98 protein-coding genes and 1 pseudogene (2 of these 99 cut by a window edge) are annotated in these 115,343 nt (G+C 58.4%); 40 read left to right on the top strand and 59 right to left on the bottom strand.

Features of this window, described 5'->3' with window-relative positions; genetic code table 11:
* The 13 genes from JQM68_RS00725 to JQM68_RS00665 all read right to left on the bottom strand — a co-directional run.
* On the bottom strand, positions 1–494 hold the beginning of the coding sequence (locus JQM68_RS00725; protein ID WP_235220997.1) for a phage tail sheath family protein. The gene continues 1,210 nt to the left of window position 1, outside the view; 494 of the gene's 1,704 nt are visible here — the first part of the coding sequence; it begins with the start codon at positions 492–494; the stop codon falls past the left edge of the window.
* Positions 495–571: 77 nt separating this feature from the next.
* Entirely contained in the window at positions 572–955 is a 384-nt protein-coding gene (locus JQM68_RS00720; protein ID WP_235220996.1) for a DUF4280 domain-containing protein, read from the bottom strand.
* Position 956: 1 nt separating this feature from the next.
* On the bottom strand, positions 957–1,712 hold the full coding sequence (locus tag JQM68_RS00715; RefSeq protein ID WP_235220995.1) for a hypothetical protein: 756 nt from the start codon (positions 1,710–1,712) through the stop codon (positions 957–959).
* Positions 1,713–2,306, bottom strand: coding sequence for a Pvc16 family protein (locus JQM68_RS00710; protein ID WP_235220994.1), 594 nt, complete (start codon positions 2,304–2,306; stop codon positions 1,713–1,715).
* A gap of 27 nt (positions 2,307–2,333) precedes the next feature.
* Positions 2,334–5,231 (bottom strand): hypothetical protein, encoded by a 2,898-nt coding sequence (locus JQM68_RS00705; RefSeq protein ID WP_235220993.1) that lies wholly within the window; start codon positions 5,229–5,231, stop codon positions 2,334–2,336.
* A 17-nt stretch (positions 5,232–5,248) separates the two neighbouring features.
* Positions 5,249–7,225 carry a TolC family protein gene (locus JQM68_RS00700; protein ID WP_235220992.1) on the bottom strand — a complete coding sequence of 659 codons (1,977 nt, stop codon included), beginning with the start codon at positions 7,223–7,225 and terminating at the stop codon, positions 5,249–5,251.
* A gap of 113 nt (positions 7,226–7,338) precedes the next feature.
* Positions 7,339–8,556, bottom strand: a complete 1,218-nt coding sequence (locus tag JQM68_RS00695; RefSeq protein ID WP_235220991.1) for an MORN repeat-containing protein — start codon at positions 8,554–8,556, stop codon at positions 7,339–7,341.
* Between the two features lie 43 nt (positions 8,557–8,599).
* The gene (locus JQM68_RS00690; RefSeq protein ID WP_235220990.1) at positions 8,600–10,588 is read right to left on the bottom strand and encodes a HAMP domain-containing protein; all 1,989 of its coding nucleotides are present in this window, start codon (positions 10,586–10,588) and stop codon (positions 8,600–8,602) included.
* A complete protein-coding gene (locus JQM68_RS00685) occupies positions 10,585–11,457 on the bottom strand; it encodes a hypothetical protein (RefSeq protein ID WP_235220989.1) in 873 nt (290 codons plus the stop codon). The genes JQM68_RS00690 and JQM68_RS00685 overlap by 4 nt, the downstream gene beginning before the upstream one ends.
* Before the next feature lie 34 nt (positions 11,458–11,491).
* On the bottom strand, positions 11,492–13,279 hold the full coding sequence (locus JQM68_RS00680) for a hypothetical protein (RefSeq protein ID WP_235220988.1): 1,788 nt from the start codon (positions 13,277–13,279) through the stop codon (positions 11,492–11,494).
* A gap of 229 nt (positions 13,280–13,508) precedes the next feature.
* Positions 13,509–14,753 (bottom strand): threonine synthase, encoded by a 1,245-nt coding sequence (locus JQM68_RS00675; RefSeq protein WP_235220987.1) that lies wholly within the window; start codon positions 14,751–14,753, stop codon positions 13,509–13,511.
* Positions 14,754–14,825: 72 nt separating this feature from the next.
* Entirely contained in the window at positions 14,826–16,301 is a 1,476-nt protein-coding gene (locus JQM68_RS00670) for a pyridoxal-phosphate dependent enzyme (RefSeq protein ID WP_235220986.1), read from the bottom strand.
* The gene (locus tag JQM68_RS00665) at positions 16,298–16,951 is read right to left on the bottom strand and encodes a helix-turn-helix transcriptional regulator (RefSeq protein ID WP_235220985.1); all 654 of its coding nucleotides are present in this window, start codon (positions 16,949–16,951) and stop codon (positions 16,298–16,300) included. Before JQM68_RS00665 ends, JQM68_RS00670 begins: the two co-directional genes overlap by 4 nt.
* Before the next feature lie 218 nt (positions 16,952–17,169).
* On the opposite strand from JQM68_RS00665, the gene JQM68_RS00660 reads away from it, so the two are divergent.
* From JQM68_RS00660 to JQM68_RS00625, 8 genes are all read left to right on the top strand, one after another.
* A complete protein-coding gene (locus JQM68_RS00660) occupies positions 17,170–18,582 on the top strand; it encodes a YgeY family selenium metabolism-linked hydrolase (protein ID WP_235220984.1) in 1,413 nt (470 codons plus the stop codon).
* Between the two features lie 191 nt (positions 18,583–18,773).
* Positions 18,774–19,964 (top strand): knotted carbamoyltransferase YgeW, encoded by a 1,191-nt coding sequence (ygeW, locus tag JQM68_RS00655; protein ID WP_235220983.1) that lies wholly within the window; start codon positions 18,774–18,776, stop codon positions 19,962–19,964.
* Between the two features lie 330 nt (positions 19,965–20,294).
* Positions 20,295–21,230 (top strand): carbamate kinase, encoded by a 936-nt coding sequence (gene arcC, locus JQM68_RS00650; protein ID WP_235220982.1) that lies wholly within the window; start codon positions 20,295–20,297, stop codon positions 21,228–21,230.
* 246 nt (positions 21,231–21,476) lie between these two features.
* Positions 21,477–22,730, top strand: a complete 1,254-nt coding sequence (locus JQM68_RS00645) for a BMP family ABC transporter substrate-binding protein (protein WP_268821356.1) — start codon at positions 21,477–21,479, stop codon at positions 22,728–22,730.
* A gap of 258 nt (positions 22,731–22,988) precedes the next feature.
* Positions 22,989–24,539 (top strand): ABC transporter ATP-binding protein, encoded by a 1,551-nt coding sequence (locus tag JQM68_RS00640; protein ID WP_412758439.1) that lies wholly within the window; start codon positions 22,989–22,991, stop codon positions 24,537–24,539.
* Positions 24,536–25,645 carry an ABC transporter permease gene (locus JQM68_RS00635; RefSeq protein ID WP_235220980.1) on the top strand — a complete coding sequence of 370 codons (1,110 nt, stop codon included), beginning with the start codon at positions 24,536–24,538 and terminating at the stop codon, positions 25,643–25,645. The genes JQM68_RS00640 and JQM68_RS00635 overlap by 4 nt, the downstream gene beginning before the upstream one ends.
* On the top strand, positions 25,642–26,631 hold the full coding sequence (locus tag JQM68_RS00630; RefSeq protein ID WP_235220979.1) for an ABC transporter permease: 990 nt from the start codon (positions 25,642–25,644) through the stop codon (positions 26,629–26,631). Before JQM68_RS00635 ends, JQM68_RS00630 begins: the two co-directional genes overlap by 4 nt.
* Positions 26,632–26,789: 158 nt before the next feature.
* A complete protein-coding gene (locus JQM68_RS00625; protein WP_235220978.1) occupies positions 26,790–27,410 on the top strand; it encodes a phosphatase PAP2 family protein in 621 nt (206 codons plus the stop codon).
* A 45-nt stretch (positions 27,411–27,455) separates the two neighbouring features.
* Here the strand turns inward: JQM68_RS00625 and JQM68_RS13830 are convergent, their stop codons facing one another.
* From JQM68_RS13830 to JQM68_RS00595, 6 genes are all read right to left on the bottom strand, one after another.
* Positions 27,456–29,147, bottom strand: a complete 1,692-nt coding sequence (locus JQM68_RS13830; protein ID WP_235220977.1) for a phosphodiester glycosidase family protein — start codon at positions 29,145–29,147, stop codon at positions 27,456–27,458.
* Between the two features lie 112 nt (positions 29,148–29,259).
* A complete protein-coding gene (folD, locus tag JQM68_RS00615) occupies positions 29,260–30,099 on the bottom strand; it encodes a bifunctional methylenetetrahydrofolate dehydrogenase/methenyltetrahydrofolate cyclohydrolase FolD (RefSeq protein WP_235220976.1) in 840 nt (279 codons plus the stop codon).
* On the bottom strand, positions 30,083–31,081 hold the full coding sequence (gene lgt, locus JQM68_RS00610) for a prolipoprotein diacylglyceryl transferase (protein WP_235220975.1): 999 nt from the start codon (positions 31,079–31,081) through the stop codon (positions 30,083–30,085). The genes folD and lgt overlap by 17 nt, the downstream gene beginning before the upstream one ends.
* 44 nt (positions 31,082–31,125) lie before the next feature.
* Positions 31,126–32,388 carry an EF-P 5-aminopentanol modification-associated protein YfmH gene (yfmH, locus tag JQM68_RS00605; RefSeq protein ID WP_235220974.1) on the bottom strand — a complete coding sequence of 421 codons (1,263 nt, stop codon included), beginning with the start codon at positions 32,386–32,388 and terminating at the stop codon, positions 31,126–31,128.
* Positions 32,385–33,647: an EF-P 5-aminopentanol modification-associated protein YfmF gene (gene yfmF, locus JQM68_RS00600; protein WP_235220973.1), complete on the bottom strand. Its 1,263-nt coding sequence runs from the start codon at positions 33,645–33,647 to the stop codon at positions 32,385–32,387. The genes yfmH and yfmF overlap by 4 nt, the downstream gene beginning before the upstream one ends.
* A 212-nt stretch (positions 33,648–33,859) precedes the next feature.
* A complete protein-coding gene (locus JQM68_RS00595) occupies positions 33,860–35,101 on the bottom strand; it encodes a DUF819 family protein (protein WP_235220972.1) in 1,242 nt (413 codons plus the stop codon).
* Positions 35,102–35,353: 252 nt separating this feature from the next.
* Between JQM68_RS00595 and ylxM the strand changes: the two genes are divergently transcribed.
* The 6 genes from ylxM to trmD all read left to right on the top strand — a co-directional run bounded on the left by ylxM (position 35,354) and on the right by trmD (position 39,024).
* On the top strand, positions 35,354–35,719 hold the full coding sequence (ylxM, locus tag JQM68_RS00590; RefSeq protein ID WP_235220971.1) for a YlxM family DNA-binding protein: 366 nt from the start codon (positions 35,354–35,356) through the stop codon (positions 35,717–35,719).
* Between the two features lie 2 nt (positions 35,720–35,721).
* Positions 35,722–37,083: a signal recognition particle protein gene (gene ffh, locus JQM68_RS00585; protein WP_235220970.1), complete on the top strand. Its 1,362-nt coding sequence runs from the start codon at positions 35,722–35,724 to the stop codon at positions 37,081–37,083.
* 66 nt (positions 37,084–37,149) lie between these two features.
* Positions 37,150–37,389 carry a 30S ribosomal protein S16 gene (gene rpsP / locus JQM68_RS00580; RefSeq protein WP_268821355.1) on the top strand — a complete coding sequence of 80 codons (240 nt, stop codon included), beginning with the start codon at positions 37,150–37,152 and terminating at the stop codon, positions 37,387–37,389.
* A 15-nt stretch (positions 37,390–37,404) separates the two neighbouring features.
* A complete protein-coding gene (locus tag JQM68_RS00575; protein WP_235220969.1) occupies positions 37,405–37,635 on the top strand; it encodes a KH domain-containing protein in 231 nt (76 codons plus the stop codon).
* 125 nt (positions 37,636–37,760) lie between these two features.
* On the top strand, positions 37,761–38,267 hold the full coding sequence (gene rimM, locus JQM68_RS00570) for a ribosome maturation factor RimM (RefSeq protein WP_235220968.1): 507 nt from the start codon (positions 37,761–37,763) through the stop codon (positions 38,265–38,267).
* The gene (gene trmD, locus JQM68_RS00565) at positions 38,257–39,024 is read left to right on the top strand and encodes a tRNA (guanosine(37)-N1)-methyltransferase TrmD (RefSeq protein WP_235220967.1); all 768 of its coding nucleotides are present in this window, start codon (positions 38,257–38,259) and stop codon (positions 39,022–39,024) included. Before rimM ends, trmD begins: the two co-directional genes overlap by 11 nt.
* A 30-nt stretch (positions 39,025–39,054) precedes the next feature.
* Here trmD and JQM68_RS00560 read toward each other — a convergent pair whose 3' ends face one another.
* Both JQM68_RS00560 and JQM68_RS00555 read right to left on the bottom strand, forming a co-directional pair.
* Positions 39,055–39,525 carry an LURP-one-related/scramblase family protein gene (locus JQM68_RS00560; RefSeq protein WP_235220966.1) on the bottom strand — a complete coding sequence of 157 codons (471 nt, stop codon included), beginning with the start codon at positions 39,523–39,525 and terminating at the stop codon, positions 39,055–39,057.
* Positions 39,526–39,558: 33 nt separating this feature from the next.
* On the bottom strand, positions 39,559–40,860 hold the full coding sequence (locus JQM68_RS00555; protein WP_235220965.1) for a M18 family aminopeptidase: 1,302 nt from the start codon (positions 40,858–40,860) through the stop codon (positions 39,559–39,561).
* A gap of 296 nt (positions 40,861–41,156) precedes the next feature.
* Here JQM68_RS00555 and nrdD point away from each other — a divergent pair, with 296 nt between their 5' ends.
* The 3 genes from nrdD (at position 41,157) to JQM68_RS00540 (ending at position 44,539) form a co-directional block, all read left to right on the top strand.
* A complete protein-coding gene (gene nrdD, locus JQM68_RS00550) occupies positions 41,157–43,355 on the top strand; it encodes an anaerobic ribonucleoside-triphosphate reductase (protein ID WP_235220964.1) in 2,199 nt (732 codons plus the stop codon).
* A gap of 170 nt (positions 43,356–43,525) precedes the next feature.
* Positions 43,526–44,053, top strand: coding sequence for an anaerobic ribonucleoside-triphosphate reductase activating protein (gene nrdG, locus JQM68_RS00545; RefSeq protein ID WP_235220963.1), 528 nt, complete (start codon positions 43,526–43,528; stop codon positions 44,051–44,053).
* Positions 44,054–44,074: 21 nt separating this feature from the next.
* On the top strand, positions 44,075–44,539 hold the full coding sequence (locus tag JQM68_RS00540) for a helix-turn-helix domain-containing protein (RefSeq protein ID WP_235220962.1): 465 nt from the start codon (positions 44,075–44,077) through the stop codon (positions 44,537–44,539).
* Between the two features lie 1,283 nt (positions 44,540–45,822).
* Here JQM68_RS00540 and JQM68_RS00535 read toward each other — a convergent pair.
* From JQM68_RS00535 to JQM68_RS00515, 5 genes are read right to left on the bottom strand one after another with little or no spacing between them, the layout of a single operon-like run.
* Positions 45,823–46,173 (bottom strand): helix-turn-helix domain-containing protein, encoded by a 351-nt coding sequence (locus JQM68_RS00535; RefSeq protein WP_235220961.1) that lies wholly within the window; start codon positions 46,171–46,173, stop codon positions 45,823–45,825.
* 3 nt (positions 46,174–46,176) lie between these two features.
* Positions 46,177–46,377, bottom strand: coding sequence for a hypothetical protein (locus JQM68_RS00530; protein ID WP_235220960.1), 201 nt, complete (start codon positions 46,375–46,377; stop codon positions 46,177–46,179).
* Positions 46,378–46,392: 15 nt separating this feature from the next.
* Positions 46,393–47,874, bottom strand: a complete 1,482-nt coding sequence (locus JQM68_RS00525; RefSeq protein WP_235220959.1) for an ATP-binding protein — start codon at positions 47,872–47,874, stop codon at positions 46,393–46,395.
* Positions 47,861–48,247, bottom strand: coding sequence for a type II toxin-antitoxin system PemK/MazF family toxin (locus tag JQM68_RS00520; protein ID WP_235220958.1), 387 nt, complete (start codon positions 48,245–48,247; stop codon positions 47,861–47,863). The genes JQM68_RS00525 and JQM68_RS00520 overlap by 14 nt, the downstream gene beginning before the upstream one ends.
* Positions 48,248–48,306: 59 nt before the next feature.
* Entirely contained in the window at positions 48,307–48,474 is a 168-nt protein-coding gene (locus tag JQM68_RS00515) for a hypothetical protein (RefSeq protein ID WP_235220957.1), read from the bottom strand.
* A 403-nt stretch (positions 48,475–48,877) separates the two neighbouring features.
* Here JQM68_RS00515 and JQM68_RS00510 point away from each other — a divergent pair, with 403 nt between their 5' ends.
* Positions 48,878–49,072: a hypothetical protein gene (locus tag JQM68_RS00510; RefSeq protein ID WP_235220956.1), complete on the top strand. Its 195-nt coding sequence runs from the start codon at positions 48,878–48,880 to the stop codon at positions 49,070–49,072.
* A gap of 150 nt (positions 49,073–49,222) precedes the next feature.
* On the opposite strand, the gene JQM68_RS00505 is transcribed toward JQM68_RS00510, so the two are convergent.
* The 7 genes from JQM68_RS00505 to JQM68_RS00475 form a co-directional block, all read right to left on the bottom strand.
* Positions 49,223–50,872 (bottom strand): site-specific integrase, encoded by a 1,650-nt coding sequence (locus JQM68_RS00505; protein WP_235220955.1) that lies wholly within the window; start codon positions 50,870–50,872, stop codon positions 49,223–49,225.
* 11 nt (positions 50,873–50,883) lie between these two features.
* Complete coding sequence (locus JQM68_RS00500; RefSeq protein WP_235220954.1) at positions 50,884–52,647, bottom strand: tyrosine-type recombinase/integrase; 1,764 nt, start codon at positions 52,645–52,647, stop codon at positions 50,884–50,886.
* A gap of 466 nt (positions 52,648–53,113) precedes the next feature.
* Entirely contained in the window at positions 53,114–54,478 is a 1,365-nt protein-coding gene (glmM, locus tag JQM68_RS00495; protein WP_235220953.1) for a phosphoglucosamine mutase, read from the bottom strand.
* A 112-nt stretch (positions 54,479–54,590) separates the two neighbouring features.
* Positions 54,591–55,094 carry a type IV pilus modification PilV family protein gene (locus tag JQM68_RS00490; protein WP_235220952.1) on the bottom strand — a complete coding sequence of 168 codons (504 nt, stop codon included), beginning with the start codon at positions 55,092–55,094 and terminating at the stop codon, positions 54,591–54,593.
* Positions 55,091–55,435 carry a type IV pilus modification PilV family protein gene (locus JQM68_RS00485; RefSeq protein ID WP_235220951.1) on the bottom strand — a complete coding sequence of 115 codons (345 nt, stop codon included), beginning with the start codon at positions 55,433–55,435 and terminating at the stop codon, positions 55,091–55,093. Before JQM68_RS00485 ends, JQM68_RS00490 begins: the two co-directional genes overlap by 4 nt.
* The gene (locus JQM68_RS00480) at positions 55,432–56,220 is read right to left on the bottom strand and encodes a hypothetical protein (protein ID WP_235220950.1); all 789 of its coding nucleotides are present in this window, start codon (positions 56,218–56,220) and stop codon (positions 55,432–55,434) included. The genes JQM68_RS00485 and JQM68_RS00480 overlap by 4 nt, the downstream gene beginning before the upstream one ends.
* Positions 56,221–56,224: 4 nt before the next feature.
* Positions 56,225–61,609 (bottom strand): GLUG motif-containing protein, encoded by a 5,385-nt coding sequence (locus JQM68_RS00475; RefSeq protein ID WP_235220949.1) that lies wholly within the window; start codon positions 61,607–61,609, stop codon positions 56,225–56,227.
* Between the two features lie 305 nt (positions 61,610–61,914).
* Between JQM68_RS00475 and JQM68_RS00470 the strand changes: the two genes are divergently transcribed.
* The 11 genes and pseudogenes from JQM68_RS00470 to JQM68_RS00420 form a co-directional block, all read left to right on the top strand.
* Complete coding sequence (locus tag JQM68_RS00470; RefSeq protein ID WP_235220948.1) at positions 61,915–63,606, top strand: GspE/PulE family protein; 1,692 nt, start codon at positions 61,915–61,917, stop codon at positions 63,604–63,606.
* Between the two features lie 21 nt (positions 63,607–63,627).
* Positions 63,628–64,668, top strand: coding sequence for a type IV pilus twitching motility protein PilT (locus JQM68_RS00465; protein WP_235220947.1), 1,041 nt, complete (start codon positions 63,628–63,630; stop codon positions 64,666–64,668).
* Positions 64,669–64,704: 36 nt separating this feature from the next.
* Positions 64,705–65,913 (top strand): type II secretion system F family protein, encoded by a 1,209-nt coding sequence (locus JQM68_RS00460; RefSeq protein ID WP_235220946.1) that lies wholly within the window; start codon positions 64,705–64,707, stop codon positions 65,911–65,913.
* A 180-nt stretch (positions 65,914–66,093) separates the two neighbouring features.
* On the top strand, positions 66,094–66,555 hold the full coding sequence (locus JQM68_RS13825) for a prepilin-type N-terminal cleavage/methylation domain-containing protein (RefSeq protein ID WP_328283703.1): 462 nt from the start codon (positions 66,094–66,096) through the stop codon (positions 66,553–66,555).
* Positions 66,556–66,689: 134 nt separating this feature from the next.
* Positions 66,690–67,301: a type IV pilin protein gene (locus JQM68_RS00450; RefSeq protein ID WP_235220945.1), complete on the top strand. Its 612-nt coding sequence runs from the start codon at positions 66,690–66,692 to the stop codon at positions 67,299–67,301.
* A 125-nt stretch (positions 67,302–67,426) separates the two neighbouring features.
* A complete protein-coding gene (locus JQM68_RS00445) occupies positions 67,427–67,891 on the top strand; it encodes a prepilin-type N-terminal cleavage/methylation domain-containing protein (RefSeq protein ID WP_235220944.1) in 465 nt (154 codons plus the stop codon).
* A 22-nt stretch (positions 67,892–67,913) separates the two neighbouring features.
* Positions 67,914–68,678 (top strand): prepilin peptidase, encoded by a 765-nt coding sequence (locus JQM68_RS00440; protein ID WP_235220943.1) that lies wholly within the window; start codon positions 67,914–67,916, stop codon positions 68,676–68,678.
* Between the two features lie 23 nt (positions 68,679–68,701).
* Entirely contained in the window at positions 68,702–69,691 is a 990-nt protein-coding gene (gene pilM, locus JQM68_RS00435) for a pilus assembly protein PilM (RefSeq protein WP_235220942.1), read from the top strand.
* Positions 69,692–69,703: 12 nt separating this feature from the next.
* Positions 69,704–70,282, top strand: coding sequence for a hypothetical protein (locus JQM68_RS00430; protein ID WP_235220941.1), 579 nt, complete (start codon positions 69,704–69,706; stop codon positions 70,280–70,282).
* Positions 70,279–70,857 carry a type II secretion system protein GspM gene (gspM, locus tag JQM68_RS00425; protein WP_235220940.1) on the top strand — a complete coding sequence of 193 codons (579 nt, stop codon included), beginning with the start codon at positions 70,279–70,281 and terminating at the stop codon, positions 70,855–70,857. The genes JQM68_RS00430 and gspM overlap by 4 nt, the downstream gene beginning before the upstream one ends.
* 150 nt (positions 70,858–71,007) lie before the next feature.
* Positions 71,008–71,178: pseudogene (locus JQM68_RS00420) on the top strand (alpha/beta-type small acid-soluble spore protein); the annotation flags it as partial.
* A 395-nt stretch (positions 71,179–71,573) separates the two neighbouring features.
* Here JQM68_RS00420 and JQM68_RS00415 read toward each other — a convergent pair.
* Positions 71,574–72,767: a DUF917 domain-containing protein gene (locus JQM68_RS00415; protein WP_235220939.1), complete on the bottom strand. Its 1,194-nt coding sequence runs from the start codon at positions 72,765–72,767 to the stop codon at positions 71,574–71,576.
* 383 nt (positions 72,768–73,150) lie between these two features.
* Positions 73,151–74,770 (bottom strand): PucR family transcriptional regulator, encoded by a 1,620-nt coding sequence (locus JQM68_RS00410; RefSeq protein WP_235220938.1) that lies wholly within the window; start codon positions 74,768–74,770, stop codon positions 73,151–73,153.
* Between the two features lie 242 nt (positions 74,771–75,012).
* Between JQM68_RS00410 and JQM68_RS00405 the strand changes: the two genes are divergently transcribed.
* Positions 75,013–77,145: an S-layer homology domain-containing protein gene (locus JQM68_RS00405; protein WP_235220937.1), complete on the top strand. Its 2,133-nt coding sequence runs from the start codon at positions 75,013–75,015 to the stop codon at positions 77,143–77,145.
* A 93-nt stretch (positions 77,146–77,238) separates the two neighbouring features.
* On the opposite strand, the gene JQM68_RS00400 is transcribed toward JQM68_RS00405, so the two are convergent.
* From JQM68_RS00400 to JQM68_RS00315, 18 genes are all read right to left on the bottom strand, one after another.
* On the bottom strand, positions 77,239–77,706 hold the full coding sequence (locus JQM68_RS00400) for a (2Fe-2S)-binding protein (protein ID WP_235220936.1): 468 nt from the start codon (positions 77,704–77,706) through the stop codon (positions 77,239–77,241).
* A complete protein-coding gene (locus JQM68_RS00395; RefSeq protein ID WP_235220935.1) occupies positions 77,697–78,461 on the bottom strand; it encodes an FAD binding domain-containing protein in 765 nt (254 codons plus the stop codon). Before JQM68_RS00395 ends, JQM68_RS00400 begins: the two co-directional genes overlap by 10 nt.
* Positions 78,455–80,755 (bottom strand): xanthine dehydrogenase family protein molybdopterin-binding subunit, encoded by a 2,301-nt coding sequence (locus JQM68_RS00390; protein ID WP_235220934.1) that lies wholly within the window; start codon positions 80,753–80,755, stop codon positions 78,455–78,457. The genes JQM68_RS00395 and JQM68_RS00390 overlap by 7 nt, the downstream gene beginning before the upstream one ends.
* A 43-nt stretch (positions 80,756–80,798) precedes the next feature.
* Positions 80,799–81,983, bottom strand: coding sequence for a YgeY family selenium metabolism-linked hydrolase (locus JQM68_RS00385; RefSeq protein ID WP_412758441.1), 1,185 nt, complete (start codon positions 81,981–81,983; stop codon positions 80,799–80,801).
* Between the two features lie 19 nt (positions 81,984–82,002).
* Positions 82,003–83,199, bottom strand: a complete 1,197-nt coding sequence (locus JQM68_RS00380) for a 4Fe-4S binding protein (RefSeq protein ID WP_235220932.1) — start codon at positions 83,197–83,199, stop codon at positions 82,003–82,005.
* 188 nt (positions 83,200–83,387) lie between these two features.
* A complete protein-coding gene (locus tag JQM68_RS00375) occupies positions 83,388–84,275 on the bottom strand; it encodes a dipeptidase (RefSeq protein ID WP_235220931.1) in 888 nt (295 codons plus the stop codon).
* Entirely contained in the window at positions 84,272–85,597 is a 1,326-nt protein-coding gene (locus tag JQM68_RS00370) for an amidohydrolase family protein (protein WP_235220930.1), read from the bottom strand. The genes JQM68_RS00375 and JQM68_RS00370 overlap by 4 nt, the downstream gene beginning before the upstream one ends.
* Before the next feature lie 4 nt (positions 85,598–85,601).
* Entirely contained in the window at positions 85,602–86,987 is a 1,386-nt protein-coding gene (hydA, locus tag JQM68_RS00365) for a dihydropyrimidinase (protein WP_268821354.1), read from the bottom strand.
* A gap of 221 nt (positions 86,988–87,208) precedes the next feature.
* Entirely contained in the window at positions 87,209–88,261 is a 1,053-nt protein-coding gene (locus tag JQM68_RS00360; protein WP_235220928.1) for a zinc-dependent alcohol dehydrogenase, read from the bottom strand.
* A gap of 11 nt (positions 88,262–88,272) precedes the next feature.
* On the bottom strand, positions 88,273–89,043 hold the full coding sequence (locus JQM68_RS00355) for a class I fructose-bisphosphate aldolase (RefSeq protein ID WP_235220927.1): 771 nt from the start codon (positions 89,041–89,043) through the stop codon (positions 88,273–88,275).
* Positions 89,044–89,067: 24 nt separating this feature from the next.
* Positions 89,068–89,832, bottom strand: a complete 765-nt coding sequence (locus tag JQM68_RS00350; RefSeq protein ID WP_235220926.1) for a creatininase family protein — start codon at positions 89,830–89,832, stop codon at positions 89,068–89,070.
* The gene (locus JQM68_RS00345) at positions 89,829–90,620 is read right to left on the bottom strand and encodes a creatininase family protein (RefSeq protein ID WP_235220925.1); all 792 of its coding nucleotides are present in this window, start codon (positions 90,618–90,620) and stop codon (positions 89,829–89,831) included. The genes JQM68_RS00350 and JQM68_RS00345 overlap by 4 nt, the downstream gene beginning before the upstream one ends.
* Positions 90,621–90,634: 14 nt before the next feature.
* Positions 90,635–91,195 carry an FGGY family carbohydrate kinase gene (locus JQM68_RS00340; RefSeq protein ID WP_235220924.1) on the bottom strand — a complete coding sequence of 187 codons (561 nt, stop codon included), beginning with the start codon at positions 91,193–91,195 and terminating at the stop codon, positions 90,635–90,637.
* 25 nt (positions 91,196–91,220) lie between these two features.
* The gene (locus JQM68_RS00335; protein ID WP_235220923.1) at positions 91,221–93,416 is read right to left on the bottom strand and encodes a DUF3604 domain-containing protein; all 2,196 of its coding nucleotides are present in this window, start codon (positions 93,414–93,416) and stop codon (positions 91,221–91,223) included.
* 305 nt (positions 93,417–93,721) lie between these two features.
* A complete protein-coding gene (locus JQM68_RS00330) occupies positions 93,722–94,321 on the bottom strand; it encodes a helix-turn-helix domain-containing protein (RefSeq protein ID WP_235220922.1) in 600 nt (199 codons plus the stop codon).
* Positions 94,322–94,494: 173 nt separating this feature from the next.
* Positions 94,495–94,671 carry a hypothetical protein gene (locus JQM68_RS00325; protein WP_235220921.1) on the bottom strand — a complete coding sequence of 59 codons (177 nt, stop codon included), beginning with the start codon at positions 94,669–94,671 and terminating at the stop codon, positions 94,495–94,497.
* A gap of 160 nt (positions 94,672–94,831) precedes the next feature.
* Positions 94,832–96,760, bottom strand: coding sequence for a GGDEF domain-containing protein (locus JQM68_RS00320; protein ID WP_235220920.1), 1,929 nt, complete (start codon positions 96,758–96,760; stop codon positions 94,832–94,834).
* Positions 96,750–98,462 carry a GGDEF domain-containing protein gene (locus JQM68_RS00315; RefSeq protein ID WP_235220919.1) on the bottom strand — a complete coding sequence of 571 codons (1,713 nt, stop codon included), beginning with the start codon at positions 98,460–98,462 and terminating at the stop codon, positions 96,750–96,752. The genes JQM68_RS00320 and JQM68_RS00315 overlap by 11 nt, the downstream gene beginning before the upstream one ends.
* Before the next feature lie 362 nt (positions 98,463–98,824).
* On the opposite strand from JQM68_RS00315, the gene JQM68_RS00310 reads away from it, so the two are divergent.
* The 4 genes from JQM68_RS00310 to JQM68_RS00295 all read left to right on the top strand — a co-directional run bounded on the left by JQM68_RS00310 (position 98,825) and on the right by JQM68_RS00295 (position 105,500).
* The gene (locus JQM68_RS00310; protein WP_235220918.1) at positions 98,825–99,859 is read left to right on the top strand and encodes an extracellular solute-binding protein; all 1,035 of its coding nucleotides are present in this window, start codon (positions 98,825–98,827) and stop codon (positions 99,857–99,859) included.
* On the top strand, positions 99,859–100,620 hold the full coding sequence (locus JQM68_RS00305; protein WP_235220917.1) for an ABC transporter ATP-binding protein: 762 nt from the start codon (positions 99,859–99,861) through the stop codon (positions 100,618–100,620). The genes JQM68_RS00310 and JQM68_RS00305 overlap by 1 nt, the downstream gene beginning before the upstream one ends.
* Positions 100,617–102,203, top strand: coding sequence for an ABC transporter permease subunit (locus JQM68_RS00300; RefSeq protein ID WP_235220916.1), 1,587 nt, complete (start codon positions 100,617–100,619; stop codon positions 102,201–102,203). The genes JQM68_RS00305 and JQM68_RS00300 overlap by 4 nt, the downstream gene beginning before the upstream one ends.
* A 309-nt stretch (positions 102,204–102,512) precedes the next feature.
* Positions 102,513–105,500 (top strand): diguanylate cyclase domain-containing protein, encoded by a 2,988-nt coding sequence (locus JQM68_RS00295; RefSeq protein ID WP_235220915.1) that lies wholly within the window; start codon positions 102,513–102,515, stop codon positions 105,498–105,500.
* A gap of 113 nt (positions 105,501–105,613) precedes the next feature.
* On the opposite strand, the gene JQM68_RS00290 is transcribed toward JQM68_RS00295, so the two are convergent.
* Positions 105,614–105,847 (bottom strand): hypothetical protein, encoded by a 234-nt coding sequence (locus tag JQM68_RS00290; RefSeq protein WP_235220914.1) that lies wholly within the window; start codon positions 105,845–105,847, stop codon positions 105,614–105,616.
* Positions 105,848–105,974: 127 nt separating this feature from the next.
* On the opposite strand from JQM68_RS00290, the gene JQM68_RS00285 reads away from it, so the two are divergent.
* Entirely contained in the window at positions 105,975–106,382 is a 408-nt protein-coding gene (locus tag JQM68_RS00285) for a hypothetical protein (protein WP_235220913.1), read from the top strand.
* A 61-nt stretch (positions 106,383–106,443) separates the two neighbouring features.
* Here JQM68_RS00285 and JQM68_RS00280 read toward each other — a convergent pair whose 3' ends face one another.
* The 3 genes from JQM68_RS00280 to JQM68_RS00270 all read right to left on the bottom strand — a co-directional run bounded on the left by JQM68_RS00280 (position 106,444) and on the right by JQM68_RS00270 (position 108,332).
* On the bottom strand, positions 106,444–107,292 hold the full coding sequence (locus JQM68_RS00280; protein ID WP_235220912.1) for a ZIP family metal transporter: 849 nt from the start codon (positions 107,290–107,292) through the stop codon (positions 106,444–106,446).
* Between the two features lie 315 nt (positions 107,293–107,607).
* A complete protein-coding gene (locus JQM68_RS00275; RefSeq protein WP_235220911.1) occupies positions 107,608–108,045 on the bottom strand; it encodes a divergent PAP2 family protein in 438 nt (145 codons plus the stop codon).
* Between the two features lie 113 nt (positions 108,046–108,158).
* The gene (locus tag JQM68_RS00270; RefSeq protein WP_235220910.1) at positions 108,159–108,332 is read right to left on the bottom strand and encodes a hypothetical protein; all 174 of its coding nucleotides are present in this window, start codon (positions 108,330–108,332) and stop codon (positions 108,159–108,161) included.
* Positions 108,333–108,626: 294 nt separating this feature from the next.
* Here JQM68_RS00270 and JQM68_RS00265 point away from each other — a divergent pair, with 294 nt between their 5' ends.
* Complete coding sequence (locus JQM68_RS00265) at positions 108,627–110,294, top strand: recombinase family protein (RefSeq protein ID WP_235220909.1); 1,668 nt, start codon at positions 108,627–108,629, stop codon at positions 110,292–110,294.
* A gap of 53 nt (positions 110,295–110,347) precedes the next feature.
* On the opposite strand, the gene JQM68_RS00260 is transcribed toward JQM68_RS00265, so the two are convergent.
* Positions 110,348–110,776, bottom strand: coding sequence for an RrF2 family transcriptional regulator (locus tag JQM68_RS00260; protein ID WP_235220908.1), 429 nt, complete (start codon positions 110,774–110,776; stop codon positions 110,348–110,350).
* 144 nt (positions 110,777–110,920) lie between these two features.
* Between JQM68_RS00260 and JQM68_RS00255 the strand changes: the two genes are divergently transcribed.
* The 3 genes from JQM68_RS00255 to JQM68_RS00245 all read left to right on the top strand — a co-directional run bounded on the left by JQM68_RS00255 (position 110,921) and on the right by JQM68_RS00245 (position 113,817).
* Positions 110,921–112,090 carry an NAD(P)-dependent malic enzyme gene (locus JQM68_RS00255; RefSeq protein ID WP_235220907.1) on the top strand — a complete coding sequence of 390 codons (1,170 nt, stop codon included), beginning with the start codon at positions 110,921–110,923 and terminating at the stop codon, positions 112,088–112,090.
* Between the two features lie 111 nt (positions 112,091–112,201).
* Positions 112,202–112,714 carry an RNA polymerase sigma factor gene (locus tag JQM68_RS00250; RefSeq protein ID WP_235220906.1) on the top strand — a complete coding sequence of 171 codons (513 nt, stop codon included), beginning with the start codon at positions 112,202–112,204 and terminating at the stop codon, positions 112,712–112,714.
* Positions 112,711–113,817: a DUF4179 domain-containing protein gene (locus JQM68_RS00245; protein WP_235220905.1), complete on the top strand. Its 1,107-nt coding sequence runs from the start codon at positions 112,711–112,713 to the stop codon at positions 113,815–113,817. Before JQM68_RS00250 ends, JQM68_RS00245 begins: the two co-directional genes overlap by 4 nt.
* 43 nt (positions 113,818–113,860) lie before the next feature.
* On the opposite strand, the gene dpaL is transcribed toward JQM68_RS00245, so the two are convergent.
* Positions 113,861–115,075 carry a diaminopropionate ammonia-lyase gene (gene dpaL, locus JQM68_RS00240; protein ID WP_235220904.1) on the bottom strand — a complete coding sequence of 405 codons (1,215 nt, stop codon included), beginning with the start codon at positions 115,073–115,075 and terminating at the stop codon, positions 113,861–113,863.
* 219 nt (positions 115,076–115,294) lie between these two features.
* On the opposite strand from dpaL, the gene JQM68_RS00235 reads away from it, so the two are divergent.
* A protein-coding gene (locus JQM68_RS00235; protein WP_235220903.1) for a heavy metal translocating P-type ATPase crosses the window boundary here: on the top strand, positions 115,295–115,343 show its 5' portion. The gene runs 2,204 nt beyond the window's last position; only the first 49 of its 2,253 coding nucleotides appear in the window; the start codon lies at positions 115,295–115,297; its stop codon lies beyond the right edge, outside the window.

Raw genomic sequence — 115,343 nt, 5'->3', positions numbered from 1 at the left:
TTCATCTCACCGGCGAACTCCACCAGGTCGCCCTCGGCGAAGCCGGCGGTGCTCTTGGCGGTGTACACCAGGTCGCCTTCCTTGGCGATCAACTGCATCTTCCGCTTGTTGACGGTGGTGAAGCTGACCAGGATGCGGTTGCCCCACTTGCCCTCGTTGGCAGCCCGCAGGGACAGGATGCCGGACTTGGCCGTGGCCACCTTAGCGTCGTCGGGGATGACGCGGGTGACATAGCAGCGGGTGCCGCCGTTGGTGAAGAACTGCTCCACCGCATAGGGCAGGTAGCGGTACTCGCCGTGGGTGTACTCGCTGAGGTAGCCGCCGAACTGCCGCTGGAAGTCGGCGAAGCTGGTAACCAGGGAGGGAGCGCCCACGGTGGGGCCCTTCACCGTCATACCGATGAAGCCCGCGGTACTGGTGCCAACGCCTTCGATGGCACGGGGAGAGGACTCGTACTCCTCCACATAGACGCCGGGAGACAGATACTCAGCCATAATTCTTTCGATTCCGGGAACGTGATCCCGAAACCTTCCTCCTTTCATTGTCGAACGAATTTAGGTGTTTGATTGGTTTATATTTTTGTGGTCGTCTGGCCAGGATTCAAGATGGAAATGGTGCCGCCGTAGGCACAGGTCAGCTTGCCATCGCTGGTGAGGACGGGTTTCCCCGCCACCCGGACCTTTCCGGGACAGACCCAGGCTCCCGCCGGCGCGGGCACGCAGGGCTGGGGCGTCAGTACCCCCAGCGCCGCCGCTGTGGCGGCGGCCACCGTGGGATTTGCCAGGGAGGTGCACATCCCGCAGCTGCCCACGTTGCTCATGGGTGCGCAGTCGGTGATGCTGGCTACGGGCTTTCCGCCCATTCGGATGGTCACTTGGTTGGTGGGATTGATCTGTCCCGGGGAGGTCCCCATGGTGCAGACACAAGTGGCTCCCGCTACAACAGGGATTCCCATGTCAGCCACCCCCCTCTTCCAAATGCGGGTGGGGCTCCTGCCGGAAATCCACCGTTCGGAACCGGGCGGTTCCCTGCACTTCCCACCGGACCAGCCATTTGCAGGCCGTGCCGTCGTCCCGGACCCGGAGGCAGTAGCGGCCGTCGCCGCCGCATGTTCCCATGACCGTAGGACTGATGGGGAAGTAATTTCGGAAGGCTGTCTCCAGCACCCGGTCGGTTTTGATGGTCTGGTCGTCCAGGGTCCGGACGATCTGGAAAGGCTCGTAGCAGCCGTTGTCCGGGTCCACCAGGGCGTACAGCACCCGGTCCAGGGACAGATGATGGGGATTGAACAGCTTCACCAGCCGCTTCCGGGGGTCGAACTCCCGGATGAGGCAGGCGTTGTCTCCCACCCGGACAGCCGACAGGTTTTCAATGCCCGGCAGCGTCCCCTCCAGGGTCTGGAATTCAGCGGCGTCGGGATAACCGGGGCCGGGGATCAGGTGGAGCTCCAATAAGGGAATACCTTTTCCGAGGGCGTCCAAGTCCACCTCCCGCTCCGCCGTCTCATAGGCGGGAGAAGAGATCTCCAACCGAAAGCGTCTCGTTCCAAGGTTCTGAAAAATCAGCATCCCGTCGCCCTTTTCGCCGAAACGGACGGGCTTGCCGTCGATGCGGACCGCCATGCCCCTGCCGGATACGCCTCTGCCGGAGGTGGTGTCCACCAGCCGCAGAGCCAGGTCCAGGCTGTGGGTGAACACCGTTGTTTTTTCCATTTATCCATCCCCCCTTCCGTCCAGCATCCCGATGGTGAATTCCGCTTCCGTGACCCGGGGCGGGTCCACCACGATCTCGCTGGAGAGGAACACCGGCGCCGCCTTGTAGAACAAGCTTACCTGATAGGGCTTGTTGATGGCGGACCAGACGCGGACCTTATCCTCCAGGGAGATCTTTGCCGGAGAGAATATGATGGGCGGTTCCTGGGTCTCCAGCCAGCTTTGCAGCCGCCTGGGGTCCACAGAGTTGCCGTCGTTGATGATCTGCGCCGCCCGGCCCAGAATTTTCTGGGTGTCAGCGGCCTTCAGGCCCATCTGGGAGGAACCGTTGATAAACAGCATGTAGTACAGGCTGTACGGCCTTGGAGGGCGCCGCAGGCGGGTCCGCCCCGTCCCTACCAGGGAGGGAACGGCCACCTCGCCCTCCTCCCGAATGTCGTAGAGGTACAGGCCCAGGATGTAGTCCACGTCCTGTTCCGCCGGGGAGGAAACGGAGATGTTGTTGGGAGATGGGATGGGCTCCGGGCACATCTTCTCCCGGAGGATGCGCACCATGTGCTGGGACACATCCGATATGATGGGATAATCAGCCATTGCATCACTCCTTTCTCTGCCCCGGCCTCAGGCCGCCAGGAACTGCGCGAACAGCTCCTGCGCCTTTGCCAGCACCGCGTCGTCACAGGCGCAGCCCAGTGAGGTCCCGGTGAGGTACAGCGCCTGTACGCCGAACTGGTCGTAGGCGTATTCCTCCGGGATGTGGACGCCCGATTGATAGCGGGCGCTCCGGGTCATCTCCTCCGTCTTTTCCCCATCCCGGTCCCGCAGGACCTTGGTGGAATAGACGGTAAAGCCATAGTAATCGCTGCCCCGGGCCAGCACGCCCAGAGACGCGTTTTTGTTCCAGACATACCGGCGGCCTGTCAAAGCTTGGATGGCCGACAGCGGCACGTATTCGCCGGTGCTGTCCTGCACCCGCTGGAACACCATGGGATTGCCCAGGTTCTTCTGCTCCTGGGCCACGGAAGCAAACCGCTGCGAGGCTGCCCGGCTGCCGGTCTCGTCGCAGTACAGCTGCAGGGCCACCAGCTCGATCAGCGCGTCACTGGCTGCCGCCCGGGTGATGCCCCCGGTGCCCAGCAGCGATGTTCCGCCGCTTCCGGTGCCGCTCCCGGTTCCTGTACCAGTTCCGGTACCTGTGCCGGTACCTGTGCCGGTACCTGTGCCGGTACCTGTGCCGGTACCTGTGCCGGTACCTGTGCCGGTTCCTGTGCCGGTACCTGTGCCGGTTCCTGTGCCGGTACCTGTGCCGGTTCCTGTTACGGTTCCTGTACCCGTGCCGCTTCCGGCGCCTGTACCAGTTCCTGTACCCGTACCAGTTCCTGTACCTGTCCCGGTTCCGCTGCCTGTACCGCTTCCGGTGCCTGTACCAGTCCCGCTGCCGTTTTCCGCCAGATATTCCCTGGCGATCTCCTTCAGCTGAGATGCGGTCAATTCATCCCGCAGGGCATTGGGATTTTCCAGAATAGCCTGCTCAATGGAATCAATGAGGCCCTGGTCGCCGTCGCCCAGCAGCAGCTTGTTGTAGATCTCCTGCATGGCCGGAAGCACCAACTTCGGGTCCGTCGCCAAAAGGCCGGACAGGGCGTCCACCGCATCGGAGGCTGTCTCCATACCCTCTGTTCCGCCATCCGAAATACCGTCCAGCGCATCCTTCTTCAACTGGGCCACCATAGCGCCCAAAGAACCGTCGGACAGGCTGTTTTCCAGGTTGGAAAGCTCCGCCTTGGCAGCGCTCAGCTGGTTTTTCAGGTCCGTGTTCTCCGGGTCCGCGGCCACCTGTGCCTCCAGGTCTTTGATTTTATCCCGGGTCTGGGAGATCTGCGCGGCAGCCTCGGCTTCTATGGCACGAATTTCTTCTTCCACAGCGGCGATCTGCTGCTCCAGCGCCTTGGCGCCGGCCAGGTCATTCTTGTCCAGTGCCGACAGCCGCTGGGTCTGCAAATCCTCTTTCTTGGCGGTCAACTCATCCATGGCGTTGCCGCCGGTAGCCAGTTCCAGCTCCCGGCGCTTTTGCGTCAGGAATGCAATGTGGGAATCCACGGAAGCCTGGCTGGTCTCCGCGAAAGCATCCTGCGGGATGGCGGAGGCATAGCTGCTGTTCGTCAGCTCCAGCCGATGGTCGATAAAGGTCATGCCGCTGGAAGCGTCGATGCGGCTGCACTTGGCTTCAATGAGGAACTCCAGTTCCCCCCGCCGGGTGTTCACTTCGCCCTCGTTCTCGCTGATGAGGCGGTTCAAAATCGCCTGGGAGGATTGCTTTGCCACCTCCGCCCGGTATTCCGCGCTCTCGCCCTGGCTCAATGCTTTCAGGTAGGCGGAACCTGCCTTGGGCAGCAGCGTGTTCTCCAGCAGCGCCAGCTCCCGGGGCCGGTCGGAGATGATGTCGTTCATGATGTTGTCAAGCAGCAGCAGGTTCTGTACATCGGTGTCGCAGGAGGCGTGGTCATCGTTTTCCACATGGCTGATGAGGGCGTTGGAAAACTCGTATTCCGCCTGGCTCATCACCGTGGTGCCCTCGCCGAGCATCTTGCCGCCGTATGTGATGAGTGCATCCTGTATATTGCCCAGGCTCTCCGCCACGGCGCTCATCACCTCCGGCTCGCTCTCCTTCAGCTCCTCCACCTTTCTCTCTTCCTGCCCCTCGTCGTTGATGGTGGTGAAAATCAGTTTTTCCTTGCTGATCTCATCCAATAAGCTGGCCAGCTGCGGCTCCAGAGCAGTGAATACCTCATAACGCCGGGCAGCGTCCACCGCCTCCATCACGCCTGAGACTTTGTCGATCTCCCGGGAGTCTGCTCCGTTTTCCTTCAGCACGTTCAAATACGCCTGCAGACCCGACAGTCTTTCATCCGCTTTCTGAATGGTCTCCGGGGCATCCTCACCGCTGACCGGCGTCTTCCAGATCTCATCGATCCGCTTCGTTACAATGTTTTCCCCTTTGGTCTCCCGTATCTGGTCATACTGCATCTTCAGGGGTGACAGTTCCTCCAAAGACTCCAGATCATAGGGGTCCCGGATATCGAAGATGTTCACCGCTTCTCCCGTCCGCAGGTCATAGGTGATCTTGTCGGACTTGGTGTGGTGGGTAAAGTACAGTGCCTCAATTTCCTCATCCGTAACAGGAGCACCGGAGGTGGTGATGTCCGCCAGAGAGGTTGCGGAGGAGATATTGAACCAAGTATCACCACCCAATTCGGACTTGTAGTAGATCTGGTTCTGACCGGATTCCTCCGCCGACTTTTCCGCGATCTCATAGATGCTGTCCGTCAGAGCGGAGAGGTGAATCAAATGGGTGCCGATGGCCAGGGTGGAGGACTCGATGTCCCGCGCCTTGATGTGGACGGCCCGGCTCTCGTCCCAAAAGCCCTGGGCGTACAGCGTCCCCAGTATCAGGGACCCCGCCAGGAGCACCACCGTCAAGACGGTGAGCCAGCGGCGCATATGCAGTTTTTTCTCCATGGCCGGTCCCTCCTTTCTCATGTCCCGGAAACGGTAGTCACCAGTTCCTGGGTGGATGTGTCAAACCGAATGTCCATCAGTTCCCCGCCGCCGCTGTCGTACAGCTTGGCGGTCACATCCTCCAGGCTGGCGATCAGCAGCGTCAAATAGGTGAAGGACTCCGTGACCGGGCGCTGTTCCGTGGTGTAGATGCCCTGGTCGCCATAGGTCAGCGTATAGGTCGAAGCATTCTCCGCCGCGTTGACGGTCAGCTTCAGCTCCGATACGGAAACGCCGCCCTCCATGGTGGTAGTCACCGCGTAGCTGCCGATGACCCGCTCCGTCTCTGTCTCCGTCTCCTGCCGCTGGATGTCCAGCACGTCCCGGGGAACGGAGGCGTCCACCGTGCACTCGTCCACATAGGTATCGCCGTTGTACAGGCGGATGGTCAGCTCGCTGGTATCCTGATAGTCCAGCGTCAGGTGCCGCAGCTCCGTTCCCACCTGGGTCCGCTCCCCGATCTGGGTCCCGGCGTACCACACCTCAAAACTGTCGATCGCCGGCTCAAAGCCGTCGGGGATGCTGACGCCGATGTAAAACGTCAGGTCCGCCACACTGGTGTAAATGTAATAGTAGGGGTCGTTGATGGGGTCCAGGATCGCGTAGGCGTCGCCGCCCTCGCCGGTGTCCAGCCCCATGCCGGTGCCCTTCAGGTACTTCGTCACGGCGCCGCAGGTCAGCCGGTCGAACTCGCTCAGGGTCACGTTATACTCCTTCAGCGCGTCCAGCGCATCCTGCTGGGCCACCTGATAGGCCTCCTGCTGGTCGGCCACCTCGGTGTAGGTGGCTTTTCCCATCCGGTTCAGCACCAGCAGCCGGTCCAGCGTCTCCCTGGATTCAGATGCCAAACTTTGCAGCGTCTCATAGGTGTTCCAGCCGGTGACGACATTTTCATAGGTGTCCCGCACCTGGCTCCGCAGGTCCTTTTCCAGAGCGTCCTGGTCTTTTTTGGCGTTTCCGTATTCCATACAGGCGGTGTACACGGCGTACATCTCGTCCTCTATATACCGGGTGCCGTCGATCTCGCCCTTGAACCACTCCTTGGTAAAGCTGAAAAACAGAATGCGGATCTTGCCGTTCCAGGGCTTGTCCAGCGCCGCCAGCATCTCCTTGTACTTGAGCTGGAACGCGCCGTAGTCCACATCCATCCCCTGCTTCGCCATGTTGATGTAGTTCTGGATGATGTTCATTTTGGAACCGTATTCGCTGCGCATCAGGCTCTCATAGGATTCCACGTTCAATTTTGCCGTGGAGGTGGCAGCCTTCGCCTCGTAGAAGGACTGGTCATGGTCCAGGGTGTACTGGATCAGGTTCTCCAGCTGTTCACGGGGGATGGAGGCCGTTTTAAAGGGGTTTGCGAAGGTATATCCCACGGTGACGTCCACGCCTATCAGCTCGGAGAGCTTCGTCTTGGCGTTCTCAAACTCACGAAGCTGTGTGGACAAGCTTTTCGCCAGCGTATCCACCGACTTTTGCGCCCTATCCACATCGCTCTGGGTGGCCTTTCCAGTGCGCAGGCCCGCCTGGTTCCGCTCCAGCTGTGTCTTTGCGTCATCCAGACGGTCCTGGGTAAACGCTGTGGTCTCCTGCAGCAGGTAGACCTCAAAATACTGCTGGTTGGCTTTGTGGGTGATCTCATATTTCAAATCATCCAGACCATGTCTCAGCGTGTCGATCTCCGTCTGGATGGTCAGCGGCTTCACATTCAAATCGTACTCTTCGGTCAAATCCAGCTGCTGGGGGAATTTGAAGCTCAGCAGCGGGCTCCACCGGAAGCTGCGCAGGTTCTTCACCTTGGCCCGGATACCTTCCACAGCCTCCACATACTTCATCTGCTTCAAAATGATCTGGTTGTTCTGCTTGCTGATGTCGCTGCTGGAGCTGATAGCCATGCGCTGCGCCTGCTCCAGACTGAAGGTGCGGGAATTCAGGGCCGCCTGGGTATCCGCGGTCATGGTGGGCCCCACCAGCGCGGCGCACAGCAGCAGCGCGCTCAGCCGGATCAGCTGCCGTTTGATCGTTTCGCGTCGGATAGGCCCCCGCCCCCTTTCCCGGTTCCATGCCTTTCTCAGGCTTTTTCAATGGCGTACATCACGAACTCGGACTCACCCGCGCCCGTGAAATAGAAGGTATACAGCAGTCCGTTCTGCTCGAACGTATACAGGTACATCTGGAAATCCCGGTCATAATCCGAGACGGAAAACACATTCTCAAAGCTGGCGGTGGATTCGATCCGTACCGGACTCATGCGGTCCGGCTGTTCCTCTGCCGCCAGGTCCCAGGCCACCGCCTCCGGCAGGTCCACCCAGGCGGTGCCGAAATACAGCGGCTCGCCCATGGAGGCCATCAGCTGGCGGAGAGTGGTGCAGGTGCCGCTCTCCAGGGGCACGCTGCTGTGCAGCACATACACCCGGTCCACGGTCCACTCGTTTTCCAGGGTGTTGCTCCCGTCCTTCACGGCGTACACCGCGTCGATCTCCGGCATGGTAACGCAATACTCTTCATTGCTCTGATACACTGCCGTCTCGCCGCTGTAAAGTTCCGGTACTTCACTGGTTGGCCGGGTCAGGAAGTCGTGATAGACGATCTCTCCGCCCAGGAAACCGCCCTGGAACACCTTGCTCCCCACGCTGTTGTACAGCGTGCCGCTTCCGGTGCGGACGCCGGCCACATAGTCGCCGCTGTATTCCAGCACGCCGTTGGGCCGGTAACTGCTGCCGGTGCCGTTGTACTCGTTGTCGGTGAAGCTCCCCACGTATTTCGGGCCGCCGTTGGGGTAATACAGGGTCCCCTCGCCGTTGTACATACTGTTTTCAAACTGCCCCTCATAGACGGTGCTGCCGTCGGCGGCATACAGCGTTCCCTGGCCGGAGGCCGCGCCGCCGTCCACCTCGCCGGTGTAGGCGACATGTCCGTCTTTCGCCAGGATGTTCACCGTGCCCGTGTGGAATTTCAGCGGGACAGCCCGATACTTGTAGGTGGGAATTCCCCCACTGTCTTTCGTGAAATTATCCGGCAGCATTTTGGTTATGTACAGCACTGACACAAGTCCCAGCGCCACGACCAGCGCAAATGCTAACCGCTTGCTGACCAGCCAGCGGAAGATGGGATAGTAGTCCCGCTTGTCCCGGGGCCGGACATCCACCAGCTTTGAGAAGAACTCCCGAACCTTGATCAGGACCTTAGAGCGGAGGAACGCCGGAGAGGTCCACATCCGCAGCTTGATCCACAGCGGCATGATCTTGGCTCTGGCCGCCGAGAACAGCATATTCAGCAGATTTTTCACGTTCCTCACCTCCCAGGCCCCCGGTCACGGGGTGCCGGTTTTGTCAAGCCTCGATCCCAAAAAGGCTGTAATCAGGCTCTGCGTTGCCTTCCTGATTGAAAAAGTGCTCACAGGCGAACAGGTACCAGCGGGCGATACCGTCGCCCGGACAGGCCCGCAGCAAAGAGGAAAACACATTGCGGGCCAGATAGAAATCGTTGTGATAGAACAGATTGATGGCCTCCTGGAACCGCTGGTCGTAGCCCCGCCGCAGTTCCCGTTCCAGTCCCGGATAGGCGTCCAGCACCTCATAGAGCTTGTAGGCTCCGCTCCGCTCGCCCGCGGACACGAAACCGATGTAGCGTCCCGTGAAGCCGCAGCCCTCCAGCTGCTTCCAGTAAGCTTCCGTGGCCACGATACGCACACCGGCCTCGTCGAACTGCTGGGTAAAGCCGCCCAAAAATTCCAGTTCAGAGGAAGAAAGATAGGGGAACAGCCGCTCCTCCTGGCCGGCGATGCCGTACAGGAAGGATGCCTTATGTAAGATCAGGCAGGCTCTCGGCTCCGGAATGTCCTCCGCTGTCCGCACCCGGAGCTTCCCCAGGAAGTCCAGTCCGGCCCGGACGCCGTCCGCCGGAGAATCCGGGAACAGGGCCTCCATAGCGGAGAGGCGCAGCCCGCTGGAGAGCATCCAGCCGTGATTTTCCTCAACGCAGTCGTGGAAAATGCCGAAGCTGTGGTTGATAAAGTCCACAAACGCGGCGTCCTCCAGCGTATTCCGGGCCTCTGCCCGGTTCCCCACCGAGAACACGCCCACATTGCCCACCATACGGCGGCTGTCGCCCAGCTGGATCTCCTCCGCCACGGGCCGCTCCAGCAGCTCCGCCATTTTTTCAGGCACAAAACGTTTATAGGACTGGATCGTGCCGGCTGACTCATAGCGCCACACGGAGAGGTTCATGCACATCATCTGCAGGGAATGGTCCATCCGGCACAGCTCGTCTTTTCCGGCGGCAGGCTCCTGAGGGGTCATGTCCCCGTCCGACACGCGGTCCATCTGCCGCTTCAGGGCAGCCACCGGCCGGGTAATGCGGCCCGCGGCGATCCGCAGCGCCGCCAGCGCCAGCAGCCAAATGATGAGTGCGGCCAGTAACGCCATCCGCCCGGCCCGCCAGGATGCCAGCAGGCCGCCGGTGAAACGTACCACACAGAACACCGTGCCCGCCGACGTCAGCAGGGCCAGCAGCAGCGCCGCGCCTCCTACCGCCGTCAGCCGGTTTGCCAGCCGGTCAGCCCGGCGGCTGATGGCGCCGGCTGCCAGCAGTACCACGGCGATCAGCAGCCACAGCACCAGCGCGGCCAGCAGCACCGCTCTCCTGCACAGCAGCCATCCGCCACCCTTCGCGCTGACTGAAGGCAGCGGGGCCTCCGCCGCGTCGGGAGAATAGGTGCATTGTCCGTCCATTGTCAGGAAGCAGGTGTCGCCATAGGCGGTGGTGGCCCGAACGGTTTCGCCGTCATATTCCGCGGTCACTGTCTCCCGCAGCCACCAGGCCGGCAGGATCATCCGCAGCCCGGCGCCGTCCGCCGCCGTGTATTCATAGATAAAAATAGCTTTGTTTGCGCCCACGGCCGTGATCCAGTAAGAATCTCCCCGGACCCGCAGGCCTGTGACCGTCACTTCATCCTCAAACGTATCCCTGTGAAGCAGCTCCGCTTTGCCGTTTTCCAGCTTCACCAGCTCCCAGTCCGCTCCATCGCCCAGAATGCGGATGAAGCAGGCTCCGTCTCCAAGGGCCGCCGCCCGGACGATGCGGCTTTCCTCGCCGCCCCGGATGCGGCTCTCCTCATAGAGTTCAGCGACGCGTCCCTCCCGCAGGGTGTAGACGCGGGAGGTGAACCAGCGGTTCTCCGCCGCTAAAACCGCGCCGTCCTCCCGCTCCGCGGGACCGGGCACCAGGTCTTCGGTATTCGGCAGTCCCCAGGGCATCGCGCCCGCGACTGCCAGCATGCCTGCCAGCAGCAAAGCCAGCAGGATCGTCATTCTTTTCATGAGCGTCCTCCCTGGTGAAGATTTTCCGTCCCGATCACATCAAAGGTGTGGCGGAAAAGCCGCAGCAGCGGTACATCGCCGAAGATCAGCTGGGAGACCAGGATCACCACCGCGGCAATCGCCAGCAGGATGCAGAGCACCAGCAGGAGCCGGAACAGCCGGTCCCGGTTGTTCTGCCAGAAAACGCGGAACGTGCTTTTCAGGGAGGGCTTCACCCTCGTCAGGGCCGTCACCTTAATATCCTGATACAGCTCCGGGAAGCCGGTATAGGCGTTCTTCCCCGTTTTTTTCCGGATCAGTTCAAAGCTCTTCAGCTTTTTGCGGCGTCTGCCGCCCGCCGCCGGGCCCGCCAGCAGATCCAGCAGCAGCCGGGCGCAGCTGGAAACACAGTTCCGCTCCGTGCGGGCCGGCTCCAGGTCTTTCAGATCCAGGATCATAGTGAAATAGACCGTGTTGTCCTTGGCGATCTGCACACAGTCCTGCTCCAGTACCAGGTACAGCAGCGGCCACGGCAGGCTGGTGGACAGGCACTCCATCACCAGATTGATGCAGATGGCCTCTCCCGCCTCCGGACTGGTCACCTGCCCAGGCGCAAAGGCGGAAAACTTCCGCTCCTCCCGGTAAGGGAACAAAAACAGCATCGTCTCGTTCTGAGAAAAGCACAGCAGGCAGGAAGCTTCTCCTGTTCGCTGGCTGTCCTCCATGACCATCAGCATTTTGCGGGCGCATTCCCGGTCGTGGACCGCCAGCAGCGTGTAGAGCGTACCGGAGGCAGACAGCCGGTCCCGGCACACGGCCACATCGTTGACGCTGCCGTGGAATGCCTGGGAGACCACTTCCAGTTCCATACCCTGGGCGTAGTAAACCATGTCCTGCCTCCTTCCCTGTCAGTTTTTCAGCCGGTTATGCTTTCTCGTCTTCCCGGGCGTCCCGCTTTTTCACCACCGCGTACGCGTAGGTGGAGATCAACGGCAGCTCCGCGCAGGAGATGCGGATCTCAAAGACGCCCTCCCGTCCGGGAGCGGTGTAAATGCCGTCGGAGGTGATCTCACCGGAGTCCTTCTCCGTCAGCTCGTAGGTCAGTGTGCAGGGCTCCATGTTGTTGAAGCGCACGTTGAAGAAATGGCTCTCCCGGGCGGCCATCACCACGGTGGGCTGTACCGCCGCGATGCTCTTGCCGGACAGCTTCTGGATCTTGCTCTCCTCGCCGCTGCCGGGCAGGGATACCGCCACCCAGCGCAGGGGGAGCACCACCTGGGTGCTGTCCTCCAGAAGCCTTGCCGCCACCACAAAGCTGCCCCGGTCGTTCATCACCTTCACAGCCGTCTCAGCGGCCACCGTGGGCGCCTGTTCCTGGGGGAACAGGTCCACGTTGCCGTATATGGTGTTGCGGGCGGCGGTCCCCAGCTTCGGGTCATCCGCAAGATACTCCGCGCCCACGGACACGAACACCGTCCCCGCCCCAAGGCCATGAACGATCTCATCGGAATACGCCACCTGGCCCCGGCGCATATTGGTGCCCAGGGGGATCTCACAGACGCCGGTGGCGTAGATGGGCTCCGCCCGGCACTCCGCCGGCGGTACCGCGCTCCGGGCCGCCGGGCTGTCGGCGGACACGGCGGAAGCGGGTCGGAACCAGCCCTCCAGCTCCTGCCGCAGGGCGTCGGTGGCCGCCGTCCGTATGTACTGCCGCACACCGGTGGTGCGGATCTCTTCGATCAGATAGGCGTTGCGGGTACGCTGAAGGGAGATCTCCGCCAGGGGCACGAATTCCTGGCCGCTGGCGGCGCTGCGCATCTCCAGGCTGGCGGACGATGCCGCATAGTCCACGATCTGCGCCGCGGTCGCCTCCACCACGGTCACCCGCAGCATGAAATTCTCCCCGGCAGACCGCTCGTCTCCGCCCACCCGGACCTGGATGCTCTGGCTGTCCGCCAGCAGCACGGATTCCGGCGCCGGAACGGATTGGGCTCTGAGATGCCGGGATATGGTGGCCTCTCCCTCCGGGCAGAGGTCCAGCAGCTCCAGGAGCAGCTCATGGCTGCCGTTTTCATCGGTAAACGCCGGCGTCTGCACGGCGGCTTTCAGCGTCAGGGGCTCCGCGGTGTCCCGCAGGCGGCGGACCGTGACCTCCAGCCGCACCGTCGCGCCGCAGGGACTCTGGGCCGGCATGACACAGGTGACGGCGTAATCTTCATCCTCGTACAGCACCGCCGTCGCCAGGAACTCCGGCTCCGGAGGACAGACCGGCGGCAGGGACTCGCTGTCCCGCAGGACGAGCTGCCAGCCCTCCCGGACGCGGTTGCACTCGTAGCTCTCTCCGCTCTCCTGGCCCCGGACGGTATAGACCGGGTGGACGTCCTCCTCCTGATACCGCAGGCACAGGGTGGCCCGCTCCGTCTCCAATCTCTCGAAGCCCTCCACCGCCGACAGCTTCCGCACCACCGGGCTCTCCACGGCGATCTCCCGGCCGCAGCCGTCCACGGCCACACCGGAATCTACCATGATGGAGAGGTCGTCCAGGCTGTACACGCCCAGGCCGCAGACGATGCCGCTGCCGAACATCATCTCGTTGAGGAAACGGCGCTTATGATTGTTGTAGGTCTGTTCCGCCTGAAAATCGGCGGAGGTCAGCAGTTTTCCAACATAATAGCGATTACGCTCAAAGGGCAGCAGCTGGTTGTTTTCCATAAAAGCACCATCCTTACATCATCGCCGGCCTTGGCCCGCGGTCATATGGGAAAGGCGGCGTACCGCGCTTTCAAATCGTTCCTTTTTGACAATATTATACCATCCTTCGCTGTTTTTTTCCTAAAGGTTTCTTAAAAAATCGCCTTCCCCCTCTCCGGCTTCTCCCAGCCCGCCAAAAAACAGCCGGCGGCTGACATTTGTCAGCCGCCGGCTTCATATCCTGTTCGTTTTATGCTTCCACATCGATGCCCTTTTCATCAAAGGCTTTCAGCAGCAGGTCCATGTTGCTGGGGATGGAGATGGGCTCGCCGCAGGCTTTGATGGCGTTGGCGACATCCTTCAATCCGTTGCCCGTCACCACGCTAACCACAGTGTCGTTCTTCCCGATGACGCCCTGCTCGCACAGCTTCTTCACGCCTGCTGTGCCGGTGACGCCCGCCGGCTCGCCGAATACGCCGCAGGTCATACCCAGCAGCTTCTGGGCCGCCATGATCTCCTCGTCGGAGACATTCACCACCAGGCCATTGCTCTCCCGAATGGCCATCAGGGCCTTGTCTGCGTTCCGGGGCACGCCCACGGCGATAGAATCGGCCAACGTGTTCTCCTCCATGGGATACCAGTCCTCACCCGTGGCAATGGCCCGGTTCAGAGGGCAGCAGCCCTCCGCCTGGGCGGAGATCAGCCGGGGCAGCTTGTCGATGAAGCCGATGGCGTACAGGTCCTTCAGGCCCTTCCACAGGCCCGCGATGGTGCAGCCGTCACCCACGGAGATAGCGATGTAGTCGGGAACCTCCCAGTTCAGCTGCTCCATGATCTCCAGGGAGACGGTCTTTTTGCCCTCGGACAGGTAGGGATTGATGGCGGCGTTGCGGTTATACCAGCCCCACTTGTCGATGGCCTGCTTGGAAAGCTCAAAGGTGTCCTCATAGCTGCCCTGGACAGAGATGACGGTGGCGCCGAAGGTCATCAGCTGGGCCACCTTGCCCTTGGGGGCGCGGCTGGGGACAAAGATATAGGTTTTCAGCCCCGCGGCGGCGGCGTTGCCCGCCAGAGACGACGCGGCATTGCCGGTGGAGGAACAGGCAATCACTTTCGCCCCCGCCTCTCTCGCCTTTGCCACCGCCATAGCGGAGGCCCGGTCCTTCAGGGACGCGGTGGGATTCTGGCCGTCGTCCTTCACCCACAGGCGTTTCAGGCCCAGTTTCTCCGCAAGGCGCGGCTCCTCATACAGCGGGGACCAGCCCACCCGCAGGGGCGTGGGCTCGGTGGTCTCCTCGATGGGCAGCAGTTCCCGATAGCGCCACATGGTCCGCTCCTGCCGGGCCGCCAGCTTCTCTTTCGTCAGCTGGGTCTTGATGTAGTCGTAATCATAGGTAATATCCAGAATACCGCCGCACTCGCAGGTAGTCAGGTCCGGCGTGGCCTCGTAGGTCTTGCCGCACTTGACGCACTTGCCGTATAACACGTTTTTCATGCTGTCTCCTCCCAAAAGAAGCAAGGGGCGGGCGAGCCGCCCGCCCCTTGGTCTATGTAATGTAGTTTCCCCTTACAGGTTCTTCAGCAGGCCGGTCTCCTCGTTGAAGGCATTGATGAGCTCATCCAGGTCCTTAGCCTGTGCGTGGACGGCGTCCCAGGTGCCCTCGGTGTCGTACCACAGGGCGTTCAGGTCGTGCATATCCTTGCCCTGCTGCTCCACCCAGGTGTAATACTTCAGGTTGTGGACCCGCTTGCGGTCGGCGTAGGTCAGCTCCATCAGGTTGTCGGTCTTGAGGCCCAGCATGTGCAGGTTGTGGTCCAGCTCAGCATCCTTCACGCTGTAAGCGCCGTGCATCTCGTTCAGCTCGGCGATGCGGCTGCCGTACATGACGGCGGAGTCGGTCAGGACGGTGCCGATGACGTCATGCTCGGTGAACTCGTAGTACTTGGCCATCTTGATGCAGCACAGCACGTTGGCGATACCGGAGATGCCCAGCCAGGTCAGCTTCTCCACCAGGACGGGGTCCAGCTTCAGGGTGTTCAGCAGGTAATCCTGACCCTCGGGGGTGTTGAACAGCCGCAGCAGCCGCTGGGAGTCCTCATCGTCGATGGCGATGGCCATGTCGGTGTTCTTCACATTGTGGATCCAGGGGATGTGCTTGTCGCCGATGCCCTCGATGCGGTGGCCGCCGAAGCCGTTATTCAGGATGGTGGGGCACTGCAGGGCCTCGCCCACGCCCAGCTTCAGGTGGGGATACAGCTCCTTCAGGCGGTCGCCGGTGGACATGGTGCCGGCGGAGCCGGAGGTGAAGCAGGCACCCGCGAACTTGTCGCCGGGCCGCTTGATGGCCTCGAACACGTCCGCCAGGGCGTTACCGGTGACGTTATAGTGCCACAGGGGGTTGCCCATCTCCTCGAACTGGTTGAAGATCATGTACTGGGGGTCCTGCTTGAGCTCGTTGGTCTTGTCGAAGATCTCCTTGACGTTGGACTCGCAGCCGGGGGTAGCGATGACCTCCGCACCGATCTCATGGAGCCAGTCAAACCGCTCCTGGCTCATCTCGGCGGGCAGAATGGCCACGCCCTGGGCGCCCAGCAGCCGGGAGTTGAAGGCGCCGCCGCGGCAGTAGTTGCCGGTGGAGGGCCAGACGGCCTTGTGCTTGTCGACGTCGAACTGGCCGGTCACCAGCCGGGGAGCCAGGCAGCCAAAGGAGGCGCCCACCTTGTGGCAGCCGGTGGGGAACCACTTGCCCACCATGGCGACGATGCGGCAGGGCACGCCGGTGAGTTCGGGAGGCAGCTCGATGTAGTTGGGCACCGCCTGGAACAGTCCGCCGGACTCCTTGGGCTCGTTCTTCCAGGTGATGCGGAACAGGTTCAGGGGATTCACGTCCCACAGGCCCACGTTCTTCAGCTGATCCTGGATCTTGCCGGGGATGGTCTCCGGGTGCTGCATCTGCGCGATGGTGGGGATGATGATCCCGTTTTCCTTGGCCTTTTTAATGTTGTGTTCCAGGCCCTGCTTGTTGATGGACAGATCAATCATGTCGTTTTACCCTCCTGTTGTTTTGTATCGATATAAGAATATAAGGTATACTTGGAGATCCCGAAATATTTGGCGATCTTATCGCCGGACTTTGTCACCAGGAACGCGCCGTTCTGGTTGAGGAACTGGATGGCTTTTACTTTGTCGTCCTTGTTCATCAGCGCCACCGGCTTGCCCACCAGCGCCACCGACTGCTGGATCAGGTCGTCCAGCAGGTCATTGATGTTGACGATCTTTTCCGGTTCCGCCTGTTGGGGCTCCGGTGTGGAGATCAGCTCACGGACGGCATCCTCCACGATCATCAGCTTGGAGATATCATAGTTGATGGCCAGGATGGCAGAGACCTTTCCCTTGCTGTTGCGGATATATACCGTGGAGGATTTCAAAATCTTCCCGTCCGGGGTCTTCATCAGGTAGCAAAGATGATCCTTGGGCGACTGGTCATTGGTCTCCAGCTGCTCCATGACCACGTTGGACGCACCATCTCCTACCTTCCGCCCGGACACATGGCCATTGACGATGGCCACGATGGAGTGGTCGGGGTGCTTACTTAAATCGTGTATGACCACCTCACAGCCGCTCCCGAACTGGGTCGCAATGCCGACAGCCACCTGCCGCAGCATCTCTAATTTTCCGCTTTCCGTGGGCATTCCCTCCTTTTTTGGCATTTTCTTATGGAAACATTCCAATCCATCGTCCTTATCATATCATATTTTTCATAGAAATCAACCGTTTTTCAAAAAATTTTTTTGGTTTTCTAATTTTTTGTTTGACAAGTGGATTTCTTATGCTATGATAGGGATAGATAAGGACCCCACAACACGAAAACGCGTATCCGAATCACATAATTATGATGGAGGGCAACGTTATGGATTTTGAAGCGATCAAGAAAGCAGCAGAGGGCTACAAGGCCGATATGTCCCGTTTCCTGCGGGACATGATCTCCCACCCCAGCGAGAGCTGTGAGGAGAAGGAAGTCGTCATGTGCATCAAGGCCGAGATGGAGAAGCTGGGCTTCGACAAGGTCGAGATCGACGGCCTGGGCAACGTCATCGGCTGGATGGGCGAGGGCGACAAGATCATCGCCATCGACTCCCACATCGACACCGTCGGCATCGGCAACATCAACAACTGGGAAGCCGACCCCTACCAGGGCTACGAGACCGAGGACATCATCTTCGGCCGCGGCGGCTCCGACCAGGAGGGCGGCATGGCTTCCGCCGTGTACGGCGCCAAGATCATGAAGGACATGGGCCTCATCCCCGAGGGCTATAAGATCATGGTCGTCGGCTCCGTCCAGGAAGAGGACTGCGACGGCATGTGCTGGCAGTACATCGTCAACAAGTACTTCAACGGTCCCGAGGACGCCCGCAGCAAGATCGAGTTCGTCATCTCCACCGAGCCCACCGACGGCGGCATCTACCGCGGTCACCGCGGCCGCATGGAGATCCGCGTGGACGTGAAGGGCATCTCCTGCCACGGCTCCGCTCCCGAGCGCGGCGACAACGCCATTTACAAGATGGCCGACATTCTCCAGGACGTCCGCGCCCTGAACGAGAACGGCGACGGCCCCTCCAACAAGGTCAAGGGCCTGGTGAAGATGCTGAACCCCGAATTCAACCCCGAGCATTACGAAGACGCCCAGTTCCTGGGCCGGGGCACCTGCACCACCTCCCAGATCTTCTACACCTCTCCTTCCCGCTGCGCCGTGGCGGACAGCTGCGCCATCTCCATCGACCGCCGCATGACCGCCGGCGAGACCTGGGATTCCTGCCTGAAGGAGATCGAGGACCTGCCCTCCGTCCAGAAGTACAAGGACGATGTGAAGGTCAGCATGTACATGTACGACCGTCCCGCCTGGACCGGCACCGTCTATGAGACCGAGTGCTTCTTCCCCACCTGGATCAACAAGGAGAGCGCCGCTCACGTCCAGGCTCTCATCGACGCCCACCACGCCCTGTGGGGCGACAAGCGCATCGGCCACGCCGATGCCGATCCCAAAAAGGACGCCATGCACCTGCGCGACGGCCGTCCCCTGACCGACAAGTGGACCTTCTCCACCAACTGCGTGTCCATCCAGGGTCGTTACGGCATCCCCTGCGTGGGCTTCGGCCCCGGCGCCGAGTCCCAGGCTCACGCCCCCAACGAGATCACCTGGAAGCAGGACCTGGTCACCTGCGCCGCCCTGTACGCCGCCGTGCCCGGTCTGTACAAGCCCGAAAACAAGACCGCCGACGTCACCGAGTTCCGTCAGAGCCTGACCAACAACGACATTAAATAAAATCAAGAGGGGACTTCGTCCCCCCTTGAGATTCCCCCCACCAGTGTGCGCACTGGTGAACGCCGCCCACGGCGGCTGAGTCAAGGTATTTTTCCGAGGCGCATGTCCTCGGAAAAATGATTAAAATTCTTTGCGGCGCACACGCCGCAAACTCCGCTCTATTCAGAAATACATATAAGGAGAAAAAGATTATGTCTAAGACCATCGAGCTTGCCAAGCATCTTGAAAAGCTGCACATCAATAATATGTACAAGTCCGATTTCTATTGGACCTGGGACAAGACCGACGAGGAGCTGGACGCCATCTTCACCGTGGCCGACGCCCTGCGTGACCTGCGCGAGCGCAACAAGTCCACCCGGATCTTCGACTCCGGCCTGGGCATCTCCATCTTCCGCGACAACTCCACCCGCACCCGCTTCTCCTTCGCCTCCGCCTGCAACCTGCTGGGCCTGACCGTCCAGGACCTGGACGAGAAGAAGTCCCAGATTGCCCACGGCGAGACCGTCCGCGAGACCGCCAACATGGTGTCCTTCATGGCCGACGTCATCGGCATCCGGGACGACATGTTCATCGGCGAGGGCCACAAGTATCAGAAGACTTTCATGGACGCCGTGAAGGAAGGCTACCGGGACGGCATCCTGGAGCAGCAGCCCACTCTGGTGAACCTGCAGTGCGATGTGGACCACCCCACCCAGTGCATGGCCGACATGCTGCACATCATCCATGAGTTCGGCGGCGTGGAGAACCTGAAGGGCAAGAAGATCGCCATGACCTGGGCTTATTCTCCCTCCTACGGCAAGCCCCTGTCTGTGCCCCAGGGCGTCATCGGCCTGATGACCCGCTTCGGCATGGACGTGGTCCTGGCCCATCCCGAGGGCTATGACGTGATGCCCGAGGTGGAGGAGATCGCCAAGAAGAACGCTGCCGCTACCGGCGGCTCCTACAAGAAGGTCGCCACCATGGAGGAGGCTTTCCAGGACGCCGACATCGTGTATCCCAAGAGCTGGGCTCCCTTTGCCGCCATGGAGCAGCGCACCAAGCTGTACCAGGCCGGTGACCAGGCCGGCATCGACGCGCTGGAGAAGCAGCTGCTGGCCCAGAACGCCCAGCACAAGGACTGGACCTGCTCCGAGGAGATGATGGCCAAGACCAAGAACGGCAAGGCCCTGTACCTGCACTGCCTGCCCGCCGACATCTCCGGCCTGAGCTGTCCCGAGGGCGAGGTCGACAACTCCGTGTTCGACCGCTACCTGGTGCCCCTGTACAAGGAGGCCAGCTACAAGCCCTACATCATCGCCGCTATGATCATGATGAGCAAGGTGAAGGACCCCGTGGCCGCGCTGATGGCTCTGGACCAGGGCGGAAAGCGGAAGATCTTTTGATTAAAGAGGGGGACTTTGTCCCCCCTTTCCCCGCAAGGGGGACGCCGCATCCGTAAAGCAGCAAAGCTGCTAACGGCTGCGCAGTAGATCCCCCCCATCAGTGACATCGGTCACTGGTGAACGCCGCCCCTGGATAGCCGTTGGCGCTTCAGCGCCTTACGGATATCGCGTGCCCCTTGCGGGTAACGGCGGCTGAGTCAATGTATTTTCGGCAGGCGCACGCCCCAGGGCGGCTTCTCTTGCCGCTTTGCGGCAATTCACCTTCTGTCCTGCCGAAAATAATTGAAGCTCCTGATTTTAACTTCAAATTATTATTGAGGTATTTTTATCATGGGTAAACGTATCGTCATCGCCCTGGGCGGCAACGCTCTGGGCAAGAACCTGCCGGAGCAGATGATCGCCGTGAAGCACACGGCGAAGGCCATCGTGGACCTGATTGAAGAGGGCCACCAGGTGGTGGTGGCCCACGGCAACGGCCCCCAGGTGGGCATGATCAACATCGCCATGACCACCCTGTCCCGTGAGGACCCCACCCATCCCATGGCTCCCATGTCGGTCTGCACCGCCATGAGCCAGGGCTATATCGGCTATGACCTGCAGAACTCCCTCCGGGAGGAGCTGCTGAACCGGGGGATGCACAAGCCCGTGGCCACCATCCTGACCCAGGTGGAGGTAGACCCCGACGACCCCGCCTTCCAGAATCCCACCAAGCCCATCGGCACCTTTATGACCGAGGCCGAGGCGGAGGAGATGCGCCGCCGCGGCAACGCCGTCATGGAGGACGCGGGCCGGGGCTGGCGCCGCTGCGTGGCCTCTCCCCTGCCCAAGGCCATCGTGGAGATCGAGACGGTCCGGGCGCTGATGGACGCCGGACAGGTGGTCGTCGCCTGCGGCGGCGGCGGCATTCCCGTCTACCCCACCGAGGGCAACCACCTCAAGGGCGCCGGCGCCGTCATCGACAAGGACTTTGCCTCCGAGCTGCTGGCTGAGGAGTTGGACGCCGACGCGCTCATCATCCTCACCGCCGTGGAAAAGGTCGCCGTCAACTACGGCAAGCCCGACCAGAAATGGCTGGACCATCTGACGCCCGCGGAGGCCAAGCAGTATGCCGCGGAGGGCCAGTTCGCCCCCGGCTCCATGCTGCCCAAGGTCCAGGCCGCCGTCAGGTTCGCGGAGAGCAAGCCCGGCCGCACCGCCCTCATCACCCTGCTGGAGAAAGCCAAGGCCGGCATCGCCGGAGAGACCGGCACCTCCATCTCCATGTAAAATTTCAAAAGGTCGACCTGTCAAATTACCTGGAGAGCGGATCAATCCGCTCTCCTTTTTTGTAAATTTTTCCACACATTTGTCTGAATGGATAAAAGCGAATCTTGTTTACAGTAAATTTCCGGCTTGATTTTTCACAAAATTGTAAAAATCCAGTTGAATTTTTTAGGTCGACCTTGTATGATGTCAGTAAGAGAGGTCATTTCTGACCCGGATCCCTATCATTTTTGAAGGAGGATTATTAGCATGAAGAAGTTCCTTGCAATGCTTCTCGCTCTGGTCATGGTCCTGAGTCTGGCTGCCTGCGGCGGCAAGAAGACTGAGGAGCCTGCCAAGACCGAGGAACCCGCCAAGACCGAAGAGCCCGCTGCTGATCCCGCCGCCGAAGTGAAGGTCGGCCTGATCTGCGTCCACGACGAGAACTCCGGTTACGACGCCGCCCACATCGAGGGCGTGAAGAACGCCTGCGCGGCTCTGGGCATCTCTGATTCCCAGATCATCATGAAGTACAACATTCCCGAGGACGAGACCTGCTATGATACCGCCGTCGACCTGGCGGAGCAGGGCTGCGGCATCATCTTCTCCGATTCCTACGGCCACCAGCTGTACATGCAGGAAGCCGCCAGCGAGTATGAGGATGTCGTTTTCGTGGCCTGCACCGGCGATACCGCCGCCAATTCCGGCCTGGCCAACTTCAAGAACATGTTCCCCTATACTTATGAGTCCCGTTACGTCTCCGGCGTCGTCGCCGGCATGAAGCTCAAGGAGCTGATGGACGCCGGTAAGGTCTCCGATCCCTACATCGGCTATGTCGGCGCCTTCCCCTACGCCGAGGTGGTCTGCGGCTACACCGCTTTCCTGCTGGGCATCCAGTCCATCGTCCCCGAGGCCCACATGGACGTGCAGTACACCAACTCCTGGTATGATCCCGTGGCTGAGGGCGAGGTCGCCAATGCTCTGATGAGCCGCGGCTGCGTCATCATCGGCCAGCACGCCGACTCCACCGGCGCTCCCTCCGCTGTCCAGGCTGTGAAGGACTCCGGCAAGGAAGTCTACTCCGTCGGCTACAACATCGACATGCTGTCTGTCGCTCCCACCGCCGCCCTGACCTCCGCTCAGAACAACTGGGCCGTGCTGTATCAGCACATGCTGGAGAAATTCCTGGCCGGCGAGGAAGTCCCCACCGACTTTGCCTGCGGCGCTGCTGACGGTGCCGTTATGATCTCCGCTCTGGGCGAGAGCTGCGCCGAGGGCACCCAGGAAGCCGTTGACGCCGCTTGGGCCGGCATCAAGGACGGCAGCCTGAAGGTCTTTGATACCTCTACCTTCACTGTCGGCGGCGAGACCGTCACCACCGCCTTCGGTCTGGATACCGACGGCGACTGGGTCAACGACACCGGCGAGGCCATCGTTGACGGCGCCTTCCAGGAGTCCGTCCTGCGTTCCGCTCCTTACTTCGCTCTGCGGATCGACGGCATCACCGAGCTGAACAACAACTGATCTCTCAGTTCCAAAGAGGGGACTGCCGGCCGGCAGTCCCCTCTTTTCGTTTTCTTGTGAAAAATAGGTCGTCCTTTCCGCCGTTTTCAAAAATTTTGTGTGCAACTCTCACAATTATTTTGCCATTTGCGATTTACATTATCAAAAAACCATGCTATACTTTAAGTCAGATATCGACCTTTCAAATGAAGCGCCGGGCTTCCGGTTTCTCCGGCGCTTCCCCATTTTATGCCGAAGACGGCAGGAAGGATGGTCATTTTGGAAACTGTAGCAGCGGTCCAATTGAAAAACATCACAAAACGGTTCGGAAAGGTAGTCGCCAACCACAATGTCTCCTTGGACATCAACCGGGGAGAGATCCTGTCCCTGCTGGGAGAGAACGGCAGCGGCAAGACCACCCTGATGAACATGCTGGCCGGCATCTACTTCCCTGACGAAGGCGAGATCCTGGTGAACGGCAAGCCTGTCACCATTGCCTCCCCCAAGGACGCCTACGACAACGGCATCGGCATGATCCACCAGCATTTCAAGCTGGTAGACGTGTTTACCGCGGCGGAGAACATCGTCCTGGGCCTGGAGGAAGAGGGCAAGCTGGACCTGAAGGCCGCCTCCGCCAAGATCACGGAGATCTGCGATCGATACGGCTTCCATATCGACCCCGCCAAAAAGGTCTACGATATGTCCGTATCGGAAAAGCAGACGGTGGAGATCGTCAAGGTCCTCTACCGGGGCGCGCAGATCCTGATCCTGGACGAGCCCACCGCCGTGCTGACGCCTCAGGAGACCGACCGCCTCTTTGACGTCATGCGGAACATGAAGGCCGACGGCAAGGCCATGATCATCATCACCCACAAGCTCCACGAGGTCATGGACGTCTCCGACCGGGTGGCGGTCCTGCGGAAGGGCGAGTACATAGGCGACGTCCTGACAAAGGACACCTCGCCCCAGGCGCTGACGGATATGATGGTGGGGCACGCGGTGACGCTGAACATCGACCGCCCGGAGCCCAAGGACCCCACTCCCCGTCTGGAGGTCGAGCACGTCACCGTCTTTGACGCCATGGGCGTCAAGCGGCTGGACGATGTGACCTTCACCGCCATGGGCGGCGAGATCCTGGGCATCGCCGGCATCGCCGGCTCCGGCCAGAAGGAGCTGCTGGAAGCCATCGCCGGCCTCCAGCCCATGCAGAGCGGCGCCTCCATCCGCTACCGCCCCATCGGTCATCCCGATAACAAGGACGGTGTGGAGCTGGTGGGCAAAACGCCTCTGCAGATCAAGCGTTCCGGCGTGTCTCTGGCCTTTGTGCCGGAGGACCGTCTGGGCATGGGCCTGGTAGGGTCCCTGGGCATGACGGGCAACATGCTGCTGCGCAGCTACCGCAAGGGCCACGGTATTTTCACCGACCGCAAAGCCCCCAAGAAGCTGGCCGAGGAAGTCATGGAGGAGCTGGATGTTGTCACGCCCAGCGTCAACTTCCCGGTCCGGCGTCTGTCCGGCGGCAACGTGCAGAAGGTCCTGGTGGGCCGTGAGATCGCCCAGAAGCCCTCTGTTCTGATGACGGCCTACGCCGTCCGCGGCCTGGACATCAACACCTCCTATACGATCTACAACCTGCTGACGGAGCAGAAGATGAAGGGCGTCGCCGTGGTCTACGTGGGCGAGGATCTGGACGTGCTGCTGGAGCTGTGCGACCGCATCCTGGTCCTGTGCGGCGGCCAGGTCAGCGGCATCGTGGACGCCCGCACCACCACCAAAGAGGAAGTGGGCCTGCTGATGACCCGCTTTAATAAGGAGGCTGCGGAGGCATGAGTCAAGTGAAACAAGGAAAAGAACCCCTGCTGCGCATCGCCAAGCGGGACGGCATCTCCCGTCCCAAGGCATACGGCATCCGTGTGATCGCGGTGCTGTTGTCGTTGATCGTCAGCGGCATCTTCATCTTTGCCGTGACCAAGCTGAATCCCATCCAGGTCTATGAGGCCATTTTCGACGGCGCCTTCGGCACCTCCCGCCGGAGCTGGGTCACCATCCGTGACACCATGATGCTGCTGTGCATCGGCGTGGGTCTGGCTCCCGCCTTCAAAATGAAATTCTGGAACATCGGCGCCGAGGGCCAGGTGCTGATTGGCGGCGTCATCACCGCCGGCATCATGCGGGCCTACGGCACGTCCCTCCCCACCCCGGTGCTGCTGGTCATCATGGCCATCATGAGCATCCTGGCCGGCTGTGTCTGGGGCGTCATCCCCGCCACCTTCAAGGCGGTGTGGAACACCAACGAGACGCTGTTCACCCTGATGATGAACTACGTCGCCATCCAGATCACCAGCTATTGCGTGGCACTGTGGGAAAACCCCATCGGCTCTAACACCGTGGGCGTCATCAACCAGCAGACGAAGGCCGGCTGGTTCCCGGAGGTCTTCGGCCAGACGTACGGCCTGAACGTGATCCTGGTCCTGGTGCTGACTGTGGGCATGTTCCTGTACCTGAAATACTCCAAGCACGGCTATGAGATCACCGTCGTCGGCGACAGCGTCAACACCGCCCGGTACGCGGGCATCAGCGTGAAGAAGGTCACCATCCGCACCATGGCCATCTCCGGCGCCATCTGCGGTCTGGCGGGCTTCATCGCCGTGGCCGGTGCCAGCCACACCATCTCCACCTCCACCGCCGGCGGACGGGGCTTCACCGCTATCATCGTTGCGTGGCTCGCCCAGTTCAACACCTTCGTCATGATCCTCATTTCCCTGCTACTGGTGTTCCTGCAGAAGGGCGCCATCCAGATCGCCTCCCAGTTCAACCTGAACGATTACGCTTCCAATATCATCACCGGCATCATCCTGTTCTTCATCCTGGGCAGCGAGTTCTTCATCAATTACCGTGTTATCCTGCGGGGCAAAAAGGAGGGCGAGGCCAAATGACAAGCGCACAGATCATTCAGCTTCTGCAGTCTGCCGTATGCTTTGGCACCGTCATCATGTTCGGCGCCATCGGCGAGATCCTGACGGAGAAATCCGGCAACCTGAACCTGGGCGTCCCCGGTATCATGTACCTGGGCGGCATCGCGGGTCTGGCGGCTTCTTTCTTCTATGAGCTCAACAATCCCGCGCCCAACAAGGTAGTGTGCCTGCTCATCAGCTTCATCGCCGCCTTCGCGGCGGCGGCTCTGGGCGGCCTGCTGTACAGCTTCCTGACCATCACCCTCCGGGCCAACCAGAACGTCACCGGCCTGACGCTGACCATCTTCGGCGGCGGCGTGGCAAACTTCTTCGGCGGCGGCCTGAACACCATGGCCGGCGGCGTGGGCCAGATCTCCGTGGCGGCCACCAGCTCCGTCTACCGCGCCAACCTCAATAACGTGACGAATCTGGGCGTCGTGGGCAAGCTGTTTTTGAGCTACGGCTTCATGGCCTATCTCGCCATTGTGGTAGCGGTGGCCATGGCTTGGTTCCTGAACCGCACCCGCACTGGTCTGAACCTCCGGGCCGTGGGCGAGAATCCTGCCACCGCTGACGCGGCGGGCATCAATGTCACCCGCTATAAGTATCTGGCTACCTGCATCGGCGCCGGTATCTCCGGCATGGGCGGCCTGTACTACACCATGGACTACATCAAGGGCACCTGGGCCAACGACGGCACCATCGAGTCTCTGGGCTGGCTGGCCGTGGCGCTGGTCATCTTCGCCACCTGGCGGTCTGTCAACGCCATCTGGGGCTCTTACCTGTTCGGCCTGCTGTTCTGGGTCTACCTCATCATTCCCGGCCTGGGCCGCAAGGACATCGAGCTGTTCAAGATGCTGCCCTACCTGGTCACCATCGTGGTGCTGGTGGTCACCTCCCTGCGCAAGAAGCGTGAAAACCAGCCCCCGGCAAGCCTGGGCCTTGCCTATTTCAGAGAAGAGCGCTGACGCAACCTGCAAAGAGCCGCTGCGAATTTCGCAGCGGTTCTTTTTTTCTTGTCGCTTTACAGTTTTTTCATATTTTATTCCCAAAATATCCATGATTTCCCCATAGCACTTGTGCTATCTTTTTTGTACAAATCTGTACAGATAAAAAGGTGATATTCTTGCGCCTGTCCAATATTCCCTGGAAGGATTTGAAATATGTCCTGTGGCTGCCGCTCTACCTCCTGGCTTTCGTACTGATTGAGCACCTCCCCATGAACAACTACTGGTCCACCCAGCTCCCGCTGGATAGCCGCATTCCCTTCTGTGAGTGGTTCGTCCTGTTTTACTGCGCATGGTATCCCCTGCTGATAGCGGTCGGACTGTACCTGCTGCTCCAGGACGCGCCCGGTTTTCGCCGTTATATGGCCTTCCTGTCTGTCACTTTCTTTTCCAGCGTCCTGATCTGGCTCCTGATCCCCAACGGCCAGGATCTCCGTCCCCAGGTCTTTCCCCGTGACAACCTCCCTACCGCCCTGATAGCCGCCCTCTACCATGTCGATACCAATACCAACGTCTTTCCCTCCGTCCACGTGGTGGGCTCCGTGGGCGCGGCCCTGGCGGTGTGGGACAGCCCCCGCTTGCGCTCCCATCCCCTGCCGCGGTTGGGCGTTCCGGTGCTGGCGGCCCTGATCTGCGTCTCCACCCTGTTCATCAAGCAGCACTCCGTCCTGGATGTGGCAGGCGGACTGGTTCTGTCCCTGCTGGCCGCCGTCCCTATCTACCGGCGAAAACGTCCATAAAAAATTACCGTGAGCAAACATGCTCACGGTAATTTTTTATGCTGTTCAATCCACAAATACCTGCAGCGTCACCGGAATTTCCCGCCCCGGTGTCGCCAGATAGGAACCGTTGTAGTACATGCCGCAGGAGGCGCCGCCGTCGACATTGAAGGCATCCACGCAGCCCAGCGCCAGCATCAGCTCCCGCATCTGCTGGATCGTCGCCCCGCCGGGCACGGACACCAGCAGCAGCTCTCCCTCCCCGTTGACGCCCACAGCGGTCCGGGGCGCGGAATTGGTGGTGAAGCGCGCCTCGGTAAAGCCCGGCTCTAGTGAGGTAACAATGGCCCCGTCCTGTACCAGCCGGGGCGCACCGGAGATGATGCTCTCCACATCATCCAGCCGGAAGCCCTCCGGGTCCTCCTTAAAGAGGTAATACTCCATCGTCACGCTCTTACCCACAGTGGGGATACGGAAATAATCCGTGGAGGTGTATCCGGTGCCCATAAACACCACATAGCCGTCGGCAGGGATGCTCACCACGGCGCCCGGCGCCACCGGGTCAAAGCCGGTGATGACGCCTCCGCTGACCGTCAGCATACTGCCGGTGCCGGTGACAGCCACGCTCTTGCCGTAGGCCGGGGTATACATCACGGACACGCTGTCACCCTGGTAGTAGGTGTTGATCTCATAGGCGGCCCAGGAGTTGGAGCCGCCGGTCTCTTTCACCCGGGTAAACAGGGCGGGACGTCCGATGCGCACCTCGCCGTTTTTCGTAATACCCAGAGAGGACACGCCGGAGCTGGCATACAGGAACTCGCCGTCCACCATCACATGACCGATGGGAACCTTGAACGCGTCATAAGCGGCGAAGAAATTGCCGTTGATCACGGCCACGGCGCCGCCGGAATTTTTCACGATCTGGGAAAACGGAGCGGTGGCGCCTAAAGTGTTGTTCACCATGGCGGACTTCACGGTCACCCGGGGATTGGCGGTGTTCACCGTCAGCACATGGGCGGTCACATTGCCCTTGGATGTGGCAACCGTCTTTTTCGCGTATTTCACCGTGGAATTGTTGTAGGGAACGTAGGAATAGGTCCAGCCCGCGCCGCTGCCCAGTACGCCGGCAGCCTTACCCTCGGCGGTGGTGAATACGCCGTCATCCCGCAGCTTTTCCGCCAGGGTACGATTCTCCCCCTTCATGCGGCAGGTCAAAGCAGCGTAGGACAGGTCCACCATATCGCCCCGGTTCAGCGTCAGGCCGGGCAGCTTGCTCACCGCCGCCTGGTCCATCATGCCGATACTGTTGGCAAATGCCATCTGCTGTCCCCATGCAAAATCGCCCTCGGTGTCGCTGTACCCCAGGGCACGCAGCAGGAAGGTCACATATCCCGTGGCAGTCAGGGGGCTGTTGGGCGTAAAGGTCGTCGCACTGGTTCCCTTGGTCAGGCCGTGAACATAGGCATAACCCGCATGGTCCTGGCCCCAGGTCAGGTCCGTGAAGGGAGATACCTCCTTACGGCTCAGTGCCTCTTCCTCCTTGCCCAGCAGTCGAATGAGCATCACCAGTCCCTGCATCCGGGTAGGGGTATTGTCCAGCTTGTAGCCGTCTGCAGTACCCTGAAACAGATGCAGGGCCACCAGCTTGTCCGCCCGGTTGGTGGATTCCGCACTGGACCCGGAGGCCGCAGCCGGAACGGAAAGAAGTCCCGCCGCCAATATCAATACCAGCAAACAAGATAACATGCGCTTTTTCACGGTTTTTCGCTCCATTCTTACAAGAATAGAGTCAATATACCACTTCTTTACAGTGTATGCAATCCCCGCCACAAAAAAACGGCGGCCGTTCCCGGCCGCCGCTGCAAGAATATCACGCCTGATGCTGTTTTGATGCGGTGAGGATGTTTTCCATCAGCATAGCCCGGGTCATGGGCCCTACACCGCCGGGCACGGGAGTGATGTAAGATGCTTTCGGCTCCACAGCGGCGAAGTCCACGTCGCCGCAGAGTTTCCCGTTCTCGTCCCGGTTCATGGCCACGTCGATGACCACCGCGCCGTCCTTCACCATGTCAGCGGTGACAAAGCCCGTCTTGCCGATGGCGGACACCAGAATGTCCGCCTGACGGGTAAACTCCTCCAGATGCTCCGTCTTGGAGTGGCAGACCGTCACGGTGCCGTCGGCCTGGGTCAGCAGCATCGCCATAGGCTTGCCCACGATGTTGCTCCGTCCCAGCACCACACAGTTTTTGCCCTTCACCGGAACGGCGTAGGCCCGCAGCATCTCCATGACGCCGGCGGGGGTACAGGGCAGGAACACCGGCTCCCCAATGGACATCCGCCCCACGTTGAAGGGATGGAAGCAGTCCACGTCCTTGTCCGGGGCAATGGCGTTGATGACCGCATCCTCATCCAGACCCTTAGGAAGGGGAAGCTGGCAGAGGATGCCGTCCACCAACCGGTCTTCGTTCAGCTCACGGACCAGCGCCAGCAGCTCTTCCTGACTGGTCTCCGCGGGCAATCTGTGAGAAAAGCTCTGAATTCCACACTCTGTACAGTCTTTTTCCTTGCCATTGACATAGACCTGGCTGGCGGGGTTCTCCCCCACCAGGATCACCGCCAGGCCAGGCTTTCGGGGCAGCTTTGCCGCCTCCTCCCGGACCCGTTCCTTCACCTGGGCTGCCAGGGCCTTGCCGTCAATCCGTACCGCCATCGTCAAGTTCCTCCGTCTCCGACGCTTCTGCCGCGGTCTCCTCTGCCGTTATCTCCTCCAGCGGAGCATCCGCCGCGGTTTCCGCAGTTTCAGCGGCAGCTGCCGCGGCCACCTGCTTCACCAACAGACCGTCTGCAGTGCGTTTTTTGATCTTGATATTGTAAAACAGCATAAACGCCGCCACCACGACCATCACCATGCTCAGCACCTGGGACACCCGGATGGGCTGGCCCATAAAGGTCCAGTTAAACAGGTACAGGCTGTCGGTCCGCAGGCCCTCGATCCAGGAGCGGCCCAGGCCGTACCACAGGAAGTAGAACCAGGTGTTCTCGCCGTCGAACCGACGGCCCTTGGTGATAACAAGCAGCATCAGCAGCAGTCCCACCAGGTTCCACAGGCTCTCATAGAGGAAGGTGGGATGCACCTCGATATACTGGGTCGTGCTGACCCACAGCCGCATCCGCCAGGGCAGGTCGGTGAGGCCGCCGAAGGCCTCCCGGTTGATGAAGTTGGCCCACCGGCCGATGATCTGGCCCAGCAGCAGACCCATGGCGGCCAGGTCCGTCATGGCGGCGAACCGCAGCTTCTTTACCTTTGTGAAGATCAGCACCACGATCACGCCGGCGATGACCGTGCCGTAGATGGCAAGGCCGCCGTCCCAGATGGCAACGATGCGGCCCCAGTCCAGGCTTCCGTCGGCGTTGCGGTACAGGTCCAGGTAAAAAATGACGTAATAGATACGGGAGCCCAGGATGCAGCAGGGCACCGCCCACAGCACCAGGTCCAGCACATTGTCCTCGGTGAGGCCAAAGCGCTTGGCCTGCTTCATGCACAGGAACAATCCGGCCAGCATAGCGCAGGCCAGGATGATCCCGTACCAGTAAATCCCGTGGCCGATGTGGAGGGCGATGGGATCGGGGTTGAATTCCCAGTCACCGAACAGGCCGGGAAAGCTGATGGGCATATCCTTTAACGCAGTCAAAACAAAATTCTTCCTTTCTTAAAAAACGCTGTGGCCGGGGCGGTTTAACGGGGCACGATCTCGCTGAGGACACACCGCTCCTCCGTGATGTTCTCCCGCAGGAAGTCCCGGATGTCCTCCTTGGTGACCTCATCGAACACCTGAGGGAACCGGAAGGGGTCGTAGCCGTTGAAATAACCCTCCGTCAGGGAGACGGCAATGTTCTCAAAGGAGTTCAGCCCCCGCAGATTGGCGCCGAAGGCGGCTTTCCGCACCTGCTGGTAGAACTCCTCGTCGATACCCTCTCTCACCAGCCGCGCGGATTCCTTCAGGATCTCCTCCCGGACCTTCCGGGCGTCCTTGCTGTCACCGCCGGCGTAGAGGTACGCTACACCGGGCATGGTCTCAAAGGCGCCGCCGAAGCTGGTGTTGATGAGCCCTTCATCGTAGAGCCGCAGGTACAGGGGGCTGGAATCCCCAAGCAAAATGTCGCAGGCCATGTCGCCGACGACATTGGCACGCAGGCAATCTCCCTCCCGGGCGGGTGCGCATTTGAAGCCGGTGAGGAACTGGGGACAGGAGACCTCCATGGCGAGGCTGGTCTCCTTCTCCGCCACCTCCGGCGGCTCCGTGCCGTGGTCCCGGGGGATGACCGGGCCGCCCTCCCGGGGCAGCACCCGACGGGCCAAATCCACAACATGGATGGGGTCCACATCGCCCACAACGGTCAAAACCATGTTGGACGGCGTGTAGAACGCCTTGTGGCAGTCATACAGCGTCTCCGCCGTGATGTGGGAGATGCTCTCCACCGTTCCGGCGATGCTGGTGCGGGCAGTGCTGTTCTGGTACAGCGCCCGCATCATGCGGACGTAGATCTGCCAGTCGGGGTTGTCCTCCACCATGCGGATCTCCTGGCCGATGATGCCCTGCTCCTTGGCAACGCTCTCCTCGGTAAAATAGGGGATGGACACGAAGGACAGCAAAATCTCCAGATTCTCCTCAAAATGGTCGGTGGAATCGAAATAATAGCCGGTCATGGCGTTGGAGGTAAACGCGTTGGGCTCCGCGCCGTTCTTCGCCAGCTCCTGGAGGGCGTTGCCCTCCTTGGTGTCGAACATCTTGTGCTCCAGGTAATGGGCAATGCCCGCCGGGGTGTCCAGCCACTTTCCGTTCAGGCAGAAGCGGGTGTCCATGCCGCCGTAGCGGGTAGCGAAAAAGGCGTATTTCTTGGCGTAGCCGGGCTTGGGCACCACATAAATTTGCAGTCCGTTGGGCAGGGTCTCCCGGTAGACGGACTCCCCCAGCCGCTCGTAAAAGCTCTGCTTCATTCCGCCGCCTCCTTTCCCCGCAGGAAGTACACCGTGTCCAGTTCCACGGACTTCATGGCGTTGAAGATGCGCTCCGGCGTCACGTTCCGCACCTGCTCCGCCAGCTCCTCCGGCGTCTCGGACTGTCCGGTGGCCGCCTGGCCCAGGTAGAAGTTCTCCAGCTTTCCCTGGGAGTCGCCCATAGAAGCGTAGGCGTTCAGCAAGGTGCTCCGGGCGCCGTCCAGCTCCCAGTCCTCCAGGTCGCCGTTTCGCACGGCGTCCAGCTGGGCCATGATCTCGTCGTATGCTTTCTGATAGTTCTCAAACTCGATGCCGGAGGACACCGTGATGATGCCCTTCTGGCGGTGGTACAGGGAGGATGCGTAGTAGCAAAGGGACAGCTTCTCCCGCACGTTCAAAAACAGCTTGGAATTGCTGCTGCCGCCGAACAGCGTGTTGCCCATCAGCAGCGCGGCGGTGTCGTCGCTGCCGCAGGCAAAGCCCATGCCCAGCTTGCCCTGGGTCACGTCCAGTTCCTCCGTCACCCGCAGCACCTCCTGTCGGGCGGGGTGGGCCTGGGCCGGGAAGGTCTCCCGGATGTTCTCCCGGGGCAGGGTGGCAAAGGCGGACAGCAACGCGTCCTCCACCCGCCGCCGGTCGGCGCTGCCGCTGTAAAACAGCTCCAGCCGGGAGGCGGCGATGAGCTTTCCGTACTGGGCGTACAGCTTCCGCAGCTGCAGCCGCTCCGCGCCCTCCTCGCTGCCCAAACGGGGGATGCCATAGGGCTCCCCGGCGCACATCTCCCGCAGCAGGCGGCTGTCGGCGTAGTCCCGCTTGTCGTTGATGATGCTGCGGATGGCATCGATGAGGTTGGTCTTTTCGCTCTCAAAATAGGCGGGCACGAACCGTCCCCGCTCCGTAGCGGGGTCGCAGACCAGCTCGCCCAGCAGCGCCGCCACCGGCTCCAAAAGCCGCTCCCCATCGGGGGTAAAGCTGTCGTCGATGAAGCTGGCCACAAAGCCCACGCACTGGGTCTCGCCCTTTTTCCGCACCGTGTAGTCGATGCGGGCGCCGTACAGCTTGTCCAGCCGGGCGGACAGTGCCCCCATGTCGGGATAGGTGACGGTGCCCCGCCGCAGCACGGCGGGCAGCAGCGCATAGGCGGAGGCGGTCTCCTCCGCCAACGGCGTCACGAACTGGGCGGAGAGCAGGCTGGTCTTGAATTTCCGGGCCGGCAGATAGGTGAGGTACACCCCGTCGGTCAGTTTTGTTCTTGTCACATTTTCAGCTCCTCTCTTGCGGAGTGGATATATACGGAAGATATTATAGTATATCTCTTCCCATAATTCAAATTCTTTCTTCCGCTTTTTCTTCCGCCGCAGCATGATCTGCCGCCGGCGGCCTTCGCACCTGAAAAAAGCCGGACGGAGCCCCGCCCGGCTTTTCCTTTACGCTTTTCCGCCAATGCCCGGCAGAAAGCTTCTTTTCGCGTTTAAGCCCCCAGCAGACCGCCCACCAGGATGCCCAGATATGTACCGATCACATATCCGAAGGTGCCCACCAGCATGACAGGCCCCACCAAGGCGCTCCAGCCCTGGGAGATGGCCATGCCCGCGGCGGTGGTAGGCCCGCCGATATTGGCGTTGGAGGCCAGGATGATGTCCTCCAGGTCGAAGTGCAGCAGCTTGCCGCCGATGAAGCAGAACAGCATATTCACCAGCACCATGATACCCGTGAACACCAGCAGCAGCGGCGTCTCCTGAACGATCTTGACGATGGAGGCGGGCACGCCGATGACGAACAGGAACAGGTAAATGAGGTAGGTGCCGATCTCCTGGGAGCCGCTGAGCTTTGCCACCTGCTTTTCGCCGAAGGTGGCGCAGGCCATGGAAACGGTGGTGATCCACACATATTCACTGCCGAAGAAGGTATACAGCATGTGGAGCACCACGCCGGTGTCGGGAATCAGGCCTCCGATAAAGGCCGCGATGAGCTTTGCCGCGAACACCACCAAAACCGCGTAGGCGAAATTCATGGCGATGTCCTTCAGGGAGATGTCCTTCCGGCTCCAGTAGGCCGCCGCCTGAGTCTGGGCGCCGGACAGGTCGCCGCTCTCGGCGATGGCGTCAATGTGGGGATGGGAATAGTGCTTCCGGAAGAACTTCATGCCCGCAATGAAGATGAGGGCGAAGAAATACAGGGCCATCAGCAGGTTGTCCGCCACCGTGGTCGCCGCCTTGATGTCGCCCACATCAAACTCCGAGGCCAGGGCTGCAAAGTTGACGCCGCCGCCGATGTAAGAGCCGGTCATCATGGCCGCCACGCCCTCCAGTCCGGGAATAAAGGGGTGCAGAAGGGCGTAGGCGAGAAACGCCCCCGCCACGGTGCCGGCGGCGCCGATGAGGAAAATGGCCATCATCCGCCCGGTCTCTTTCCAGATCTTCTTCATATTGCACTGGAGAAGCAGCAGCGGGATGCCCATGGGCACCGCGTAGTCCCAGACGATGCTGTCGTAGAGCACGCAGCTGGTGGGGATGATCGCCAGGTTGGAAGCCGCCAGGGCGATGAGCAGGGCGATGATGGCGCCGGAGATTTTGGACGCCCACACATATTTCTGCTCCAGCCAGATGGCCAGGGCCACGGACGCCGCCATCAGTGCCAGCAGCGCCCAGGTATCATCGGCAGCAATGAGGCTCTCCCGCCCCAGATGCGCCAGAAAGAAGTCTGCAAACATACGGTTTCCTCCATTTTCCACGTCAGCCGCCGTCGGCGGCGTTTGCACCAGTATATCCCACCCCGCCTCTCCGCGCAAGTCCGGCCCGGAAAATTCACCGAAAATCAACCATTTTCCCCACGTTTCCCCGCCATGAAAAAATCTTTGATTTCCGCAAAATTTCTTTCCATTTTTCCCTTGACTTTTCCCCCGAATTCCTGTAAACTATTTCGTGTTGTAAAGGCGTATAACTTTACAGGAAGGGGCGGTCTCTTGAAAAATCAGACGTACCGTATGACTATGCTCTTCGATTTTTACGGAGAACTCCTGACCGACCGGCAGAAGGAATTTTTCGACCTCTACTACAATGAGGACCTGTCCCTGGCGGAGATCGCGGAGAACGCGGGCATCTCCCGGCAGGGCGTACGGGACGTCATCGTCCGGGCGGAGGCCGTCATGCAGGAGGTCGAGGACAAGACCGGCATCATCCGGCGGTTCGAGGCCCAGCGTCCCCATCTGGACGCCATTGAAGCCGCCGCCGAGCAGATCAGGACCATCAACTACCGCCAGTATGAGGACAGCCGGCTCACGGAGCTGGCGGACCGTATCACAGCGGAAACCAGCGCCTTAAAGGATTAAGTATGGCATTTGAAGGACTCACTGAAAAACTGAACGCCACATTCAAGCGCCTGCGGGGCAAGGGCCGCCTGACGGAAAACGACGTCCGGGAGGCCATGCGGGAGGTCCGCCTCGCCCTGCTGGAGGCTGACGTGGGCTATAAAGTGGTCAAGGACTTCGTGGCTACCGTCACGGAGCGGGCTATCGGCACCGATGTGCTGGACAGCCTGACCCCCGCCCAACAGGTCATCAAGATCGTCAACGAGGAGCTGACGAAGCTGATGGGCGGCGGCACCGCCAAGCTGACCATGGCCAACAACGGCCCCACCGTTGTGATGATGGTGGGTCTCCAGGGCGCCGGCAAGACCACCACCACCGCAAAGCTGGCGGGATTGATGCGGAAGCAGTACACGAAGCGTCCCCTGCTGGCGGCCTGCGACGTATACCGTCCCGCCGCCATTGAGCAGCTGAAGGTCGTGGGCGGCCAGCTGGATCTGCCTGTTTTCGAGCAAGGCCAAGGCGACCCCGTCACCATTGCCCAGAACGCCATCCGTCACGCCCGGGATTACGGCAGCGACATGGTGTTCCTGGATACCGCCGGCCGTCTCCATGTGGACGAGACCTTGATGGACGAGCTGAAGCGGATGAAAGCCGCCGTCCATCCCAACGAGATTTTGCTGGTCGTGGACGCCATGACCGGCCAGGACGCGGTGAATGCCGCCAGCGCCTTTGACGAAGCCCTGGGCATCGACGGCGTGGTCCTCACCAAGCTGGACGGCGACGCCCGCGGCGGCGCGGCTCTGACGATTCGGGCGGCCACCGGCAAGCCCATCAAGTTCGTGGGTACCGGCGAAAAGCTGGATATGATCGAGCCCTTCCACCCCGACCGCATGGCCTCCCGTATCTTAGGCATGGGCGACATGCTGTCCTTCATTGAAAAGGCCCAGGCCAACTACGACGAGAAGCAGGCCGCCAAGCTGGAGGAAAAGCTGCGGAAAAACCGCTTCACCCTCCAGGACTATTACGACCAGCTCCAGCAGCTGCGCGGCATGGGCGACCTGAGTCAGCTGGCGGGCATGATGCCCGGCAACCTGGGCCGTCAGCTCCAGGGCGCCACCATCGACGAAAAGGCCATGGCCCACACCGAGGCCATCATTCTCTCCATGACTCCGCTGGAGCGGGAGAATCCCCAGATCCTGAACGCCAGCCGGAAGAAGCGCATCGCCGCCGGCTGCGGTCTGGAGGTCGTGGACGTCAACCGCCTGTTGAAGCAGTTCGACATGATGCAGCAGCTCACCAAGCAGATGACGAAGGGCCGGATGCCTAACATGATGGGCAAAGGCGGCCGGATGCACGGCTTTGGCCGGAAAAAGCGTTTCAAATAACCGTATATAAGTGCACCCGCATTTATAGATAAAAAACAATCTATTTTACTTTTGGAGGTACAAATCATGGTTAAGATCAGACTGCGCCGCATGGGCGCCAAGAAGGCTCCCTTCTACCGCGTTGTGGTGGCCGATTCCCGTTTCCCCCGCGACGGCCGTTTCATCGAGGAGATCGGCACTTACAATCCCTGCGTGGCTCCCGCCGAGATCAAGATCGACACCGAGCGCGCTCAGGCCTGGATCAAGTCCGGCGCCCAGCCCACCGACACTGTCAGAGCTCTGCTGAAAAAAGTGGAAGTCCTCTGATCCGGAGGACGGATCATGAAAGACTTGCTGCTCTATATCGCCAGAAACCTTGTGGATGATCCCGACGCGGTCTCCGTCACGGAGATCCAGGGCGATCAGGAGCTGACGTTGGAGCTGCGCGTCGCCCCCGACGACATGGGCAAGGTCATCGGCCGTCAGGGCCGCATCGCCAAGGAGATCCGGACGGTCGTCCGCTCCTACGCCCAGCGCACCGGCGTGAAGGTTTCCGTGGACATTGTAGACTAATTCGTCCAGAGAGGAGGAGCTTCGGCTCCTCTTCTTTTGTTTTCGCCGCAGGATGCAGGGGCCCCCTTGCCAGTTCCCGCAAAACAGGCTATACTATCCCCATCAACAAAAAGGAGCCATTCTCCATGAAACTTGACATGATCAAAATTGGCCGTATCGTCAACGCCCACGGCATCCGGGGCGAAGTCCGGGTGCAGCCCCGGGACGGTGACCCGGCCTTTCTGACCCGCTTCAAGACCTTCTATATCGACGGCCAGCCCGTCACTCCCACCGCCAACCACGTTCATAAAAGCCTGGTCTTAATGAAATTTCCCGGCGTGGACGATATGAACACCGCCCTGACCTATAAGGACAAGGACCTGTATATCCGCCGCGCCGACGCCCGCCTGCCCGACGGCGAATACTTTGACGACGAACTGCTGGGCCTGTCCGTCTGCAATGCCGAGACCGGGGAGGTATTAGGCGAGCTGACGGCGGTGGAGAGCTACCCCGCCCATAAGGTCTATACGGTCAAGGGCAAAAGGGAGTACCTGATCCCCGCCGTGAAGGATGTTTTCATCAAATCCGTAGATCTGGACGCAAACCGCATGGAGATCCATGTGCTGGAGGGGATGGCCACCGATGAGGATTGACATTATGACGCTTTTCCCCGACTCGGTGGACGCCATGCTGAACGTCAGCATCCTGGGCCGTGCCCAGGAGCGGGGCTATATCACCATCCAGAGCCACCAGATCCGGGAATACACCACCAACAAGCAGATGCAGGTGGACGACTACCCCTACGGCGGAGGCCGGGGCGCCGTCATGCAGGCGGACCCCCTGTACCGCTGTTGGGCCCACATCGTGGAAGTCTACGGCCCCGGCCGCACCATCTTCATGTCCCCCTGCGGCCGTACCTTCAACCAGGATGTGGCCCGGGAGCTGAAGGAAAATTATGACCACCTCATTCTGGTCTGCGGCCACTATGAGGGCATCGATCAGCGTTTCATCGACGAGTGCGTGGACGAGGAGATCTCCATGGGCGACTTCGTCCTCACCGGCGGCGAAATTCCCGCCATGGCGGTGGCGGACGCGGTGTGCCGTATGGTCCCCGGCGTCCTCCCCGACGCCGAATGCTTCGAGGAAGAATCCCACTGGAACGGCCTTTTGGAGTACCCCCAGTATTCCCGTCCCGCCGAGTGGCACGGCCGGCAGGTGCCGGAGATTTTGCTCTCCGGCGACCACGGCAAGGTGGCCGCCTGGCGGAAGAAGGAGAGCTACAAGCGCACCATGCGCCGCCGCCCGGACATGTTCGCCAAATTCGACGAATCCCAGCTCAAGACAAAGGCGGAAAAAAAAGTCCTCCAGCAGGCCAAGGACGAGCTGGCCCAGGAGGATGCGGAATCATAAAAAATCAGGCGCTCAACGCGCCTGATTTTTTCAGTTTCTGGAGCATTTCTCCGCATCGATGGCCAGCACCAGCATCAGCACGCACAGGGCGTTTCCCGGGTCCGCCACGTCGATGACATAGGTATCCGTCCAGTTGAACAGCTCCTTGGTGATGCGGGCCACCGGAGCGCCGCAGGCTTCCGTCACGGCGTAGTCCCACTCCATGAAGCTGCCCTCCACCTGCCAGCCGTTGCAGTCGATGTCAAACCGGGGCGTGAAGAAGGTAAACTCCTTCTGAATGCAGCCCACATAGCTGTCCCCCACATACATCTCGAATTTCGGCAGGAAGGTAAGCACCCGCTCCCGCACCGTGCCGATGTGCTCCCCCACACTGTTGAGGATATGAAGGCAGTGGCCCCAGGAGAGCTTTCCCTCCACGGTGTAGACCACATTCCCGTCCTCGTCGTAGATGTCATAGCTGTCAAACCAGCTGAAAAACCGTTGTTTGAAGATCAGCCGCATTTATGTCCCTCCCGTGTGATGCCGCTTGCCGGTTCAAATCTCAATGCCCTCCGGCCCCGCCCGGAAGCTCTTTTCAAAGTATCCCGTCATGGCCCGGACCAGATACGCCGTGTCCTTTGCCCCCGCCACCTCGCAGGCGGAATGCATGGCAAGCTGCGGCAATCCAATGTCCACGCTGTGGACGGACAGGTGGGCAGTGCTGATGTTGCCCAGCGTGGACCCGCCGGGCAGGTCCGCCCGGTTGCTGTACCGCTGCACCGGCACCCCGGCCTCCCGGCACACCTGGCGGAACACAGCGTCGGACACCGCGTCGGTGGTGTACCGCTGGGCGGCGTTGTACTTCACCACCACGCCGCCGTTCAGTACCGGGAACTCCCTGCCGTCGGCGTACTCCGGGTGGTTGGGATGGACAGCGTGGGCGTTGTCCGCCGACACCAGGAAACTGTTGGCCACCGCCGCCCGGTATTCCTCCTCTGTTTTCCCCAAAGCAGCACTGATGCGCCGCAGCACATCCGTCAGGAACGTGGAGTCCGCTCCCTGCCGGGTGCCGCTGCCCACTTCCTCGTTGTGAAACACCGCCAGCACCGGGACGCTCTCACTGCCCTTCGCCGCCAGGAAGCCCTCCAGACAGCCGAACACGCACTGCAAATCGTCCAGCCGGGGCGACAGGATGAACTCCTCCGCCGCGCCTGTCAGGGACGCCGCCTGCTGGGGATACAGGAACAGGTCGGTGGAGATCAGATCCTCCTCCGTCACGCCCGCCTCTTCCGCGATAAGCCGTCGGAAAGCCCCCGGCTCCTTGCCCATGCCGAAGAGGGGCAGCATATCCACGTTTGCTTTCAGGGCGGTGCCCTTGTTGACCTCCCGGTCCATGTGGATGGCGACGCTGGGGATGACCAGCAGGTCCCGGTCCACGTTCACCAGCCGGGTCTTGAGGCAGCCACCCTCCCGGACCACCGCCCGGCCCGCCACGGACAGGGGCCGGTCCAGCCAGGAGCGCATGATCATGCCGCCGTAAGGCTCCACGCTGAGCCGCAGGCACCCGCCGGCGGAGGGGACCTCCGCCTCCTCCCGCACTTTGAAGGTGGGGGAATCGCTGTGTCCCGCGGCGATCATGAAGCCCCGGAAATCCCGCCGGGGAACGCGGAACGCGATGACGCTGGCGTCTCCCCGCAGGGTAAAATACCGTCCGCCCTCCGTGAGATTCCAAACCTCTCCCTCATACAGCCGGGTATAGCCCGCCTCCAAAAGTGCCTTCATCACATTGGCCGCCGCGTGATAGCAGCTGGGGCTGGCGTCCAGAAACGCCAGCAGCCGCTTGTTCTCCTGTTCCATGTCCGTCCTCCTGTTCCAAGCCCGGCAGGGCCGGGGCAACATGCTGATGATAATATGGTATTATACCATGTCCCGCCGATTCTTCAACCTCAGAGGCCGAAAGTCCGGCTGTTCCGGCGGTTTTCCCAAATCCCGTTACATTTCCTTTTGTGCCCCTCTTGTTGGAACACACAAAAAAATTTCTTTATTTAGTGGCTTTTGCCACTCGCATATCCATATCTTGTGCTGTATAATGAGGTCGTTGCAATAGATATAGTGCGCTTTGCGCGCACAGATACTATACGGAGGGATAACGCATGAAAGTCATCAAGCGCAATGGTACGGAAGTCGTGTTCGACATCACCAAGATCATCGCCGCCATCACGAAAGCCAACGAGAGCGTGGAAGAAGGCGCCCGCATGACGCCGATGCAGGTCAAGCGCATCGCCGAATTTGTGGAGCTGAGCTGCCTGAAAATGAACCGTTCTCCCTCCGTGGAGGAGATCCAGGACCTGGTGGAGTACCAGATCATGGCCCACGGCGCCTACGAGGTGGCGAAGAACTATGTCACCTACCGCTACACCCGCTCCCTGGTCCGCAAGAGCAACACCACCGACGAGAAGATCTTAAGCCTCATCGAGTGCTGCAACGAGGAGGCCAAGCAGGAGAACTCCAACAAAAACCCCATCGTGAACTCCACCCAGCGGGACTACATGGCGGGCGAGGTCTCCCGCGACCTCTCCGAGCGTCTGCTGCTGCCTCCCGACATCGTGGAGGCCCACCGGGAGGGCATCATCCACTTCCACGATTCTGACTACTATGCCCAGCACATGCACAACTGCGACCTGGTGAACCTGGAGGACATGCTCCAGAACGGCACCGTCATCACCGGCACCATGATCGAGCGGCCCCACAGCTTCTCCACCGCCTGCAACATCGCCACCCAGATCATCGCCCAGGTGGCCTCCAACCAGTACGGCGGTCAGTCCATCTCCCTGACCCACCTGGCGCCCTTCGTGGACGTCAGCCGCAAGAAGCTGCGCAAGGTGGTGGAGCAGGAGATGGCCGCCATCGGCGTGGACCCCGGCGAGGAGAAGCTCAGCGAGCTGGTGGAGACCCGCCTGCGGGACGAGGTCCGCCGGGGTGTCCAGACCATCCAGTACCAGGTCCTGACCCTGCTGACCACCAACGGCCAGGCGCCCTTTGTCACGGTGTTCATGTACCTGAACGAGGCCAAGAGCGAGCAGGAGAAGAAAGACCTGGCCATGATCATCGAGGAGACCCTGCTCCAGCGGTACGAGGGCGTGAAGAACGAGGACGGCGTGTGGATCACCCCCGCTTTCCCCAAGCTCATCTACGTGCTGGAGGAGGACAACATCCACGAGGGCGACCCCTACTGGTATCTGACGGAGCTGGCCGCCAAGTGCACCGCCCGCCGCATGGTGCCCGACTACATCTCCGAGAAGAAGATGCTGGAGCTGAAGGGCGACGTGTACACCTGCATGGGCTGCCGCTCTTTCCTGACCCCGGACCGCTTCACCGACGCGGGCATCGGCAACATCGCCAACGCCGGCAACTACGAGCCGGGCAAGCACAAGTATTACGGCCGCTTCAACCAGGGCGTGGTCACCATCAACCTGCCGGACGTGGCCCTGTCCTCCGGCGGCAATCTGGAGAAATTCTGGAAGATCTTTGACGAGCGCCTGGAGCTATGCCACCGTGCCCTGCGCTGCCGCCACGACCGCCTGAAGGGCACGCTGTCCGACGTGGCCCCCATCCTGTGGCAGTACGGCGCCCTGGCCCGGCTGAAGAAGGGCGAGCCCATCGACAAGCTGCTCTACGACGGCTATTCCACCATCTCCCTGGGCTACGCGGGCCTGTATGAGTGCGTGAAGTTTATGACCGGCAAGAGCCATACCGACCCCTCCGCCACCCCCTTCGCCCTGAGCATCATGCAGAAGATGAACGACAAGTGCAAGGAGTGGAAGACCGCCGAGAACATCGATTACTCCCTGTACGGCACGCCTCTGGAGTCCACCACCTACAAGTTCGCCAAGTGCCTGCAGAAGCGCTTCGGCATCATCCCCGGCATCACCGACAAGGGCTATATCACCAACAGCTACCACGTCCATGTCACCGAGGAGATCGACGCCTTCACCAAGCTGAAATTCGAGGCCCAGTTCCAGCACCTCTCCCCCGGCGGCGCCATCAGCTACGTGGAAGTCCCCGACATGCAGAACAACATCCCCGCCGTTCTGGAAGTGATGAAGTTCATCTACGACAACATCATCTACGCCGAGCTGAACACCAAGAGCGACTACTGCCAGGTCTGCGGCTGGGACGGCGAGATCCAGATCGTGGAGGAAAACGGCAAGCTGATCTGGAGATGCCCCAAGTGCGGCAACACCGACCAGAGCAAGATGAATGTGGCCCGCCGTACCTGCGGCTACATCGGTACCCAGTTCTGGAACCAGGGCCGCACCCAGGAAATTCGTGACCGGGTCCTGCACCTGTAATTATCTTCCCAAAAGGCAATGCCTTTTGGGAGAAGAGTGACGGTTTGTGCGCGCACTCGCTGCGCTCGCACACTTACAAACCGAGAAGTGTTTTTCCCGAGGCGCATGTCCTCGGGAAAAACAATTTTATGAGATTCCCGCCTGCGGGCGGGAATTGGGAAGGCGGCAACATGTACTACGGTGAGATCAAAAACTGTGACATCGCCAACGGCGAGGGCGTCCGGGTGACGCTGTTCGTCTCCGGCTGCACCAACCACTGCAAGAACTGCTTCCAGCCCCAGACCTGGGATTTTAACTACGGCCAGCCCTTCACGGAAGAGACGGAGCAGCACCTCCTGGAGCTGCTGTCCCCCAGCTATATCAACGGTTTGACGCTTCTTGGCGGCGAGCCTTTCGAGCCGGAGAACCAGCGGGTGCTGGTGCCCTTCCTGCGCCGGGTCCGCTCCGCCTATCCGAAGAAGAACATCTGGTCCTTCTCCGGCTTCACCTACGAGGAGCTGACCACCGACGGCACCCATCCCCGCTGCGAGGTGACGGACGAGTTTCTGTCCCTGCTGGACGTGCTGGTGGACGGCCGCTTCGTGGAGGAGCTGAAGGACATCTCCCTGCGGTTCCGGGGCAGCCGGAACCAGCGCCTCATCGACCTGAACGCCAGCCGGGCCGCGGGACACCTCTGCTTCCTGCCGGACCGCCGCTGAACACATAAGGAGGAACCACACATGATCACCATTGCACAGCGTATTGAAGCCCTGCGGGTCGAAAAGGGCCTGAGCCGCCCCGCCCTGGCGGCGGCGCTGGGCCTGCCCCGCATGTCCGTTGAAAAGTTCGAGACGGGCCGCCAGACCCCGTCTCAGGATCAGCAGGCCAAGCTGGCACAGTATTTCGGCGTCTCCCTTGCCTATCTCCGGGGCGAGTCCGACGACCCCTCCGGCACGGATTCCTGGCTCAGCGGTAATGTGGCCGACGAACCCGCCGTGCCCCGGCCCGTTCCGAAAGCGGCCCCCCGGCCCGCCGCCCAGGTGGTCCAGTCATCCGGCGGCGACGGAGACGGCGCCGTGTTCAGCGCCCTGCTGAAAAGCAAGTCCTTCCAGGACATGGTCCGCTCCACGGTCCTGGAGGTCCTCCGCTCCCCCGAGGGCCAGCAGCTCCTGGCCAAGGCCATCCGCAAGGAGCTGGGGCGGTAAAGCCAAACAGCCCCCCGACCATTGGTGCAAAAGCCGCAGATACCCGTCTGCGGCTTTTCCTTTTGTTCAGTTTTCGATTTTCTTCGGTCATCGCTTCCCCACAATTAACGATTTCTTCTCTGCCCAATGATTCTCGGATGTTGGAAAGACGTTCATTCTTCCTTTCAAAGGCACACAGCAGACTGGTTTCTGAATGCTGGAAATCTGTCTATCCTTCCCTTCAATAGCCTCAAGATACTATCGTTTTTTTGTTGGAAATCTGCATCTTCTTCCTCTTCCAATTTTTTTGCTGGAAATCCGTTCACCGCTTCCTTTCCATCAGTCCATGCAAAGTCCGATCAGCTATCCCGGAAATTTGGCAGTCTATCCTCGCATCTCAAAACCAGCGTCGCCCCCTCATCAATACGCTCTTTGTCCATTATCGAGCAATTCTCATCCAAATTGAGCCCTTGCCCGCATTTGATATTCGCAATACACCAATATTGGAATTTTGTTTATTCTTCCTTTTTATGCGTCTCAAAGCAGCTCATTTTCAATATTGGAAATTCGTCTGGGCATCCAATCGTTTCGTCTAATCCGTCCGTTTTTTTCTGTTGGAAATCTGCATTCTCTTCCTCTTCTGTGTTTCTTTACTGGAAAATTGCGCACTGCTTCCTTTCCATCAGTCCTCGCAAAAGTCAATCTGCTATCCTGGAAATTTGGCAGTCTATCCTCTCTGACGTAAATGCCTTCTTCTCCTTGAAACCAAATGTGGTCTGCCTGGCATCACTTATGATAAAATTCCATCCCAGTTTAAGTGTTTGACCTTACTTTGCTGGAAACCCGCTTTCCTTCCATTTTTTGTTGTTGAAAATCTGTCTGATCTTCCGCTCGATCTTCATTACCGGAAATCCGTATGCTCTTCTGCCCGGTCTTCATTGCTGGAAATCTGTCTACCCTTCCGCCCGATCTTCATTGCTGGAAATCTGAATACCCTTCCGCCCGATCTTTATTGCTGGAAATCTGTCTACCCTTCCGCCCGGTCTTTATTGCTGGAAATCTGTCTACCCTTCCGCCCAATCTTCATTGTTGGAAATCTGTCTACCCTTCCGCATGATCTTCTTTGCTGGAAATCTGTATGCTCTTCCGCCCGATCTTCATTGCTGGAAATCTGTCTGTCCTTCCATCCATTCTTTATTGCTGAAAAAAGAAAAGGGGTATGGAGAATACGTAGCTCCCCATACCCCTTTTTATAAGAAGTTTAAAAGTATCTCATTAGACTTTTTGTTCAATACTGGCTCTTCTTATGTCTCATCTCGTAAAACATTTTTGATTGCAGTTGTGGCCGCAAGCAGCATCCTCCGTTCTTTAGGTGAACAATCATCAAGGAGCTTTTGGACTTCTGCACAAGCCACTTCTTTGTCTGCCGTCTGGTTGCCAATCAGAAGTGTATCCACAGTAACTTCGAACGCTACCGCGATCCTAACAAGAATCTGAAGGCCTGGTCTTTTCATCCCCCTCTCAATATGACTCACATACGGCACTGACACCTCGATGGCTTCCGCCAGATTTTCCTGCGTCATTCCGAACTTCTCTCGGAGTTCACGAATCCGTTTTCCAATTAGCCGATAATTCAGAGTTTCCTCGTAGTCCATCACCTATCCTCCCGCAAACATCGCCACCAGAGCATGCGTCTTACAAATCAGAACGATATACAATAGTGTGGCAGCCATCATCATCGGAATCGTCTGCCGCTCCCGCCGCTCTTCTACGCTGGCAATCCGCAGTTCCCGGACCAGTAATACCATGCCCACAATGTACACCACTGTCACCACAATATTGAAATACAGGAGTTTCATCTTTCCGTTTCTTTCTCACGCGCAGGTAATCCCCTCTTCTTTCCACGTCGTCAGCCGGAAGTGATAGGGGCGGCCGTCGGGACCGATCGTGCTGTTGACATGCTGGATCAGACGATATACTTCCTTGGGGTGTCGGCCTCCCACCAGAACACCTTCATCTGCCGGAACACCGTCCTGAATACAGCCATCCCAGTACATTTTCAGCTGATACACATCGCTTGCTTTTGTACCCCTGACTTTTCCCTCATAAATAGTCACCTGGTCATTCTGGCAGGTAAACATATCCATCCGTTCCCGGAGTCCAATGGTACGGAAAGTAGCCTCCTCCAGGGAAACCCTGGTCATGCCCGGCAGCTCCGCTTTCTTTTCCGCCAGCTTGCGGAACATCTTCTGTTCCTTTGACTCAGACTCATTCTCCGGAAGCTGCACATTGGCTCGAATCCACTTAAACAACTCCTGCAGCCGAGGATCCTCCTCCCGGAAACCATTTTTGGCTGTTTTAGTAGCCGGGATTGTCTCTAACGATTCCGTTGTCAGATCCACCTGCGCCAGAAAAGCATTCTGGGAATTATGTACCTTTCTGCCCCAGATAGTCTTCAGTAAACCGTGCTCAATCACCCGTCCATTGATACGCAGTTCCACACCGCTGGACTCCATATTGCCAAGATAATGGCAGAAATTCTGCTTACTAGGCAGGATACGCCCATACCGGCAGCTGACCTGAAGGCTTCCGCCTCCCAAATTGACCTTACGCTTGGGAATATCCACCATGGAGCCGTCCTCCCACGAAGGCAGCAGAGGAACCAGCATCTCCCGCATTTCATCCTTTCCTGCCTTCGTAATAACCTCGATGCCCATCTCCCCTGCTTCCAGAATTTCAGCATAAGTATACCGCAGATGCTCTTTAAGAATTGCCATCAGCCGGTCAAAGGGGATCTCCTTATGCTTGCCGCTCTGCTCCAGTGTGGCAAATACGTTCATCGGGGAGCGGAAGCGGATTACTGTGCCGGTAGAACCGAGACTGCCAGGCCAATCATCGTGGATCTCGATGGGGTACTCATCGTGCCCGAAAATATACGGTGCCCGCATGGCGTAGCTCTGCCCCAGAGCCGCAGATTCCGCAGTCCGGGTAAAAACCTCCCAATCGCTGCCGCTGCCTTCCACGTAGGACAGCGCGTGCTTCAGACCGTAGCCATGCTCGTTCAGCGGAGTCTCCTGTTCTTCCACACCTGCCAGCGTCATGGCATTAGCCACATTCCGAATGCCGGTGCCGCCATCTTCTACCACGATGTCTACAGCGTCCTTCTGCTGCTCCACCAAAATGCGGACTATACGCCGCAGAGATTCGTCCTCTTTGTTGCCGCGGAAGTTGGAGACGGCGTCATCCACAAACTCGCAGAGCGCCTGAGACAGATTTGAAAAGCTGCTCCCCATCTCTTTCCAAATGCGTGAAGCATCCGGGGTGTTGTCGATCTTAAACGTGTCAATAATAGCCATTGTTCATATCCTCCTGTACATAAATGATTCCGGCCGGAGCCAAATGCAGATGCACCGCCAAAGCGCGGTTGATGGCGAAGCGGTCAAACGGATCTTCCACATATCCAATTCGACGGATAAGCCGAGCCTTGTCAACAGTGGTAATCTGCTCGCAGAGAGCGCGGCTGGGGTAATCCAAATAACGGCTGCAAAGCAGTACGTGGCTGAGTCGCTGCTCCTTGGTCAGTTCTCTGGTCAAGGGCACCACGCTAACGAAGCCAGTGTCTCCGATGGTTTCTCCGTCTGAAACGACTACCACCGGACGCCGTCCTTTCTTCAGGCCGCTTTCCTTCGGGAACAGAAGGTCTGCTGTCCAAAGTTCAAATCGTTCCATGTTCATCACTCCTTCATCATTCCGAATGTTTTGCCATTGTTTTTGCTGGCCAGGTAATCTTAGATAACCTGCTCGAAAGCGCCGTCTGGAGGCACTCCGGACTGGCGAATCAGCATCCAGAGAAGAAGTAAATGGAGGCCGGTCAGGAGGTAGCGGATAACGCCCCGGACAATGAAGCAGGCTTTATCCCAATCAGTAAGGTGCTTCGAATGCCATTTTCCGTACATGCACAACGTCTCCTCTGTCATAAAATCCGAAAACAAAACACCGTGCAGGGCATGAGAAGCCTACACGGTGTCGGGTATGACAGATAACAGAATTGGTCGCCCGGAGGAAAACACCCCTTGCACATTGGAATGAAAAAGGGTATACTAATCCTGCGGTGCGGACTAAGTCCGTTGTGTAGGTGCTGATCCACCTGCGCAGGCACAGAAGAGGTGGTGCTCTTCTGTGCTGCCGCTGTTCTATTTTCTTTGCTACATTATAGGATATAAGCTGTCGTATATCAATAGTCAATTATTACGAAATACTCCTTTTATTTTTGTCAGTTTTATACGTTGACGTATAGTTTATTGAGATTATCTGTTTTCTACATCTAAAATATAATGATGAAAGGAGCGTGAAGAACTCATGCCGCGTTCGGATGCAATGAATCGAGCAATTCAGAAATACGACAGGGAAAAAATAGATCGAATTATGTTTCGTGTACCCAAAGGCAAAAAAGAAATAATTCAAGCACATGCTTCTTGCCAAGGGGAATCGCTTTCAGCTTTTTTAAATCGCGCAGTCGATGAAACAATTGCGCGTGATCAAGGATCCAAATAAAACAAAAAAAGTGCCCCACAGACTACATTATAATTAGTAGTCCGTGAGGCACTCTTTTCATTGCCCAAAAATCCCCCACAAAACCGACTTTACTACCGTCAAGTTCTGTGGGGGGCGAGATCCCGTTTCTATCCATACTACCCATGGAAATTATGCCTGACCAATTGAAGCATGCAGTCCACAAGGTGATCCCAGCATCACACGATCACCCTTTTTTAGAGAAACCTCAATAATCACTCCGAGACACTTTCCCGGTTGGCCCGGTAATACATTCATTGTTTCAGTATTATCGTCCCTCTGATCAATCTGAATTTTGCACTGCTGAGGAGTAATGAATCGCTGATCTCGATTAACAATAATTGCCAATGTCCGTCGGCCTCCCGGGCCCACGAAACTGCGATACGCCTTATTGGTCGTATCGCCATGCATGCCAAGTCCACGGAAATATCGTTCCATCGCAGACCCCGCCTTAATCTTGCACTGCCTTCTGAGCACATTGAGGACGTGATCATGACACAACTGCATGCCGGCTCCACCCACGTTTTTTTCAGCCTTTTCCTGATATTCCTGGATAATATTATACTTTACCCCTACTCGACGCAGAGCATCCCGGAGATAATCTGTACCCTTGCTTAATTTCAGATCCTTTTTTGCGTCTCGTCCGAAGGTAAGCACCCTCATATCTGCCAGATTTTTGTCCGAATATCCCAACGACTTTAAATATTCGTATCGTTTCCGCACCAACAACTGTGCCATAGGCAGGAGCGGGCATGTGTAGTTTTGAAGTCCGCCGCCGTCTTTGAGGTAGAATCTCCGCACAAAGACGCCTTCGGATAAAAACAGAATGTCCGACCACTGCAGGGCGACCATCTCCTGCATGCTCATAAAACAACCTAGCGCCAGGGCAATCACAAGGCAACGGCCATCCTCTAAATCATTTTCACACATTTGATACAGCTTTTTTTCGGTTTCCTTCTCAATGAGGTGCGACTGTCCGGCTTTTCGTCTCGCTTGATTATTCTTAGCCTCCCTCTCCTCGTCATTTGCCTGTAGTCTATGAACCCTGAAAGGGTTGTCTCCCTGGTATTCGTCTGCGTAATCGTCTAAAAACCTGCGAATTACCTTGAATCCCTCTGGCCCATGCTCCTTTACGACTTTTTGTACATCTGCCTTTTTGAGATCTTCTACCCGTTTTTCTCCGAGTGTGATGCACACCTTTTGCAACAGGCGCATGGCGCGTTTCCCATATTTAAGTGATTCCGCAAACCTGAAATACAAGCGCATCACTGTCTGCGCCTGCGTTCCAGTTCCCTGCCTGTCCATCCGGGACAAAATGCTCCGGTAATTCTCCACGACCAACTGTTCCACGGCTTTTACGACAGCCTCTTTAGCCTTATCCAATGAAAATTTTGTGAGCTTTAGATCTTTAGTTGCTTTTCTCCGAATGGCGCGTCCTACAAGCAGTTCCTTGCGAACCATTTGCTGGATCTCCAGGATTTTTTGATCGGTGATTGTCTTTCCCGCTTCTTTACGCTTTTCCACCTCCTTTCGTGCCATTTTGGTCACGATATCATCCAGCCTGTTTCCCTCTGCCAGCAGGATATGAGGATCGTCCGGTGCAAGAAGGCTGACGCTGCCGCGGCCTTCATACACCGGTCCTTTCCCGTTTGGGTTTTCCGGTATCCGATGCACGGAAAACTGCGCCATAAGGCCATAACTGATATAGTTTCCTTTGATCCCAGTTATTTCACCCGTTATCTCATCTATCTCTTTGGTCAGATTGCTTTCTTTCCAGCTCACATAGTTCCCTCCTATTCATTTTTTTCTTCGTGGGTCTTCTTAGCCCTTGTCCGACCGTATTTGTCGATTAACGGTAATAGATTGATTTCATCCACTTCCTGTTTCCATTTTCGCAGTTTCTCAGGCGCAATCCACCGGCCGATGGAAGTCCCCGGGTCCTCAGGACGATAGGGCACATCGTACATTGTTACAGCCTCGGCTTTCAGGCATCCCGGAGGGGCAGTAATTTGCAGTTTATCATAGGGTTCACGGCTGACAGCATTGATGCGATATACACCATCTTCTGCTGCCTCCAGCATGATTGCGCTGCCATCCGGTATGTCAACACGGACATCTGGCATACACACGACGGGTTTATATGCCGGATCCTGTGCCAAATCAATGTCATACACAAAGCGGCGCTGCATCTGCTGTATCCATCTGACCGTATCTGCTGTAACCTTATCACCCCTGGGATCTTCTTTATTAATGTGACCACCGATGGTATCTACATACGTCTGTGGGATTCCGCACTCGTTCATCATCAAGGAGAACCAGTCATGGCGCAGCTGATGTGCCGTGAGGCGAGCAGGTCCTGCTTTTCTGCGGTCTACCTCCTGCTGTGCCGCGATCAAGTACGCTTCATCACAGCCTGCCAGCTCCAAAACAGTGCGCAACAAATCGGACAATCTCTCTGACCGATAGTAGGTCAGAGGCTGATTCGGCACGGAAAACAGCGGGATCTTTCCGTCAGGATGAGCTGCCAGAATACCGCTTTTCTTCAATTCTGCCATGCGGCGGGCAATCACTGCTCGAGCCTCGTCCCTTAAGGGCATCAGACGATTACCGTCATCCGTTTTGGGATAGTCAACTCTGACGCCCTTTTCCTCTTGACCATCGACAAAGATGGTTTCACCGTCAGCGCCCACACTGCACACCTGCAGCCCCGTAGCTTCCGCCACTCGCAAACCGCAAAGCAGGGCCATGAGACCTGCCCCAGCCAGTACAACACCCTCTACAAATAATTCTAAAAGTATGTAGTACGCCTTTACGCGGATCTTTCGAAGGAACTCTTTAATCTGTTCTTCCTGAAGCACTTTTACGGGCTTGATCTCCGGAAAATCAATAACTGGTAATTTGTCAGGATGCTCTTTCTGAACCTGCCGATAAATGCGCTCCCCTATCCTCCACCAGGTTCTTTGCCCTTGGATAACTTTCTCCCTCTCCTTTGGCAGCTTTTCTCCATCTTTCGTTTTTTTGCCCCGCCTACTTTCGCAGGCAGCATCTACACGGTCCCGGAAGATAGTCTCCAGATCCACTTTGCAGATCTGCTCAGCACCGATCTTATCGATCTCAGGCGCCATAAAATTGAGCAAGTACCGCTTACCTTTCGTATAGCTTCTTCGAATCTCGGGGAAGTCATCCTCCGTATATTCTTGCAGGATGTCCTCTAGCGCTTTAACCAAGCTTCCGTCTTTGGACGGGCTGTCACTATCCCGCTTGCATTTCGCGTCTGCATCCCGCGCAGCTTGTGATGCCACTTGTCCAACGACCAGAGGGATCTGGTTTTTGCTGCTACAGGTCCGGAGACGTTTCACCTCAGGGTCCTTTTCCAAAATATAATCCTTTTTGGTTGCTTTGGCCTGCACCTTGATGGCACCGTTTTTTTGCACCCATAGTGTGATGTTGGCATTATGGTAGGGCGATTCCTTCACCTCAACGTTTTGGACATATGTTTGCTTTGCTCTCAGTGTCTTTACCGCCTCAGTCAGATTAAACAGATGTGGTGTGCTCATTTTAAAAATCCTCCATTTTTGTATTTTCAAGCAATGTAAACAAGTTATTTTAGATTGATCTTAACCGTTTTTTGGATCTTATGCGGAGTTGAAAAATCGAGATCAAATTCTGTGAAGAAGCACATACTTTCTCGGAATTTCCTTTGTTTTGGCAAAGTGCCCCCCGGCAGAGCCGGGGGGCACTTTGCCAAAGCAAAAGAAGAAAGACAGCTTCTCGTATCAAACAGAGAAACTATCTTTCTTCTTTATCATGTATTGTATTAATTGTTGTCGCTAAAGAATTTTGGCCCTGCACCCACTTTTGACCACTATCATTATACCATTTTCGTTTTTCATTTCAATAACCACTTTGTTCTGGAATGTTCCCGTTTTGTTCCAACGGACCCACTCCAGCCCATGTCGAATGACACAAAAACGTCCCCGCTCTGTGGAGTATTCCACAGAGCGGGGACGTTTTTTTATACACTCAGACCGCGTGGCCTTTTTCCTTGATAACGTTCACGACCCGCTCGGCCAGAGTCTGGCACTGCTCTTTACTCTCGGCCTCCACCATGACGCGGACCAACGGCTCCGTGCCGGACTCCCGCACCAGGATGCGCCCGGTGTCGCCCAGCTCATCGGCCACGGACCGTACCGCCGCCTGCACGTCGCTGTCGTCCTGGGCCTCCTTCTTATCCTTCACCCGCACGTTGATGAGCACCTGGGGATACACCGTCATGCCCTCCGCCAGGCGGCTCAGGGGCATCTTCTTCGCCAGCATGACCTCCATGACCTTCAATGCGGTCAGGATGCCGTCGCCGGTCCGGGCGTACTTGGAGAAGATGATGTGGCCGGACTGCTCGCCGCCGATGCGGTGGCCGTTCTGGACCATGTTCTCGTAGACGTACTTGTCGCCCACCTTGGTCTTTTCGTAATTGATTCCGGCCTCGTCCAGCGCCTTGTACAGGCCGAAGTTGCTCATCACCGTGGTGACCACGGTGTTGTTCACCAGTTTATCCCGCTCCTTCATGTAGCAGGCGTAGACGTACATGATCTGGTCGCCGTCCACCAGCTCGCCCCGCTCATCCACGGCCAGGCACCGGTCCGCGTCGCCGTCGAAGGCAAAGCCCACATCACAGCCGTGCTCCTTCACGTATGTTTTAAGCCCCTCGATGTGGGTGGAGCCGCAGTCGGTGTTGATGTTCAGGCCGTCGGGATGGTCGTTGATGACGGAGACGTCAGCGCCCAGGGCCTTGAACACACTGGGCGCGATGCCCCAGGCGCTGCCGTTGGCGCAGTCCAGGGCCACCTTCTTGCCCTTAAAGGAATACATCGCCAGGGAGATCAGGTAGCCGATATAGCGGTTCCGTCCGGCGCTGTGGTCCACGATGGCACCTACGTCCTCTCCGGTAGCCAGGGGCAGCTCCTTCCACTTCTGTCCGTCCAGCTCCAGCTTGCCGTCCAGATAGTCCTCCACCAGGGCGATGGTGGCCTCGTCCATCTTCTCGCCCTCCCGGTTCATCAGCTTGATGCCGTTGTCGTAGAAGGGATTGTGGCTGGCGGAGATCATCACGCCGCAGTCAAAGCCGTCGGTCCGGGTGACGTAGGACACGGAGGGCGTGGTGGTGACATGCAGCAGGTACACCTCCGCCCCGGAGGCGGCCATACCAGCGCTGATGGCGTACTCCAACATGTAGCTGGAGCGCCGGGTGTCCTTGCCCACCACGATGCGGGCCCGCTGGTTCCGGCCGTAGTACCAGCCCAAAAAGCGGCCGATCTCATAGGCGTGCTGGGCGGTCAGGCCCTCGCCGGCCTTGCCGCGGAAGCCGTCCGTCCCAAAATATCTACCCATATCATTCACTCCAATTTCAAGAATTATATTAGTCAGTCATTTGAAAAGACGCGGGAGTTTACTCCCGCGTCTATCATACCCGTTCCGGATGGAAATGTCCAGCAAAATCCACTCACGCCCCCACAGGGTCATTCAAAGGACTGACGGAGAACTCTACTTGTTGAACGCCTGTCCCGGCACTGTTGCAAATCTCAAAGGCTACCTGAAATACGGTATCATTATTAACTTTAACAGGTTTGACCAAATCCAGCGTCTCCGTCTCTTTCACCAGATTTCTGACCTGCAGTCCTGCATAGGCGGCGTCGCTCAGCAACTTCTCGCCGCCCACCGTGATCCGTCCGTCAGTCACTCCGACCAAGGAACCCTCTCCAAACGTATCGCTGGTAAAGCTGCCGTCAGCCTGGATGTCTCTCGCATAGCGCAGCTCGTCCATCAGAGCGGTGGACAGGGTGGATGCCAGCATGTGGGCGTCGGACGCCTCCGTGGCCTGCCGGTACACCCGCACCGACGCGCCGACACCGGCGGCCACACCCACCGTCACCAGGGAGAGGATGAGCAGCGCCACCAGTACCTCACTCAGCGTCATGCCCCGCCGGGAGCGCAGCTTATGCATCATGGCGTACCCCCTCCTGTGGACTTCTCATATCGGTAGGAGTAAAGTGTCCCATCCTCATCACTGAAATAGGTCACAGCGAAATTTTCCGCAGGCTCGCTTCCGATCGTTACCTGTACCTTTGGATAGGCCGCTTCAGTCTTTGCTTCATCCGGCTGCGTTTCCACCGCAGTCACAGCCTCATACAATGCCGTATCCCACTCCAAAGCTTGGGCGCCCATGCGGGAAGCGGCGCTGATCATGGAGGCCAGCACCACGCTGGCAAGCCCAACAAGCAGGATCGCCACCAACGTCTCCGTCAGCGTCTCACCTTTCCGGGAGCGCAGCTTGTTCCATCTCCTCATCCCAGCGCCCCCTTCCTGATGACCGGCTCTTCCCAGGTGACGGTGGTCGTGTACGTTGTGGTGACCTCAGTGAAGTGAGAATCTCCAGCACTCCAGCTTCTTGTGGAAACCGTGGTCTCCGGCCCGGATACCTTCGGTGCAAACACCATGGTCATGACGTTGGAGGAAACACCATTCCGCTGGCTGTTCAGCTGCACCCGGATGGTATATCGCTCGTTTCCATATGTCTGAATCGTGATTTTTCCTTTCACCGCAGGAATGTCTAACTCGTCATTCTCCTTAAATTCAAGGTCTTTCTCTAAGTTCTGTTTAGGTGCCGCACAACACAACTCAGGTACCGTCGCATAGTAGGTATCATCCAGTGATACGATCCCGTTGGTCAGCAACTTGCTGTTTTCATCGAGGCCGGTGCCGTCGCTGGCGCTTTCATCATCGGCGTCCTTTTTGTACTCTGTCTTGTGCTCCGTGGTAGTCCAGGTAGTGACTTCGCCGGTCTCGGCGTTTGTCGATTCATAGTAGGTAATGATCTCCGTATCGATCCGCCGGTAAGAACCGATAAAAGTCAGGCAGGGGGCGCCGGTGATATCCTCCCGCAGCAGTCCGGCCGCCGAAGCCACCGCCAGATAGTTCTGCTGCTCCTGTCGGTTTTTCTGGATCCGTCCGGCATTGGCGGAAGCGGCGGTGAGGACTACCGCCCCCACCGTCATCGCCACCAGGAAAAACAGCAGCGCGATGAGCAGGGACGCGCCGGTGCGGCTATGCAGTTTTTCGCGCACGCGCTCCATATCCTCACGCTCCTAAAACATTGTATCTCTTCCGCCGGGTCATGCTGCCGGAACCAGTGTCTTCCTCTGGCAGAAACACCAACGCATAACCTGCCACCGAACGCCTGCTCTTGCCGCTTTGCGCCTGAATCATAACACGGAAGTCCGGCAGACGCTTCAGGTCTTTGACCTTGACCGTGATAGTGCCATCCGCCGCAATCTCCTTCTCTAGGTAGTCTGCCGGAATATATCCCGCAGAAAGCGCTTCCATTATCCATTCGATGCTGTCCAGCGTGGCCCCCGTTTCAGCGTTTCGCAGATCCGGCGACATTTCAGCATTCAGTCTAACCAATACCGCGTCCGTCTGGTTCTGGTATACCGGCAGACTGCCGTTGGTCACATCTGCCCCGTCCTTGTCTTTCAGGCGAATAACAGGCGTGTCGCAGAGCAGGATCGGTATCTCGACTACATCCGCTTTGCCAATGTGTACCGTCAGCGTCAGATCCACGGGCTTCACATTGGCGGCCTTCGTTTCAAGACGGATATAGATTACTGACTTATCCGTCTGGCTCTGGATACACTTCACATCAACGAAGAACTGGTCGCAGGAAATGTTCCAGAGGTACGGTGTCAGATCCTCATTCGCCTTGACCTTCAAGTACATACGGTTACAGTTGAAATCCTCTTCATGCACCAGCGTCAGCGGGCCGTCTGTTCCATCCTTGGCTGCCAGAACGGTTTCATCAGTCACCTCTCCAAAGCACTTCTGCAAGTCCTCTACATCCGCAGAGACGCAAGGCGTTACACTAAGTGTCAGCATATTTGTAGGTTCTACTTCCACCGGTACATATTTGACAAAGGTATAGTCCCGTCCGTTGGTACAGCGGACAGTGCAGGTAGCCTTGACAGTGGTGGTGTAACCCGTGGCGCTGTACTTTTTTGCCGTCAGGCTGACACTTTCGCCGGTATGATTTCCATCCGTGAAATCCACCAGCTCCGTATTGGAGATCTCCCATTGGATGTCGGGCTTGCCATCAGGTTGCACCTCGAGATCCATAAGCTCCTGAGGGAAGAACCAGTCGGCGGTAAGGGTCGTCGGCACACCCATCTCCAGATTCAAGGTCTCTCCGGTATCTGAAAGCACTTCATCGCCTTTTTTAATATCCATGCCGATAACATAGGCATAATGCGTCACTGTTTTTTTATTACTAATATATTGCTTAGCCAATTCCCATATCAGTTCTGTCGCCTGATCTCTATTAAAAGCCAAACCACTAACCTTATAAGTATAGATTCCTTCTTTCTCATATTCTGAATTTCCACCTATTGCTTCAACTGTCACTTCGGTATTAGTTGATGGATGCTTGCTTATTTTGCGAGTGTCAAGGAATCCTGTTCCCCAAGAAAACTCCATAATCCGTGAAACACCCTTTTCAACCAAGAAATACTGCTTACCCTCCAGTTCTTCATCCCAGTTGATGTTGCTGGTAAATCCATCACCGGCAGATTTGTTGGTTAACACAGCGGTCGACGTATAGGGTCCCCAGCGCAATTCCACTTCTCTTGTCCCCGGAATGCCCGGCACAGTACATTTGCTTTCTGTTGCCCCCTCCATCTTGCCGCCGCCAACGTACCACTCATATGCATAGCTTCCACTTTCCGCCGTTCTGTTTGCTTGGAAATCTCCCGACTTCGGCGAATCTCCCAAAAAACCGTAATACCGTTGCACCTTTGACTGCGGCTCGATCCGCAGCTTATTCATCACCGCCACGGTGATGGTCTTATAAGCACTTTCTTCCGTTCCGCTGCTCTCCACAGCCTCGGCCTTCATCTGGAACGTAAACGGTTTGTCATACTCATTGGCGTCCAAGCCGGTCACAGTAACAGAGCCACCGGTGGCAGTACCGTCCGCCAACTGCTGGTTCCCATAGTTCCATTCCACCGTGGCCCGCATCCGCTGAGTCTCCCTGCCATCTACCATCACACTCTCCCACACTGTCTGGGGGCCCACATGGCCGGTGATAGGCGTCCAGTTTGAACCATCCGTGGAGAAAGACCACTGTGTCTGGGTATTGGCCGCCCCCTGCACATAACTCTGGAGCGTCACCACATCTGCGGTGGGATAGCTCTCGCTGTGCTTCTGCTCCACCTTCGCATCAGCGGAGATTCCGCCGCCCAGATTCACAGCATCCAATAGCTTTTCTGCTCCGTCTATGATTTGGATATTTCCTGATGCCTCCTCTGCTCTTTTCGCGGAACGGTACACGGAGAAATACATATAGTCCACGGATTGTTCCTGCGTATCATTGTTGTGATAAGTCAGCATCACCAGATATCTGGCGTTAGCAGGATGCTCTGTCAGATTAAGTGGGTACTCGCCGCTTTCGGCGTCTGTATTGGGCAGTGTCACACCTCTGGACACTTCGTCTCCTTTACTCCCGTCCTCGTCGACACGATATACATTCCAATCATACTGGTCATTGGTGGTATCCGTTTTTGGCCCGTTAAAAAGATGCGGCGTAAAGGTCAGTTTAATATCCTTCCCCGGCTCTGCCGTCAGATCCAGTTGATACGGATATCCCGACTTCGAAGCAGTTCCACCTTCCACATCCAAGCAGGGCGTAGCGGATGCCTCCTTAATCAAAGCCCGGGCTCCCTTCATCTGAACGTCCATTTTAGCTGTCAACTGACGCTCCTCTGGCAACTGCGTATTCATAGCCCATTCGGCAACAGCCTGCACTGTACCGCTGGCGGCGCCGGTGACCTCCAGGCCTCCATCCGCCAGCTTTTTTGTGGTCAACACCCGAACACCGGTAATGGGATCCTCCTCCGGAGTGATAACAGGATATCCATCCTTTATCTTCATCCAGTTATCAAAAATACTGCCGTCGGTAGACCAGTTTGCCGTTGGTTTAATATTATATAGGTCATCAAATTCACTTTTGGGGTTATTTGGCAAAAGATTCTTTAAAACCGTTGTCAGTGTAGCCGTCCGTTTACTGCTGTTCTCGCTGCTCAGCGCCAGATAGCCAAGCACCTCATTGCCCAAATAATCATCACTGCCTGTCTTTCTTCCTTCATTCAATCCACCGACAGGTGAAAGCTCAATACTTCCACTGTATACCACCACAACAGCCCGCAAAGTATAACCGCCGGCTATCACGTCAAAATATGCAACGCGATTCTTATCGTTATTCCCCTTTATGTCTCTCACTGTTATGTCGATTTGCGTCAGACCATTTGCGTCTTTTGGACTGCATTGTACACCAGTTTTGTTGTCAAAAATTTGGCCGGAAAACTTCTTAGGAACTTTCACCGTAATATCCGCGCTGTCGCCGTCGACCGCTGCCCAAATGGTTGCCGTGCCTCCATTGGGCACCAAAACAACCTGAATCTCATTCTTACCGTCCGGGCTGTTATACAGCTTGATGCCCTTCACGGTCTGCACCGGCCAGCTTCCGTAGTGGGGCATGCTCAGTCCCGGGAAGGGATAGGCTTGTCCGTTCAGCTCCGCTCGGTACGGATGAGTTTCCGCCGCGGAAAGAGCCTTCCAACTGCTGCCCCTGGTCTTCAGTTCCTCATAGCTCTTAGGCACCGCCTTCTCCGTTGCCACAGAGGGAGTATTCACATCAAGATAAGCGCAGGCAACAACGGGGCCAGCGGCAAAGCCATATTGGGGTTTCGTTCCCGTAGGCGTACCGTCTTCATTGTTATAAGACACCGCACAATACGAATTAGAGAACTCACCGCTCCCGTTGGCAAATCCGCTGACGGTCCCACCGGAAGACGCGATATTGCCCGCCGCGTAGCATCCGGTGACGTTTCCGCCGGTCATGCTGCCAATGAACATCGCGGATGTGCTGCCGGACAGGTTTTCCGCCGTGGCATAGCAATTTGTGATGGTACACCCGCTGGCGCTGCCGATCAGCCCGCCGACAGTATTTCCCTCCACCTTAGACAGTGCTGCAAAAGAATTTGTAATTGTGCAGCCTGTTGCACTACCGACCAATCCGCCAACAGTTCCACCTTTTACAATAAAGTCCGTTTTTAGTGCATTAAAGTCCTCAGTTTGTGGTTCCGTCTTCTCTGGTTTAATCGTTGTAGCATATATCCAGCAATCATCGATCCGAGCATTTTGGGCAGTATTCACCAGAGCGCCAACATTGCCGCTCCCCTCAATAATTGGGTTCACAATACGGATATGTTCCATCTGCATGTTCTCAGATGTACTATTAAACAGGCCAGCATCCAGTCCACGGATTTCCAATTTACCGCCATCGTAAGCCTTAATGCAGTCGTTTTCAATGGAGAAAAAATCACATTTGTCGGCAGGCCAATCGATTCTGCTTGTTTGCTTGACGTTAACTGCACTTGCACAAGCAAAACCGGAAAAACTATCCTCCAAATTCTGCAAATGGCGCGCACAGGCAACGGACACAATATTATTCTCATCCCGGTCCGCAAACAAACTATTTGTATCCTCCCGCGCGCTGGCGGACAGATAGCGAGTAATTACCTTCCCTTCTTCATCTTTCTCGTCCTCCGCCGACAGTTTCGCCGTCACCCGGATATTCGCGCCGGGGGTGATGGTCGGGCACACTTTTTTAAACTGCAGGCTCTCCTCCGTCAGGCTGTCCAGTACCAGTTCATATTTTCTGCTATCACCGGAACTGATATCCGTGCACCCCGTTTGGTCAAAAGAAAGCAGTACTTTCTGGCCGCCTTCCCCAGTTCCTTCAACCAAAACAGTTAATTCCGATGGAATAAGCGGCGCAGCTAAGTCATTTTTTTTATGTTGCTTCGGCACAGTGACAATGACCTTCAGTTCGTCACTATTTACGATCTCCAGCACAGGCGGCAGCAGCTGCTCCACGGCGCCCCGGGGCAGGTCGGTGCCGTCATAGTATCCGATACGCTTTTCCGCGCGCGCCTCTCCCGCGCTTCCGCTCTGTCTCCTGCTGTTGGAGTAGGCTCCGTTCTGAATATAACCGACATTCCACTCATCGCACCCAGGCGACGCAAAGCTCCCGTTCTTCTCGCCGTAATACACCTCCACAACCATAGCGGATCCGGCGTTATACCAGATGGCGATATGATTCTCGGCCACAGCAGGCTCCACGGCCCCATCCGGCAGCAGGAAATCCGTGTCACCGTCAAACAGCCAGTACCAGCCCTCCTGGCCTTCCACCTGGTCTCCTTCAGGGGCGGACAGCGTCCCGTCGGCCTTCCGGGCAGTCAGCGTATTCTGCGCGGCCAGGAAGATCTCCCGGGCGGTATCGTCCAGTTCCCGCATCTTCAAAGTTTTGCTGGCCGCAATGACGGCGGGAACTGCCACCGCTATGAGGACCGCGAGGATCGCCACCACGGTCAGCAGTTCCGTCATGGAAAAGCCGCTTTTGCTCCGTTTCATTTGCTCCCGCCCCCTTTACATAACATATAAAGAATCGATTGTATTCTATCACATATCGCGTCTGATGGCAAACAACAGTCCAATATTTTTTTACTTTTCTCTCAATATTTTCAGAAACGGTATTTTTCCCCTTTATTTCGAGAAAATCCCCCTTGAAAATCCTGTATTTTACAAAATATTCATCCTGGAACTGGAAACAGGGCTTGATTTACAAAAAGAATATGTGTATGATAGGTTTACGATAAAAGGTGGATTTTCATGCATTATGAGAGTTTTCTCCGATATTTGCGGGAAAGGAACATGGAATGGCATATAAACGTCTGGGCGACCTGCTGATCTCCGCCGGTCTCATCTCGGATGAGCAGCTGGGAAAAGCGCTGGAGCTTCAAAAAACTTCAAAAAAACGCCTGGGCGATGTGCTGACCGAATCCGGCATCATCACGGAGCAGCAGTTGATCGAGGCACTGGAAATGCAGCTGGGTGTGGAATTTATCGACCTTTCCAAAACCATCCTGCCCCCGGAACTGGCCCAGGTGCTGCCCAAGAGCATCGCCAAGCGTCACAATGTGGTGCCCGTCCGGCTGGATAAAGATGAAATTTACCTGGCCATGAGCGATCCCCTGAATTTCATGGCGGTGGAGGACGTCAAGCAGGCCACCCACCGCCGCGTGGTGCCCATGATCGCCACCAGCGAGGCGGTGGACCGGGCCATCATGACCCTCTACGGCAACGAGAACGCCGCCCGGGCCATTGAGGAGATGCGCCGGGAGGTAGGCGAAGACGCCGCGTCCACCCAGGTCTCTTCCACTGCTCTGAACGAAGACGATACCCATTCCGCCCCTACCATTCGTTTGGTGAACTCCATCATCGAGCGTGCGGTCACCGAGCGTGCCAGCGACATCCATCTGGAACCCCGGGAGGGCGAGATGGCCGTCCGCATGCGGGTGGACGGCATCCTGCGCAATGTCCTCACCGTGCCCCGGAACCTCCAGGGTTCCGTCATCTCCCGCCTGAAGGTCATGGGTGGCATGAACACCTCCGAACGGAAAATTCCCCAGGACGGCCGTTCCAATGTGCGGGTGAAGCAGAGCGACATCGATCTGCGTATCTCCACCCTTCCCACCATCTACGGCGAAAAAATGGTCATCCGCCTGCTGGACAAGAGCAGCCAGATTCTCACGCCCCAGGGCATCGGCCTGGATGAGCGGAATCTGGAGCGGTATCAGTACCTGATGCGCAGCACCAGCGGCGTGTTCCTGATCGCGGGCCCCACCGGCAGCGGTAAGTCCTCCACCATGAGCACCATGGTGCGGCAGCTGAATACGGAATCCGTCAACGTTGTCACGCTGGAAGACCCCGTGGAGTACAACATCGACGGTGTCAACCAGGTGCAGATCAACGAAAAAGTCGGCATGACTTTCGCAAACGGCCTCCGTTCCATTCTGCGTCAGGACCCGGACATCATCTCCGTGGGCGAGATTCGGGACGGCGAGACCGCCGAGATCGCCATGCGGGCCGCCATCACGGGCCATTTGGTCCTCTCCACCATCCACACCAGCGACGCGGCGGCCACGCTGGACCGCCTGTTTGACATCGGCGTGGAGCCCTACCTCACCGCCAGCGCCCTGAAGGGCGTCATCGCCCAGCGTCTGGTGCGGAAGGTCTGTCCCCACTGCCGCAGGGCCTACACCCCCACCGACGAGGAGCTGGAGCTGCTGGGCATGGAGCGCACCCCCGGCCTCCAGTTCTACAAGGGCGAGGGCTGCCCCATGTGCTTCCACACCGGCTACCGGGGCCGCACCGGTGTCTTTGAGATCTTGCTCATCGACCGCCAGCTCCGCCGCCTAATCCTGGCCCGCGCCGACCGGGAAGCGATTCTGGCTTCCGCCCGGAAGGGCGGGTTCCTCTCCCTGGCGGACCGCTGCCGGGAACTGGTAGCGGAGGGCGTCACCTCTTCGGAAGAAGCCGCCCGCACCATCCACTCCACCGACGAATGATTCTGCCTTCGGAGGTCTTTTATGCTGGTAGAAACTTTGATCGAACAGGCCGCCGCCTGTAAAGCGTCCGACCTTCACATCGCATACGGCGTACCGCCCAAGGTACGGCGGGACGGCGAGCTGCAGGACCTGGAGGGCTTCGCCCCCCTCACCGACCAGGACTGCGAGACCGTCGCCCAAGAGCTGCTGGGCGAATCCATGCCCGCCCTGGGCGAGCGGGACCTGTCCATAGAGCTGGCGGGACGCCGGGTCCGTGTGAACCTGTTCCGCCAGAGCGGCCATGTCTCCGCCGCTCTGCGTATTTTGGCGGACTCCATCCCTGAGCTGGACGCTCTGGGCCTGCCCCCGGCGGTGCAGAACTTCCCCGCCCTCCAGCGGGGCATCGTCCTGGTCACCGGCGAGACCGGCTCCGGCAAATCCACCACCCTGGCCGCCATTCTCCGCCGCATCAACGAGACCCGGCGGGACCACATCATCACCCTGGAGGACCCCATCGAATATATCCATGCCCCGGTCCAGTGCCTCATCAACCAGCGGGAGATCGGCCGGGATACGGAGAGCTACGCCGAGGGTCTCCGGGCCATCCTGCGCGAGGATCCGGACGTCATCCTCATCGGCGAGATGCGTGACCTCATCACCATTGAAACGGCCCTCACCGCGGCGGAGACGGGCCACCTGGTCTTCGCCACGCTGCACACCAACTCCGCTGCCGACTCCATCGACCGCATGGTGGACGTGTTCCCCGCCGAGCGGCAGCGCCAGATCCGGATGCAGCTGTCCATGACGCTGCAGGCCGTTCTGGCCCAACAGCTTCTGCCCCGCCGGGGCGGTGGCCGGGTGGCCGCCTGTGAGCTGATGGTGGTCTCCCCCGCCATCCGCAACCTGATCCGGGAGGGCAAGACCCCCCAGATCGCCAACGCGGTGGCGACCTCCGCCGACCTGGGCGGCATCACCATGGACAACGCTCTGATCCGCCTGTTCAAGGACAAGCTGATCACCGCCGACACCGCCCGCGCCGCGGCCCACGACCCCGACTACGTGAAAAAGAACACGCTGTTCTGATCTCTCCATTCCACCGACTGCCACGGAGGTGTCCCCATGACCGCTTACAAGTACAAAGCCCTTTCCCGCGACGGCAGCAAGGTCAGCGGCGTGGTGGAAGCCTACGACGAATTTGAAGCCGTCGCAAAGATCAAAGCCGACTGCTCCGTGGTCCTGAAGATCACCCCGGTGGCAGAGAAGCGCCGGGAGCGCATCGACCTGAACGAGCCCATGTGGGTCAGTGACAAGGTTCTCTCCTTGACAGCCTCTCAGTTTGCCATCCTGCTGAAAGCGGGCATGCCCACCGCCCGGACGGTGGAGATCATCGCCCAGCAGACCACGGACAAGCTGATGAAGCGCATCCTGACGGAGGTGGCGAAGGACGTCGCCGCCGGCTACAGCCTGTCCCAGAGTCTGGAGACCCGGGGCAAAAAGATCCCCCTGACCTTTATCGAGACAGTCCGGGCCGGCGAGGAATCCGGTACGCTGGAGGAATCCTTCGCCCGGCTGGTAACCTATTACGAAAAGTCCCACAAAATTCGCTCCAAGGTCCGCAGCGCCATGATGTACCCCATCTTCCTGTCCGTTCTGGCGGTGGCGGTCATTATCATCATCGTGAAAGTCACGGTCCCCGTGGTGACGAGCATGATCGTGGGCAACGGCGGCAAGCTGCCCCTGCCCACCCGGATGCTGCTGGGGGCGTATAACTTCTTCGGCAAATGGTGGTGGGCGTTCATCGGCGTCATCGTCGCCGCCGTCATCTGCATCATCCTGTACCGCAAGACGGAAAACGGCCGCCTTCGGTTCGCGAAGCTCTCCATGAAGCTGCCCGTCCTGGGGAAGATCAGTGTGCTGAAAAGCGCCTCCCAGTTTGCCGGGACCATGGCGACACTGCTGTCGGCGGGCCTGCCCATCACCAACGCGCTGACCATCACCGGCAAGGTGCTGGACAACTACGCCGTGGGCCTGACGGTAGGCGCCTGCACCCTGGGCATTGAGGAGGGCAAGCGTCTGGGCGACGTGCTGCGGACGAATCCCTACCTGCCGCCCCTGCTGACGGAGATGACCGCCGTGGGCGAGGAGTCCGGCGCCCTGGAGGGCACCCTCACCACCATCGGCTCCTATTTCGACAGCGAGGTGGAGCAGGCCAGCGCCAAGGCCCTCTCCATGCTGGAGCCTATGATCACAGTGGTCATGGGTGTGGTGATTGGCTTCATCGTCATCGCGCTGTATCTGCCCATGTTCACGATGTATGCGGGAATGTAAGAACGGAAACCGGGGCGGATTCGCCTTGCCCCGGTTCTCTTTTCTGGCCGAATGAAAGCGCATGGTGTCCGATGCGTTTTGATTTGCCCAGAACATCCTCTGGGTAAAACCGTAAACCTCCCGCCGGGGCCTTACAACCCGGGCCTGCCGCGGGAAACATATTTCAAGGAGGGAACCCAAATGATTTCTACTCTGAAAAAGAAGCTCAACAAAAAGGGCTTCACCCTGGCCGAGCTGCTGGTGGTCGTGGCTATCATTGCCATTCTGGTCGCCATTGCGATCCCCGTCTTTAGTTCTCAGCTGGAAAATGCCAGAAAGTCCACCGATGAAGCAAATATTCGTTCCGCTTATTCAATAGCTCAGACCGCTACTCTGCTTCAGGGCACGAGCGGCGAGATTCTCGATACTGCTAAGTCTCCTTATCGTTTCCAAAAGGACGGTTCTTTTGCCGGTAACGATGTAGCTACTACCAACGATTATGTAATGAAGCACACAGATGGTACTGTAACGGTTGATACGGTTCCCGGTGTATCTTTTGCTGCCAACGCAAAAATCACCGCCAAATGGAATTCTACTTCCAGCACTTGGGAAATCGACGCTGGTGGCACTGGTGGCGCTGGTGGCGCTGGTGGCGCTGGTTAATCACTGTTGCCATTATCTTTCAATGAGCTCCGATGGGTTGCGGAGATCGCCCCCCCTGCGGAAGCAGGGGCGGGGGGCCTGTTTCCAGGCCCTTCGCCCGTGCTTCCGCCTCCCTGCGTAAAAGGAAGGTAAGTATGGTGCGCAGATTCAAAAAAGGATTTACCCTTGCCGAATTGTTGATTGTCGTTGCCATTATTGCTGTTTTGGTTGCTATCTCTATTCCGATTTTTAACAGTCAGTTGGAAAAATCCAGACGGGCTGTTGATTTGCATACTGCCCGAACCATAGAATCAATCTTGGCAAATGCTGTAAATGATGGAACGATACAATTTCCGTCAAAGATGAATAATAGTAGCAATTACAGTGTTTTTGTTGCGATTGCTCGGGATAAAAATAATTTTCCACTAGATTACATCACAAAATATAACATAGACCCTAAAAACGACACATTGTTTTGCGGTGCAGATAAATCTGTTGTTATAAATAATGTTACGAGTACTAATTGGGACAAGTATCAAACAGAAGTAGAAAACTTATTAATAAATTCCGGCTTGAATATCAATAGTCTCAAAGTAACCAGTAAAAGTGCCAACAACGGCGGTTGGGACTGGATTATCGTAAATGTTGGATATGTCAAAAAAGTGGGGCTTGTTACGAGAATTTATAGTGGGGAAGCTAATAAAAATGGTGATGCAAGTTTAAATTTGGGAAATACCAATATTGAAAAACTTATCAATCGTCAATAACCATAAGAAAGAAGCCATTGCATCGACGGTAATGTTAGTGTGAATGGCCTCCTCCGTTTGGGTACACCAGAATATTTTGTGTATGTGAATTTCGTCAAAGTCAAGAATAAAGAAAGGTCATTCCCATGAGTAAATTCAAATCCCAAAAAGGGTTTACCCTTGCGGAACTGCTGGTAGTTGTCGCCATCATCGCCGTTCTGGTCGCCGTTGCCATCCCCGTATTCAGCGCCTCCCAGAAGAAAGCGAAACTGGCCGCCGATGATGCCATGATTCGGGAAGCATATGCTTTGATGCAATACGCCAAAATCACCGAAGAAATCACCATTGATGGCACTACAAAAACGCTTTCCGACTGTATAAGGGAAGGAAGTTTTTCAGGATTCTTGTATTTTACAAACGGTGCTACATTAAGCGCCAGTGCAGACAACGCTTATAAACTGCAAGAAACCGACACGACCTGTAAACAGCTTCCGGTCATTCCGGACTATTGGTGTCATAATACCGGGCACCAAAAGGACTCTTATATTATGATTTGTATTTATGGAGATTCTAATTCTCCTTCTGTTGATATGATTGGAGTGTCATTTTAAATTTACGCTTGAAAGGCCTTTTATGCTGAATATCTCCCCCTTTCTAACCGCCTACGTCCTCTCCGTCACCACCCTCCTGGGCCTCGTGTTCGGCAGCTTTTGCAATGCCTGGGCCTGGCGTCTCGCCCATGGGGAGTCCATCGTTCACGGCCGCAGCCATTGCGCTGTCTGCGGCCATCCTCTCTCCGCCCGGGATCTGGTGCCCCTTTTGAGCTGGCTGTTCCTCCGGGGCAAATGCCGCTACTGCGGCGCCCCCATTTCCCCCCGCTACCCCGCGGTGGAGCTGGTCTCCGCCCTGTATTACGTTTCCGTCGTCCTCCGCTTCGGCCTGACCGTGGACGCCCTCCGCTTTCTCATCCTGGGCAGCCTCCTCCTCACGGCCTCCCTGGTGGACCTGGATACCATGGAGCTGCCCAACGGCCTCCTGCTGGCGGCGGCCCTGTCGGCCCTCCTCCGCCTCCCGGACGGCTGGAAAAGCGCCCTCCTGGGCGCGGTGGCGGTGTCCGTACCCCTGCTGCTCCTGGTCCTTCTGGCGGACAAGCTCCTGGGCCGGGAGACCATGGGCGGCGGCGATATCAAGCTGGTGGCCGTCCTGGGCCTCCACTTCGGCCCCCTCCAGACCCTCTTTCTGCTGATCCTCGCCTGCGTCCTGGGGCTGGCCCTGGGCGCGGCCATGAAAAAGGCCAAGGACGCCCCCTTCCCCTTCGGCCCCGCCCTGGCCCTGGCCGGGTGGCTCACCGCCCTCTGCGGCGGCCCGGCGGTGTCCTGGTACCTGTCCCTGTTCTGATTACTTCCCAAGGTGGTGTGTATATGTCCAAGACCATGCTCGGCTTTGATATCGGCGCCTGCGAACTGAAGCTCGTCCAGTGGGACGGCTCCAAGGTCCGCCGCGCCCTCACGGCCCCAATGCCGGACAATCTGGTGAAAAACGGCGTCATTATCTCCTACCCGGCTATGGCGGACTTCATCAAGGAGACCGCCCGGGAAAACCGCGTCTCCGGCCGGGACTGCGCCGTCATCCTCCCCGCCAGCCACGCCTTCCTCCGCCGCATCACCGTGCCCGCCATGACGGAGGAGCAGCTCCGGGTGAATCTGCCCTATGAGTTCCGGGACTTCCTGACCCTGGGCAAAGACAAGTATTTTTACGACTACGCCGTCAATTCCCTGGACCGTGACGAGGAGGGCACCCCGAAGCAGCTGGACCTGACCGCCGCCGCCGTGCCCAAGGAGGTCATTGAGGATTACCGCGACATGTTCCGCCGGGCAGGCTTCCGGCTCCGCACCGCCATCCCCGTGGAGTGCGCCTACGCAAACCTGCTCCGCGCCCACGGCGATACGGAGGGCAAGGAGTTCAGCTTCCTGGACCTGGGCCACACCGCCGCCCGGCTCCACATCTTCTCCGGCACCCGGTTCGAGGCCACCCGCGTCATCGACATCGGCCTCGGCTCCGTGGATGAGGCCATCTCCGACGCTATGGGCGTGGACGAGCACGTGGCCCGCACCTACAAGCACACCGACTATCAGGGGGCGCAGACTCTGGAGCCCGCTGTGAACGTCTATAACGCCATTGCCCTGGATTTCCGCAAGGCCGTCAACTTCTACGGCTTCAACAACCGGGAGAGCAATCTGCAGGACGCCTGGTGCTGCGGCGGCGGCGTCCATATCGCCGCGCTGCTGAAAACCATCGGCCAGTCCGTGGAGCTGGCGCTCCACGATGTGTCTGAACTGCTCCCCCCCGCCGCCCAGAGCGCGGAGGAGCTGAGCGTGTGTGCCGCCGCCATCGGCGCGGCTATCCAGTAAGGGGGTGTGGGCTTGAAGAAGAAACAAGTGACATACCCCTCCAAAACCACCCTGAACCTGGCCATGAAGGAGAAGAGCCAGTTTGCCCCCGGCAAGCTGATCCCCCTCCTGCTGGTGCTGACAGTCCTGGCGGGTCTGTTCGGGAAATTCGCCGTGGCGGATCGGTTGGCAAAGGTGGACCGGGCTCAGGCGGAGTTGAGCGCCCTCCAGCAGCAAAAGTCCTCTTTGGAGGCAGCCACCGCCGATTTTGAGGAGCTTTCTGAAAAATATGCCCGCTACTCCACCGGCTGGATGACGGAGGACGAACAGGCCGCCGTTACCAGAACGGAGATGCTCTCCCTGGTGGAAAACGAGCTGATGCCCGGCAGCCAGGTGCGGCGCGTGTCCGCCAGCGGCAATATTCTCTCCGTGGAGCTCGGCCGTGTCACGCTGGAGGATGCCTCCCGCATTGTCCAGAATCTCTACCAGCGGCCTGATGTGACCAATGTGGCGATCTACACCGCCAGCACGAAAGACGAGCCCGGTTCGCAGGCCACCGTGTCCCTGGTCATCACCATGACCCGCGTTTCGGAAGGAGGTGGCCAGCCGTGAAGCTGAGCAAACAATTCACCCGCCGGGAAAAGGTTTTGCTGATCATCCTGGCCCTGCTGCTGCTGTTCGCGGTCTATTTCCTGGCGGTCCACCGTCCGGTGACGGAAGCTCTGGACCGCATCCGGACAGAAAGCGAGACCATCTCCTCTGACCTGGTGGTGCTGGAAGCCAAGCATCAGCGCATGGAACAGATGCAAAAAGAGCTGGACGAGATCCTTGCGCAGCCCAATGTGGCTGAGATCCCCACCTACGACAACCTGCAGCAGGTGATGGACTTTTTGAATACCGTCCTCCGTTCCGCCAGTGAATACAGCCTGAGTTTCCAGAACCTGTCGCAGCCGGAGGACGGCAGCATCCTGCGCCGCACCACCCAGATGGCCTTTGTCAGCCCCTCTTACGAGGGGGCACAGGACATGGTCACGCAGCTGCAAAACTGTCCCTATCGCTGCCAGCTCAGTGATATCTCCATTGCCCCTGCCGCGGCTGACGGGCAGTCCCAGGACACCGCAGCCGCCCTGACGGACGGCCCCGTTGAGGTCTCCGTGACCGTTACTTTCTTCGAAAAATTGAGCTGAACCAAAAAGATGAGAGCCGTGCATTGGCTCTCATCTTTTTGCAGATTTTACCGCAAAAAATGCGGCATATTTTCTCTTTTTCGACACAATCTATGTTTGCGATACCCAGAGACCCGAACAATTTTGATGGATGAAAAGGAGAAAATCGTTATGTCTAGCAAGAATTCCAACCGTATCAATGTCCCCGAGGCCCGTGCCGCTATGGACAAGTTCAAGATGGAGGCCGCTTCCGAGGTCGGCGTCAACCTGAAGGAAGGCTACAACGGCGACCTGACCAGCCGTGAGGCCGGCTCCGTGGGCGGCCAGATGGTCAAGAAAATGACGACCATACGAACCGCGAACTATACGCGGGCGGACAGGACCGCTGTGGGACATAAGGCAGAAGTGAGGTACATAGCGGGGATCACGATTTAAGAACGAACACGGCGCCGCCCGTCAGTCAGAAATGAACGGCGCTGATTTTTGAAAAGCGTGAGTATCAGCAGATGATCAGCAGCAGAGGCGCAGATTTTACTCCGCGCCTCTGTTTTCGTCCGAATACAGCTGTCTGCTCCTAACATAACAGCGGTCGACGGGCACGCCAAGGGGCGGGGGCATCAGCCCCCGCCCTTCTCTCCCTCGGCAGCGGGCCGGTTCAGCCCGCAAACAACGATCTCATTTTTCCAAAAGGAGTTTCTATGAATACTCGGTTTAAAAGTATGTCAAGTGTTTAAGCTTTACTCCTGCGGCTCAACATGGTCAAAGCCCAGATACCCGCCCGTGTATCCAATGGTCTCCATGCATTCGTTCCACACATTCCACCATTTCTCTTCGGTCATAAACCACTTGGGGTCAACTTTGATAACGCCAACCGCGATCTTCATGCCCTTCTTCGCATCCGCGTTGGAAAGCGGCATCCGGGGAATGACTCCCTCGGCGCCCGCGGGATCGATGCAGTACATGCAGGTCAGGTCGGGAACCGTCATCAGATCCTCAAATTCATTCTCCCCGAGCTTCTTCTGCAGCAGAAGATTCTCATTCTGGAACCTGATGCAATATACATGGTCGGGATACCGGTCGCTCTGGACAGTCAACGTGCCGTAATCGAAGCCGCCATGCGTTTCTGTCGTGATGTCGGTAATGGTGCCCTTGCAGATGACCTTCGTATCCACCAGCTGCTGACGCGCTAATTCCTCAAACATGTCAGAATCCAATGCGTTTGAAGTCCGCAGGACCTCACCGATCTTTTTGCAGAGGGTGATCGTCCCCGTGCAGATCTTCGTTCTGACATCCTCCTTGCTCACCAGCCAGCCGGAAATACCCACCATATTTCCGAACTCGGAGCAGATGTCTCTTCCGATTTTTTCAGCCAGAGGCGCATTGTAGGGGTCCGCCAGTTCAACGCTGATCTTGTCATTCTTATCATTGGCAAGAGCCAGCGGAGAAGTCACACAGCCATTCACATTGAGCAGCAGCGTCTCCAGAGCGGGGACAGCGCGTCCCGCGCCGTCAGCATCCACAACGGGCATCTCAACGCCTTCCTCCTTGCTCTGAAGGCTGAGCAGGAATGGGAAGAATGTGCTGAATCCGCCCAGTTCAACGGGAATGTTGTACATGAGCTTCTTTCCGGCGCGTTCCGCGATCTCCTTCAGCAGTGCGGAAGCATTGGCGGCATACTTGGAGAAGTCAACGCCGACGATAGCGGCGGGAGCGCCCATGCCTGCCGTTGCAGAGGCATAGGAGCCGTCCGCCATATGCTCAGGCTCATACAGCTTGACAGTCATATCAGACCCGGTATGGCTTTCCTTGAACTTTTCCATCAGCATTGTGCCGCTGGTGATGGAGCCGCCTCCGCCTCCGCCCATCAGTGTTGCGCCCCAAATGATGTTTTTCATGTCCTGCTCGGTAATTAAAGTATACTTTTCACACATACGAGTTTCTCCTTTTCAATTGTATTTTTTGCGGGACGGCCCCGCGGGATAACAAAATCAGCGCTCAGGCGGACGCATATATGTAATTCAAAAACAGCTTCATCTCAGGCGTCAATGACCGGGAGTTCCCGCTCCAGCACTTAAAATTATAGTAACTTCTTCCCCGACTGTCGTTGACTGCGGAGACAGTTTTGAACCCTGAAATTGATCGGAAGCGCGAAAGTCCACGGGGCGAAAAAAAGGATGTTCTCCAGATGTGGAGAGCATCCTTTCTTATTTCTGCGCCGGCCGGGGATTTTTTCAAAAACGCCCCGCACTCCCGTCCGCCGTGCACCGGCTCCAATTTGCTCCTCGTGGTGCGGGGAGCGCAGAAGATCCTTTGCTCAGGCGTCACTCTGATTCGCATAGTAGTCCGTCAGACGTTTGATGGAAAGAGACAGATAGAGGTTAAAAGCCGCGGGCATTTTCACAATATCATATCCAAGCCGCCGGCCGATTTTATTCAGCCGGTACTTTACCGTGCTCTCATGGATATGCAGAAGTGCCGCCGCCTTTGATGTATTTTGATTCGCGTCAACCAGATATACCGTCAGTGTATGCAGCATATCTGTTTCGTCGCTGTGCCCGCAAAGCGGTTTTAAGTCAGAAAGATATTTTTCTTTCATGGCGGCATTGTTGTAAACCACATGATGGCAGGTCTCCGCGAAGGACAGTTCACGCAACGTAAAGATTTTTTTGTACGGATAGATCACACATGCGGTGGAGCAGTATTCTTCCATCAGCATGTACGCTTTCCTGCTGTCCAAAATGGAATCCAGCCCACCGCACCAGATCAGCAGCTCGTCCGGATACCGCTCGGAAATGCTTTCCTCAAATTCATTGGCAAGTTCTTCATCCACTTCCAAATGCTTATCATCATTCATAAATGCGACAACGCCTTTGTCAAACGCGTCAACAATTGCGGTTTTTCTGTTGTCGTAAAGATACTGCTTCACCAATTGCTTTTGCGCCGCGACCGTCTCCCGGGAAATGTCCGGAAGGATGGACCTGGGCCGCAGCACCCACATAATGCGGAGAGCCTTCAAGTCGATCCGAAAGCTCCCGGCGATCCGGTAAGCATCCCTCTCCTGCTGAGAATTTAAAATAATGCGTATCAGATCATCGGCTTCTTCCTTTTGCAGGTTTTCGCGCCACAAGCTATAAGAAGTCTGCAGCACTTCCACCGCCTGTTCCAGAAGTTCAGCATCGAGCGCATCCCTTTCAGCCATTGCGTATAAACGCAGTCCCTGCCACTGTTCCGCGTCAAATACGCACCGGCAAATTTCAAATTTCTTTTCGTGCAGTGTAAAGCAAAAAGGAAAGGATGCCTGCGTATTGTCAGCGCAGTCCCGAAACGCGTTGACATACTCCTCGGAAAGAGACATTGGCCAGGTAGCCAGCCCATGTTCCCGCCCACTCTGGTCAAGCAGCAAAAAGGAATACCGCAGGCGATCACTGAGCAGGCGGAGGATCCCTGATATGTTCCTCTGCCTTTCCCGCATATTGGCGATCTGCCTCAGCAATAACGGGACAAACCGCTGTTCTTTTTTCCGATCGTCAAAGATCCGTTCCAGGACCTCGGTAATGACCTCGTTATACCGGAGATTGTAAGCGTTTTCCGGCATGACGATCAGCGGAAAGTCCAAATTATTCGCCGTGTCGATCAGCCTTTTGTCGATGGATTTCAGCCAGTATCCCACATAATACAAAATCAGCCCGACCTCTCCGACTTCATGAAGGCGTTTGACCGCAACACACTGCGCCTCCACATCGTCCATAACGGATGTGAATGCGGAAATGATCAGCTCGTTTCCCAGAAAGAGGTCATCCGCCATAGCAAATACCTTGGCATATTCCAGTACGGAAACCGCCGTCACATATTGATCCAGGCCCTTGTGACCGGCAACGACTTTTGCCTCCCGCAAGGACGGCAGATGCAGGCAGTCTCTGACAGTAAGGCCCATAACGACTCCTCCCCAAAATCAGCCAATACAATCCTGTGATGTCATTAGTATCCTATATTTTTCATGCAAAATTTGGCGACTCTCATCGTGCGGCCCTTATCCCGGATCATTTCCCGCGCATGAAGGCCAAAAATCACGGTTCCTGACGAAAGAGGTCCGGCCCACTCCTCTTATATTTCAGGAATATTTCAGATTTCCTGTATACAATAACTTCACTCAAAATGGGAAGAAGGAATCAGTCCATGAAAAAGCTGCTCTCCATAGCACTTGCGCTGATGCTGGCGGTCTCCTGCATGAATGCGGCCGTGTTCGCTTCAGACGCGGAAGATACGACCGTCATCAGGTTATCCGACAGCGGGATCACCGTGGACGGAAAAACGGCCCCGACCGATGAGACGGCCGCCGTCTACACAGCCCACGACATCGTGTACTACGAAGCCGGAAAGGGCTTCACCTACGGGGAAGGCACCGCCGCCGACGAGCATGATGCCGGTGAAGCGGCGGCCCACACGGTCGTACACATCACCCAGCCCGGCACTTATACGCTCAGCGGCAGTCTGTCCGCCGGGCAGATCGCCGTGGATTTGGGAAAGGACGCGGTGGATGATCCGAACGCAGTGGTGACGCTGGTCCTCAACGGTGTGGACATCACCTGCACCGTGGCCCCCGCCGTAATCTTCTACAACGTCTACGAGTGCGGCTCCACCGATGCGGAAACAGCCGTAAAGGATGTGGATACGTCCGCGGCAGGCGCCCGTGTGGTCATTGCCGATGATACCGTCAACCATATTTCCGGCTCCTATGTGGCCAGAATTTATAAATCCTATACCCTCAGCGAGGATGGGACCCAGGTGACGGACAGCAAAAAGCTCCATAAATACGACGGCGCATTCTATTCCAAGATTTCCATGAACATAGATGGCGGCACCCGCGGCACCGGTGTGCTGGACATCACCGCCGAAAACGAGGGTCTGGACTCGGAGCTGCACCTCACCATCAACGGCGGCAATATCAAGATCCACTCCGGCAACGACAGCATCAACACCAACGAGGACGGCGTCTCCGTCACCACTATCAATGGCGGCAGCCTCACCATCGATGTCACCGGCGAGACCGGGGAGGGTGACGGCATCGACTCCAACGGCTGGCTGGTCATCAACGGCGGCACCGTCATCGCCGCCGCCTGCGGCTCCAGCATGGACGCCGGCATCGACTCCGACATGGGCATCTACCTCAACGGCGGCACCGTCATCGCCACCGGCAATATGTATGACAGGATCGACGGCGGAAACAGCAATTACGCGGTGTTCTCCTTCGCCCAGCGGCAGTCCGGCGGCACGGCATATTCCCTGAAAAGTGCGGCAGGAGAAACCATCGCGGAATTTACTCCCGCCAACGATTTCACGTATCTGATCTACGCGTCTCCTGAGCTGACCGCCGGGAACTACACCTTCTGGCAGGGAAATACCCAGCTGGCGGGACTTGCGTCCAGCGGCGCGGGCGGCCCCGGCGGCGGAAAGGGAGACCAGGCGCCTCCCGCCGGTTTCGACCCATCGGAAGTTCAAAAGCCCGACGGTGCTCAGGGCCAGCGTCCGGAGGGCATGCCGGAACCGCCCCAGGGCGGCTTCCCGGAGGGCATGCCGGAATTTCCCCGGGGTGATCTTCCCGAGGGCCAGACGCCGGAAGCGGGCATGATGCCGCCGGATGGCTCACGCCCCGGTCATTTCGGCGGTGATGCCCAAAGCGGCAGCCGCACAAAACTCTTTGCGGTTACAGCCGGTGGAAGCTTCTTCACCGGCCTCTCTGCCGCCACGGACGACGATTCTGATCTCCCCTTCTCTGATGTGGCGCCGGACAGCTGGTGCTATGAGGCTGTAAAGTCCGCCTATGAGGAGGCCGTCATCACCGGCACCTCCGCCACCGCGTTCTCTCCCGACAAAGCACTGACCCGCGGTCAGGCGGTCACGATCCTGTGGCGGCTGGAAGGCAGCCCCGTGGTAAACTACGCCATGAATTTCTCCGATGTGACGGAAAACACCGATTGCGCCGAAGCGGTCCGCTGGGCAGCATCCTGCGGGATCGCACAGGGTTACAGCAGCGGAGCTTTTGGCGTCAGCGATCCCGTCACCCGGGAACAGTTCGCAGCCCTTCTTTACCGCTGCGCGCAGAGCAAGGGGCAGGGCTTCACAGGCACCTGGGCTTTCCCGCTGAATTATCCGGACGCACAGCAGGTCAGCGGTTTTGCTTATGAACCGCTGTGCTGGCTGACGATGAACGGCGTCATCTCCGGCACGAACAGCGGCATGCTGAATCCTCAGGGTACCGCCACCCGCGCGCAGGCTGTTGTGATGCTCCAGCGGTATCTGGCCCTGTAAAAAGCGCATCCCTTAAAAAAACCGTCAAAAAATGTCCCGCCATACGGCTTTCAGCCGCATGACGGGACATTTTTTATACATGCGTTGGTGCTTTCAGACAGTGCCGTTTTGCGAACGGTTCAGGTATTTGACCGCCGCCCGCAGCTTGCTGCGGTAGCCCGTGCACCGGCAGAGGTTTCCGGCCAGATACGCCTGCACCGTCTCCTCGGAAACAGGTGCGGAGACCTCCTTCTCCATGGCCAGTATCGTCATGATATAGCCGGGTGCGCAGAAGCCGCACTGGTCGCCGCCTTCCGCCACCAGGTATGACGCGAGAACGCGGGCCTGCGGTTCCACACCCTCCACGGTGGTGACCTCCCGCCCGCTCAGACGGCACAGCAGCAGAGAACAGGACAGCACCGGCTTTCCATCCAGCCAGACCGTGCACATGCCGCAGGTCCCCTGCTCGCACCCGCATTTGACGCTGGTGCATCCATGCTCCCGCAGGGCGTCCGCCAGCGTCTGGGACAGAGTGGTCTCCCAGGTCACCGGCCGCCCGTTGACATGTAAACTTACCTGCATACGCCCTCTCCTTCCATTGCCCGCCGGACGATGGCCGGACAGATCCGGCGCCGGTAATCCGCCGTGGCTTTCAGGTCATCCCCCATGCGGAAGGATGCGCCGCAGTCCGCCGCGATCTCCCGGATGTCCCGGCTGGCCGGACAGGTTCTGACCTCGGTCAAAAAGGGCCGGGCGCCTACGGCGATCCGCCACGTCCCCTCCCGCAGGCAGGCCGCCGCGCACAAAATAGGTTGGTCCACATAGCTGTTCCGCACGGCGCAGAAGCCCGTCTGCCCCGGCTCCCGGTCCACCAGAAGCTCGCAGACGATGTCCTCCGGCGGTGCGTTCAGGTACGTCTCCAGTGGGACAGTTCCGCCCCGGTACAGCACCGCCTGCGCGTCCAGGGCCAAAAGCGCCGTCAGAAACTCGCTCTGCGGGAAGCGTGCGCCCACAGCTCCGCCCACGGTGATGAGGTTCCGCAGGGCCGGGCCCTGGAGGTGCCGCACCGACGCGGGCAGGATCGACAAGCAGCCCGTTTGCAGCGCCGGGTCGGTCTCCAGCGTCCGCAGCACCGTCATCGCGCCAATGCGGAGCCGGCATCCGTCTCGGGTGATCCCGCTGGGCAGCAGATGGGTCAGTTCCACGCCTACCGTGGGCTCCCCCGCCTGCAGCTGGGACAGCGTTCCCCCTGCCAGCGCCGTGTGATGCGGCAGGCGAAGCAGTTCGTATGCCTCCTCCAATGAGGCGGGCGTTTTCAATTCCGTCAGCTTCAGCATGGCAGGCGTCCTCCCTTCTCTTTTTGCTCCTCCAGCGCGGCCAGCACCTTTTCCGGTGTGATGGGCAGGGTGTTCAGCTGGCAGCCGGTGGCGTGGAGCAGCGCTTCCCGGATAGCGGGAGCCGCCGTATGGAACGTCACCTCACCCATGGACTTCGCGCCGTAGGGACCGGAGGGCTCGAAGCTCTCAAGGAATTCCACCTGGATCGGCGGAACGTCCATGGAACAGGGGATCCGGTATTTCTGCAGGTCATTGGAAAGCATGGCGCCCGTTTTGCTGAACCGCATGTCCTCATAGAGGGCGTAGCCCATGCACTGGGCGATGCCGCCCTCCACCTGGACCCGGGCCAGATTGGGATTGATGACCGTGCCGCAGTCCACCATGGCCACATAATTCAGCAGCGTCACCTTTCCGGTCTCGGTATCCACCCGCAGCTTGACAAAGCCCGCCACATAGGGCGGCGGCGCGGAGGGACATTTGAACGCGCCCGTGCAGGTCAGCTGCTCCGCGCTGGAGAAGCTGGCGATCTTATGGGAAAACTCCTCCAGGGTGTCCACCCGGTTTCCGCCGCCGTCCAGCAGTTCTCCGTCCGACAGGTGCGGCGGTTCTTCCAGACCGTAGAGCTTCTGCGCCGTCTCCCCGATCCTCCGGAGCATCTGCTCGCAGGCGTCCTTTACCGCATTGCCTGTCACATAGGTGGTGGAGGAGGCGTAAGCACCCTTGTCGTAGGGGGTGGTCTTGGTGTCGGACACCTCGATCTGCACCCGCTCCATATCCACGTTCAGCGTCTGGGAGGCGATCTGCAGCAGGATCGTATCGCCGCCGGTACCCAGGTCACAGGCTCCGGCAAACAGCGTAAAGCTGCCGTCATAATTCAGCGACACCGTGGCGTTCACGCTGTCCAGCCCGCCGATGCCGGAGCCGTGCATGTCAATGGCCATGCCGACAGCCTGGATCGTGTGGTCATCTACCCGATGGCTGGGGTATTCCTCCTCCCAGCCGATCAGCTCCCGCCCCCTGCGGATCAGTTCCTCCAGCCGGCTGCTGTTCACCACGCCGCCGGAGAGGAAGGGGTGCTTCTCGCCCTGATGAATGATGTTTTTCAGCCGCAGCTCACTGGAGTCCATCCCCAGCTTCCAGGCCAGGTCACTGACCGCTCCCTCCAGGCCATAGACCACCTGGGGCGCGCCAAAGCCCCGGAAGGCGCCCGCCGGCACCAGGTTGGTGTAGGCGGCCCGGCCGGTGAACCGCTCCGCCTCGCAGCACCGGTAGATGGGCATGGTATTGCCGCCGCCCACGTTCAGCACGTCAAAGCTGTGCTCCCCGTGGGCGCCGCCGTTGATGAGCATATCAATGTCCAGGGCACGGAACGTCCCGTCCCTGGACGCGCCCAGGCGGATGCGGGAGCGGGCCGCGTGGCGGGTATTGCTGATGGTCATGCTCTCCTCCCGGGAGAGGACCAGGGCGCAGGGACGGTCGGTCTTCAGCACGGCCGCCGCCACCAGGCCCTCGAAATAAGAGGTGTTCTTGCCGCCGAAAGCGCCGCCCACCTTGGGCTTGATGACCCGCAGGCGGTAGGCAGGGATCCCCAGCCCCTCCGTAATGATGCGCTGGGTATTGAACACCGACTGGCAGGAGGTGATCATCACCAGCCGCCCCCGGCCGTCGGGATAGCAGTAGGTGCGGTGGGTCTCTGCCTGAATATGGGCCTGGGCCTGGGTGTGGACGGTCACGTCCTCCACCACGTCGCAGTCCGCCAGAACGGTCTCCACATCCTGATAGACCCGGTCCTTCCGGGCGATGATGTTCCGCTCCGGGACATGGCCGTTGTCAAAATGGACAAAGCTCTCCCCCGGTCCATAGAGCGGGATGCCGTCGTCAATGGCCGTCTCATAGTCGAAATGGGGCGTGCGGAGCCGGTAGGTCACATCCACCAGGCGGGCGCCTGCTTCGGCGGCCTCCTCCGTCTCCGCGACTATCACGGCCACCGGCTCGCCCACGAACCGCACGGTGCGTTCCAGGATCACCCGGTCATGGGTGGACCCCTCCGGGGCCGCCTCCGCTGCCAGAGTGATGGGATGGTCCTGGGGAACGTCCTCATAGGTCAGTACGCACACCACGCCGTGGACCGCCAGGGCACGGGCCGTATCGATCTTCTCAATATAGGCAAAGGCGTGGGGACTCTGTACGATTTTCAGCCGCAGGGCGTTCCGGGGGATGAAATCCTCCACATACAAAGGTTTGCCCAGGCAGGCGGCCATGCCGTCCACCTTTCCAACGGGCTTTTGGATCACGGGATCCGCCTCCTCTCTTTCATGCCGGCGTCCGGCCCGCTTTTCATTTCAGCAGAGCCTCCATGACGCCCTGATAGCAGTCCGCCACTTTGTGCAGCTCGCTGAGTTCGATGTACTCGTTGACCGTGTGGGCCAAATTCTCCCGGGACGGGCCGATGCCCAGCGTGCGGATACCGGCCTCGCCGGCGTAGTGGCTGCCGTTGGTGCAGAAGTTGTACTGGGTGATCTCCGGCTCATAGCCCATCTCATGGAGCTTTTCCAGCACATCCTGCACAAAGGGTTCCTCCCGGTCATACAGCCAGCCGGGGAAGAATCGCTCCCCCTCGATGGTCTCGCCGGTGTAGCACAGCTCCTTCCCCACCGCGAAGGACGCCTTCGCCTTCAGGGCAGGGTCCTCCGCCATCATCCGGTCCAGCAGGTCCTGGATGGGCTTCAGCACGCTCTCCTTGGTCTCGCCCACCAGCAGGCGGCGGTCATAGGTGGCCCGGCAGTATTCGGGGACCACGGAGGCGCCGGGATAGGGCGAGGACTTGATGTCCGTCAGCTCCAGGATGCCCTTGCCCATGACGGGGTGGCTGGGAGGCGTCAGCTTCCGGATCTCCTCGATGACGCGGCACATCCCGTACACGGCGTTGACGCCCTTCTCCGGGTTAGCGGAGTGGGCGGGTACGCCGAAGGTCTCCACCACGATCTCGGCCCGGCCCCGCTGTCCGATCTTCACGTTGCACAGGGAAGCCTCGCCGATGACCACCACATCCGGCTTCACATATTCGCTGATGGCCCGGGCCGCCACGCCCTCAAAGCACTCCTCATGGACCACGCCGGCCACATAAATATCTCCGGCGAAATCATTTCCGCAGTCTTTTGCGAAGAACACAGCCGCCGCCAGCATGGCGGACAGGGCGCCTTTCATATCCGAGGTGCCCCGGCCGTACATCCGGCCGTCCACGATCTCAGCTCCGAAGGGGTCGTGCTCCCACTTGGAGGCATCCGTCACCGGCACCGTGTCCATGTGCCCGTCAAAAAGGATGCGGGGACCGGGGCGGCTGCCCTTGATATGGCAGATGCAGTTTCCATACCGGTCCACATGGATGTCGCGGAAGCCGTTGGCCTCCCAGAAGGTCTTCATCTCCTCCGCCACCAGGTTTTCGTGGCCGCTGTAACTCTGGGCCTTTATCATCTTTCCGCAAAGCGCGGTCAGCTGTTCCTTTCTGCTCTCGTCCATCATGGTCATATTCTCCCTTTCCTCATTTGATTTTCTCATAAAATTCGGCTGACTGCTGCTCCCGCTGCAGGTCACGCTCCGTCTGCGGCGCGTTGTCCGCCGTCAGCGCTCCCGTCGGGCACACGTCCACACATAAGCCGCAGCTCCGGCATTTGTCCATATCCACCCGCATCTCCGGGAACTCCAGTTTCCTGGCGCCGTAGCAACACACCCGCTCACATTTCCGGCAGGCAACGCAGCGCTTGCCGCCGTCCTCCCGGAAGGGGGAAAAGCGGAAATCCAGGGCGCACACCGTTTCCTTTTGGGGGAAGTTCGGCAGCGCCGCCCGGTACGCCTCCTGCACCGAGCCGTAGCCCAGCTCCGCCAGCAGCTCCGAAAGGCCCATGCACAGCTTTTCCACATACTCCACGCCGTGCAATATCGCCGCGGTGCAGACGCCCACGCCCATGGCCCCCGCCATCAGGTACTCCACCGCGTCCTCCGGCTTCATGCAGCCGCCGGATGCATACAGGTTCCGCAGGCCGGGGTTGTTCCGGGCGATCTCCGCGTTGATGCGCATGGCGATGGGCCGCATGGCCGCGCCGGTCATCCAGCCATAGCCGTCGCCGCTCATCAGCGCCGGTCTGGCATGGCGAATGTCGATCTTCAGCGTCGGGCCGATGGAGTCAATAGCGCACAGTCCGTCGGCGCCGTGCTCCAGGCACCGCTGGGCGGTGGCCACCGTATCGGGCCAGTTGCCGCTGAGCTTGCAGATCACGGGGATATCCACATGTGCCTTTGTATAATCCAGCATGGGGAGCAGGGTTTCCTCGGTGTAGGACACCAGCTCGATCATCTTCGCGCCCGCCAGCTCCACATCCCGGACGATGGCCTGGGCCTCCTTGAGGGTGTGGCCCACGCTGCCGATCACCACGGCTCCGGCCGCCGCAGCCCGGGGGATCTCCTCCTCATACCAGCGGAGGCGGTCATAGTCCGACCACTTCTCGCAGTTGATGAGGGAATCGGAATTGACGGCCCCCATGTGGCGTGCAGGATTCACCGCCGCCTCCAGCCGGATAGTCTTGGTGACCACCGCACCGCAGCCGGCCCGGTGGCCCCGGATCAACCCCTCCGCGCCGTAGCACAGGGGGCCGGAGGTCAGAATGAACGGGCTTTGCAGGTGAAGGCCGCAGAAGTCAATGTCGATGGACGCGCCCTTCAGATTCTCTTTTTGAAACATGTTGTCCTCCCGGGCACCCGGCGGTGCCTTTTTGTTTTCATACTAAAACCTGATAAAAAGCGGCTTAAAGCGGCTTTTTATAGCGCAAAGCGCGTCAGGTTTTTATGAGACGGCGCGACGCACGGCACGTGCGGCACGAGCATGCGCAGCATGCGGGATTTCAAATAAAGTTTTATTTGAAATCAGTATCAAGCGGATGGGAGCAGCCCCAGCAGCCGCGCCAGATTATCGTAAAAAATACTTCGGATCAGCTTTTCGCCGTACCCACGGCGGGCCATGGCCTCCGCCAGGAGGTGCATCTCCTCCACGCCCCGGATGCCGCCGGCGCCCACGATGTCCCCATCCCAGTCGGAGCCCAGGGCCAGGGTCTTTTCGCCCCCCAGCTCCAGGAAGTGGTCAAAGTGGGCCAGCAGATCCTCCATCCGGTCTCCGCCCACAAAAACATTGTAGAGGTTGATCCCCACCACGCCGCCGCTGTCCCGGATGGCCCGGAACTGGTCGTCGGTCAGGTTCCGGGTGTGGCCGCAGACCGCCCGGCTGTTGGAGTGGCTGGCAAACAGCGGCAGCTCCGTAATCTCCGCCAGATCCCAGAAGCCCGGGTCGGACAGGTGGGACACATCCATCAAAATCCCCATGGACTGGGCCTTGCAGACGAATTCCCTGCCCGTGCCGGACAGTCCCCGGTCCGGATCCTCCCGGTGGCTGCCGGAGATGGCGTTGGCGTGGTTCCAGGTCAGGTTAACGGACCGCACGCCCCAATCCCGGATCTCCTCCAGCCGGCGGGTACTGCACTCCAGCAGCTCGCCGCCCTCAATAGACAGCATGGCGCAGCGCATCTCCTCCGGGTGCGCGGTCCGCTCCCGGCAGAAGCGCTCGTACATCCGCCGGACACGGCCGAACAGCCCCTCCGGCGGCACATCCGCGCCGTCGTGGAACATGGCGAAGATCTGCCCCGACGGTTCGTATGCCGCCAGCCGGGTCAGGTCGCACTGCCCGGTGGTTTTCAGCAGGCTCTCGCCGGTGTTCAGGCACCGGCTCAACGTGTCGCAATGGGCGTCCAGATACGGCAGCTTCACTTGACGTCGGCTCCTTCCTGCAGTTTCCAGAACCGGTCCGTCACCTCCGCCAGCTCCCGGCGGACGCGTTCCCGGTCCAGCGTGGTCAGCTTTCCATCCCGCTTCAGCCAGTGGCCGTCCGCCATCACGTGGGTCACATCCCCCGGATTCCGGAACAGCACCAGCTGGTCATATACATTGTGCTCGTTGATGGGCGTGGGCGTATCCATGCGGACGCAGATCAGGTCCGCCAGCTTGCCAGCCTCCAAACTGCCTGTCTCGGTCAGGTGCAGCGCCCGGGCGCCCATGGACGTGGCCATGTCCACAACGGTCTTTGCGGGCATCACCTGGGGGTCCTGCTGGTACGCCTTGTGGATCAGGAAGGCACCCCGCATCACCTCAAAGAAGTTGTTCACATAGCCGTCCGTGCCCAGGCCCACCGTCATGCCCCGCCGGAGCATCTGGGGGACCGGAGCGACGCCGCCGCCCACCTCGCAGTTGGAAAGGGGCATGGTCACCACGCGGACGCCCCGGCGGGCCAGGATGTCCAGCTCCTTCTCCGTGGCCTGCACCACCTGGGAGGCCAGCGTGTTCTCATCCAGGCAGCCCCATTCCTCGTAGACCTCCACCGGCCGTTTGCCATAGTGCTCCGCGCACCAGTTGGGCTCGAACACGCTCTCGCTGAGGTGCATATGTGTCAGCCCCCCGCGCTCCGCGGCTAGGGCCTTGGCCTGCCTGGTAAACGATTCGTCACAGGTGAACAGCGTGTGGGTACTCATCAGTCCCTGCACGTTCTGTCCGGCGGTCCGCTCCATGAAGGACGCGTTTTCCCGCAGGCCCGCCTGCCCGTTTTCCTCGCTGATCCGCTGGCAGGCCTCAAAGGACAGCAGCCCCCGCAGACCGGCCCGCTCCACGATCTCCCGCTCCACCTCCAGCGCTCCCGGAATGGCGTTGGGGCCCTCCAGGATGTCGGCGAAGGAGGTGACGCCGCTGTCGATCATCTCCACGCAGGCCCAGGCGGTGGTGGCAGCCACCAGCCGGTGGTTCAGCCGGTTCTCCACGTAGGGCCACCAGAAATCATCAAGGAAACTGGAGAACTCTGTCACCATCGTCTCCGCTGTGATGCCGTGGGACAGGAAGCCGTACATATGGTTATGACCGTTGACGAACCCGGGCATGATCAGATGTTCCGGCGCCTCCAGCACCTCGTCTTCCGGGGATACCGGCAGTTCCCCATTGGCCGCCACAGCGTCAATGCGGCTGCCTTCCACCCGGACGCCCCAGTTCCGGCGCAGCCCATCCGGTGTTAAAACCGCGCCGCCGTGAATGATAATTGCTCCCATTCACTCACTCCTCCCTTGTTTCCTGATGAAATGGCTCTCTGATCAAATATTGACCCATCGGCGTTTCCGCTGTCAAGCGCCCGTTCTCCATCAAAACCTGTCCCCGCAAAAGTACGGTCTCCACTTTTGCCCGCACCTGCATGCCCTCATACGGCGTATAGTCCACCGCCTGCATCTGCGCGGCGGCGGAGAGCACATGGGGCGCGTCTGGGTCCAGCAGCACCAAATCCGCATCATAGCCCGGCGCGATCTGTCCCTTGCGGTGGGACAGGCCGAAGATCCTGGCCGGGTTCCAGGCTGTCACCGCCGCGATCTGCGGCAGCGTCATGCCCTGCGCCGGGCCATAGGTATACAGCAGCTCCATGCGGTGCTCCACGGATGGGATGCCGTTGGGAATTTTCCGGAAATCCTCCCGCCCCAGCGTTTTCTGGTCCGCGAACCGGAAGGCGCAGTGGTCGGTGGACACCGTCTGCAGACCGCCGTTCCGCAGTGCCTCCCACAGGGCGTGCTGGTCCTCCGGGGTCCGCAGCGGCGGGGACATCACATATTTGGCTCCCTCAAACCCGGGCAGGTCATACCGGGAACGGTCCAGCAGCAGATAATGGGGACAGGTCTCGCCGAAGATCGTCTGTCCCCGGTCTCTGGCCCGGCGGACTGCCTCCGCGCCCTCCTTCGTACTGATATGAACAATGTACACAGCCGATCCAGCCAGCATTCCGATATCTGCCGCCCGGGAGACCGCCTCGGCCTCCACCAGGTTCGGGCGGCTGTCCGGGTGGGCGGATACCTCCCCCTTCCGGGCTTCCAGGTCCTCGGAAAGGGCGCGGAGCAGGCCGTCATTTTCGCAGTGAACGCAGACGAGAGCCCCCAGCCGGGCCGCCTCCCGCATGATGCGGAACAGGGCATAGTCGTCCACGCCGATGTCCTTTTGATAGGCCGTATATGTCTTGAAGGATGTCACACCGGCGGCCGCCGCCGCGGCCATCTGGGCCGGTGTGTCCTCCGTCCACGCGGAGACGGTCATGTGGAAGCCATAGTCGCAAAAGGACTTCCCCACCGCCTTCCGGTGCCAGTTGGCAAGGCCCTGCTGCAGGGTCTCCCCCTCAGCACATTCGGCATATTCCAATACCGTAGTCGTTCCTCCGGCAATGGCGGCCAACGACCCGCACCGGAAGCCATCGGCTGTGGTGATGTCACCGCAGGGCATATCCAGGTGGGTGTGGGCGTCGATCCCGCCGGGGGCAATATACCGACCGGCGGCGTCCAGCACTTCCTCGCCGGGGGCTTTCAGCAAATCAGGGCCCATTTCCACGATCACTCCATGTTTCACGCGAAGATCTCCGGAGATGACCTTTGACTTCAGAATGATATTTCCGTTTCGTATCAGCAATGTGCAGCCCCCGTCTCTTACCTACCTATTGAAAAAAAGCAGACCAGGCCAGTAACCTTTGAGAAAGGTTACCAAACCTGATCTGTTTTTTTATACTATATCATACATTGTGCAGCCAATGTCAACAATTTTTTCAGAATACACAGTTCCGGCCCCTTCCGCACAGGAATGACGGCTCCGCAAAACCTGTGGAAGCCTCTACCGCCGTGCTCCGCATTCATTTATTTCCAAAGGTCTATCCCTACCCGCAATGTCTCGGCGGACATGGACCGTGTGAAAGCGGTGTACGCCTCGGACATTGGATAGGTCTCTGTCAAAAATGGGCGAACATCAATAATACGCCGTCCCAGCAGCCGTGCCGCGGTATAGAAGCCCTGAGAAGTCGGAGAATAGGAGCCCATAATTTTTTTCTCACTGTAATGCAGGCTCTTGGGGCTGATGCTGATCGGCGTATTTGGACTGAACGAAGTATAGTACACGATCCTGCCGACCTTATCCAGTGCATCCAAATACAGCTCAGCCAGCTGCGGAATCGGTGCGGTGATAAACACCACGTTGGCGCCGCGCCCGCAGGTCAGCTCCTTAATTCTCAAAATTGGGTCACAGGCGGACGGATCCACGATCTCATCAGCGCCCATCCGTGTCGCCAGCGCAGCACGCGCAGGATCCATTTCCACCAGGATCGTCCGGGTCCCCCGCTTCTTGGCAAGGACATTATGGAGTTGACCCATAATGCCTCCGCCCACGATCACGACATCCTCGCCAAACTGAAGGTCCGCCTGCTCCAGGCTCCGCAGGCAGCAGGCCACCGGTTCCGCGAAAGCCGCCTCCCGGAGGTCGCAGTTCGGGTCCGGCAGCGGGAAGACACGGCTGACAGGCAGCGCAATATACTGGGCCATGCCGCCGGAACCGGGCACTCCGTCGTAGAAGCGCTTTTTAGGCGTGCCCACGCACTGGTTGTCAAGGCCCCGATAGCAGAATTCGCAATGGCCGCAGCTGTCCAGCGTCTTTACCACAACAGGATCGCCCTCCCGGAAGGAGGTGGGTGTCCCCTCCGGGACCCATGCAACCACTCCGGAGGCTTCATGCCCGGGCAGAAACGGCATTTTCATGCCATCTCCATTTTGAAAGATCCGCTGTTCCCATGTGCAGATCAGGCAGTGCTCCAGGCGGATCAAAATTTCGCCCGGAGCCGGCTGCGGAACGGAAAACTCCTGCACCTCAATGGTCTTCTCGCCCGTCACGACAAGGGCTTTCATTTTCGGAGGAATCATACCGCCCCTCCTTACAGGTGAATATCAGAGGCCGACGCGCCCTGATGCACCAATTTCACCAGAGCCCGGGTAACAGCCTCCGGGTCAGGATGGTTCCAGACGTTCCGCCCGATCGCCACGCCGGAAGCGCCCAGCTTGATGGCCTTTTCAATGCAGGAGAACAGGCCGGGAAGCTCTTTCGTCGCAGCGCCGCCCAGGATGACGACCGGCTGATAGGAAGCCTCCACGATCTGCCGGAACTCCTCGTCATTTCCCACGAATTTTGTCTTGATGATGCTGGCTCCGTATTCACATCCGGTCCGGACAGCCAAGCGGGTCTCCTCAAATGTGGGCGCGCTGTTGGCAAATCCGCCCGGCAGCATCTCCGCCATCACCGGCACGCCCCATGCGTTGCCCTGGCGGACCAGCTCGCTGACATTTTTCATGCAGGCCTGTTCTTCCGGCACGCCGGGGAAGCCATTGCAGGCCACCGCGTCAGCGCCGATGCGAAGGGCATCCTCCACGGAAAACAGCAGATTGGGACAGCCGGTCCCGCCTTTGCTGGTCAGAGCGGAATAGCCTCCGTCGCAGCGGACGATCACGCCCACATCCTGCAGAATATCCATATATTTGACCGCGATGCCATAGGACAGCAGCAGCGCGTCCGCGCCGCCGGCAATGATCGCCTTTAAAATCTCCTCAGTATGGTCCAGTGCCGGGTTTACTTCCATGCCCATGCCATGATCCATGGCGACGATGACGGTCCTGCCGTCTTCACCGAAAATACGTCTCATCCGTTTCATACTGTTCACTCCTCGCTTTCTCGCTTATGCCCGTGCAGGCCGCCCTGTATTTGACGCCATCAGCTCCCGCAATACCGCAGCCGCTTTTTCTGTCATAAAATCATACAGGAGCTTTCCCTTTTCCGGCGTTGCCGCTTTTGCGTCGCCCATCACACCGTCACTGGTAAAATCACTGGTGGACCATCCCGTCTGCCAGCCGGGCAGCTCAAACATCGCGGTGCAGGCCTTTGTCATATCAACGAGCTCCGGATACCGGTACAGCATCAGGCTGGTTTCGATCTCTCCGGCATGGATCTCCCGGGGGACCGGGATGTGGGACAGTTCGGGAATCGCTTCAATGCCGGGCCACAAAGTAGACAAGTCGATGCCATATACATGTATGCCGTGCTTTTTCTGCCATGCCTGCGCCACACCGAACAGGATCCCCGTGTTGCCGCCATGAGAATTCAGCAAAATGACGTGGCGAAAGCCATGCTCCGCGGCGCAGCCGACAATATCATCGATTTGTGCAATGAGCGTCTCAGGCCGCAGGCTGACGGTTCCCGGAAAATCCATATGCTCCATGCTGCGCCCATAACTCAGCCGGGGCATGAACAAAAGGTTGGTATCAGGCTCATATTCCTGGTCTTTCAGTCCGCTGACAAACATTTGCAGAATATAGTCATCCGTTCCCACCGGAAGATGAGGCCCATTCTGCTCCGTGGAGCTGACCGGCAGGATCAGGAAAGTCCTGTCGCGATCCAAATCCCGAAATTTCGGCCATGATAATGTCTCATAATCAGCAATCACTGCAGTCCCTCCAATTCCAGATCTGCCGTTTCGTTCCCGATATCAGCGGCGCAGTTGATGATCTCCAAAAGCGTCTCATGCAGGGTCTTCGCATAATACTCCCTGAGCAGAGCACCGGTTTCCGGCTTTGCATCCGCCGCGTTGCCCCAAATCCCAAGCGGCGAAAAATCATCGGAAGACCAGCAGGTATACCAGGGCGGAAGCCGGACCGGAACATTGCGCGCTTTATCCATCTCCACAAGCTCCGGGCAACGGGAGAGGAGAATGCTCGTCTCTTTTTCTCCGGCATGGATCTCCAGCTCCGGTTGGATATGCGTCAGGCCCGGCACAGTATTGTAATCGCTCCAGGGCTGCGGCGCTTCCAGATCAAAGATCTTCAGGCCGAACTGTCGCTTCCACACCTGCGGAAGGCCTGTCAACATACCCGTATTGCCTCCGTGTGTATTCAGGAAGATCACATATCGAAACCCATGCGCCGCCACACTGGACAGCAAGTCTTCCAGGACCGAAAGGAAGGTTGCCGGCCGCAGTGTCACAGTGCCGGGAAAGGACATGTGCTCCGCGCTTCGGTCGTAGGTCAGGGGCGGCAGGCATAAGAGCGTCGCGTTTTCCGGCGCTTCAAACGCCGCCAGATCCTCCAGGATGGTCCGTCCGATGATGGCATCGGTGCCGACCGGAAGATGGGGCCCGTGCTGTTCCGTGGAGCTGACCGGCAGGAGCAGAAAGGTGGTCCTGCGGTCCAATGCCGCCAGCTGCGGTGCGGACAGCGATCGGTATTCTACATACATACTCCGTCCGCTCCTCAAACGCAGATGCCGGACTCCCGGTGGAACAGCAGCGCTTTTTCCATCCGGAACGTAATGCCGATCTCTTGTCCCTGTTCAGGCACCGCGGTGCTGGGGACTCTGCAGCTGATGACCTTGCCGTTGTACGCAAGATATAAGGCGGTAAGGCCCTCTCGGAAAACATCTCTTTGATGGTTGAAGTACCAGATAAGCTTTGCCTCAAAGGAGGTTCCGTCTTTCTCAAAGCCCGGCCACAGGCGGCGAAGCATGGCTGCCTCATCACAGGCCCGCCGGTCCTGCCAGGTGACGATGGGAGTCACCGCATGTCCCTGCCGGTCGGCAAACACAATGCTGGGCCCATGTCCGCAGAGACCGATCCCGGCAATGCTGCCGGGTGAAACAGGCTGCCCGGAAAACAGTTTCTTTACGGCTTCTGCCACTGTCTGCCGCACTGCGGAGGCATCCTGTTCCATCATTCCCGTGCCGGCCGGATAGTCCGCTGACGCCTTATAGGAGCAGCCGTTGTCGAAAGCCAGCACCTTAATACTGCTGCTGCCGATATCAATGCCAAGATACATGCGGTGCCCTTCCTTCCTGCCGCTGTTATGTGCCGCTGGTGAATATGGGCGAAGCCCAGGCCGCGTTTCCGTTCGTCTGCAAAACCTTCACCCACCAGGCGTGTTCCTCTCCATCGGGAGATATCCGCCAGCTTGCCGTGCAGCGGCAGGATTCACCGTCCTGCAAAGCAGACGTAAGGTCAAATTCCACAGAGCAATGCGGAGCGAAAGTGAATTTTACGGTTCCGTTCATCAGCTCTGACCGCCGCACGCTGCAATTTCCCTGGGCGGAGTGAAAATGTATGACCGGGTCTCCCTCGCCGGATAAATGCAGGAGCAAGCCGTCATAGTCCCCCGAAGTCGTGGACAGCCAGCTGACCGAAGACGAGGTATGCATTTGGATCCCCTGATCCGCCCTGTCAATGGCATAGTTTTCCGCCGAGCGGATGCGGCCGTTTTCTACGCTGAGGGTTCCGTCCCAAGTCGTCGATTTATGTTTGCCGCCGGGGATAACACCCCTCCAGCGGATACGGACGCACCGCTCATCCGCGAGGCGGGGCCTGATGTCCGCCACCACCCGGTCCCAGTCATAAATCAGGATCTGGTCAATGGGATAGCGGCCTATGGCCTCTACACGGAAAGATGCTTCTCCGTCCAAAACACAGCTGTCTCCCATAAATGCGCCGGTATCCAAAGAGGTGCGCAGGCAGAGACGGTCAATGGTCGAGGCGAAGCAATGGCGGGCGCGGAGTGCCCTCCAAAGGGATTCCCGGCTCAGCGATTCCGCCCATATGCCGCAGTAGCCGGAAGCGACATCAAAACCGCCGGAGGGCGTCGTTCCGCGGCCGGGATAAAACAAGCCCAAGCGGCAGGTATGGTCATCGCTGGAGGCGACAAAACCCACTTTCAATCTGCGGCGCATAGCCTCCAGTGCAAACCAGTCAAATGTCCCGTGATGAGAATGGACCTCGACCGCGGGAGAATACCGCTCGTCAAGAAATGCCAGGTTTCCGCAGCGGCCGCCCACATGGGGGATCGCCATCACATCATCCCGGTTTTCAAACCGCTTCCACAGTTCCGAAACCGGAGTCGTGATCAAATCGGGATCTGCATTGGGTGCGGAGACCCAATTGCTGCTGGGGTAAAAGCACGGGCTGTCCCCCCGGAAGAAGATATTGTAATCGCCTCCCACCGGCGTGCTTCCCGACCACTCATACCCGAGGAAGGGCACAAACCGGTCCTCCTCCAGGTAGGCTGCGGTTTTTTCCCGCACTGCGGCCCAATCTTCATCGGTGATCTCAAAATCGTTGCCCTGCCAGCCGGCGAAGTCGATCCCCGCGACATTTCGGGCAAACAAGTAATACTCGTCCAGAGTCCCGGTTCCTAAGGTATTGGCGTTCTGGCCGTGCATATCTCCCCAGTAAAGCCGCAGCCCCGGATGCTCCTCCACCAGGCAGGGATTGCTCCTGCAAGACCAGCCTTCCGCCTCACAGCCGACCTCAATTTGAAAGTAGCCGACATGGAGCGCCAAGCACGCTTCCACCCGTACCACTCCACCGGCCGCATCCGCAAAACTGATTTTCCGCGGGTATGTGCAGATCTCCGGGTCAGCTCCAATGATTTTCAAGTCCACTTCACCGTGCCAATCGGGACACGGGTTTCCCATATCGTCCAGGCAGCAGACCTGCAGCCAGAAAGTCTTGCCGGCTTCCACGCTTCCCGGAAGCACTGCGTTGAGGCAATGGGGAACCCCTGCGCGGACCGCCACCGGCAGGCCGGTCGCTGCCACATCCCGGAATATACCGGAGCCTGTGACATCGACCAAAAGGCGGAACAGATGCCCAGCCTCCTGGAAAGATTGCGCGCGGATCCCGGGACCGCCGCCGCTGGTGTCTCCCATCGTAATGATGACACGGTCTCCCGGCTTTAACGAGCCCCGTACCACTGTGACCAAAAGGCTGTTCGTATAAGGACGCTGATAACGGGAATAGCAAAGGGATAATTGCGCATTGCCATCCGTTGTTACCGTTGTATAGCCGGATTTTTCGGGGCTGTCGAACTGCGGGACCTCCCAGTCGCTTACCATTCTCCATGCAAGCCGGATCGCTCCTGAGTCTTCGATCCCATAGCTACCGGTTTCGTACGTAAAGGTCCAAGTCCCCATCTGCCCGGCAGCCGCCGTGTCAGGGCTGACCCAGCAGCGCCCAACTCGTTCTTGATTCAGTAGCATATGTTCCTTCATTTGAAACACCCCAGGGTAAAAAAAGCGCAATGAGGCTACTTACGCCTCATTGCGCCTTCATACTGTTATTCGATCAAAAATGCCTTGCTTACTGTAATGTTAGTATATTACTGTTCTTCAGAAAGTTCAAGTATAATAACAGACAGATATGAATAAACATTTCCGTCTAAGTTCATAAATTCATGTGATAACCGCCAAAATCCCATTGACATTATCCGTTTTTGAACTTTCCAGCCCTTTAAAATCAAAGATGGCTGCTATAATTTTTTCAAATACTGTTTCACTATAATAGAACGTTTTTCCGATCAATATGTCGGCGGCGTATTGACCTGCAGGAACACGGTCTCCACGTCATGTTCATTGATGGCGCGATGCAGAAGTGATGAGCGATAGTAGATCATCCCACCTTCCGGGATCTGATAATGTTGGTCTTCCAAAATCACGGTGACAATGCCGGACATGCAGTAAATAAATTCCTCCCCATAGTGACTGGAGGCCTTGCTTCCGGAATCGCCGAATGGCGGCAGATGGTTAATGGATACGTGCATGGCGGCGCGGCTGCTGTACATCAGGTACTCCTGCAGAGCCGTCCCGCTCTCCGCCTGATACAATACTCTTGTACACCGCTTCTCTTTTGGAACGATCACGATATCCTCATTGACATGGTTATCCAGCAGATCAGCCAGCGGGACTTCCAGCACATTAGCGATTTTTTTCAGGGAATTTACGGTGATATTCACCTTTCCGTTTTCGTAATTGCTGAGATATGACAGTGACAGTTTTGTCTGCCCCGCAAGCTTCCGCAAAGAAATTCCCTTAGCCTGCCGAATCCGCCGAACATTGATGCAGCTGGTATCACCATTTGAAGGAAGCACTGTCCCTTCTAATTCCATTTCTCCTTTCAAAAAGACTCACCTCTTATTACGATCATAACATGCTCCAGCAGTATGGAAACAACGAAGGAGCGTTTGCCTGCCCAAGCGATTTTTTCATATTGCGTTCATCATATCATACTGCCGGACTGTCAGCAACAAGGAAATATTCAGGCACGCCGTTTACATCGGAATGGGCACTCCGTTCATTTCGGAATGGCTGCGCTTGCAACGCCGCAAACGACATTGAAAATGGCGGTAAGAGGCATTAGTGACGGAGCGTCCGCAATGATAGCCGAAATTGCAAGCAGCAATACCACTGCCATGCACACGAATGTGATCCATTGAATTTTTTTCAGATCGATCTTTTCTGCTCGTTTCATATCCCATTCCGTCATTGTCCGAACTGACGGTAAGAAAGTGTTTTTCATTATATAGCTTTTCTGTTTGAAAAGATAGTCCGTTTTCCAATGCGGAAAGGCTTCCTGAGATCCTCGGATCTCAGGAAGCCTTTCCGCGGATTTCTCAATGCTTCTTCCGCTTTTATGCGAAGCTATCCTCCGTGCCCGGAACCAGCAGCTCCAGCAGCTTGCCGCAGCTGACGGGCGGAGAAAAGTAGAACCCCTGGATCATGTCCACCCCCCAGTCGGAGAGCAGCTCCAGTTCCGCCGGGTTCTCCACGCCCTCGGCAACCACCGTGAAGCCCATGTTCTGCAGAACGGATACGGTATTGCGGTAAAGCGCAGCGGATTTTTCGTCGGTGCAGATACCGGACAGCAGGGAGCGGTCCATTTTGATGACGGAAAACGGGAGCTTCAGCACGGAGTTCAGGTTTGCGTAGCCGGAACCGAAGTCATCCAGGCAAAGGCCGATGCCGGCGCTTGTGAACAGGTCGATGGTCTTCCACAGGGTTTCGCTGTAATCGGTGGCCACGGTTTCGGTTATCTCGAAGGAGAAAAAGGACGGGGGAAGGCCGCTGTCCCGGATCGTGTCGACGAGCTGCTGGATGTGCCCTTTTTTCAGCAGCTCCATAGGGGACAGATTGACCTTGACGCCCTGGATCTGCTCCATCAATTCGGGATGCGCCTTCAGGAACGCGCAGATCCGGTGCATTTGCAGCAGCCCCAGCCGGGCGATCTGGTCGCTCTTTTCCGCGATGCCGATGAACACCTCGGGGGAGACGGGACCCAGAGTCGGATGGCGCAGGCGGCTGAGCGCCTCAATGGTGACATACCGCTTTTGCACGGTGGAATAGACGGGCTGGAAATAGACCTCAAAGAGGTCTTCCTCAAAGGCGGTCTGAAGGAAATGCTCGATCTCCTGCGTGTAGCGGAAGCCCTTCAGCGTTTTTTCGTCTCCCTGGATCAGGACAGTCTGGTTCGTGGAGGTGATCAGGGAGGAGAGATAATCCAGATACCCCAGCAGGAATTTGCAGTTGTCCAGCCGCTCGGCGTGGATAATGCCGCAGATCACCACGGGAGAGGAAATGCTGCTCCCGTTGATCTCCAAAGGCTGGGAGAACATCTCCTGGATCTTCCGCTGGGCGGCCTCGTATTCGGAGATGGTGGGGCAGATCAGCAGAAAGCGCTTGCCGGTGCTGCGGAATACCCAGGTGTCCTTCCCCACCAGCTGCAGCATCTGCGCCATTTGGATCAGCGCCTGATTGCCCACATCCGTGCCCAGAATGCGGTTGATCCGCTTTAACTGGCACAGGTCCACCGACAGCACATGAAAGCTCCTTTTGCGCAGGAGGAGGTGGCCGCACTGCTCCCCAAAGTAATTCAGGTCGAACAGCCCGGTAAGACTGTCCGTGTGCTGGTAGGGGTTGTTGATGGTAAAAAACAGGATGGCGATGCACATTGCGATCCCGAAGCCGGTCAGCAGGATGTCGTGGTAAATGAACTGGATCGCCACGCAGATGCTCACCAGGACCAAAAGCTCGCGAATGGCGCGGACCTTCTGCCGCCCCAGCTGAGAGGCGTGAACGAAGCTGCTGGCGGCGACCAGAAGGATATAGACGCCGGCGAACAGATACATGCCGAGATAGTAGGGCCCGCGGACGTAGCTGCCGGAGCTGTCGATCCGGAAAAACAGTCCATTCCAGTGATTGAGCAGAATGACCAGGGTCATCAGAAGCGGGGGGACCATGCGGCAGACCGACTTCCAGCGGGGCGGGGACCGGTCTGATTCGTAGTAGGTCCGGATATAGCTCAGCAGAGAAACGGGTACCAGTACCTGAAGGAGATACAGTATCGTCAAACAGCATTCGCTGATCCAGGCCAGATCCGGCCGCGCCAGGGTGATGAGAAGGGTACACACCAGGTCAAATACGATGTTTGCGATGCCCAGCAGCAAAAAGATGAAAAACGACTTTGTACTCCTGGTGTTCAGGGCCCGCTGCTCCATAAAATGTCTCAGGATGATCAGCAGGAAGATCAGTGCGGACAGCAGGAAGTCCACATTATATGCCATAATGCTTTCCCTCCCGCCCCTGATTTGCGGAGGAGAACTCCGTGAATTGTTGCTCCTTCTGCCGCTGCTTGCAGGCGTACATGGCCTGGTCAGCCTCATATTTCCAGTCGCTCAGGCGTTTGCTCCGGCCTGTCTCATCCCGGAGCAAACTTGCACCGCAGGCGATGGACAGCCGGTGCCGGGTATCCTGATTGTACAGGCGGACGGCATCCTCCAGCCGTTTCTGCCAGTCCTCCTCATTGCCCTCCGGGTCCGGCAGAATGGCGGCAAATTCATCGCCGCCCACGCGGTAGCAGGTGCCGATCCCGGAAAAAGCAGACTCAATGCACCGGGCGGCCGCAATGATCAGCTCATCGCCCACATTGTGCCCGAATTGGTCGTTGACATATTTCAGCCCGTTCAGATCCATAAAGAGCAGAGCCATATTGCCGCGGCTGTCAGAGCCCGATTCCAAATTTGTCAGGTATTTTTCAAAGCCGCGGCGGTTGGCAAGGCCGGTGAGACGGTCTTCCTGGGAAAGCCGCTGGTAAACGATGGCCTCCGACTTGAACCGCAGGTTGGCCACCATGGTATTGATCAGCGAGCACAGCAGGCAGATGATAAAGACCACGATGCCGAGCTCAAAAATCACGCCATAGTAAGAGATCTCCAGCAGCCAGTACAGCAATATGGCCAGCAGTCCGCCGGCAGTCAGAATGGCAAAGGCGATCAAAGTGACCAGGATCTCCCGCTGATGGGTCCTGGCATACTCCCGCAGCATCAATACGGCGATCAGCCCGATGCCGGCGGCCAGCAGCAGATGCGTGACCGGCAGCATGTCGATAAAGCAAAAGATGCCGAAATAATCCAGCAGGCTCTGCGCCGCGGCATTCAGGTAGAAAAGCAGCAGGCACACGTTGAGGCTGCGGAACCGGCCCATTTCCCCGGTGTTGCGGACAAAGTGGATCATGGGGACAGCCAGGGTCATAAAGGCGTAAAAGGATATGTAGCACACCGAGGGAGACATATTGGTGAGCTGCTGGATCAAAGAGGAGTCCAGGGCGCACCAGACGGCGCAGATGAACAGGAAGCAGGCTACATTGGCAAAGCGGGGATCCGGCATGCGGTTGCGCAGCAGGTAGATATGGATCCCCAGCGCAATGATCCCTATGAGCAGCATGGTAAAGACGGTGACAAAGGTGAACACGTCGCTGGATGCCTGCCAGCGGAAAACGGCGCTGCTGCTGCCCAGATAGACGGCGGAAAGTTGAAAATGTCCGTCCCCGGGATTCTGATAGACCAGGGACAGCCGCTGGCTGTCCAGGTCGCCCTGAAGGGAGGCGGTGCAGTACAGCTTGGAACGCATCTGTTCATTGCGGGGAAAATCCGAGTCCTCATAAGCGTAGAGGACCTGATCTCCCAGCAGGATGCGCAGGCGGTAGACGGCCCCCCGGGTGGTCAGGGCATTGCTGGCGTCGGCGGAGGAAAGGCTGTCATTGTAAAGCACCAGATCTTCGCCGCCGTCCAATGTCAGAGAGCACGGCAGCTCGACATCCACTCTCTGTCCATTCTGCATAGAATACCAGCCGTCCAGCTGTTCCACGCCGTCCGGAGCGGAAGGGCGCTGCAGCCGCAATGTCCCCAGGGAGAGAAACACAGCGGCCAGCACAATGAGGATCAGAACTTTTTCAATCAACGGGAAAAGTCTGCGCTTGTCAGTCATGGCATGGGCCTCTTTTCGTGCAGAATATTGAGAAAGCTGCTCGTCCGGTCAGGTTGGGCTCCCGAGCGCTGAAAGTCAAAAAATAGCCGCGATTTTTGCGATGTATGTAACTGAAGTATACCTTTCCGTTTTGGCGAAGTCAATGCGCTTTTCCGGCGCGCCAGGGATCAGCTCTCCCAAAAGCAGGAAAAGCGCAGTCGTATTGTGCTTTTTTACACTATTACGTTATTGTGTTATCGCTTTATTTTGGTAAATTTTTTCGGTGTCCGGCTATTGGAACGGCGCCCGGCTTATGTTACTATTTTATATAGATTTTACCTAGATTTAACAAACAGCACATATTAGAGAAAGAAGGAACATCCATGAAACACATTTCCAAACTGGCAGCCTTATTGTTAGCCCTGGCCATGACCCTTTCCCTCGCCGGCTGCGGCGGCAGCACGAATTCCACGTCCGGCGCGGCGGAGCCTGCCCAGCAGGGATCTGACGGCGGGAAGACGGATATTGTGATCTATTCTCCCAACGAGGACTACCTGATCGAGTTCTACCTATCCAAGCTGACGGAGCAGTTCCCGGATTACAATATTACCATCGAGTATCTCTCCACCGGCAAGCTGGCCGCGAAGCTGGCCGCCGAGGGCGCCGATACCGACTGCGACATCATCATCGGCATGAGCTACGGCTACCTGGATTCCCTGCGGGATAATCTGGCCCCCATTGACTTCGTGGACACCTCCGTCTTTATGTCCGACCTGCTGCAGGCAGACAGCAAGTACATTCCCTGGGACCGTTTCAGCGGCGCCACCATCGTCAACACCGACATCCTGGCGGAAAAGGGCCTGGAGGCTCCCGCCAGCTATGAGGACCTGCTGAAGGACGAGTACAAGGGCCTGATCGAGATGCCCAACCCCACCGCTTCCTCCACCGGCTACCTGTATCTGAAAAGCCTGGTGAACGCCTGGGGCGAGGATGAGGCCTTTGCCTACTTCGACAAGCTGGACGCCAACATTCTGAAGTACACCGACTCCGGCTCCGGCCCCATCAAGGACCTGGAGGCCGGCGAGTGCGCCATCGGCCTGAGCCTGACCTTCAACGCCGTGGAAGCCATCAACGAAGGCGCTCCTCTGGACATCATCTTCTTCGAGGAGGGCGCTCCCTACTCCCCCACCGGCTGTGCCATCATCAGCGGCCGGGAGACGGACCCCGCTGTGCAGGCGGTGTTCTCCTACCTGTACTCCGGCGTGCAGGACGAGTATCTGGCGACCTATCTGCCCGAGCAGGTGAAGATCGACCAGAAGACCGATATTGAGAATTTCCCCTCTGACATTCCCTATGCCGATATGTCCAACGATACCCCCGATGTGAAGACCGCTCTGCTGGACAAATGGGCGTACTGATGAGCAAGCTGTCGGTCGAGGACCTGAGCAAGGTCTACGGGCAGAAGACCGTGCTGGACCACATCAGCTTTGAGGTGCAGGCGGGAGAATTTCTGTCCATTCTGGGGCCCTCCGGCTGCGGCAAGACCACCATCCTGCGCATTCTCATGGGGCTGCTGGAGCCTGACGGCGGCGTCGTCCGCAAGGACGGCCGGGACATCACCGCCTGCTCCCCCGCGGAGCGGGGAATGGGCATTGTGTTCCAGAACTACGCGCTGTTTGAGAACATGACGGTCCAGAAGAATGTGGAATACGCCCTGCGGTTCCATAAGGAGCTGCGGGGGAAGGCATCGGAGATCGCCGCCGGGCTGCTCCGGCGTGTGGGCCTGTGGGAGCTGCGGGACAAAAAGCCGGGTAAGCTCTCCGGCGGCCAGCAGCAGCGGGTGGCCATCGCCCGGACGCTGGCGCTGAACCCGGACGTCATCCTCTTTGACGAGCCCATGTCCGCCCTGGACGTGGACACCCGACTGGCCCTGCGCCGGGAGATCAAGGACATCCAGCGGGAATACGGCTCCACCATGATCTACATCACCCACGACCAGGAGGAGGCGTTCGCCATGTCCGACCGCATCATGGTCATGGAGGCGGGGCGCATCCACCAGATCGGCACCCCGGAGGAGCTGGTGACCGACCCGGCGGACGACTATGTCCGGCGGTTCGTGCTGGAAAATCTGCAGATCAAGGCGGAGTCCCTGTCCCGGTTCATTCAGGTGGCGCCATGAGGAAACGACCTGTCTCTTCCACCATTTTGAAGCTGGCGCTGCTGGCATTCTTCGCCGCGGCGGTACTTCTGCCGCTGCTGCGGATGCTGGCGTATATGCGGAACACGGATGTCCTCAAGGTGCTGGGCGGCGCCGCGTTCCGGAAAGCGTGCCTGAATTCGCTGAAGGTGGGCCTGCTGACCACAGCGGTGTCCATCCCGCTGGCCTACGCCCTGGCCTGGTGCGTGACCCGTACCCATCTGCGGCTCCGGGGGCTTTGGAGCGTGCTGTTCTCCCTGCCGATGCTGATCCCCTCCATTTCCCAGGGCTCCGGCCTCATCATCCTGTTCGGCGCCAACGGTGTGCTGACCCGGCTGCTGCACCTGGGCGGGAACATCTACGGTCTCCACGGCATCGTCATCGGCGAGGCCATGTATGTCACCCCCATTGCGTTCCTCATGTTCGCCGATGTGCTGACCTACGAGGACTATACGCCCTATGAGGCGGCGCAGGTGCTGGGTATCCCCAGGCTCCGGCAGTTTACCGCCGTCACGCTGCCGTTTCTGCGGCGCCCGCTGATCTCGGCGGTGTTCACCGTGTTTTCCCTGACGGTCACAGACTACGGCGTGCCCCTGACCATCGGCGGCAAGGTCAAGACCCTGCCGGTGCTGATGTACGAGGACGTGATTGGCCTGCTGGACTTCGGCAAGGGCAGCGTCATCGGCGCGGTCCTGCTGATCCCCGCTGTGCTGGCATTCCTGGCGGACCTGTCCAACCGGGACGCGGGCGGCAATTCCTTCGTCGCCCGGCCCTTTGTCATCCGGCAGAACAAGACGCGGGACGGCCTGGCCTGCGCGCTGTGCGCGGCGGTGGGTATTTTCATGCTGCTGCCCGTGGCGGCCTTCGGCGTGCTGAGCTTTATGACCAACTATCCCATCGACATGTCTTTCACGCTGGGCAACGCGGCCAAGGCTCTGCGGATGAACGGCGGGACCTATCTGGTGAACTCGCTGCTGATCTCTGCCGGCGTGGGCATATTGGGTGTACTGATCGCCACGGTCACCGCGTACTGCAGCACCCGGCTGCTCTCCCCCGCGGCCCGGCTGCTGCACCTGCTCTCCATTACCTCCATGGCCATTCCCGGACTGGTCCTGGGCCTGTCCTACGTGCTGTTCTTTAAGACGTCCTTCCTCTACGGCACTATGGCGATCCTGATCCTGGTGAACATGATCCACTTTTTCGCCTCCTCCTATCTGATGCTCTACAACACCTTCGGAAAGTTCAACGAGCATCTGGAGGCGGTGGGCCTGACCCTGGGCGCCTCCCGGCTGCGGATCGTATGGGATGTGATCCTGCCCCAGTGCCGGGGAACCATGCTGGAGGCATTTTCCTACTTTTTCGTCAACTCCATGATCACCATATCCGCGGTTTCCTTCCTGGCGAACGCTGACACAAAGCCGGTGGCGCTGCTGATCCCCCAGTACGAGGCGCAGTCTTTCCTGGAGTGCTCCGCGTTCATCTCCCTGCTGATCCTCTGCTGCAACCTGCTGGTAAAGGCTGCCGTACACCTCCTGAAATCAGCCATCGCCAGACAGGACGGGTGATGATGGGCAATGCCCAGCGGCAAAAGAAAGCGCGGTTCAGATCGCATATTCCTGTAAAATGTCCCGCCACGGCTGAAAGCCGGATGGCGGGACATTTTTTGACGCGTTTTTTCACAGCCGTGTGAGGAGCTGCGGCATTTGCCGATGGCGGAACGTATCTATGATGCTGACGCGGTGCGCTTGGAAGATGGAATGTCTTTCGTCAAATTTTTTGTAAAATATTGATAAATGTACAAAAATGGTATATAAGGAAAATAGACGCGCTGTGGGCAGACAAGCGATACCGCCAAGGAGAGGGGGAGCACCGATATGAATGCGGCATTTTTGGATGGTTACATCAAAGTTTCCATTTTGATCGCATTGGTGGATACGGTCCTGGCAATGAAGTCCTTCCAGAAAAACAAAACCACAGGCCGGTTCCTGGGTTTTGCCTGCGCGGGCGCCGCCGTGGTGGACGTCAGCTATCTGATCAGCATTCTGAATGACGATTACCTGTGCATGTCCGTGATGTCCAGCGTCTATTTCGTCACCATCGACGTCATGCTGCTCTCCCTGCTTGTATTCACGGTGTATTTTACAAAGGGAAAATTTACAAAGACGGGAAAAATGCTCCTTGGACTGAGCGCCCTGTATACGATGTTCGAGATCGCGGTCTTTGCCATCAATCCCTTTTATGAAATCGCCATCCACTATGTCCGGAGAAATACCCTCATCGCCAAGTACAGCTACCAAATGCGGCCGCTTTACATCATGCACCTCCTGTTCACGTACACGCTGGTGGTCATGGTCGTGATCCTGCTGATCCGGAAAATGTGCCGGATCCCAAGAGAATACCGGGCGCAGTACCGTTACGTGATCCTCGGCATCCTGGTCATCGTGTCCGTGAACGGCGTGTTTTTGTTTTGGCCGGGGGAAAATGTCTACAATCTTCTAGACTACTCCATCTGCGGATACAGCCTGACCGCCTTTCTGCTGTACTGGAGCTGTTTTGACTACTCCACCCACGGCATGCTGAACTGCCTGAAAACCAGCATTTTTGAAAACATCGGACAGGGGATCGTTCTGTTTGACTATGATGACCACCTGATCCTGCACAATGAAAGAGCCGACGCGCTGCTGGGCGGAATTCAGCCGGAAAAATGCGCTGTGCTGGAGGATTTTCTGAATTGCTATGACCTCTCCCTGAACGCGGAGACGGAGGATGACAGCTTTTCCCTGCAGTGCTATGTGAAAAACGGCGGGGACGTGCGGCCGCTGCGCTGTGATATTCGCAGTTTGAAGAACGAAAAGGGGCAGCGCCTTGGACAGCTGTTCGTCTTTTCGGACGCGGCGCTGGAAACCGATCTGCTGACGGGCTTTCAGGATTGGGAGAGCTTCCAGCTGTTTGCCGGCAGCAACCAAAATGCGTTTCCGTGCCCAACAGCGGTAGCGGTCTGTGACATCAACAGCCTGTCGGTGATCAACAGCACCATGGGAAACCAGGCGGGAAACCAATCCATCAAACTGCTGGCGGACACCATGCGGCAGTGCTTTCCGAAACAAGCCTATTATGTCCGAGGCGTGGAGGCAACCCTCATCGCGCTGTGCAGCCACAGCAATGAAGCCGAGATGCAATCGTGCATGGCGCAGGTGAAGGAGAAGTTCTCCGGCAAGATCCAGTATGCGGTCAGCGCCACCACAGAGGAAAAGCCGGATATTCTCCCGGCCATCCTTTCAGCATCCAAGGCCATGCGGGCAAAGAAGCTGCTGGACCGGGAATCCATCCATTCCGAAATGCTGACATCGCTGATCCGGGCGCTTCAGGAATGTGACAGCGATACGGAGCACCATGTGCGCCGCACCCAGATGATGGGGGCGGAGCTGGGAAAGCGGATCGAACTGACGGACATCCAGCAGAGCAACCTGTCGCTGCTCTGCCTCCTGCATGACATCGGCAAGATCGGCATTCCCCTGGAAATCCTGAATAAGCCGGGCAAGCTCTCGGAGGATGAGTGGAAGATCCTGCGGTCCCATACGGAAAAGGGCTATGAGATCGCCAACAGCAACAACGAACTCCGGGGGATCGCCGATGAGATCCGCCATCACCATGAGCGTTGGGATGGAAAAGGATACCCGGATGGACTGAGCCGGGAGAGTATCCCCCTCCTGTCCAGGGTGATCGCTGTGGTGGACGCATATGACGCCATGACCAATGACCGCTCATACAGGCGTGCTATGTCTCCAGCCGATGCGATAGAAGAATTGAAGCGGTGCGCGGGCACCCAATTCGATCCCTTTATTGTGTCGGAGTTTCTCCAGATGCTGAAGGAAAATCCGCCGGACGAGCAAGCGGCCGGCGGGGCGGTCCGGCAGAGTGGGAACGGGCATGCGGCGGAGCCGGGGTCCGCCGGCAGCAGCGTGGAGACCGTCTGCCATGTTCACGGGGTCCCATACAGCCGCTATGTGCTGGATGAATCCATGCACATCGTATCTGTGGATGAAAATTTTGAGAAGCTGACCGGGTATACGTGGGAAGACATTCAGGAAAAGCCTATGATCCAGGCGGATCTGATCCCGGAGGAGGAGCGCACGGAATATCTGTGTCACACCAATGCCTGTCTTGCCAAAAACCCGATGGTGTTCCAGGAGCATAAGCTCCGGCGCAAGGACGGCTCTGACATCTACGTATTTTGCTTTGGCAGAATGTATTTTGATTCCGCGGTCCGCGCCGAACGTTCGGAGATCATCATCGCCGACATCACCAAGACCTATTCCATGAAGATGCTGGCGGATGCGGAGCAGAACAAAGCCCAGATCAGGCTGAAATATTGGGAGGACACCTATCGCCGGGATTCCCTCACAGGGCTTCTCAATCACGCGGCCTTCCGCAGTGATGTGGAGCTTAAGCTCCTGGAAGGAAAAACCAAAGTCATGATGCTGATGATGGATGTGGACAAATTCAAGGAGTATAACGACACCTTCGGCCATCATAACGGAGACAAGTTCCTGATCCTGGTGGCGCAGACGCTGCATGTATCCCTGAAAACAGAGGACCGGGCCTGCCGCATGGGCGGCGACGAGTTCGCGGCGGCGCTCTTTTTCGCCGCGGATACGCCGGAAGCGGTCATTCTGGAACGGGCGCAGCAGATTTTCGACAAGGTGAGTATTACGCTGCGGGGCGCGGACGGCGGCACCGGGATCTCCATGGGTGCGGCGATCGCTGAACCGGACGCGACGTTCAATCAGCTGTATGAAGCGTCGGACCGGGCGCTGTATCGTGCAAAAGAAAACGGCCGCGGCAGACTTGTGTTCTCGTAAAATCATCCGCGGACGGCGCGTGTTATGTGTATTCAAAAGCCGCCGGTTGGAAAAATCCAACCGGCGGCTTTCCTATTTGCTTCTTTCGAACCGCTTCGCGTGATCGCCGGGGCTTACGCCAGCGTATTCATGGCACCGCCTGCCAGGGCGCAGGCCTGACCACGGGTGACGTTCACACCCAGGTCCGCCTTGCCGTCAACGGTGCCCTTCAGGATGCCGTTCTGAGCAGCCCAGGCCGCAATAGCCGCCATATCAGCGGGAATGTCGGAACTGTCGTTGAAGATGCTCAGGATACTGGTATCCTCCACAGCGGGAGAGCCGGCGGCCACATACAGGGCCTTCAGCACTTCGCCGCGGGTGGCGGGCTCATCGCCGGTCTTGAGGCCGTTCTCAGCGCCCCAGGCAATGCCGCCGGCATAATCGCTGACCGAAAAGGTGTATCACGCGCTTCCGTTTATCCTGGGGATCGGCATGATGGCGATCGGCACGACCCATACGGTCTGCGGGCTCTGGTCAAAGGAGTATCAAAGCAGGGAAACAAAACTGACCGCAAACGGCATCGTCTATGTTGCTTTGGGACTGGTGATCCTTGTCCATCACACGGACGCGGACTCCGTGATCAGCGGTATCTGGGGCGTTCTCGGCCTGATGAAGGGTTCAGAGGCCCTGAACGGAGCGCTGTACCGCGCGTCGCAAAAGGAAGCATTTGTTGCGCTGGGGCTCCAGGCGGTCATAGAAGTGGCGCTGGGATTTTTGCTTTTGCTGGACCCCTCCGCGGTAAAGCACCATGTATTGCTGTTAGGGCTGGAACTGGTGGCGGTCGGCTGGCAGACCCTTCGGGAAGCAAAGCAGCCAAAGGCCGAAACCGCCGTCACACAGTAAAAAACCGCGCGGCCTCCCCTGTTCCGGGAGGCCGCGCGGTTTATTATTTTAGGCAAGGCGCTCACATATAAATGATGACCACTCCTGTCAGCATACCGATGATGGTCGCGGTAGCGGGCAGCTTGGACCGCCACATCAGGATGGACTCCGGCAGCAGCTCACCGAAAACCACGTACAGCATGGCGCCGGAGGCAAAGCTCAGGGACAGCGCCAAGGCTACCGGCCCCATGGCGCCCACGGTGAAGCCCAAAAGAGCCCCCAGAATGGTAGGGAACCCGGTCAGCGCCGTGACGATGACAGAGCGGGTCTTGGACATCCCGCCGGAGATCAGCGGCACGGCCACAGCCATTCCCTCCGGAATGTTGTGCAGGCCGATCACGATGGCCATCGTCAGTCCGCCGCGGTTCAGAAGCGTTTCCTGCGCGGTGCGGGCAAAGGATGCGCCGATGACCATGCCCTCCGGTACGTTGTGCAGGGCGATGGCCGCCGCCATCACCAGTCCGGCCAGAAACAAGCCGCTGCGGGGCTGACGGCCCTCCCGGTGCTCCTGCAGGTGGTTGGCGTGGGTCAGTTCCTCCAGTGAATCGGCGGTGCGGGGATGGTTCTCGTCGATATGGGCCACCTCATGGTTGGTGTTGCGGTCGATCCAGGCGTTGAGCAGGGCGATGACAACGTAGCCCACCAGTACGCCGATCACGACCAGCCCCACATCGTTGCCCATTCCATCCGGATGCAGCGCCTCCGTCAGCAGGTCAAAGCACACCACAGAGGTCATGACCCCCGCGGCAAACGACAGCAGCAGGCTTACGGTCTTGCTGGAATCCTTGCGGAACAGGCAGGAGAGGAGTCCTCCCATACCCGTGCCGCCCATGCCGGCCAGAGCCGTAATGCCAATCACGCTCCAAATCATTTTTCTAACAGCCTCCTTGTGTTAGGACGGACTAACTTTTTTCGCCTTATCCTATCACACAGGCCCATAGCTGTCAATTTGCGTTTTGCTGTTTTTTCCCGGTATTTTCCGTTGGTTCAGGCTTTTCTTTGTGCGTTTTTTCTTCCGAAAACAAACGCAGGCCCCGGGAATTCTCCGGGGCCTGCAAGTTTATATATTCCGATACAGAAGGAAAACACAGGCAGCGTATCAAGCACCCATCACGGATCGCTTGTGACCAACAAAGTAAACGGCGTATGGACTTCCATGGGAACCAAGGCGGCTTTTACGGCAGGATCACCCCAGCATCAGCGCAACGCCAAAGCCCAGCAGGGCTCCGAAACAGACCTGCAGGGGGGTATGTCCCAGGAATTCCTTCAGCACATCCTTTGGTGGGGCATCCTTGCCGAGGGACGCGATCAGGTCATTGAGGACCTTGGCGTGCTTCCCCGCTTCCCGGCGCACCCCCATGGCGTCATGCATCACAATGATTCCAAAGACGACCGCGATGGCAAAGATCGGAGACGCAAGACCGTATTCCAAAGCGGCGGTCGTCGCCATTGCTGTCACTGTGGCCGAATGACCGCTGGGCATCCCGCCGTCGCCGAACAGTCGGTGGATGTCGAGCTTTTTATGCACGGCTGCGTAAATGATCGTCTTAATGATCTGAGCGGCAGCCCATGCTGCCAACGAGTTGACAAGAAGATGATTGTCCAATAGCTGAAGGATGTCCATGGCAATGTTCCTCACTTGCTGGATTTGCGAACGTGTTTTGGCGTTTATCCATTATATGCCCTTTTCACGCATTTGTCATGTCATTTCAGCAAAAAACATGTGCCGGAGGTATTTTACTTTTGTCCCGAACGTGCCACGATCCCCTCTCCCCTCTCACGCAGTTGGATCTTCTGTTTCATGGCGCGGTACTCCTTTTCAGAGATGATCCCCTTCTCCAGAAGCACCCGGTTAAAGGAATACAGCATTCCCTGTTGATACGCAAACCCTTTGGTACAAGGAGCAGACATGGACGGCTCTCCTATCGTCTTCTTATATATGAACGGCGGATCTCTCCGGAGACCGGCCCTCTATAAACTTGTCCAAAGCGGTCTCAAATCATACAGCTGAAGTTGTACAAATCCCGCGGACAGCGGTTTGAACGGAAGTCCTCGCATCCGCCCTGTACGCAAGTCTGCCCGGTGTGGACCGCATTTCAGTGCCAGCTGTTTTTCAAATACAAGTTTCTTCAGCGGGAACTGTTGTCACATCGTCTCAAATATGATATATTGAACATGATAAAACGAACTTTTCAGGAGGACACTATGGACATCCACACCACCCGACAGCAATTAAAGACCCGCACGATCTATGACCTCCCTCTCCGGGTGACCTTCTATGCCCGTGTGTCCAGTGAATCCGACGAGCAGCTCAACTCCCTGGGCAACCAAATTCAATACTACGAAAGCCTGATCCGCAAAAACGCCAACTGGACCTACGTGGCGGGCTACATCGACGAGGGCCTGTCCGCCGCCACCACCAGGAAGCGGGAGAACTTTCACCGCATGGTGGAGGACGGCAGGGCCGGGCTGTTCGACCTCATCATCACCAAGGAGATCACCCGGTTCGCCCGCAACACGCTGGACTCCATTCAGTACACCCGGGAGCTGCTGAACGCCGGTGTGGGGGTGTTCTTCCAGAACGACAACATCAACACCCTGGACGAGGACTCGGAGCTGCGCCTGACCATCATGTCCGGCATCGCCCAGGACGAGCTCCGAAAGCTCAGCAGCCGCGTGAAGTTCGGCCACCAGCAGGCCATCAAAAACAGCGTGGTCCTGGGGAACAGCCGCATCTTCGGCTACCGGAAGGACGGCGGGCGGCTGGCGATCGACGAGGACGAAGCCCCCATGGTGCGGGAGCTGTTCGAGCTGTACGCCACCGGAGAGTACAGCATGAAGCAGATCGAGACGCTGTTCTGGGAAAAGGGCTTCCGCAACCACAACGGCAAGAAGATCGCCCACACCACCATGTCCGGGGTGATCTCCAATCCCAAGTACAAAGGCTACTACGTGGGCAATAAGGTAAAGGTCATCGACCTGTTCACCAAAAAGCAGAAATTCCTCCCGCCGGAGGAATGGGTGATGTTCAAGGATGAGACGGGCGAGATCGTTCCCGCCATCGTCAGCGAGGAGCTGTGGGATGAAGCCAACGCCGTCCTGAAAAAGCGGAGCGAGGACGTGAAGGGTCGCCAGGGCATCTGCAACCACGCCAACCTGCTTACCGGGAAGCTGTACTGCACCCACTGCGGCGCGGCTTACTACCGCCGCGACTCCGTGGACAGGGCCGGCAACAGGAACAGCAAGTGGGTGTGCTCCGGGAAGATCAAAAACGGCGCGGACTCCTGCCCCTCCTTCCCCATCTACGAGGAGGAGCTGAAGCCCCTCCTGCTGGAGGTCTTCCGGGAGACGGAGGATGACGCCGAATCGCTCATCGAGGAATATATCGAAATGTACAAATCGCTGGACCAGAGCGGCGATCTGGCAAAGCGCATGGATGCTCTGGAGACGGCCATCCGGACGGCGGAGAAGAAAAAGCAGAAGCTGCTGACCTTCAACGCCCTGGGGGAATTGTCCGACCGGGACTTCCTCTCCATGAACAAGCAGTGCGCCCAAGAGATCGAGGCGGCGCAGAAGGAACTGATGGAACTCCGGCAGCAGCGGGACTCCGCCGACGACTTCAAAAAGCAGATCGACACCATCCGCCGGGTCCTCCGGGAGGCCCAGCGGGACGCGGCGGAAAACGTCATCAGCAAGGAATTCGTGGACAGGTATATCGACAAGATCTTTGCCGCGCCCCAGGCGGACGGCTCCATGCGGCTGCAGATCAAGGTCTTCACCGGGGAGACCGCCGAGAAATACCTGGCAAATCTCAAGCATCGTACGGGTCACACGTTCAAGAAGATGATCGAGTCCTACGAGAAGTCCCTGTAACTTCCCCTGGACAGCAAAAGGACCGGCCCAAACGGGCCGGTCCCTCTATGTTCTTATGTCTTGCCCTGCTTCCGTTTCTGCTCCTCCAGCAGGTCCGCCAGGGTATAGCGGTCGATGTATGCGTTCACCGTAGCGTATAGCCCCGTCCAGAAATCCAGCGTCGGGCACTCGCCGCACCGCTCGCAGCGGTTCTCCTCCCCCGCCAGACACGCCACCGGGGCCAGATCGCCCTCTGTCAGCCGCAGGATGCTGCCCACGGTGTAGTTCTCCGGCTCCTTCGCCAGCCGGTAGCCGCCCTGGGCGCCCCGCCCGCTGCGGAGCAGCCCCGCCTTCGCCAGCAGGCCCGCGATCTGCTCCAGGTATTTCATGGATATATTCTGCCGGGCGGCCACATCCTTCAGGGATACATACCCCGCATCATCATGGGACGCCACATCCATCATCAGCCGCAGAGCGTACCGCCCCTTTGTCGAAATCTTCATCACGGCGCCTCCTCGTTTATTCAATCCTCATTCTGCCACAATCCTCCCCGGAACGCAAGTATTTTCCCATCGACAGGAATTGACAATCCCCCGCTTTTCCCTTAGAATAGGTACGACTTTTCAAGCAACGAGAGGAGCTACCATATGGATTACGCAAAGGAATCCCTGCGTCTGCATTACGAGTGGAAGGGCAAGCTGGAAATGACGCCCCGGGCGGCGGTGGACAGCAAGGAGGCCCTGTCCCTGGCCTACACCCCCGGCGTGGCCCAGCCCTGCCTGGAGATCCAGAAGGACGTCAACAAGAGCTACGAGCTGACCCGCCGCTGGAACACCGTAGCGGTTGTCACCGACGGCACCGCCGTCCTGGGCCTGGGCGACATCGGCCCCGAGGCCGGTATGCCGGTCATGGAGGGCAAGTGCGTCCTGTTCAAGGCCTTCGGCGGCGTGGACGCCATTCCCCTGTGCGTCCGCAGCAAGGATGTGGATGACATCGTCAACACCGTGGCCCTGCTGGCGGGCAGTTTCGGCGGCGTGAACCTGGAAGACATCGCCGCTCCCCGCTGCTTTGAGATCGAGCGAAAACTGAAGGAGCGCTGCGACATCCCCATCTTCCACGACGACCAGCACGGCACCGCCGTCATCACCCTGGCGGGCCTGACCAACGCCCTGAAGGTGGTGGGCAAGAAGCTGGAGGACGTGAAGATCGTGGTAAACGGCGCGGGCGCCGCCGCCATCTCCATCACCAAGCTCCTGCTCTCCGCCGGAGCGAAGAACATCACCCTCTGCGACCGCAAGGGCGCCATCTACGCCGGTCGGGACGGTCTGAACTGGATCAAGGAGGAGATGGCCCAGGTCACCAATCCCGCCAGGCAGTCCGGTACGCTTGCGGACGTGCTGGCAGGCGCCGACGTGTTCATCGGCGTCTCCGCCCCCAATTCCGTCACTACGGACATGGTGAAAACCATGAATAAGGATGCCATCGTCTTTGCCTGCGCCAACCCCACCCCGGAGATCTTCCCCGACGACGCCAAGGCCGGCGGCGCGGCGGTGGTCTCCACAGGCCGCAGCGACTATCCCAACCAGATCAACAACGTCCTGGCCTTCCCCGGCATCTTCCGGGGCGCCCTGGACGCCCGGGCCAGCGACATCAACGACGAGATGAAGATCGCCGCCGCCCATGCCCTGGCCGACCTGGTGGGCGATGACCTCTCCGCCGACTACATCATCCCCGCCGCCTTTGACCCCCGGGTAGCGGACGCCGTGGCCGCCGCCGTAAAGCAGGCCGCCTACGACTCCGGCGTGGCCCGCATCTGAACGAAAATTTGAGGATGGCCCCAAAAGGCCATCCTCTTTTTCAAGTTTTTTTGCACCGTTTTCCCCGTTTCCAACGTACCCTATGTGAACCCACCAAAAGGAGGTGCCGCCGTGACAGACCGGGAACTGCTCTCCCGCCTCTCCTCCGCCCCGGAGGAGACCCTGGCCGCCCTGTCGGCCCGCTATTCGCCCCTGGCCGCCGCCATTGCGGGCCGCCTGCTGCCGGGCCGTCAGGCCGATATTGAGGAGGTTGCGGCGGACACCCTCATCGCCATCTGGAAAAACGGGGATACCCTGAACCCGGACACCCTCCGGGGCTTCGTCATCACCACCGCCCGGAACCTGGCCATTGACCGCTGGCGGCAGCTCCGCCGCCGGGACGAGGTCCCCCTGTTCGACCAGGATGGCGCCGACTCCGACTTTCTGGAGCGTGAGGTTCTTTCTTCCGCCCTGGCGGACTACATCCGCACCCTCTCCCCGCCGGATGGCGAGATTTTTCTCCGCCACTACCTGCTGCTGGAAACGGCGGCAGAGATCGGGGCGCGCTACGGCCTGACAGAATCTGCCGTCCGCGCCCGGCTCCACCGGGTCCGCCAAACGCTGCAAAGGGAGGTGCCGCGATGAACGACTGGTATGACCTGACCAACCGTTTAGATACCAACGTCCCGCCGCTGGAGGAAGTGTCCCAGGCCCGCATTGAAAGCCGTATCCGCTCCGCTCTGCCCCGCCGAAAAAAGCGCCGCGCTCTGTTGGCAGTCATTGCCGCCGTGCTGGTGCTCACCGCCTGCGGCTACGCCGTGGCGACAGGACAGTTCTCCGACTGGTTCCGGCAGGTAGCCGAAGACCCGGCGGAGCCGGAGGCCAGCGAGGAGCTGCTGGCCGGCATCGGCACCATCATCGGCCAGAGCCAGACGGTGGACGGCGTGACGATGACTCTGAACGGTGCCATTTGGGACGGAAACACCATGCTCCTCTCTCTGACGATGACGGGAGAGAGCATCCCCGACTACCGCTGGGTGCAGGTGCGTTCCGAGGATTCCTGGCTGAGCGCGTCCGAAGCGCAGATACGCAAAACGCTGCCGCAGGAGATGCCCCACTTGACAGAAGCAGAAATCGACGAATTTGTGAAACAATATCTCAAAAACTGGAGGTCTACCTTCTCCTATCTGGAAATCATCAGCACCCAGGAGGATGAAGGCGGGAGCTGCTGTCTACTGGTAAAGGACGAATCCCGCCGCTCGCAGTACGACAGCAATGAGCTGGTCCTGCACCTGGAAAACCTGGTGTTCGGTGAGGCCACCGTAACCGGCCCCTTCGAGTTCACTTTCACCGTCCAGCAAAAGGACGCGACGGTCCGTTATACAGGCCGGACCCTGCTGGCGGAGCGGGAGGACTACGACATCTTTGTCACCGGTGCGGAGGTCTCCCCCTTCCGGGCAAAAATCATGTATGAGCTCTCTGTTCCCTTCCCGGAGGGGCAGTATGATTCCGAAGCCATCCACTACGCGACAGCCGTTGACCGCATCCGGGTGAATGGCGAGGAATACAGCCCCTCTAACTCCCGGGGAAGCACTTTGGAACAGGACGAGGACGGCAATGTGCGCGGCAGCGCCTACACCGGCTCCTTTGACCGCATCGTAGACCCCGCCCAGGTGGAGGCCATCCGCGTCGGCGGCGTCTGGCTGAAGCTGGACAGCTTCACCCTGACCGAAAATCCAGACTCCTGACTGTATAAAAAAACAGCGGCTTTCGCCGCTGTTTTTTTTGCGCTTACACGGTGGGATACTCGCCGTCCCACAGCACCTTGCGGAACTTCATGGGGTCGGTATTGCCCTCGGTGGAGAACATCAGCACCTGGCTGAAGCGGTCCAGGCCCAGGAAATCCCGGAGCTCCTTGTACTCGTCGGTCTCCATGAGGGCGGCGATGAGGCCCATGCCCACGGCGCCGGACTCGCCGGAGATGACGGTGGGGTCGCCCTTGACGGGCACGCCCAGCATCCGCATGCCCCGGGCGCTGACCCAGTCGGGGCAGGAGACGAAGGCGGAGACATGATTGCGCAGGATGTCCCAGGAGATGATGTTGGGCTCACCGCAGGCAAGACCCGCCATGATGGTCTTGAGGTCGCCCTCTACGATGCGGGGATCACCGTCCCCGGCCACGGCGCCCTGGTACAGGCAGTCCGCCGCCCGGGCCTCCATGACGATGAACTTGGGGGGATCGTTGGGGAACAGGTTGGTGAAGAAGCCCACCACGGCACCGGCCAGGCTGCCCACGCCGGCCTGAATGAACACATGGCTGGGGCGGTTCACGCCCATCTGCCGCAGCTGGTCGGCGGCCTCGCCTGCCATGGTGCCGTAGCCCTGCATGATCCACGCGGGGATCTCCTCGTAGCCCTCCCAAGCGGTGTCCTGCACGACCACACCGTGCTTGGTCTGGGCGGCCTCGGCAGCGGCCATACGGACGCACTCGTCGTAGTTCACGTCCTCAATGGTGACCTGGGCGCCCTCTTTTTTGATGTTCTCAAACCGGCTTTGGCTGCTGCCCTTGGGCATATGGACCACCGCCTTCTGGCCCAGCTTGTTGGCGGCCCAGGCCACGCCCCGGCCGTGGTTGCCGTCGGTGGCAGTAAAGAAGGTGGCCTGGCCGAACTCCCGGCGGAAGGCCTCGCTGGTCAGATAGTCATAGGTCATCTCGCTGACGTCCCGGTCCATCTGCTGGGCAATGTACCGCGCCATGGCGAAAGAACCGCCCAGCACTTTGAAGGCGTTGAGGCCGAAGCGGAAGGACTCGTCCTTCACATACAGGCCACCCAGACCCAGGTACTTCGCCATGCCGTCCAGGCAGGCCAGGGGGGTAATGGAATACTGGGGAAAGCTGTTGTGGAAAAAGCTGGCCTTTGCCACGTTGCGCAGGGACATGACCTCCAGCTGACGGTCCTCACTGGCCGGCATATGGTTGACGGCCCACTTGATCTTCTCTTTCATTTTGCTCTCTCCATACAAAAATTTTTAGCCTAACAAATTTTTTGTTTGCTTTGGCTCCATCATATCACAGTTTCCCGGGAAGTCAAGGGCTTTCGCAAATTTTTCGACGCAGGGGAAAGACTATTACAAACCATCCTTGACAAATACCCCTGGGGGGTATATAGTTCTATCAGCAAAGATACCCCCCAGGGGTATATTTCTCACCATACAGGAGGTCCCATGAAAGAGGAAAAATATGACATCTCCGGCATGCACTGCGCGGCGTGCA

This window comes from Oscillibacter valericigenes (assembly GCF_021531435.1).
Lineage (GTDB): Bacteria > Bacillota > Clostridia > Oscillospirales > Oscillospiraceae > Oscillibacter > Oscillibacter valericigenes_B.
Note: the sequence above shows the minus strand (reverse complement) of the source record. Positions and strands in the feature narration are given on the sequence as shown.

Excerpts from the sequence above, each read along its gene's own strand:
- yfmH (WP_235220974.1), bottom strand. The coding sequence starts at position 32,388 with ATGAAGCAGAGCTTTTACGAGCGGCTGGGGGAGTCCGTCTACCGGGAG.
- JQM68_RS00680 (WP_235220988.1), bottom strand. The coding sequence starts at position 13,279 with ATGGAAAACAACCAGCTGCTGCCCTTTGAGCGTAATCGCTATTATGTT.
- JQM68_RS00445 (WP_235220944.1), top strand. The coding sequence starts at position 67,427 with ATGAGTAAATTCAAATCCCAAAAAGGGTTTACCCTTGCGGAACTGCTG.
- JQM68_RS00520 (WP_235220958.1), bottom strand. The coding sequence starts at position 48,247 with ATGGAACGATTTGAACTTTGGACAGCAGACCTTCTGTTCCCGAAGGAA.
- JQM68_RS00360 (WP_235220928.1), bottom strand. The coding sequence starts at position 88,261 with ATGATTCCTCCGAAAATGAAAGCCCTTGTCGTGACGGGCGAGAAGACC.
- JQM68_RS00265 (WP_235220909.1), top strand. The coding sequence starts at position 108,627 with ATGGACATCCACACCACCCGACAGCAATTAAAGACCCGCACGATCTAT.
- JQM68_RS00280 (WP_235220912.1), bottom strand. The coding sequence starts at position 107,292 with ATGATTTGGAGCGTGATTGGCATTACGGCTCTGGCCGGCATGGGCGGC.
- trmD (WP_235220967.1), top strand. The coding sequence starts at position 38,257 with ATGAGGATTGACATTATGACGCTTTTCCCCGACTCGGTGGACGCCATG.
- JQM68_RS00275 (WP_235220911.1), bottom strand. The coding sequence starts at position 108,045 with ATGGACATCCTTCAGCTATTGGACAATCATCTTCTTGTCAACTCGTTG.
- JQM68_RS00380 (WP_235220932.1), bottom strand. The coding sequence starts at position 83,199 with ATGTTTCAAAAAGAGAATCTGAAGGGCGCGTCCATCGACATTGACTTC.
- JQM68_RS00450 (WP_235220945.1), top strand. The coding sequence starts at position 66,690 with ATGGTGCGCAGATTCAAAAAAGGATTTACCCTTGCCGAATTGTTGATT.
- JQM68_RS00685 (WP_235220989.1), bottom strand. The coding sequence starts at position 11,457 with ATGGTTTACTACGCCCAGGGTATGGAACTGGAAGTGGTCTCCCAGGCA.
- nrdG (WP_235220963.1), top strand. The coding sequence starts at position 43,526 with ATGTACTACGGTGAGATCAAAAACTGTGACATCGCCAACGGCGAGGGC.
- rimM (WP_235220968.1), top strand. The coding sequence starts at position 37,761 with ATGAAACTTGACATGATCAAAATTGGCCGTATCGTCAACGCCCACGGC.
- JQM68_RS00480 (WP_235220950.1), bottom strand. The coding sequence starts at position 56,220 with ATGGAGCGCGTGCGCGAAAAACTGCATAGCCGCACCGGCGCGTCCCTG.
- JQM68_RS00285 (WP_235220913.1), top strand. The coding sequence starts at position 105,975 with ATGGCGATCGGCACGACCCATACGGTCTGCGGGCTCTGGTCAAAGGAG.
- folD (WP_235220976.1), bottom strand. The coding sequence starts at position 30,099 with ATGGCGGTACGGATTGACGGCAAGGCCCTGGCAGCCCAGGTGAAGGAA.
- glmM (WP_235220953.1), bottom strand. The coding sequence starts at position 54,478 with ATGGGTAGATATTTTGGGACGGACGGCTTCCGCGGCAAGGCCGGCGAG.
- JQM68_RS00255 (WP_235220907.1), top strand. The coding sequence starts at position 110,921 with ATGGATTACGCAAAGGAATCCCTGCGTCTGCATTACGAGTGGAAGGGC.
- JQM68_RS00340 (WP_235220924.1), bottom strand. The coding sequence starts at position 91,195 with ATGTATCTTGGCATTGATATCGGCAGCAGCAGTATTAAGGTGCTGGCT.
- JQM68_RS00485 (WP_235220951.1), bottom strand. The coding sequence starts at position 55,435 with ATGAGGAGATGGAACAAGCTGCGCTCCCGGAAAGGTGAGACGCTGACG.
- JQM68_RS00635 (WP_235220980.1), top strand. The coding sequence starts at position 24,536 with ATGAGTCAAGTGAAACAAGGAAAAGAACCCCTGCTGCGCATCGCCAAG.
- JQM68_RS00715 (WP_235220995.1), bottom strand. The coding sequence starts at position 1,712 with ATGGAAAAAACAACGGTGTTCACCCACAGCCTGGACCTGGCTCTGCGG.
- JQM68_RS00555 (WP_235220965.1), bottom strand. The coding sequence starts at position 40,860 with ATGGAACAGGAGAACAAGCGGCTGCTGGCGTTTCTGGACGCCAGCCCC.
- JQM68_RS00440 (WP_235220943.1), top strand. The coding sequence starts at position 67,914 with ATGCTGAATATCTCCCCCTTTCTAACCGCCTACGTCCTCTCCGTCACC.
- JQM68_RS00305 (WP_235220917.1), top strand. The coding sequence starts at position 99,859 with ATGAGCAAGCTGTCGGTCGAGGACCTGAGCAAGGTCTACGGGCAGAAG.
- JQM68_RS00315 (WP_235220919.1), bottom strand. The coding sequence starts at position 98,462 with ATGACTGACAAGCGCAGACTTTTCCCGTTGATTGAAAAAGTTCTGATC.
- JQM68_RS00415 (WP_235220939.1), bottom strand. The coding sequence starts at position 72,767 with ATGTGTGAAAAGTATACTTTAATTACCGAGCAGGACATGAAAAACATC.
- dpaL (WP_235220904.1), bottom strand. The coding sequence starts at position 115,075 with ATGAAAGAGAAGATCAAGTGGGCCGTCAACCATATGCCGGCCAGTGAG.
- JQM68_RS00525 (WP_235220959.1), bottom strand. The coding sequence starts at position 47,874 with ATGGCTATTATTGACACGTTTAAGATCGACAACACCCCGGATGCTTCA.
- JQM68_RS00675 (WP_235220987.1), bottom strand. The coding sequence starts at position 14,753 with ATGAAAAACGTGTTATACGGCAAGTGCGTCAAGTGCGGCAAGACCTAC.
- JQM68_RS00575 (WP_235220969.1), top strand. The coding sequence starts at position 37,405 with ATGAAAGACTTGCTGCTCTATATCGCCAGAAACCTTGTGGATGATCCC.
- JQM68_RS00630 (WP_235220979.1), top strand. The coding sequence starts at position 25,642 with ATGACAAGCGCACAGATCATTCAGCTTCTGCAGTCTGCCGTATGCTTT.
- JQM68_RS00345 (WP_235220925.1), bottom strand. The coding sequence starts at position 90,620 with ATGTATGTAGAATACCGATCGCTGTCCGCACCGCAGCTGGCGGCATTG.
- JQM68_RS00720 (WP_235220996.1), bottom strand. The coding sequence starts at position 955 with ATGGGAATCCCTGTTGTAGCGGGAGCCACTTGTGTCTGCACCATGGGG.
- JQM68_RS00515 (WP_235220957.1), bottom strand. The coding sequence starts at position 48,474 with ATGTACGGAAAATGGCATTCGAAGCACCTTACTGATTGGGATAAAGCC.
- JQM68_RS00535 (WP_235220961.1), bottom strand. The coding sequence starts at position 46,173 with ATGGACTACGAGGAAACTCTGAATTATCGGCTAATTGGAAAACGGATT.
- JQM68_RS00320 (WP_235220920.1), bottom strand. The coding sequence starts at position 96,760 with ATGGCATATAATGTGGACTTCCTGCTGTCCGCACTGATCTTCCTGCTG.
- JQM68_RS00405 (WP_235220937.1), top strand. The coding sequence starts at position 75,013 with ATGAAAAAGCTGCTCTCCATAGCACTTGCGCTGATGCTGGCGGTCTCC.
- ygeW (WP_235220983.1), top strand. The coding sequence starts at position 18,774 with ATGTCTAAGACCATCGAGCTTGCCAAGCATCTTGAAAAGCTGCACATC.
- nrdD (WP_235220964.1), top strand. The coding sequence starts at position 41,157 with ATGAAAGTCATCAAGCGCAATGGTACGGAAGTCGTGTTCGACATCACC.
- JQM68_RS00510 (WP_235220956.1), top strand. The coding sequence starts at position 48,878 with ATGCCGCGTTCGGATGCAATGAATCGAGCAATTCAGAAATACGACAGG.
- JQM68_RS00400 (WP_235220936.1), bottom strand. The coding sequence starts at position 77,706 with ATGCAGGTAAGTTTACATGTCAACGGGCGGCCGGTGACCTGGGAGACC.
- JQM68_RS00560 (WP_235220966.1), bottom strand. The coding sequence starts at position 39,525 with ATGCGGCTGATCTTCAAACAACGGTTTTTCAGCTGGTTTGACAGCTAT.
- JQM68_RS00300 (WP_235220916.1), top strand. The coding sequence starts at position 100,617 with ATGAGGAAACGACCTGTCTCTTCCACCATTTTGAAGCTGGCGCTGCTG.
- JQM68_RS00595 (WP_235220972.1), bottom strand. The coding sequence starts at position 35,101 with ATGTTTGCAGACTTCTTTCTGGCGCATCTGGGGCGGGAGAGCCTCATT.
- JQM68_RS00700 (WP_235220992.1), bottom strand. The coding sequence starts at position 7,225 with ATGACCGCGGATACCCAGGCGGCCCTGAATTCCCGCACCTTCAGTCTG.
- JQM68_RS00295 (WP_235220915.1), top strand. The coding sequence starts at position 102,513 with ATGAATGCGGCATTTTTGGATGGTTACATCAAAGTTTCCATTTTGATC.
- JQM68_RS13825 (WP_328283703.1), top strand. The coding sequence starts at position 66,094 with ATGATTTCTACTCTGAAAAAGAAGCTCAACAAAAAGGGCTTCACCCTG.
- JQM68_RS00475 (WP_235220949.1), bottom strand. The coding sequence starts at position 61,609 with ATGAAACGGAGCAAAAGCGGCTTTTCCATGACGGAACTGCTGACCGTG.
- JQM68_RS00355 (WP_235220927.1), bottom strand. The coding sequence starts at position 89,043 with ATGAAACGGATGAGACGTATTTTCGGTGAAGACGGCAGGACCGTCATC.
- JQM68_RS00645 (WP_268821356.1), top strand. The coding sequence starts at position 21,477 with ATGAAGAAGTTCCTTGCAATGCTTCTCGCTCTGGTCATGGTCCTGAGT.
- JQM68_RS00410 (WP_235220938.1), bottom strand. The coding sequence starts at position 74,770 with ATGGGCCTTACTGTCAGAGACTGCCTGCATCTGCCGTCCTTGCGGGAG.
- JQM68_RS00465 (WP_235220947.1), top strand. The coding sequence starts at position 63,628 with ATGCTGGTAGAAACTTTGATCGAACAGGCCGCCGCCTGTAAAGCGTCC.
- JQM68_RS00490 (WP_235220952.1), bottom strand. The coding sequence starts at position 55,094 with ATGATGCATAAGCTGCGCTCCCGGCGGGGCATGACGCTGAGTGAGGTA.
- JQM68_RS00690 (WP_235220990.1), bottom strand. The coding sequence starts at position 10,588 with ATGAAAAGAATGACGATCCTGCTGGCTTTGCTGCTGGCAGGCATGCTG.
- JQM68_RS00270 (WP_235220910.1), bottom strand. The coding sequence starts at position 108,332 with ATGTCTGCTCCTTGTACCAAAGGGTTTGCGTATCAACAGGGAATGCTG.
- arcC (WP_235220982.1), top strand. The coding sequence starts at position 20,295 with ATGGGTAAACGTATCGTCATCGCCCTGGGCGGCAACGCTCTGGGCAAG.
- JQM68_RS00370 (WP_235220930.1), bottom strand. The coding sequence starts at position 85,597 with ATGGGAGCAATTATCATTCACGGCGGCGCGGTTTTAACACCGGATGGG.
- JQM68_RS00500 (WP_235220954.1), bottom strand. The coding sequence starts at position 52,647 with ATGAGCACACCACATCTGTTTAATCTGACTGAGGCGGTAAAGACACTG.
- JQM68_RS00710 (WP_235220994.1), bottom strand. The coding sequence starts at position 2,306 with ATGGCTGATTATCCCATCATATCGGATGTGTCCCAGCACATGGTGCGC.
- JQM68_RS00385 (WP_412758441.1), bottom strand. The coding sequence starts at position 81,983 with ATGATGGACGAGAGCAGAAAGGAACAGCTGACCGCGCTTTGCGGAAAG.
- JQM68_RS00260 (WP_235220908.1), bottom strand. The coding sequence starts at position 110,776 with ATGAAGATTTCGACAAAGGGGCGGTACGCTCTGCGGCTGATGATGGAT.
- pilM (WP_235220942.1), top strand. The coding sequence starts at position 68,702 with ATGTCCAAGACCATGCTCGGCTTTGATATCGGCGCCTGCGAACTGAAG.
- JQM68_RS00395 (WP_235220935.1), bottom strand. The coding sequence starts at position 78,461 with ATGCTGAAGCTGACGGAATTGAAAACGCCCGCCTCATTGGAGGAGGCA.
- ffh (WP_235220970.1), top strand. The coding sequence starts at position 35,722 with ATGGCATTTGAAGGACTCACTGAAAAACTGAACGCCACATTCAAGCGC.
- JQM68_RS00705 (WP_235220993.1), bottom strand. The coding sequence starts at position 5,231 with ATGGAGAAAAAACTGCATATGCGCCGCTGGCTCACCGTCTTGACGGTG.
- JQM68_RS00310 (WP_235220918.1), top strand. The coding sequence starts at position 98,825 with ATGAAACACATTTCCAAACTGGCAGCCTTATTGTTAGCCCTGGCCATG.
- JQM68_RS00540 (WP_235220962.1), top strand. The coding sequence starts at position 44,075 with ATGATCACCATTGCACAGCGTATTGAAGCCCTGCGGGTCGAAAAGGGC.
- JQM68_RS00460 (WP_235220946.1), top strand. The coding sequence starts at position 64,705 with ATGACCGCTTACAAGTACAAAGCCCTTTCCCGCGACGGCAGCAAGGTC.
- JQM68_RS00470 (WP_235220948.1), top strand. The coding sequence starts at position 61,915 with ATGGCATATAAACGTCTGGGCGACCTGCTGATCTCCGCCGGTCTCATC.
- JQM68_RS00670 (WP_235220986.1), bottom strand. The coding sequence starts at position 16,301 with ATGATTGATCTGTCCATCAACAAGCAGGGCCTGGAACACAACATTAAA.
- JQM68_RS00530 (WP_235220960.1), bottom strand. The coding sequence starts at position 46,377 with ATGAAACTCCTGTATTTCAATATTGTGGTGACAGTGGTGTACATTGTG.
- JQM68_RS00665 (WP_235220985.1), bottom strand. The coding sequence starts at position 16,951 with ATGCCCACGGAAAGCGGAAAATTAGAGATGCTGCGGCAGGTGGCTGTC.
- JQM68_RS00325 (WP_235220921.1), bottom strand. The coding sequence starts at position 94,671 with ATGAAACGAGCAGAAAAGATCGATCTGAAAAAAATTCAATGGATCACA.
- JQM68_RS00660 (WP_235220984.1), top strand. The coding sequence starts at position 17,170 with ATGGATTTTGAAGCGATCAAGAAAGCAGCAGAGGGCTACAAGGCCGAT.
- rpsP (WP_268821355.1), top strand. The coding sequence starts at position 37,150 with ATGGTTAAGATCAGACTGCGCCGCATGGGCGCCAAGAAGGCTCCCTTC.
- JQM68_RS00245 (WP_235220905.1), top strand. The coding sequence starts at position 112,711 with ATGAACGACTGGTATGACCTGACCAACCGTTTAGATACCAACGTCCCG.
- JQM68_RS00335 (WP_235220923.1), bottom strand. The coding sequence starts at position 93,416 with ATGAAGGAACATATGCTACTGAATCAAGAACGAGTTGGGCGCTGCTGG.